This is a genomic window from Delftia sp. WSY_16, from assembly GCF_043104415.1.
Lineage (GTDB): Bacteria > Pseudomonadota > Gammaproteobacteria > Burkholderiales > Burkholderiaceae_C > Comamonas > Comamonas tsuruhatensis.
This window is the reverse complement of record NZ_JBICKS010000045.1, coordinates 57,672-165,804: the sequence shown is the minus strand read 5'-3', so window position 1 is coordinate 165,804 and position 108,133 is coordinate 57,672. Positions and strand designations below refer to the sequence as shown.

Sequence of the window (108,133 nt, the reverse complement as noted above, 5' to 3'; positions counted from 1 at the left end):
ATCCACACATGAAGCGTCTCTCCCTGCCGCTGAAAGCAGGTCAAAAGCTGCTTTGCGACATGCAAGCAGTTCTACTTCTGTCAACAGCGCCACTTGATACCCCAGCGATAGGCTTCCTTGATAGCCCACTTTCATGGCCTGAGTGATGAATTTGAAACCCTCATCATCGACTTCAACATGCCCTGCCTCAATCATTGCGGAATTCACCCGCGCACGCATGGCGCTTTTGAATTGCCCAAGTTCTTGACGCACAAAGCCAACGAGACACAACACCATGAGGTGCTGATCCGCCCAGCGCACATACCAAGGAAGCTCATCATCTCTATGGTGAAGCACCGTTTTCCACAGACCGCATCGCGAGAGCTTTTCACCTGTATCAAGATCTACTGCAGAGGAAATATCTGCAAAATAAACGCTGCAATATTCACGTCCGGGCCAAGACCACCCGCACAAGTCTCTCCGGTTACTGGCCCAGCGCTCTGGCGCGAACATAATGGTTTTTACGTCACCCCCTCTGCGCTTGACTTCAATTTGAAAGCACGGTTGCTGTGGATTTTCGGGCCATCTCGACACCATTTTCAGAGAACGGTCCTTTTCATCTAGCTCTGGATCAATATTTTCAAAATTCATAGCAAATCTATCAAGTCAGAGCTAAATTAAAACCAAGCAATACAACAAAATTAGCAACTTACGAGTTGCAGCATGATATACAAATGCACATCATTTACTTCCAAGCACTTCCATCTAGCGGGCAATGCACCGGAAGTTCTAACCCCCCCCCTGTCGATTGAAATTTAAACCTTCTTAACCGCTTTAAGTGCTTTTTTCAGTTCTGCAAGGTTTTGCTCATACGCCATCGCATACCTAGAGAACTTATGTCCAAGACCACGACCCTTTCTATGCCATTCATTTGGACTCCAGCCGCATTCAATCAAATCAGATGCAACAAAAACAAATTCTAAAGTTTCTGTCAAAAATGGCATCTGAGAATCAAATACTTGAGCAGCACTTGCACTAGCGCCCCCGTGAACAAAATAATTTCTACAATTCACAGCGATTTTACCAACAAACTCTAGCTCTGGAAATGCAGGACCAAGTCTTGACATTACGATCCCAACTCTGTACTTTACCTTTTTTGGCAACGATGGTTTCCCTAATCTACCCAGAGCACCCAATATACTATTCTTCTCAATGCTATCAGGCAGATTCGCAAATATTAATTGACACGATTTGGAAGCCTCCGAAACATTGTTAGGTATTTCTGTAGGTTTCGGCACGGCGGAATCTGGGAGTATGTCAAACATATTTGCAGCTGCGATAATCCGGTCAGCACCATAAACATTTCCACCGCCCATGCAATTCAAGTATCGATTCCTAGGCAACCCCCAATCCTCACTTCTTAACAACCACTGCTCAAAAACGTTTTCAAATTCAACTTTTCCGTTTATTGAATCAAGTGGCATCTCTCTAAAGTTCGGTTTTGAGTCTTCCTCGGAGTTCTTAAAATCTTTAGAAAACCCAGAAATCACTTTTAAGGGCGAAGCATATTGTTCAGACTCTACTTTCTTGTAAATATGGAGTGTTTCAATAGTCTGACGCCTTCCAGCAACAACAGATAAGAAACTTCTAACCAAATGTGCAGCGCCCAGTGCTTCTTCAAAATTATGCAATCGCTCAAACTCTATCGACAAGACAACTCTATTATTGATAGAGAATCCAGAAACACCCTTGACTCCACCAGCCGGCCGATGCTGAACAGTTATTCGCCCGATGCTTGAATTGAAGTCAATAATATCTTTCCTACCAGTGAAGTAAACTATTATTGGGAATTCACCGGACTCAACGTGTCGATGCTGCCGAACTCCATCCAAAAGAGATTCGATCTTCTTTTCAGGCTCTGAAGCATAACCAAACGCATCAAAATCATTAAATATTTCATTTATATCAGTGGAAGCAATATCAATTCTTTCCAGACAATTAACACTCGGATTAATATAATCCGTTCCTATTATTGAATAGTGCGGATAGAAGGTAGCAAACCAGCCACTACGGCCGCTGCCATTATGCCTACTACCCATGTTCATACACACGCAATCTACAAGAGATATTTTTTCCCCATTAACCGTCTCCCCATAAATTACAGAATCAACAGCACGTGGATTAATGACATTATCCGAATAAATATTCAGGTGAGTATTTTCATAATTCAATGAAAGCTCCCCCAGAATATTCTCTTTACCATTCACGCAAAACTTACCAAGAAATTTCTCAAAGTTAGCATCCATTTTTACCCCACGTTTAACAATTGTATTTAATTGATAATCATCAATAAATTTTAAATCTCTACACATCTTAGCTTGCGCAACTACTCCGCAATCATTGTTGCCAGCAGCTTCTGCGCAACGCATTTCAAATCCAAGCGTCTTGGTTGGCAGGGCGCTTCGGTTTGACGCCGCGCATCCGCCCTCTCAAGCACCCGCCGTTGGATGCATATGCGGCCTTCTTTTTCGCCGGGCCTGGGTTTCTCGCTTCGCAACCACCAGCCATCTCGCCCACGCAGCCGCCACGCGGCACCGGCCCTTTTCTTCCCAACCAACCAGGAGGATCGCCATGCGGACTCATGACTTTTTCACGCGCGTGATAGCTGCGAACTGCGCAGGTCCCAACATGAAATTGGGCAGCAAAACAGCGGGCTGCCTTGTGCTATTCAAGTGCCCCTGCTGTGCCGAGGAATACAGCGAAAGCAGGGATGCATCAGGGTGCTGCCCTCCTGAAGAAATCTACCGATGCCCGGTCTGCCGCAAGGAACATGAGATCGAAAGGGAGGCGGATGCCTGCTGCCCGGGAGTCAACTCCGGTCAACCGATGCAATGCCCGGTTTGCCTCAAGGGCGCAGACAGCTTCGAGCAGGCCGCCGATTGCTGTCTGCATACCCACCCAACCATGACAGCACCCGGCAGATGGCGAGTCGCAGAAGCCGTTGCCCGGGGAACACCCTGGCTGGAGGCTGTGGTCGCCAATCTACATCACTGATTGCGCACCCCAGCTATGCGCATCCCCTACCCAGAATTTCCACCGTTACAGCCGCCTGGACCGCATTGGCTGGCCGTCTACTTCCGCGACCTGGCCGAAGGCGCCGTGATGGAGCGCGAGGGCGCCGGCCACCCCCTGATCTGGAGCGCATGCGCGCTGCTGAGCGACCCGGGATATGCGGCGCTGGACGAGGCCAGGCACAGCGGAATGCTGCTCTACGCCTGGTGCGGCACCACCTACTTTGACCAACCAACGGCCCGCCACTGAGCGGGCCGTTTGCATGCCGGAGACCCACATGCAACTCGCCCGCATCACGCACCCCACGACACCGCTCACGGATCGCGCTTTCATCTACCGCCGCAGCGAAGCCACCAACGTGGCAGAGACGTTTGCCAAGGCGCGCGAGCAGTTGGCCAGCGCTGCAGCTGCTGCCACTCCACCCAAGCGCCGCAGCCGCAAGGCCAGCGCGGCTGATGCGCCCGCCGCCACCAAGCTCCAGCAGATCCCGCTGGAACTGCCATCCCTCTGATAACTGGAGTCACATGCGCACCTTCACCATCAAATGCGGCTGCACGCAGCAGCAATTCGTCGGCGCCTGCACGCAAGACGCATGCGCCTGGGCGCTGGAGCAATTCGGAGACCAGCCCTATGTCGTCATCTGCCACCGCTGACTGCGAACACCACTGGGCCAGCGATTGGCACTACGCGCTGCGCCACGCCTTCGCGCTGGCCGACGCCCACGCCCTGGCAGCACAGCACGCCAGCAGGCCACTCAGCACCCAGCGCGCCGCGTGGGCTGTCAAGTTCGACCGCTCGCGCGACCAGATCCACCGCCTTCTGCACCTTGACGGCACCCCGTCCTGACCCCGCCACTTCACAGGAGACCACCATGGCCCGCCAAATCATCATTGCCATTTCCGCCGACGACGAGGGCCGCGTTGCCCTGACCACCAACCTGCCCCGACCCGTGCCTGGGCGAGGCCTGCACACCGAGGACGCGGCCGCGCTGGAGCTGCTGCGCATGGCCCAGCAACTGCCCAACCTCGAAACGACCACATACGACGCCAACCACCTGGCGCCGGATGCGGCCGAGGCCTTCGACCTGATCCGTGAGCTGGTCAACCCTGATGGCTACGGCTATTCGGTCACCCCTGAGGTTGGCAACCATGCACGCCGCGTGCTGCGGATCAAGGGGCAGCAGGTCGGACTGCCGGAATGAGCACGGCCCAGCCCTGGAGCCACGCAGATAACGCACATCTGCATGCGCACTACCCCACCCAGTCCACTGGCATCAGGCACGCCTGCGCCCTTATGGACAGTTCAACGACTAGCGCACGGTTCGCTTGGTAACTATAGTACCCTTCAAAATACGCCGATTTATTTTTTCCTTCCAAGCCAATTGCTTTGCGGAATGCGTTTTTTGGTGTTTACGTACCGTTCGCCTTAGAAAATCAGCCTCTGCAGTCTCGCCATCTCGTTCATAGAGATACCCTCTCTCCTCGGCATAGGCAATAACTGCCAAGTTAGGGTTTGCTTGAGGATCTTCAGCGATGCGTTTCAAGCCATCAAATAAAGTGCCAGTATCAATACCTAAAAAGTTATTGACACAGACATTTCCAACATAGGTTTCATTACCTGTTATTTTGTTTTTTATGTAGCAATGTTCCTTTATAGCCTGCCCGCACGGACATTGATCCCACTCATCACTAATTTCAACCGCCACCAAACTCCATTCCCGCTTAGCTTCACCAAAAGTGCTGGCCATCGATAGAGGAAGGATGTGAGCTTTTAAAAGCTCGAAATTGTGTGACATGCAATTTCCTCCGAAAAATTTCAATGAAGATTGTGCCACCATAGACGGCAGTCTTACCTGGCTGGAACCCCTAAGACAACGTTATCACATGAGCGCTGCAGAAGGCTACGACACAGAATGAGGCCTAGAAAAAGGCAACGTACCTGGAAACTAAACACGGTGCCCGCACAGCGCCTGAACGGAACCAACAATGTCCGAATGCCAGAACCTGCTGGCCCGCAAGGCCGGACTCGACACACAGATCCCAGCTACTCAGACAGAAGCCAAGGCGAAGGCTGTGGCCGAGGCCCGCACGCTGATCACAGAGCACGGGCTGACCGCTGCCGATATCTTCCCACCCGCGAAGTCGAAGCCCTCCAGCGTGGGCGCCCAATAGTACCGCGACCCCGCCACCGGCGTGACTTGGACAGGCAGGGGCAAGCCACCTAACTGCATCAACGGCAAGGACCGCTATCCGCTCGAGATCAACACCACCGTATAAAAGTGAAGAATATATGGAGTGAGCCGGACTATCGATTCCAAGTTCCAACATAAATGTGCAGCTCACTCCAAGTCCGAGACAAGCCAACTTCATCTACCGCAGCAGCGGCATTTGGATATTTATCCAAATCATCCTGCTTACCTTCAGGCCAGTCTGAAAAAGCATGAACTATCACTGCGGATATTGGATAGATAGCATTCAGATCTGCTGGCCCATCGGAAAAATTAGCGCCACTCCTCCTGTACCTCTCTAGGGCAGCGCGGAATCTCACTCGCCAATAATCCTCAACACCGTCGCACCTCCTTTTAACCTCTGCACCACCCAGTCTATTTTTCGCCTCCTTAAATTCTTCAATTAGCCTCGCTGAGGTTAGCCAATTCATTCTATTTCTTACTGGAGCCCCAGCATTGCTACCCTCCATTAAAACCTCGTATGCTCTCGAAATGGTAGTAGTCGCATGCTCGAGCAGAATATCATCTGACTTTGTATTTCTAGCATGAGCCAAACTCTGGAATGAAAAAAAGGCGCTTACAGCAGCCGCCACTGCAGAAATCATCGCAATGACGCTAGCTATCACACTGCTTGATTCGCCCGCAGAATTCGCCACCCATCCCCAGACCAAATCCCAGCCTGGATAAATCCCGAGCGCAATACCACCAAAAATACAAGCCAACACAGCCATACCAATAGATGTCGGCAACCAATGCATCTTTTCTACCACTTCCGCCTCCTTTTGTTAGACGGCAAAGCGTAACCCAATCCCCACCAAGCCCGCTGGCAACGCCAACGGGCTTTTTTTGGCCCAAATTTCAAGGAGCCGCATGCTTACCCCTCAATTTCTCCTGCCCCTCGCGGCCAAGCTAGTGATCGACCTGGTTGCCGGTGGCGGTGGCGCATCGACCGGCATTGAGCAGGCCATCGGCCGGCCGGTCGATGCCGCCATCAACCACGATGCTGACGCCATCGGCATGCACGAGGTCAACCACCCGCAGACCAAGCACTACCGCGCCGACATCCGCGAGGTGGATCCACTGGCCGTGACCAAGGGTGAGCTGGTGGGCCTGCTGCACGCATCCCCGGACTGCACGCACCACAGCCAGGCCCTGGGCGGCCAACCGCGCAGCGCGGAAATCCGCTCCCTCGCTTGGATCGTCATCCGCTGGGCCGGCAAGACCAAGCCCGATGTCATCACGCTGGAGAACGTCGAGCAGATGATGCAGTGGTCCCCGCTGATTGCGAAGCGCGATCCAGCCACGGGCCGCGTCATCACACTGGACCGCATCACGGACCCCGCCACGGGCAAAGCCACCTTCCGCGTAGCCGACCCTGGCGAGGTGGTGCCACGCGGCAATCAGTTCCTGGTGCCTGACCCCAAGCACAAGGGCCGCAACTGGCGCCACTTCATCCAGGCCCTGCGCGACCTGGGCTACAAGGTCGAATGGCGGGTGATCTGCAACGCCACCCTGGGCTCTCGCAGCACCCGCACACGGCTGTACCTGATCGCCCGCCGCGACGGCCTGCCTATCGTGTGGCCAGCGCAGACGCATTGGAAGAATCCGAAGGCGGGCCAAAAGCCATTCCGCCAGACAGCCGAGTGCATCGACTGGAGCATCCCCGGGCAGAGCATCTTCGGGCGCAATAAGGAACTGGCGCCGGCCACCATGCGGCGGATAGCGCATGGCCTGGACAAAATTCGTGCTGAACAGCCCCCAGCCATTCATCGTGAACATGGCCCACGGCGGGAAGATCGAAATGCTCGACAGGCCCATGAGCACGATCGCCACGGAAAAAGGTGGCTGCCGCGCCCTGGTGTCGCCCACCCTGATCCAGATGGGCTACGGCGAAGCCAAGGGCCAGGCGCCGCGCGTGCTGGATCTGTCCCACCCCCTCGGCACGGCCGTGGCCGGCGGCATCAAGCACGCCATCAGCTTGGCCTACTTGGTGCAGGCCGGGCACGGCGAGGGCAAGGACGGCGGCAAACGCTGGAGCCACGGCGCCAACGACATCCGGGGGCCGCTGGGCACCGTGACGGCCAGCGGCGGCGGGCAGAGCCTGGCATCCGCGTTCATGGTCCAGGCCAACGGCGGGTTCAACAGCACGCCGGCCCGCGACCTGCGCGACCCTGTATCGACCGTGACCACCAGCGGCAGCCAGCAGCAACTGATCGCCGCGCACCTGTGCACGCTGCGCAGGAACAGCGTGGGCCGTGACATGCGCGAGCCAGTGCCCACCCTCACGGCCGGGGCCGAGCACCATGCCCTGATCCAGTACCACTTGTCGCCCGAGCAGGAGGCCGGCGCCTTGCGCTGCGCCGCCTTCCTGATGCGCTACCACGCAAGTGGCGGCCAGTGGGCCGACCTGCGTGACCCGATGACCACCATCACCACGCGCGACCGCCTGGCGTTCGTAACGGTCTGGCTCAAGGGCGAGCCCTGGGTGATCGTGGACATCACGCTGCGAATGCTTGTGCCGCGTGAGCTCTACAACGCCCAGGACTTCCCCCCGAGCTACGTGATCGACCGAACGGCCTCTGGCAAACCCCTGACGAAGACCGCCCAGGTGCGCATGGTCGGCAACTCCGTGAGCCCCGTGCCCATGCAGCAAATCGTCTCGCTCAACTCGCCCGAGTCCACGGCCTGGCAGCTGCGCCGCGCAGCTTGACCAAACGAATCCACCTACAACCCCGGCCCGCCATACGCGGGCCGCTCTATTTCCAGAAAGGTGCCCACCATGAGCATCAGCCTGACCCTCTCTGAAGACGAAATCAGGGAGCTCACCCACTACCAATGGCCCTCCATGCAGCTCAAGGCGCTACACAAGCGCGGGTTCTTCCGCGCCCGCATCAGCGATCGCACGGGCAAGGTGCTGCTGGAGCGCGACCACTACCTGGCCGTATGCGCTGGCCCAGCGCCGTCCACCGTGCCGCGCGTGCGGCCACCTCAGATGCGGAGGCCAGCATGAGCAAGCGCCGCAGCGACCTGCCCAAGCGTGTCTATGAAAAGGGCGGAGCCTATTGGCATGTCCGCGCCGAAGGTAAAAAGCGGATCTGGACGCGCCTGTCCACCATCCGTGACGGCCTGCCTGCTCTGTACCGCGCCCTGGCCGATATGGAGCAGGCAGACCAGGCCCGGGACAGCATGGCCGCACTGATCGCAGACTGGCTCGCGGAGGTCGGCAGCCGACACAGCGTGAAAACGCAGGCTAACGATGCCTACCAAACGCGCACCATCTCCGAATCGTTCCAGGAGTTTCGCGCGCAGGAGGTCACCGCGCCGGCCATCGTGGAGTTCCTGAAACACTTCAGCGACAAGCCGCGCACCTATAACGCCTACCGCTCCATGCTGCGAGAGCTGATGCGGTTCGCCGAAGAGAAAGGCTACCGGCCGCCAGGCACGAACCCGGTGGACAGCCTCAAGACCATGTCCGTGAAGGCGCGTACCCGATACATCACGGATTCCGAGGTGCGCCGCATCAAGGTGGCCGTGATGTATGGGGACGACGGCAAGCGCACGCGCTCCGGCCACACGATCTGCGCGCTGATCGACATGGCCTACCTGACCGGGCAGCGCATTGGCGACCTTCTGTCCCTGCGGTGGAGCGATGTGGGCAAGCAGGGCATCGCGTTCCAGCCGGCCAAAACCGAGGGCTCGACTGGCGCCCAGGTCCTGATCGCATGGACGCAGCGCCTGCGCGATGTGGTGGACCGCCTGCGGGCCCTGCCCAACCAGAGCCCCGCTTTCGTGTTCTGCACGCTGCAGGGCCAGCCCTACACCTACTCGGGCGCGTCCACAGCCTGGAAACGGGCGGTGAGGCGGGCAGGGGTTAAGGACTGCCATTTCCATGACCTTCGCGGCAAGGCCCTGACCGATGTAGACCGTGGACGCGGGATCATGGAGGCGCAGCGCATGGGCGCCCATTCCACCCAGGCCCAGACCGCCGACTATGTGCGCCACAAACGCGCGTTGAAGGTGGATGCGACTCGCTGAATTTCTTCTAACGTGCCTCTGCGCTGACTATGGCGGACAGCACCTTTTGCAGATGCGCGCGTTAGAAGAAAACGGTGCAAGCCGTTGATTTCAATAATTCGACCGGCTGCTTTGGGAGCAGAGGGTCGCGAGTTCGAATCCCGCCGCTCCGACCAAATGATTCAAGCCCCTGGTTCGAAAGAGCCAGGGGCTTTTCTCTAACAGAATCCAAAGCGTCTAACGCAGCGCCGCCAGCACGAGCCCTCGCTTCAGGCCAGCAAACCGACCACCGCGACGGTATGGCAGGCGCTGCCGGCAACCACGAACAGGTGCCAGATGCCATGCGAATGGCGCATGCTCGAAAGGCTTCGGTAGAACACCGTTCCTGCCGAATAGAGCAGTCCGCCCGCGAGCAGCCAGGCCAGGGTCTGCGCACCGTGGCGCAAGGCCATCGGCACCGCGCCCCCCAAGCTGAGCCAGCCAAGGCTGATGTACAGGGACAGGCGCGGCGGCGAATCGAAACCAAGTGCACGTATCGCGCCCTGCAATGCGAGCGCCCATACACCGGCAAGCAAGGACCAAGCCCACAAGCCAGAGGGCGCCATCAAGGCAAAGGGCGTGTGGCTGCCGGCAATCAGCAGGTAAATGCAGGCGTGGTCGACGCGCTGCCAAAAACGCTTGCGTGCCCCGGTGCAGCCATGAAAGAGGGCCGAGGCACCGAACAGCGCCGCCAGAGAGAGGCCAAACACCACAGAGCCCGCAATCTTGCGCGCATCGCCGCCGGCCACCGTTTCGCAGATGAGGCCCACACTGGCCACCACGCCCACGAGCAGGGCTGCCAGATGACTCCAGGTATTGAACCGCTCGCCGGGCTGGCACCAAACGCTTGTGCCGCTCGGCAAGCCTGCCTGCAAGTCTGGCATGAAGCCTCCTGTCGCATGACCAAGGAACGCCGGACGCCGTGCCCGGCTCCTCCACCTTACGGCTCAGACGTGACAGGGCAATGATTGCAACTCACACGCTGCAGCGCCGTCCGCCGGATACCCCACGACGTGCCGCGTCAAATTGCAACGCCAGGCCTTGAAACCATCCCTAAACCATCCATATGGATGGCATAAGGATGTTCCATGGCCGCAAACACAACCACCTCCAACCCTCGCGTGAGCGAATCCGAGAAGCTCACCATCAATCTGGGCTATGTAGACCTGGGCCAGATCGACCTGCTGGTCGCCGAAGGCTTCTACGCCAACCGCAGCGATTTCATCCGCACAGCGATACGCAATCACCTGCGCAGCCATGCGGACGCGGTGCAACAGGTCGTCGCCCGCAAGATGCTGGTCCTGGGGATGCAGCATTTCTCCCAGGCCGATCTCATGCGGGTGCAGGCTGCCGGGGAAAAGCTGCAGATCCGCGTGTTGGGCCTGGCCAGCATCGCGCAGGACGTGTCTGCGCAGCTTGCCGCCGAAACCATCGAATCCATCACGGTGCTGGGAGCGCTCCAGGCCAGCCCCGCCGTTCGTGCCGCTCTGGCCGGCCGCATTACCTGAGAACCATTCCATGAAACAGCTTTTTCAAGACATGCTGGGCGAGGCGACACGCCTGACGCGCACCGGCCATCTGCTGGAAGCCACCGAGCTGATTCAGCGCACGCTGCGAGGCCAAAGTGCGCCCACACCCCACGACAAGCCAGCCGCAACCAGTCATCGGGATGCAGGCTGGATCGTCGATGCCGAAGCCCGCTTCATCGACGATGCTCCCGAACTCGCCGTGCCTGCGGGCACATCGCAGGCAGGCACGTCCAGCGACGAGCAATGGCTGCTCGGCAGCTACTCTCACGGAGGCCGGCAACTGGCCTATCGTCTGTACGTGCCGCCAGGCAGTGCCCTCGAAGCGGGACCGCGCCCGCTCATCCTCATGCTGCACGGCTGCACCCAAGGGCCGCAAGACTTCGCCGCCGGCACGCGCATGAATGACCAGGCGCGCAGCGCTGGCGTACTGGTGCTCTATCCCGAACAAACACAGCATGCAAACTCGCAAAAGTGCTGGAACTGGTTCAAGGCCCAGCACCAGCAACGGGGCCGGGGCGAGCCCGCACTGCTGGCAGGCCTCACGCGCCAGGTGATGGCCGACCATGGCGCGGACGCATCGCGGGTCTATGTCGCCGGACTTTCGGCCGGAGGTGCAATGGCGGACATATTGGGACGCACCTATCCCGAGCTGTTCGCCGCCGTGGGCGTGCATTCGGGCCTGGCCGCCGGTGCCGCGTCCAATCTGCCCTCAGCCCTCGAGGCGATGCGAGGAGGCGCAGCATCTGGCTCGGCCAGCGGCCCCAGCGTGTGTCCAGTGATCGTGTTTCATGGTGACGCGGACACCACGGTACATCACGACAACGGCGCGGCCGTCGTGCATGCTGCACGCAGCGCGCAAAGCCCCACAAGCGCACCTCGCGTCAGCCAGGGCCATGCGCCAAACCGCCAACGGTTCACCCGCTCTGCCTATATCGCAGCCGATGGCAGTACCGCCATCGAGCACTGGCAACTGCATGGCGCAGGCCACGCCTGGTCCGGCGGCAGCGCAGCGGGCAGCTACACCGCGCCGGGAGGAATCGACGCCAGCGCCGAGATGCTGCGCTTTTTCCTTTCGCACCAGCGTGCGCGCAACTGCTGATTCGGCGCTGCTGCTCGCATTCGCCAACCACATGATTTCAAAGGCTCACAAGGGTTAGGAATGGTTGAGCATGGGCCCATTACTCCGGAAGAGCAGGCTCAGCAATAAATGGGCTGGCCAGGACAGAAAAAGGGCCCCCAGGGCCCTTTTTTGCCTGCATGGAGTCAAGCTGCCTCGAAAGGCATGGGAAATCACCGCCAGATACAAGAGACAAGGCAGCCATTTGAAATTCAATGATGGGTCGAAAGCTCTGCCAGATGAGATAAGCACAACCCTGACCATTTCGGAAGCTGGAATGCAAGAGCCTTGTCCATCCTTGCCCATGCTGGAGACCTTGATAAGTCCGGCTACGCCTGCGAAGGATATGCAGTGAAAGCCAGGCAGAACGTACAGGATTTCCTTGGAGGCCTGGCCTGCAGGCCCCCATGGGAGCAGATGCTGCGCAGTAATACGCGGTGGACGCACTGCCAGCGCCAGCGGCATGGTCCGCGAGAGATACCTTTACCGCGCTCTTCCACATGTCCAGCTCGGACTGGGAGGCCTTCGGGCAAGACAGCGCTCAGTCGCCCTTTCCCGGACAGCTGCCGGCCGATCAAAACCACACGGGGACCCACAAAAGAAAAGGCCCGCAACTGCGGGCCCTTGATCAGATCTCGAAAGCGGTTCGGTCCGCTGCGTCCTTGATCCAGCCGGGAGGCTTGCCCCGGCCGGTCCATGTTGCGCCAGTAGACGGATCACGGTACTTGGCCACACCTGTGCCAGCAGGAGACTTGCGCTTACCGGTAGCAAACACGTCTTCCTGGGTCAACTGGAACTGCTGGACCAGTTCACGGACCTTGGCGATGGCACCGCCTTTTTCGGCTTTGAGGACCTCTGCAATGCGAGCCTCGATCTCGGCCTTTTGCTGAAGGAGAGTCTTGTAATCAGATGTCATGGCTTTTTCTTTGGATGCATGCTAGCAAAAACGCATTCTATTCAAAAAATGCTCCGCACCCCAAAGCACAAGCTTTCCACCGCCGTGTGCTGGGACAGAGAAGCCCTTCCGCTTGGCACCCCACAGCCGTGGAGCGAGGCTCCGTGGCCGACGCGGCGGCTGCCCAGATCGATCGCTGCCGCACCTCTGCACACTTGCGCACACCTCTTCGCGCCAAGGAGTCAGCCCCTCGGGCTGCAATGACTTGCCCTCGGCTGCCGCGATGTGGAATGTGGAGATAGTTGCCCCGGCACGTCAAAAGAAACGGTGCTCTCCCCTGCGGCGAGCGATGGCAAAAGCAAGAACGATTCACCGCCCAAACAGGAGTGGCGGATTGATGAGAAGCAACGCAAATAGATCGGGACACTTGACCCATCGCTCTTGGCATGGCGCAGGCCTCGAACGATGCAGCCCCCTCCGAAACCCTGTGGACTGTCTGGCAGCGTCCTTCATGCGCCGGCGCGACCTGAGCTTTCACACGCCCGTCGCCCTGGCTGGCAACCCGACCGCAGATCGGCGTATGCGACTTTGGGAAATGGCAGCAGCCTCTGTGGAACCCGTTCCTACAGCCCTCCAGAATGCGCCAAGCCAGACTGGGACCTTTCCAATCAAGAAGGAATTCCCATGAATCCCAACATCCTCCAGCGCCGCACCTCTCTCGCCATCGTGATGGCCGCCGCACTTTTGGGCGCATGTGCCCAGTCCCAGCCCTCGCCCAACGCGCCGGTCACCGCCGTCATGGGCACGGTCGATCTGAGAGAGCCCATGCCGCTCCCGTCCGATGCCGTGCTGGTTGTGGAGCTGCAGGACACCTCTCGCGCCGATGCCGCCGCCCCCGTGATATCTCAGCAATCCGTGCGGCTTGAAGGCCTCAAGCCCCCGTTCAGCTACAAGCTGCCCGTGGAGCCCAATCGTCTCAATCCTGCGGCGCAATATACGGTGACCTCACGCATCACCCAGGGCAACCAGCTCATCTTCACCAATGACACCGTCCACCCGGTCCTGACCCGTGGAGCAGGCCCGAAGGCCGATATGGTGCTGGTGCGGGTTGCCCCCTGACCTTCCCTAAAAGATAAAGCCCGCAGGACATTCCGGCGGGCTTTATAGCGCAGAGGGCACCAGGCGGCCATCAAGGCATGCCGTTGGCACCATGCGTGCGAAAGCCTGGGCGCTCGCAAAGCCGCTCATAGTACGCCCGGACTGCGGGCAAGTCAGGGCGCTCCATCGGGGCAGACAGCCAGCGGTGGGCAGACAGGCCAAGCACGATGTCGGCAAGGGTGAGTTGCGCGCCTGCAGCAAAGGCGCCTGTGCGCGACAGTTGCTCCTCCAGCATGCGCATGTGGCGATGCCAGTTCGCCATGCTGCTGGCCAGCAGCGCAGGATCCTGATGCTCGGGACTGTTTCTCACCAATCCCATGAAGGCATAGCGCCATGAGTTGTTCAGTTCGGTCGCCTGCCAGTCCATCCATTGCTCGACGCGTGCGCGCTCTGCGGGTGCTGCAGGCAGCAGGTCATGCCGAGCCTGGCGCGCGGCAAGATAGCGGCAAATGGTGTTGGACTCCCACAGCACCAGCGCCCCATCAAGCAGCACGGGAACCATGGCATTCGGGTTGAGTGCAAGAAATCCCGGCTCCTGCGTTGACCGATGGCCCGAACCCCACTCTTCCTGTTCGAACGAGACTCCCAGCTCCACGCAAAGCCACAGCACCTTGCGCACATTGATGGACGATGACTTTCCCAGAATCCTGATCATTCGCAGCCTTCTTCGGTTTCGGTGATTTGCAATCCTGCATTGTCCCGTCCAATCCGATGAGGAATGCGGTCAGATTCCCACTGCTGCCGCATGATGCAGACATGCCTCTGGAACAGCCTTCATCCCGCCGAAACCACTCTGGCCCTTCTCCGACCGACACTGACCTGTGGACTGCATACATTGATGCAAGCGCACTGCCCAACCCGGGTCGCATGGCCTTGGGAGCCGTCATCACGGCGCCCGACGGAACACGGCAGCTTCTGTCCCAGGTCTGCCCCGACCAAGGCTGCAACAACGAAGCCGAGCTGCGGGCCTTGATGGCTGTGCTGCAGACCCTGCTAGGCCTGCAGGCTCGCCGGCTGGCCATCTTCACGGACAGCAGCGTCCTGGTAGAGCAGTTGGCGCCATCGCCCCGCCCCACCAGGCCCATCGTGCGGCTGGCCGACCTTTTCGATCAGGCCCGCGCCATGCTGGCCGAGTTCGAGCATGTGCAACTGCGCTGGATTCCTCGTCACCGCAACACCGAGGCCGACGCGCTGGCCAGAGCGGCCCTTTTGCAGCCGTGACCCCGCGCTTGCCGCACTCAGGCGGACTGCTGCCTGTCCAGCCGCTTGAGGAACACACCAATCTCCTTGACGACCTGGGCATCTCCCTTTTCCTGCGCACAGGCCAACCCCGTGCTCCACGCCTGCCGAGCCCCCGAAGCATCGTCCAGCGCCAGCAATGCCCGGCCCAGAAGCTTCCATGCCACCGAATAGCCGGGATCGAGTTCAGTGGCGCGCTGCAGGTGCGAGTGCGCCACAGCAGGCGCATCGCCATCAAGATACGCCTTGCCCAACGTGCAGCGCATCAAAGCCGAGTCCTTGCCGGACGCCAGGAGGCCCTCGAGCCTTTGCGTCATTTCGTTCATGGTTTCATCCTTTGGTGGCAATGCATGTTCTCGATCCAGCTGAAATTGCGGTCATGCTACAATCTCGCGGTTGTCTGCGCAGACAATGCTGTATCTCACGCCGGCGCGTCGTGCACTACGACGAAAAAAACAACGGTGACAGCCGCAGAGACGTTCTGCCGTAAAACGATGGTCGCGTAAGAGCCATCGTCCACATCACCCGCAAAAAGCCCGCTTTCAAGCGGGCTTTTTGCATTCCCACTGCATGGCTGGTCTCACGATGGCGTGTGAAAAACAGGATTTACGACTCAGTTGCATGCAACTTCACCCGAGTTAGCTCCGTCAAGCACCTTGTTTCAATTTACACTTGACAACCAGGAAGGACCGGAGGCGCCAGACGCCAGCGCTCTCATTTCAAACTCTTAGCATGTGTCCTTCCTGGATTGATCGCATGGAACGCTCCATTCAGCGCCCCGGCCGCCTCCGCAGCCGGGGCGTTTTTTCTTGACGACGATCGCTCAGGCGCCCTGGCAACAACCGAAACGGGCACAAAGGCAAGTTTTTTCTCAATTCCAGAGAAAAGCACAGGTTTATTTGAGAATGATTCTTGTTTGCGTATATGATTCAACCCATGCCGCAGCATTCATGGTGTTGCAGCAGTTCAGTTTCATCGTGGGGCGACTCGTCAGGCCAGTTCAGCCTGCAGTCGTTTTTGCCAGCCAGCGGTATGCCGGTTAGCCAGGCTCTTTTTTTAAAGCACGATCATTTCTGGATATTCAATGCATCAGTTGCATTGAGGCAGCGTCCACAGCAGGCGCTTTTTCTTCGCCTCAACACTGCCATCGCGCATCCATCGCGCACCGGCCTGCAACTGCACGCCAAATTTCTCTGAACTCCATCGCATCCAGGCAATGCCCTGACTGCAGATTTCCTTCGCGCAATGCAACAGGCCCGGCCCGCGCCAAGCGCAAGCCGGGCCTTTCCCGTTGCCGGATCAGGAACCGCGACGGCGCAAACGGATGGCCAGCCCGCCCATCATCAGACTCAGCAGAGCCACAGCCCATTCGCTCAGTGAAGGAATCGCCGCTGGCGTGCCGCCGCCGACCGCCGCAGCAGGCACAACCAGTGCAGAGGGATCTTCCACCCGGCCGTTGGCCACCAGATCGTCATCACCCAGGCCACCATCGCGCAGCACGAAGGAGACGACGCGCCCCTGCAGCGTTGCCGGTATCCGATACCAGTGCTGCGTGGCGTTGTCGCTTGTGCGCCCCCACTTCCAGTACTCGGCACCGCTGGGCAGATCACTGGGATAGGTCAGCTTGACAGTCACGAGCGCACCCGCATCACAGCCATCGGTATTCAGCTTCAGCAGTCCGTGGGGCACCACAGCCCCCGGACGCGGTGTGCCAGGCGCCGCCATGACCTGAGGCGGCTCGGCCAGGCGGCAGTTGATACCGCCGCCGGCGACTTCGCCCGATACCGCCATCTGGCCCGACCCGGTGATGTTGAAGCGGTTGGCCTGGTCCACAGGACCTGCAGCAGCCGCCAGCAACGGATAGCTGGCAGTCACAGGCGCATGGACCCCATCGCTCACGCTCAGTTGCAAGCTGGCCGAACCGGCCACCGATGCCAGATAGACGGCGGAGCGAAATTGCTCCGACACCTGAGCGGGGCTGCCGCGCAACTGTATGCCCGGCTGCGCGGCATCGGCGTCCTCCAGTCCAAGCACCTGCCCGTTGCTGGCAACAATGGACAGCGTCACGACAGGGCTGTCGGCATCTGCCACCTGCACATCGGCCAGATCGGCCGCCTGGCCAACCACCACGGATTGCGCATTGGCGGGCAAGCCACTGAGCGATGGTGCCTGCCCACCGAAATTCAGACCCAGCAAAATCGGATTGTGGTCGCTGGAACGATAGGCCGTCGGCGCATAGAAGCCGGCCTGCTGGTCCAGCGACTTGAACTCGAGGTTGTAGTCCAGGACTTCAGGCTCCTCGGCATTGATGGCCCACTTGACCGCGCGCCCCACGCTCGGCTGCAGGCTGGCACTTACCAGCACATGGTCCAGCGAGCCCCACATTCCATCGAACGCATAGGACAGGCCCTGAGACACCTTGGCGTAGCCGCCATCCTCCAGCGCCTTGATGGGGTCCTCCTTCGAGTACGCATTGAAATCCCCGACCAGCACCACATGCGGGCTGGTCGTGCCTGTGGGCCGGGTTGCCAGCCAACTGCTCAGTTGCTCGGACGTCTTCACACGCGCGGCGTTGTTGGCGCCCTGGCCGTCAAGCGCGTCTGCATTGCCCGGGCTACTGAGCACACTGCCCTTGGATTTGAAGTGATTCACCACCAGCGTGAACTGCTCCGTGCTGCCGCCTACCGCAAAAGTCTGTGCAATCGGTACGCGTGCTCCGCCTACGCCTGGGTTGAAGGCGTCGTAGGTGGTGACGCTGGGTGCCGCTGCGCTGCCCACCGGCGTGACACGATCGCTGCGATAGAGGATGGCCACGGTGATCGCATCCGTGCCAGCACCCGCCACCGTACCTGAAGCCTCGCTGAAAGGCGCCTTGACCACTGCATATACGGCGCCGGCAGGCTTGTCCGCACTCGCGTTCAAGGCGTCGGCCAGATCCTGGATGGCGCTGCCCGGGCCAAAGCCGTTGTTCTGCACCTCCATCAGGCCATACACATCGGCGCCCAGCCCCAGCAGATTGGCCACGATCTTGGCGCGCTGCCTGTCCAGCTCGGCAATGCTGTTGGCACCACGAATGCCCTGCTGATTGCCCAGGGGCGTGCTGAACATCACCTGGGAAGAGCCGCTGGTGGCGCCCGTCAGGTTGAAGAAATTGAGCACGTTGGCCGAGGCAATCTTGAGCGATGCCGCCCCCACAGCCTGCTGCAACTGAGCAGCCGAGGGACGCGCCGCCCCCGAGAACTGCGGCGTCTGCGTGGGCTGTACGCGGTAGCTGGTCAGATACGGCTCGCTGGCAGCTGCATCCGAGAACTGATCGAGCACGCCGATGACACGGTCCACGCCATCGCCGGCACGCAGCGTGTTGGAGGCCGACAGAGACTGTCCGCCGCGGCCCGGCACAGAGGCGGGATTCTGTGCGCCCGAGCGATCATCCAGAATGATCTGGCTGCGCTGCAATGTCTGCACATAGGCGGCATAGCCCGTCACGCTGGGCGCATTGAGTTCGGTGTACTGCGCCAGCGGCGCGTCGGCAGACAGCGTGACATTGCCGTAGCGGCCCAGCGTGCGGTTGTCGCTCACCACCAGCTTGCCGCCCGCAGTGGCGGACGCGACCTCCACACGCATCCCCTCCAGACGCTCCCACTGCCCCATGTCGCTGACAGGCAGCGTGACGCGCACGGGCTCCGGCAAGGCGGCCGCGCCACGGACCACGAAGTCCGTGACGGCGCTGAGCTGGGTCTGGTTGCGAAACTCGCTCACCGAGGCGGAGACCTGCACCAGCTTGCCTACAGTGCCCTCATCCACCCCGGGATTCGCATTGCCGTAATAGACGAAGACGCCCTCCGAGGTGGCAGCATCGCCATCGGAATCCGCCTCCTCCTCCTGCACGAAGAAGCCACTCAACCCTGGCATATAGGCCGTTACCACGGCGCTCACTGTCACCTTCTGCCCCACCAGGGGAGACTGGTCGCCGGAACCCTGGAGTGCAGAAATTCTGGTGATGGGCGGCTCATCCCCCGTCGTGAAGCCCAGCGCCGTGCCGGTCCACACATTGCCCGAGGTATCCAACACCGGCTCGCCCACGGGAACCAGGCTGTAGGACGTATTGACCGCCAGCCGCACACCGGCGTTGAGCGTGATGGTCGAGCCACTGAATTTCACCTTCGCCGCATCGCCAGCCTGCAGCATTGCCACCACGGTGCTGCCCTGGCGCAGTTCGAAGCTGCCGCTACCGGGTTTCACCGCCTCATCAAAGCTCAGCTTGATTTCGGGATTCAGCGCCACCCCGGTTGCCGCCGCAGCAGGAATGGTGGCCTGCACAGTGGGTGGCGTGGTATCGGGCAGTGCCAGGGCGATGGAGACATCGTCAACGGCCAGGCCGTGATCGTTGCCCACATCATTGAGTTCGACCCAACGCAGCCACAACGTGGCCCCTGGCGCCCAGCCCAGACCGCGCAGATCGCCGCCCACATCATTCACCCGTCCGGCCACATTGCCATCCACCGGGGCGGCAGTACCGGTAGCGATCGGCGATTTCCAATTGAAATTCGCACCGGCAGGCAGCCATTCAGGCACATCGGCAAAGGTCGCGCCCATGCCGTACTCCAGCTCCATGGGCTGCTCGGAGGTGTTGCCGCCATTGCGCCATTGCTCGCCACTGAATCGCAGGCTGATCCCATCCACCGCGCCGCCCGTGTCATTGCGCATCGCCAGTGCAATCCAGCCGGCCACGGCACCCTGGGAGGGGCTGCCAAAGTAAGCTCCACCCGATGCCACGCCACCCAATGCACGGTCCGCATCCAGCCCCAGGCTGTAGAAGCTGCCGGCATTGGACGCGCCATTGCCTGCCGCATATGCAGTGATGGCCGCCAGGCTCCTGTTAAAGAGAAACCAGCCCGGCAGGGTGCTGTCATTGGCCCAGGCCAGCCCCGTCCCGGACGCGGCCAGGGTGTCGAAATTCTGCGCATAGGTGCCAGTGAAAGGAACCTGCGCCCATACGCCGGCGGAGGCCGAAAGAAGCAGGCCTGCACCATACAGACGCCAACGATGGCGCTGCAGCGGCGGACTCATCGGATTGGCCGGGTTGAACACAAACGGAATCAGCGTGCGGGCAATGGACATGGATGTGCAATAAAAAAATAATGCGCATCCCCCCGTGGTTGCGCAACTTTCGGTTTATCGCGCATGGACATGACCAGCCTGTGACTCGGCGGATGCTCCCGCGTCCTACGCGCAGACTGGCCGCTCACCCATCTGCCACTCCCCACACGGCATGCATCATTGCACCCAGTTTCTGAATCGTTTCATTGCCGGCCCTGGGGCATTTCCTCCTCCCTCCCTCTCATTCCCCCAGGAAGCCTTCAAAAAGGCACCGGCTCTTTCTTCCCAGGCCAGCGCAAGCCGCTGGCCTTTTTCTTGGGCGCGCCTCGTCGCCACAACCATCCTCGTCACCCGTCTTGAACGCGCCATGTCGCTGGTGGCTTTTCGTGCGTCCGCACACTCCCACACTCTTTTTCTTACTCATAACTTACAAAAAATTCATTCCCGTGATATACACGCGCATCTCCCACTGAAAATCATCATCGCCATGACATCCGACTACAGGGCCCTGCTGCAACAAAAAGCCGATCTTGAGAAAAAGATCGACGCTCTGATCAAGCACGCAAGAACGGATGCGATCACTGAAGCAAAGGCCATGGTGCAGCAATATGGCCTGACGAAAGAGGATGTCTTCCCCTCCGCCAGGATCAAACCTCGCAAGACCGGACAGCGCAGCGTGGGCGAACCCAAATTCCGCAACCCCGAAACCGGCGCAACCTGGACAGGCCGCGGAAAGCCGCCCAAGTGGATAGAAGGCAAGGACCGCGCAAGCCTCGCCATCTGATCGCCAGCCATATTCAGGCGCGATGCCATACCATGTGCTTCCATCACCAGGAGGAAGCACACATGAGCAAACAGAACTCGGACACGCTGTTGGCTGCAGAACTGGCCGACCACTTCATAGAAGTCATTTTGTCGACCAAGCCCGAACTGCTGGTGTCGGGCATCGGCGGAGTGGCAGACCTGAACCATATACAGCATGGAGCCAAGGCCCTGGCACATTTCCGCCTGACGCTGATCCAGGAACTGTCCCAGCAGCCCATGCCCGACATGAACAGCCACTGAGGCAGGCGCGAGGCAACGAACAGGCAAGAAAAAACCGCCACACACTGAGGTCTTCAGTGTGTGGCGGTGTCTTGGATGGTGGAGCTGGCGGGAATTGAACCGCCGTCCAGTCCTTTATCCATGCTGGTACCGATCTGATCCGTGCGATTTCCGTGCGAATCCTAAAAATTCGACCGACACCATCAGACACCAGAAACGACAAAGCCCCCTCGGCGCCGTGATGGCAGCCGAGGGGGCTTTTTGCGTTTTGGGGTTGGCTAAACTGCGGCATGCTCGCAGCCACCCTCCTTTGCCTTGTCGTCGGCATCAGCGATGGCGACACCCTCACCGCTCGGTGCCCGACCGAAAGCACAGAGCATCCATACAAACAGGTCAAGGTCCGCCTGGGCGCCATCGATGCCCCGGAGAGCCGGCAGCCGTATGGCGCCCGTGCGAAACAGGCTCTCAGCGACTTGGCATACAACAAACAGGCCGAGCTGCGCTGCAACAAGATCGACCGCTACCAGCGCCACGTCTGCAGCGTCTGGGTCGCGCCGGCATCGGCGCCAAATGGCCCACGCACGCTCGACGCTGGACTGGCATTGGTCACTCAGGGCATGGCCTGGTGGTATCGCTACTACTCCAGCGAGCAGAGCCCGCAGGAGCGCGGGCAGTACGAATTCGCGGAGACAGAGGCCAAGGCCAAGCGCGTGGGGTTGTGGTCCGATCCTGAGCCAGTCGCGCCCTGGGACTGGCGTGCACAGCGTCGCGGCCGCTGATCAACCATCGAGTTTCAGGGCCTGCAGCTGCTCGGCCGGCAGCAACGCCTCTTCCTCGGGCTTCTCTGCTCCACTGCGCAGCACACCCAGCGGCGGCAGCTTGATCAGCGCTTCCGCCTGCGCGGCCGTGCCGTGCAGCCATGCATCCCAGTCGCCGGGCTCCAGCATCACGACCCCGCGCTTTTCCTTGCCGGGCCTGTGCATGAGCGACAGCACCGGATGCGCGTCTGCGGGCTGGGTGATCATCGTGTAGTTCGGCACGACCTCGCCAGTCGCCGGTTCCACCCACTCCGAATACAGGCCGGCCAGGGCCGCCGCCGTGCCATCCGCGCGCCTGAACGACCACCACACATTGCGCGATCCTAGGCCCCAATACGGCTCCACCCACGACGTCACGGGGATGAGGCATCGCTGACCGGCGCGCCATGCCGGCGCAAACGTCCAGGACTTGGCCAACGTCTCGCGCCGCGCGTTGTTCGTGGACATGGGCTTGCCATCGCTGGTCATTGGGCGGCGAGTCTTCGAGCTGCGAGGGATCATGCCCCACTGCCCGACCTCAAGCACGCCGCCGGGCTTGATGTACGGCCCCAGGGCCAGCGGCGTGACGTGCGGCTTCCACCACCTGTTCGGCGCCTGTCGCCCCAGCGCAAACGCGCGCTCGATCTCGATTTCTTCCGGCGGGGTGTAGCGATTACACATAGGGCCACCTCTTCACGGGCCGCTCGATCTGGGCCTTGGCCGCAGCGTACTGCCGATTGAGCCAGCTCTGCATCAGCTGCAATGCCGGGTCAATGCCAGCGGCGTCCGGACAGCACAGCCATGTCTGCGGCCACTGCCTCAGCTCCCCCTCGTCCCATTCCACGCCCTGCAGCAGCATTGAGCCATCAGTGCGGGCCTTGAGCATCTCGACGCGGATCATGCCGCGCGTGAGCTCATTGCCTGAGCCACCAGGATCGATGATGTGCACTCTGTCGTCGCCACATTCATTTGTCGTAAGCAGCAGGCCGGTCACTCGGTGCACTCTGCGGAGCGTGTGGACCGGCATGTAGACACCGCAAAAGCGGAGGCGCAGCATTGTCACCGGCCAGCCTGCGTCCAGATGCCCCTCGCGCTCCCGCAGGCTGCCAGGGGAGCAGCCGTCGCGCTTGTACCGTCCCGGCAGGTCGGGCAACCCTGTTGATTCGTGGGACATGACATTTTTACTGTATGAATGTACAGTTATTATGCAAACCCGATCTCCAGGAGGTCCAGATGATCACCCCTCAAGCAACCCAGAAATTCGCCCTGCTCCGCATGCCCGAATGGTTCGGCGTGCCTGAGATTGAGCCGCTGCCAGCGCCTCCAGAGGCCTATCGGATCGTGGAAGCGCAGCCTGGGTGGTTCGAGGTTCGAGGTCCCGGTGGCGCACTGGTGTACAGCGGCCTGGGGCCGGTCCAGATTCTGGCGAACCACCATGTATGAAGATGACGACCCGCTGAACTGCCTGCACCCCACAGTGGTGTGGCCGTCAGGTTGGACGGCGGTTTGCGGGCAGGAGATCCTCCCACTGGCCCCGGAGTGCTACCGGGTTGTGCACACGGCTCCATGGTGGTCCATCGTCTTGGACCCAGAGGGCAATGTCGTGTACCGCGGCTTCGGGCCTGTCAGCGTGATCCGCTCGCCTGCGCCATTCTGATTCGGGTCGCGGGCACAATGCCGGCCATGATCGATCCGACACATCCCAAGCACACAGTTCACAAGCGCGTGGTGGACGCCTTCCGTGGACATTGGAAGGCCCACGGCAGCGACAAGTACCCCCAGCGCTTCCGCCTGCCGCCCGAGGAGCTATATCACTTGGACATGGTGATGCACAAAGGCGAGCACCCGGGCCTGATGTGGGGTGTGCCGCTCGAAGCTGACCCCGCGACGAAAGGCGAAATGGTCGCAATCGACGGCACGGTGGTTTCGATAGCGCCGGCTGACCCGGCGCCTGCGGCTTAGGCGCCAGCCGCAAGCTTGTCGCGCAACCGGAAGCCCAGTAGCGGCCAGGTCTTCTGCACTGCGTTCTCGCGCGCGATGCGGCGGCCGATGGCGGCGTCGAAGTTCTCGAGGCTGGCGCACGCGCTTTCGCCTGTCACAGTGAAGCCGTTGCGCAGGCGGAGCACGCAGAAGGTCAACAGGCCCAAGTTCCCGGGGATATCACCGAAGTCCAGCGGGTTCTGTGCGTCGGGATGGCGCGCGCCCTGCTCCGCTGTGAAGTAATGCTCGCCGACGATCTCCCGCTGGATGTCATCCGGGGTGACCCGTGCCGCGGTCTTGCCCTTGGCCTGGATCTCGGCTTCGACGGAGCAGTCGCAGGAGCCGGCGGGCATGGCGGGCTCGTTGTGCACGGCGCAGTCGGATGCATGGCTGACCGTCAAGACATCCATGCCAGTGCGAGCCAAGTCAGCGGTGGAGCGCTGCAGCTCCACCGGGCCTACGTGGAGTTGCGGATGCAATTCGTCCAACACGCTCTTGATGGCTCGGGCGATGTCTATGGCTGTTCCTGGGCTGGTGGCAATGGTGCATGCGGCGCCAGATACCAGCGCATATTCGAGTCGCTCTCGCTGGGATGGGTCTCGGTGCTGTTGTGTCATTGGTCGCTCTCTGTGGTGGTGCCTGCGGCCGGCAGGCTCGGGGATGGGATCACGGGCCAGGCGGCACCGAGGGTTTGGACATCAGCTGCGTGTCCTGCAGCCTTTGCTGCCATGTCCCCATACGCTGCGCGGCAGTCTTCAAATACGACTCCGAGGGCAGTGGCGTACTCAAGGACGGCAGCAGGGGGAGCGTTGGCAAGTCGGCGGGCGGCATCTGCGGATTGCTCGCGCAGGCCGTCAGCCACAGAGAGCAGCTGGTCAAGATCACGGCGCAGCAGCGCCTCGCGGTCACGGGCGGCATTGAGGGCTCCTTGGTATTTGGTGCTGATGGCCTTCTCGGCCTGGCGCACGCGGGCGTCGGCCGCGCGCTGGGCCGTGCTGGTGGCCAGCTGCTGGGTGGTGGTTTCCAGCCGGGCCTCGGCCAGCTCGGCGCCCAGGCGCGCGCCCTGGAACTGCCACGCCAGCGCGGCGGCCACGGCGGCGGCGCCCAGGTGGGTGTAGAGCGCGGGGGTCACCGCCCGCCCCTCCACCAGTACCACCACATTGCCCAGAGGATCGGGTTCATTACTGGGCCTCCATACACGCGGCGTGCCGCGCCTGTTGACGGGTCCAGACGCCGCGGCAAACCTTGTTGCCGGGCGTGCTGCAGTCGTAACGCCAGCGCTTCGGGCGGCCGGCCGCATCCCACTGGTATGCGCTGTAGCCCTGCAGCGGCTGGGCGCTGGTCATGTAGCGGTAGGCCAAGTAGGCATTGCATGCCCCGGCATAGTCGCCAGCTCGTGTGCGCGCCAGCATCGTGGAGCCGCGCCAGGCCCCGCAGCCGTACTGGCCTGCGAAGTCCACGGCCTGGGCGAACTCGGCCGGGTGCACCCACGTCTCACCCAGCGAATCACGCACGCAGGCGCCGTACTGCTGCTCCAGCAGGTTGATGGCCAGCTCGCGCGCCCGTTCGCGTGTGATGGGCGGGTCGGCCAGGGTCACGCGCGTGCCGTCCTCGTAGCGCGTGGCGCCGTGGCCGATGGTGGGTACATCGCCGCGAACCGGGATGATCGGGTCTGCGCTGAAGCCTTCTGCGGCAATCCAGGCCGCGAGAATGGCCGCGCCAATGCCCAGGCCTGCGGCTGGCATGCGGGCCGTGCTCATGGCGCGCCCCAGTCGGTTTCGGGCTCCGGCTTCAGCCCAGCTAGGCGCGCGAGGCGCTGTCGCTGCTGGGCACGCTGATAGTCCTGGCGCCACTTCCAGACCAGATATCCGGCCTGCAGCGCAATGAAGGCCAGGGAGGCCACGACGAGCCAGTCGCTCAGCGGCAGGCCCCAGACCTTGAACACCCCGGTCGCGGCGGCACCCGGCGTGGCCTGCATGATTGCGCCGGCAATGTCCTGCCGCTGCTCTGCGCTCAGGTGCTGGTGGATGCCCATCAGCGCGAGCAGGGATACGAGGTATTTCTTCATGGCCCCGATGATTCCGGGGCCGGGCCGCGCTGGCGAACCCTACACGGGGGAGCCTATGCGCGCTGCGCGGCTGCCCAGACGAACAGCGCGTCTACCTGCTCTGCTGTCAGGCCCAGGACCTGAGCAACCGCAGCCACGGTCTCGCTGTCGCGCAGCCAGTCCTTGGCGTCGTTGAGCACGGCGTCCACACGGTCCAACATCTCGCCCGGCTGCAAGGCGTCCCGCCACGCCAGCACGCGCGCCAGCAGGTTGTCTTCGGGCCGGGCATCGTCAGGGGCCAGCAGCACCAGAGCCCCCTGCTCCAGCACATGCCGCTTGAGCGCCAAGCGGCCGGCCCAGCGGGGCACCTCATGAATGGCATCGCCGGCAAACTCGGGCACGGGCTGCACCACCGCCAAACGCCACGCACCAGGAAAACACTGCTCTGCATGCTCTTCTGGAGCCACGATCCGATTTACCACATGCCCAGATTCGAGAATTTCAATGATCGGCATGTTTGGCCCTAGTAAGAAAGAGTCAAGAACACATAGGCATTGCCTCCCGAGCCGCCAGAAGTGGTTCCTGCACCACCTCCACCGCCGATCCCACCATTCCCGCCGGAGCTGTTGGAAGAGGCACCGCCGCCACCTCCATTGCCACCATTTCGGCCCACCGTAGAGGCACTACCGGCGCCACCCCCACCATTCCCACCATCGCCGGCAAGGCCCCCACTGCCGCCGTAAAAGCTGATGCCCCACTCGCCAGCCGATGCGTCAACGAAACTTCCGTTCGATTGAGAAAGCGCCCCCAGCGCATCGGCGCCATTTGGCATCGCCCCGCCACCTCGCGTATTCACTGATGGCCCTCCGGTCCCTCCGCCACCGCTTGAGTTCAACGACGCAGAGGTTGTGGCGTTGTTTCCTTTGGCGAGAATGTCCACACCGGCCCCACCAGTCGGGGCGGCGGAAAGAATCCCGGGCTTCACGCTTTGGACATTGATATCCCAACCCATCGGTATCGGGCCGTCTGGGACAAATGGCACAGCACCTGCCGCGCCATAGAGTCCTCCAGGCCCGCCTGGCAATGTGTAGGTCTGCCCGTGGACAGTGACAGTCGTGTCGCCTCCAGCCGTGCCCGCACCATTGGTGCTGGTAAATACGCCCCCTGCGCCGAGGTTGATGACCACTTGATCGCCTACTGCAACATCCAAAGTGATCATGCCCCAGCAGGCGCTATATCCACCGGTTCCGGTTCCAGTGGAAGTGCGCCGCGCGCCAGAGCCTGCAGCACCCATGGCGCGGATCGTCAGTCGCCCGGCGCGGCGCACCGAGTACGTTGTGCTCTCGAAGATTGGCGTGCGCAGCATGGTGGTTTGGACAGGCAATAAGTCCCCTGCCGGAAGCTCGCGGACGCTTCCGGCTACGAGTACAAGCGGCCGACGTTCAGCCATAGCTCAAGCCAGCACCACAGGGACGCCGGATTCGAAATTGATGGCAGTGGCGCTGATAGCGATGCCCAAGCGCTGCACCACGTTGCCCGCTGCGCTGGGCGCGGTGGCGCCAGCCGTGCCGGCCGTGGTCTGCAGGAACACGGGGCCTGCCGTCTGGCCAGACACCTGCGTGTTGGTGCCCTCGAAATACACCGTGGCGTTCGCACCGCTGGTCACGGCGGCGAGCACGAAGCCGTGGGCCTCCTTGCCGGCCACTGTTGCGTCGGCCTTGCGGACCTTCGCTCCGGTGCTGTTCCAGATGTTCACGAAGTCGCCAGCAGCAAGGGCCTCGCTGGAGGCGATGACAGCCGTATCGGCCCCCATGCCTACGGGCATCATGCTCATGTCCAGGCGCCCGGAATCATCCAGGGAGACGATATCGCCAGCATTGGCGGCGCCTGTGGATGCCTGTACGCCAAACACCTCGGTGATGGCGTTGCCGACGAAGCGGAGAATTTTCTTTGCAGCCATGGTGGCCTCCTATGCAAGGGTGATGGGTGGGTTGATGTCGATGAGGACTCGGGTAGAAGACAGCGCCTGGCCGATGACCTGAGCGAATAGCGCGCCAGCGGGCGGGGCCTGGGTCAGTTGGCCGGCAAGCCCGACCAGCACCGGGCCAGGCGCCCACGCCCAGCCGCTGTGCTCCAGCACGTAGCCGGTCTGCACCACAGCGTCGTCGCCGGGGCTGTAGGCATCGGCCACCACGCCCAACACGGCGCCACGGTGCGCAGGATTGGTAGCGTCGGCTGCGACCAGTTCGCCAGCGCTGTCGCAGACCACCACGCTGTGGCCGCTAATGGGCATCGGGCCGACCTTGACGGTAGTGGCGCCGCCGGGCGGACCAGGCTGACCTTGACGGCCAGGGGGCCCCTGCTCCGCCACGGCCAGGATCTCGGTTTCCTCGACCTGCTCGACCAGCACCGAGTCCTGGGCCTCTTCAGCCAGGATCTCGACCTCTTGGACGACCAGCAAATCAGTCACGGGTGACCTCCGGGCTCACGCAGCAGGAGCCTTCGGCCAGGCGTGTGACCTCGCCGCCAGGGTGGACGATCTCCAAATCGTGAACCCCACCGCTCCAGGTGATGGCGGCCGTGGTGCCGGCATCGATCAGCAGATCCACCGTGCCGGCAGTACCACCCAGGGCAATGCGCCCGTTCTCGGTGGTCAGCTCCAGCAGCGCGGCCGTGGACTCCACCTCCTCGCGCACCTGCATGCGAGCCGTGCAGCCCGTCAGGTCGATGGGGGTCTTGTTAGGGTTGAGCCAGCGCAGGCGCCGCCGGAACGTGGCGCCTTGGTAGATCGTGAATTTGAGCTCGGCCGGCTTGGTCATGCCTCGCAGTGTCCCGGCCAGGGCGCCCACAGGCGAACCCTAGCCGGGGGAGTATCAGATCTGACCGCTGTAGGTCCAGCTGACGCGGCCATCAATCTGGGCCTGAGCTGTCACCATCGACAAGGCGCTGGCCAGTTGCTGGGCCTTTGCAGTGAGGCCCACCTTCGCAGCCTCCATGCGCGCATCGTTGGCATGGGTGACGGCATCATTGTTGGTTCTGGCAACCTGGTACGTGATGTTCATCCCGGCTTCGTATTGCTTGATCTCGGACTCCCATCGACGCGCATACGATGCCGCCTGAGCCTCAGCGGCAGTTGCGCCGATGCGGTAGCCGTCGACAAGGATTGCGGACTGCCGGGCCGCGCTTTCGGCACGGGCCGTGGCGGCGGACAGGCGAGCTTTCCACCCGTCCCATTCGAGACCCTTGGCCGAGATCAGGGCCTGGTACCGGGCCACCTCGACGCGTGCCTGCTCGGCCTGGGCGCCCACCTTGGATGCATAGGCCTGCGTGAGCGCACGATAAGCGTCCACCTTCGCAGTCTCAGCTCCCACCTGGGTCTTGTAGATGTCAACCAGTGCTGTCTGTGCATTGACCGTGGCCACGAAAGCCTTGACCTCTTCGCCCCCAGCCTGGATGCGTGCGCGCTCGAGCTCGACAAGGGTCTGGGCCGCGCCCACGCGGGCCTTGTAGATCTCGACCACCGCCATGCGCCCGTCGATCTCGGCGCGGTAGCGATCCACCAGGGACTTGTTGATGTCGGCCTTGGTCTGCTCGGCCGCCAGCATGGCCTTGTAGACCTCGACCTTGTTGAGCTCGGCCCGGATCACCGTGTCATAGGCGGCAGCATAGGCTTGGTACCCTGCCAGCAGCGCCTTGTAGTGCTCGACCGCCGCATTGAAGGCGGCCAGGGCATTGTCTGCCGTGATCTTGGCGGTCTCGAACGCCAGCATCTCCAGCTTGTAGGCGTCGTCCAGCAGCGTAGTCTCCAACTGCAGGGCCTGGGTGATGGCGTCCATGACGTTCTGCTGCTCCATCTCGGCCTGCTTGATGGCCACATCCCGCGACAGGCCCGACAGCTTATCGTGGAACTCGCGGCGCGCGTCCGCCAGTTGGCCCGCCAGCGCGCCACTGGGCAGCGGAAAGCCCAGAGCTTCGGCGCCGCGCAACACCTCCTGCTCGCGCGCCAGCGCCAGCGCCGTTTCGCGATCGCGCGCACGATCCCAGATCTGCTGCTCGACCGCAGGGAGGATGCCGGTGCCGCCCTGCAGACGTGCATTGAGGCTGGCCTTCAGATTGTCCAGCAGCTGTGATGCGTACTTGGCTCCCGACTGGTACTGGAACGGCGTGGGCTGCAGCACGGACAGCGTGGGGATGTCGTCCAGCTTGGCAAGCCAGTCCTCATGCAGATTCACACCTGCAAACGTGTGCGTCTGCAACTGCAGGAATTCCGGCGCACCAGGCAGCACCACATCCGGCGCATCAGGCACGGCTACGTCCCGCAACTGAGGCAGTGTCGGCGCCTGGCCGATGGTCAAGACAGGGGCCTGCCCGAAGTTGAGTGTGGGCGGCACCACATCGAACCCGTCGATGGGCACGTCCCGTATCTGCGCCGACAGCGGCCCGGGCATGTCGGCGGGCTCCACAAGCGTCGCATCGGGCAGCGCTGGCATATCCGGGATGGGCGGCAAGTTCGGCGCAGGCAGCGTCTGCCACCGAACGTCGATCTGCGAAGGCTTGTAGAGGCTGTTCCTCAGATCGTCCGTGAAAGACGCAACTTCCTTGGAGGCGGCGTCAGCCATCGCCATGCTGCGCTCGTACTTGTCCTGGACGATCTCTGCGGGTCCATTCAGATCCAGTGCCATTTCATGCTCCTACGCGGCGGGTTTTGGACGAGACCGTCACGACTTCAATGCGGTCCAATGTGAAGGTTTGGCCGGCCGGCGTGCTCAGGCCGAAGCCCATGTAGTTCTGGCGGATGCCGCGGCCTGGCTGGCACCGCGTCTGGCCGGAGGCCACGAGGGGGAAGCTGTAGGCCCAGCGCTCCGCGTTCGGCCCAAGCACCGCGAACTGCGCGCAGCCGCGCCCCCGCATGGACAGATAGACCATCTCCAGGTGCTTTTTCAGGGTCGATTCGCGTAGCGTGGCTGGCAGCCGCAATTCGGCGACGATGGGTAGGCCATCGTCGGTATCACCGCTGGCCAAGGCATATAGGCCCGTGGCGCTGCCGCCATGGGTCGGCGTCAACGCATGGAAATCGTGGCGCGTGTACTCGGAAACTGCGCCGCTCAGGGTGTTGCAGACGAGGGTGTTCATACGGAAATCAGGCTTTCGTCGGTGCGCACGCGCGCCGTGTGGTCCATCGGCATCTTCATGATGGTGTGCAGTTCCCGGGCGCCGGTGTCGTCGGCAACAAAGATCCAGCTGCGCAGCACCGTCTGGCGGTCCTCTGCCGTGTACTGCATGAGATTGGCGCAGACAGCGCCGGTCCAGGGGTCTACCGCGGCCGACACTGCGAAATAGTGGGGATCAGCATCTGAAATATCGATGCTGGCGACGATCTGGCCCCGGCACTGCACGAGCACCTCCCCACGATTTGTGTAGACCGTGCCCTCCAGCCTGGATGGCACCGCGAGTGGATACCAATTGCCGTCAGATGTCTGAGCGGATTCATACACCGCCGAATAGTCGCCGCGTTGAATCTTCTGAGCCTGGATCACCAACTCTGTAGTGGGATCGAAAAACAGCACCTGCAGCATCTGCCAGGACTCTGCCCAGTCTCGGATGAATCCGGAGGCTTCATATGTGAGGGTCACGCCATCTGCGACGGTTCGCGTGACAAGCAATTCGCTACTGCTTTGCCCCGCCACGCTGGGGAATGTGATGTCGTGACCATTGATGCGGATGAGCCCCCCCGGATCCGAGTAGTCGCCCGTCAGGAACAGGCCCTCATTCTCAAGCGTGATCGGCCCCCGGATCGGGTCTACACCAATGACTTCGCCCGAAAATGACTCCCGGTATGTCCAGTGCTCCAGCCTCCCGCCCCCACCCAGCAGAACCTCGAAATCCCGCCCCTTGCCGTCGTAGCCATAGGTGGCATTGCCAAAGGAGATAGGGCCCATGCGGGTGCCCGTGATGTTGGGCTCCAGCTCAGTGCCGGTGTTGGTGGATTCCTCCCATCCTTCGATGCGAGAGCCGCGCTCTGAAGTGGCGACAATTGAAAGACTAGCATCGCCAACTGCCAGATCAACGAGCAGGAAATTTCCCAATACCGTGATGAACACAGCGCGCAACCGTTGGCCGTCTGCGCTGGAGGACAGCGAGTCCCATTTGACGGTGTGGCCTGCGGGAATGGGCAACGTGGCGACCAACTCCCCAACTGCGCCGCCTGGCGGGCGGTACTGCTGGCCCCACAACTCGATGCGCTGCGGTCCTCCTGCAAATTTGGCCACGGCCTGCATGATCCAAAGGGAGCCATTGGAGTGCTTGCGGAAAAATGGCAGTGGCTCGGCGTCGGATCGAAACTCAGCCACGGGGCGGCGCACGCTGTAGACACTGAATCCAGGCCCGTAGGTGCCATAGCGATAGGCGCGCATATTGGTGCCGCCCAGGGCATCGAAGCTCGGAGGGGGCGGCAACTGGAAGAAGGTGGATACCCCATCCACGCCGGTGAGGTAGAGGTCAGGCAGGCGTGTCTGAAACACGGCCTTGCCACCGTTGTATCCGTTGACCTTGCGAACACGCCAGCGCCCGGTACAGATGCGTGTGCCAGGAACTACTTCCGGCGTGAGGATGAAGGGCTGCGGGCTCGTCCCGTTGGAGTGCGTGAGCTCCGGCACAAGATCGCCTAGCAAGTCCACCATGGTGATGCCGATCCCGCTCTCGCGCTCGTTCGCTGCATCCTCCGGCCAGATCTCCATGGTGGTCGAGTTGCCGATGCGCACGATGCGATAGGCCGTGCCGTCGGGCAGCCGACCGGCCTCCACTGGATTGGGCACGACCGACAGCCGCGCCATCATGCAGAAGCGGTAAAAGGCCGCCTGAGCCATGCCAAGCTGGTTGGCCGAGGCCGGCGAGCCGTGTACGCGCAGCGCCGGCGGGGCCACCGCGCCGATGGGCACGCCGCCGGGCTTATAGGTGTGCGGGTCCCAGATGCTCATTGCGGCACCGCCAGATACTGCGGGATGTCATCAACCACCCGGAACGTGGCTGCGACTTCGGCCACGGCCCCAGGCATCTTGAAACGGTTGGCCGTAAGGCTGGCTGTCTGGCCGCCCGCAAAGCCGGCAACGATCTCGCCGCCTGCGATGCATACCATCGCCGGGCCTGTGCCCACACCATCGCCCAACTTCAGGTAGCGCCCCGGCGCCGCGACGGCTGATCCCGGCACGACAGGCCCAGTTTGGCGCTCCAGGTAGGCCAGTTGGTCGAAGGTGGTCCCCGACAGAAACACCAGATCCTCGGCCGTGCCCACATAGATGCCATCGTCCACGGGGACGATGCCGGTGATCGGCGCGGGCATGGGCCGGCAGTCTCGCCAGTCGGCAAGTTGCGGCGCCATAGGCCGGCTGGCCCACAGCACATTGCCCTGGGCGACAAGCACGCGCCCACGCCACGCGGCGGTGATGGTGCCCACGGGGAACGGCTGAGCGCCTAGCGTGCGGCAGGGCAGCACCAGGGCCGAATTGGGGCCGCCCACTTCAAAGCTGCTGCCCGTGGCAACGCCGGCCAGATAGGCACCCTCCCCGTCCTGGCCCGACAGGTACACGTTGAGCGCGTAGCCCTCGCGCACCGGCAAACCGTCCAGCCGCAGGCCGCCATCGGCGACATCGACGGGCGCGGAACTGATGGCTGGCCCTTCGAGCCGGTCAGCCAGGCGCACATGGCTGAGGTGGTAGCGGTACTGGCCCGGGTGCAACTGCCCGAAGGCCGCGTCTGGCGCGCCCAAGGATGCCGGCGTGGGCACGCTGCGCTCCTGGTTTGCCAAGCCATCGGTCACACCTTGGATCAGGCCGTTCGTCCAGGTCGTGCGGCCATCCGGCAGGTTGCAGTACCAGACCCGCTCAGGCCCAAGGGATGGGTGGATGACGTGGCGCGTGCCGTCGGGATGGATCGCTGTCAGCTGCGCGCCTACCGTGGCGAGCATGAAGCCGCGGGCCTGGTGCAGGTTCTTGTGGCAGAGGTCGGATACCTGGGTGATGCCGGCGCGGCGTGTGACCTCGCCCGTGAGCCCGATGTCCACGTTCTCGGCCGCCAGCAGCGCATCGCCGCCCAGGCGGTGCTCAGGCAGCACGTTGTTGATGCCGCTGATTTTTTCGAAGGTCAGCATGTGTTCTCCCTGGCCACAGCCGGCGCACCCAACTCCAGCGGGAATGCGGTACGAGCGCGAACAGTCATGGAAGGCAGACCGAGCGTGCCCAGCTCCAGGACATAGGCGCTGGCAGCCAAAAGCTGTGCCGTTGGCAATTCGATCCTGGCAGCGCCCGCGCGCACCAGATCAATGCCCTCGACCTGCAGCGCCACAGCCACCGATGGCATGCCCAATTCCAGAGGCCGGGCGGGGCTGGCCTGCAGGCGAATGCCCGCGGCAGGCATGCCGAGTTCCAATGCATGAACGCCCTGGGCCTGCAGCCGGATACCTGCGCCCGGCGCGCCCAGCGCCAGGGGATGCGCGCTGACGGCTTGCACCGTCACTGCGCCGGGCCGAGCCTCCGGCGTGCCCATCTCCAGCGGGCGGCCGCTGCGGGCCTGCACAACCTGGTCGGGTGCGACCTGCTCCAGTGCAATGACTGCGAAGTCCGTGCGCACGAGGTCCAGCCCTTCGATGCCCAGGGATGCGTCCAAGCCATTGCGCACGCGAGGCGCGCCCAACTCAAGCGGCTGCGCGCCTTGCGCCTCAAGCACCATCTCCGCCATAGCTCGCCCCGCTGTGACGAGATCAATGCCCGGCGGCTGCAGGGCCGTGTTGTAGCGCGCCGTGGCCTGCCCGGAGCTCACCAGATCCAGGCCTGGCGGGCGCAGGGGTAGCACGATGCGCGGCGTGCCCAGCTCCATCGGCTGCGCGCCGGCTGCCAACAGTGCAGGCACGGCGACGGCTTGGCCAAAGGTCACCAGGTCAATGCCGACCGTGGCCTCGCCAGCCTCCTCGCCATTGATGGCTGCGCCGTTGATGAGCGGGTAGCTCATGAGATCAGCCCTCGACGTAGAACCCGCGCCAGTAGAACCGGCCCGAGAAACGGCCACCAGCAGCAGGCGTGTCGACTCGGAAGGTCAGGGAATCCGACAACTGCCCGCCGACAGCGATGGGGATGCGGTGGGACTCGCCGCCGGCCGTGATCTGCGACAGCGAGACCGCATTGGCAAAGCGCGTTGGCCGCGCATCGGAAAACCCGAGGTCCGAACCGATGGAGACCGTTGGTGGCGTGCTGGCCGTCACCACGCTGGCGATGAACCCGACCTCCTCGACAACAATGCGCACGCCCTCCAGCCGCACCAGCAGGTCCACCGGCATCTGCACTGGCACCCAGTAGCCCAAGGACGGATAGGAGGGGTCCAGCGGCACATGCGTGCCCATGCCCTGGAAGTCCGGCACCGCATCCGCATACACCGCGTTCGATTGGTTGGTGCAGGCCCAGTACTGGCAGCCATCGGGTGTGCCCGGCACCACCACGTCCCCGTGGCCGAAGTTGCCCGCAGCCCAAGCCGGCGGCGTGCCCAGGTCCACGAACATTGAGCCGCCCACGATGGGCAGGCCGTTGCCCGCGCGATGCCAGTCGGACGTGGGGTTCGCCAACAATTGCGGCCATGCGCTCTTGAGAGCGGGATAGCCGAGCGCAGCGAACCGGTCAGCGCCGCTCAGGACCTGGCCGAAGAAGCCCGACTCTTGCATCTGCATGAAGGACTCCAGCATGCCCGCCGTGAGCCGCACGCTGACCTTGGCGCCAGCAGGCCAAGCCATGGGGCCGCCGGCATCCCATGGCAACTCGATCCCGCGATCTACCACAAGATTCACGCCGTCGATCTGGCGGATCCGCACCACCTCCCACTGTCCGGGCATGGTGGCGTCCGTGATGGTCGCGCGCAGGGAGCGCGTGCCGCTGGGGTTGGCAAAGCCGTCCAGGCCCGCGCCCGTGGTCACGATCGTGCCGTACCCCGGATCACCGCTGTCGTTGGTCAGGGCCGAGGCCAGCACGGTCTCGGCGTTGTTGGAGAACAGGTCCATGGCCCTGCCTCCTTACGCCGGCACCAGCGAGAAGATGCGCGCGGCGCCGTTGGACCACTGCACCACCAGGCCGCCGCCATTGGTGGCCAGCGGCAGGCCCAGCACATCCGTCACGCGCGCGATCAGCGGCGACGTGGCCGCCGTGCCCGTGTCCTTGTAGAGCACCACGCTGCCAATGGTCGAGCCGCTGGCAAGCGCGCCGAAGTTGGCATCGGCCGCGTCGAACAAGCCGCCCGTCACGGTCCTGCTGGTGAGCGCTTGGGCCGTGCCGATCACAGCACCGACATCGGGCAGGAACTCGTGGGCAGCGTCGTAGACGTAGGAGCTGGGCAACAGCGCCACCTTGATGTCGTCGGCAGAGAAGTTGATGGAGCCCGCCCACATCTTCTCGGCGCCCTTCGGGTAGATCGGCAGGGCGATGCGCGCGATCTTCTTGACGCCGTTGTCCCAGGGGATGGTCACGGCGCCGCCGTTGGTGGACATGGGCAGGCCTGTCACCGTGTCCAGGAAGAACAGCACCGGCGACGTGGAAGTGTTGCCCGTGTCCTTGAAGATCACGACCGAACCGATGGTCGAGCCTGGCGCCAGTGCGCCGAAGTCCAGATCATCGGCATCCAGCACGCCGCCGGTGATTGTCTTGTTGAGCAGGGTCTGCGCCGTGCCGATGATCGAGCCGAGCTGGCTCACGAACTCATGCGACACGCTGAAGGCGTAGCTGCTGGGCAGCAGCGCGGCCTTCAAGGTGTCGGTGGAGGCATTGATGGAGCCGGAGAGAAGCTTCTCCATGCCCTTCGGATAGCTGGTGTTCGACATTGGAAGCTCCTGCAGGTGTTGGCTGATGCAATACCTGCAGTGTTCCGGTGCGCGTCTGTATTGGCGAACCCTGGAGGGAGGATGCCGATGCACGAGGATTGCGCCTCGGATCCGCCCAGCCTACGATGCCCGCATGCCCGGCATCATCTTCTGGCTACTCGTCATAGCAGCCATCCTTTTCTTCAAGCTGACCACGCCCGCCGAGCGCCGCTCGATGATCGAGACCTACTGGCTGATCATCATCGGGCTCGGAGCCGTGGGCTTCATCTGGCAGTTCCTGCGCCAGGGCACGCTCAGTTCGTGAGCCCGGCCACGCGCTCGGCAATGGCGTTGCGGCGCTGCTCGATCTCGTTCAGGCGCTCGCGCTTGGCCTCCGCCGACAGCAAGCGATCCCCGTCGATCTTCTTCGCGCGCTGGCCCAGCTCTGCCATCTGCTGCTTGGCGACGTTGATGGCCATGCGGTTGCGCAGCTTCGGCCCCTCCTCTTCCTGGATGCTGCGCGCCAGCTCGACGTCGCCAGACTTGATCGCGGCCTGGTAGCTGGCCCAGGCCTGCTCCACATCCTTGGCCTGCTCGTACATGGTGGTGACGTAGCGGCTGGAGCCTGTGGGCAGCTCCTCGACGAAGTTGCCAGCAACGAAGGTGTCGCGCAGGCGCATGGCCGGGCGCTCGCCCCGGTCGAGCATGGGACGCGCGATGGCGTCCGTCGCACTGGTGCTGACCGTGGCCAACCAGCCGAAGTACCCGCGAAGCAGGAAGTCCACCTGTTTCGGGCTCAGGCCCGAGTACTCGCCCTTGGCCAAGCGCACCGGATCCGGCAGACCCCAGGAGCCCAGCAGGCGGGCCACTTCCGAGGTGCGCTCGTTGTACCGGTCCTGCGGGCGCAGGCGCTCGTCGGCCATGCCCTCGATGGCCCGGCCGCTGAAGCTGTCCTTGTTGGCGTATACGTCCAGGAAGGGCTTGATGGCCTGGGGCGTCGGGTCCATGGCGAAGGTGTTGAACACCATGTCGCTGATGCGCTGACCGAAGCGCTTGCCCGTCATCTCCTCGCTCATCATCAGCTCGGCCGTGCGCTCGGCCACCGTGCCGATGGCACCCACCTCAAAGGGCTTGGGGATGCGGAAGGCCTTGTCGCCGATCTTGAACCACCAGAAGTTGTCGCGGTCGAAGTCCTCGCGCTTCTTCCAGTCGTCGTCATCGGCGTAGGCGGCCAGCAGGCCCAGGCTGGCCAGCGACACGGCGCCGGCCATGGCAGCGAAGCGGCGCGGATCCTCCCCGGCGGCGCGCCCCAGCTTGTACAGGCCCTGCAGGCGCGCGTTCAGGAAAGGCACGGTCTGGGCCAGGAAACGCACCGTCTCCCATTTGCCGGACATGCTGAAGTCCATCAGGTCCCGGGCCTGGAAGCTGGCCTCGGCATGGCTCAGACCCTTGGCGCGCAGGCGCTCGTACAGCGCCGTGCGGTTCACGTTCTCGGTGCGGTCGCCGAATTCCTCGTACACCTCCCACAGAGAGCGCATCTGGTCCTTGAGCTTGTCGAAGCCCTGCTTGTCCAGCATGGTGCCGCCCAGGCGCTCGATCTGCCCGCGCAGCTGGTTGGTGTTCTCCTGCGTGCCGAACTTGATGATGCCGCCGCTGGCCAGCATGGAGGCGTAGGTCTGGCTGTTCTTGTCCGTGGCCTTCCAGCCCTTGGCGACGTTCTCCAGCGGGTTGTAGCTCAGGTCGCTCTGGGCGATGGCCGAGAGGCTGTCGCGGATCAGGTTGCGGATCTTGAAGGTGGGGTTCACCGTCACGCCGAAGGTGAGCAGGCGCTTGAACGGCGCCATGGCCTTGACGATGCCCGGTGGCGTGTAGCTCATGGCCGAGATGGCATCGACCAGCAGAGGGTCCTCGATGGCCCAGTGCTCAGCCACACCGTTGCGCATGACCTTCACCGACCCCTTGGTGTCCGCCGGCACGCGCTCGGCAGCGCCCATCTTCTCGGCCGCGTCCATGGTCTCCAGGGAGGCCCGGTTGCGCGCGGCGGCGGCGTACAGGTGGCTCCAGTTCATGAGCGTGTTCTGCAGCAGGTCGGCGTTGAGCTGCTGCGTCCCGCCCTTAAGCTTCTTCCAGGCCTGCTGGTTCACCAGCCCGGAGCTGAAGCGCGGGCCGCGCATGCCGCCTTCCTCCTCCATAAGGCGGTAGAACGGCACATAGGGCTGGTCCTTCATCAGGTCATAGGCGTCCTGGTCGATCAGGCCCGAGTCCCGCGCCACCTTCAGGCTGGCTTCATTGAAGGCGTTGAGCTCGCGCAGCGCTGCTGCGTACAGCGGCATGCGCGCCGTGCCATCGGCCATGCGGCCCGCATCCAGCGAGCGCAGGGCCGTGATGTCGCGGTCGGTCAGCAGGTTCTCCTTGCCCTCGGCCTTCAGGCGCTGGGCACGCTGGGCGGCCACCCACTGGAAGAATCGGTCGTGCTCGCCCTTGAGGCTGGCCAGCACCTTGGCGAAGCCGCCGTCCTTGATGTCCACGTCGGCCACGCCGTCGCGCAGGTAAGGCTTGCCGTAGAGCAGCGCCGCCTCCACAGCACCGTCGCTGCCCTTGGACAGGCGCGCCAGGATGTAGGCCTTCTCGCTGATCTCCTTGATGGGGGCGAACTGATCGACCAGGCCCTGGCGCAGCCGCGTGCCGAAGTTCTGGCGCATGGCCTGCGCACGCTCGGCCCAGGTCTGCTTCACCTGGACGCCGAAGGCATGCTCTGCGGCGCGGGCCTGCTCGGCGGTGTAGTCGCTGGCCGTGGGCGTGGCCGGCGCGGCGCGGCTGAACTGCACGCCCTGGGCGAAAGGCGCTGGCGCGGGCGCCGGTGCAGCCGGGGCTGCGGCTGGGCTGGATGCCTCCTGGGAGGTGGCAGCGCCGTCCAGCTCGCCAGCGAACGCGGGGTTCTCCCGCTGCGCGATGCCGAAGGCCAAGTTCACCAGGTCCTGGCTGGCGAAGTCGCTGCGGCTTCCCGCGATCTTGGCCCAGACCTGGCGCAGCACCTTGCGCACCTGGTCCAGCCAGCGCGCCACCGTGCCGGGCTTGGCCAGGGCATTGGGGCGCACGCCCATCTCCAGGGCAACCTGCACGGCGTAGGGGAACAGCTCCTGCGACGAGTAGGCTTGGGCATCTGCAGCGGCCGGCTGGGAATCGCGTACGCGCGCGGCGGCCTCGTTGTAGACCTGTCGCTCCAGGCTTCCCTCTGGCGCACTGGCCCAGCCGCCGATGGCGCCATGCAGCTGGTTCCAGCCCTCCTCGCCCAGCACCGCAGGTCCGTGCTTGTGCATCAGCTCGTGCGCCACCACGCCCAGCTCGTCGCCGGCCACGATGTGGTCGGAGATGATGAACACGGTCTTGGTGTTGGGATCGTAGAAGCCCTGGGCCTTGCCGCCACCCTCTGCGCCCATGGCCACGGGGCCGATCAGCGGCTCCCAGTTGGCGCGGATGTCGTCCGAGGTGGTGACCACGATGCGGCCCAGGCGGTTGGGCAGCATGCCCATGCCGCCGACCAGCTCGTTCACGGCCTGGCGCACAGAGGCGTTCGTGGCCGGATAGACCGGCGGGCGCAGGCGCCGGATGGCCTGGGCCAGTTCCTCGGGCATGCCACGGCTGAACTGCGCGGCTGTGCCCTGGTCTACACTGTCCGCGCCCCCCGCAGAGCGGATGGAAGTCAGGTCAGGGCCAGCGGCCCCGGCAGATGCGTCCACCCCTTGAGCTGCGGGGGGCATTTCGTTTTCGGGCGCCTGCAGCTGGCCGGCACGCGCCGCATCAGCGGCATCCACCTCAGCCAGGATCTGCGCCAGCCTCTTGCCCTTGGGATCTATTCCCAGACCCCGGGCCACGCGGCCGGCAGGAAGCGCGCTGGATCGCCAGTTGGCCGGGCGGGCCGCTGCTGCCTGCGCTTGTCCTTGCGAGCCTGGCGCCGCGCCGCCTTGCGCGCCATTGTTGAGAGTCGTGGTGCTGGCATTCGTCAGACCTTCCTGCGCTGCAGCAGCACCAGCAGCCGGCGCGCCTGGCGCTCCAGTTGCTTGCGGAGGTTGCGCGCCAGCTTGCTGGGCTTGATCGGCTTGCGGGGCAAAGGTCGCTCCTGTGGTTTGGGTCAGGGGGCCAGGCCCAGCGGCTTCCAGGGCTCCGGGTCCGGTCGAGGGAATGGCTGCTGGGGCGGCCACGGCGGCAGCTCGTGCCTGGGCACCTTGGGCATTTGCGATCTCCTGGGCGTGCAGCGCGGCCTGCTGGGTGGCGTCGAAGCCGGCATCAACAGCCATGGCGGCGCCGCGCGAGAGCGGGCCGTCTGCAGGGTTGATGCCCATGCGCTCGGACGGGCGCTGCAGCGGGCGCTGTGGAATCAGCGCCTCCATGGCGGCGTTGTCTGCGAAGAGGTCGACGGCTGGCGCACGGTCGGCTGGCAGCGGCGCAGGCTCGCCAACACCCCGGAACCCCATGTAGGCGTCCACCATGCGGCGCACGCGCTGCGTCTCGGCGGTGTCCAGCGGCTGCTCGTTGATGCGGGCCAGACGCTCGTTCAGGCCGCCCAGCACCTGCGCACTGTTCTCGGCCCCGCCATCCAGCAGGTTCTGCAGCCCGGACAAGATGCGGCCCGTGCGCACGCGGGCGTCCACGGCTGCGATACCGGCATCCTCGCTGGACTGCTGGAACTGGCCCTGCAGCTGCACGCCCATGGCATCGGCCGCCTGCAGCCCAGCACCAGGGGCTGGCGCACCAGCAGGATCAGCACCCACGTTCTCGGCCAGCCAGGCGTCTTCCATGGCATCGCGCACCGTGTCCACCGTCTGCTGGGTGGAGAACTGCGTGCCGCTGCGCACGGCGGCCTGGACTTCGGCCAGGTAGTCGGGGCCTGGCGCCTGGGGCGCGCCGTCGCCGTAGTTCTCCCACCAGCGGCGGGCCTGCTGTGCAGCTGGGTCGTTCACCTCGCGGATGGACTGGCCCATGATCCTGGCCCGGGCTTCCTCCCGCTGGTCCTCGGGCAGGTTGGCCAGGTAGCTCTCCACCTCGCCCACGCGGCCGACACTGCCATCAGGGAAGGAGATCAGGCGCTCGGGCGGCTGGTTGCCCAGTTGCAGGGGCTCTGGCCGTGTGCGCTGGTACAGGTCAGGATTGAAGGCTCGGTGCAGCGCATTGGCCGCAGCCTCCCGCTCGGTCACGGACAGGCTCTCATCCGTGGCGCGCGCCAGCATGTCGCGGTATTCCTGCTGGCTCTCGGGCAGGACCATCTGGTCGATGGTGGCGGCGTAGCTGCGCACGTCGGGCAGCGTGTCCTGGACCTGCTGCTCGCCCTGCTGCGGCTGCTGGGCCCGCGAGTGACCGCCGGTCAGCAGCGAAGTGCCGGCGCCTGTGACGCCGCCCAGGGCCGCGCCCATGCCGGCAGCCGCCGCCACGCCCTTCGAGGGATCGATGCTCGGGTCGAACGGCATGGCCGCCCGCTGGCCCTCGTACTGGGTGACGCCCTCTTCCAAGCCTTCCTGCGCCGCCTCGCTGGCCCCGGTCTTCAGGGCACGCGCTGCAGCACCACCAGCAAAGCCCTTGCCGCCGGCCAGCAGCCGCTCAGCACCGAAGGCACCACCAGCACCACCGATCACAGCCGGCAGCACGCTGGCACCGCGCGCCGCAGAAACAGCTTGGTCCTCTGTGGCGCCGCCCTGCTTGGCCAGGTCGTAGGCCGTGCCAGCAGCATCACCACCAGCCATCGCAGCACCAGCAGCAACACCGCCCGCGCGCCCGGCCATCTCCACGGCCTTGCCGCCAAGGCCAGCAGCGCGGCCAACCAGCCCGGCACCCTTCACCGCCAGGCCAGGCCCAGCGAACGAACCTGCCGCCTGCGCCGCAGCCAGCAGCGGGTTCTGCGCCACGTACTTGCCCACGGCCGCCAACTCGCCGCCAACACCATCAGCGTCCTGCACCTCCTGGCGGAACTGCTGCTTCGAGGCCTTGACCACATCGCTCTGCGCAGCTTCGCCGGCCTGGATGATGTTCTTGTCGATCCAGCCCGAGACATCGTTGCCGGGCTTCACGAAGTTGGCCGCCGCCGAGACACCGCCGGCTGCCGCGTTCGCTGCCTCGATGGCCGTGTCGTTCAGGACGGCCAGGGGGTTGCGGGACTTGGTTTTGGCAGAAGGGAGCCCGAACGCGTCTTCATAGGAGAAGCTGCCGCCCTGCTGTTGTGCAGTGCTGCCGCCGGCGGATGGAGGACCGAAGGCCTCCTCATAGGAGAAAGAGCCATTTGCCATGCCTCAGTCTCGCCACAGAGACCGAGGCAAGCGAACCCTGCAGGGGGTACGCTCAGACGAAGAAAAACCCGCAGGTGCGGCCCGAACGACGGTGCAGCAGAAGTGATTCCCACCGCATCCGCTACACCTCAAGTAAGGTGACTACTCCCACTGGGGGACGTAAACATGATCTAAAAGGAATTTCAATCCACGCGCCCTGCGAGGCGGACGACGGCTCGGCCGGCGACATCGCACTAGCCTACCTGTTTCAATCCACGCGCCCGCGAGGGGCGCGACGGGTAGAGGGAATCGAACCCTCGTATTCAGCTTGGTTTCAACCCACGCGCCCAAACGGGGCGCGACCCGGCTGCTGCTCAAACTGCCCACTCTGGCGATTGTTTCAACCCACGCACCCGCGAAGAGCGCGACCATTGCGATAGAGATGATGGTGATGATGAGGGAATTTCAATCCACGCACCCACAGGCGCGACTGCGTAGTTATATCGTAGTTGCGCCCCGCCAGCAGCCAAAGGGATCGCGCGAACCCTGGGCGGGGGCGTGGAGTGGTACGCTTTGGGCACTGCCGAGGAGGCAGCTCAGAAATACGTCGACTACAACCTCATCAAAGCCGAGCAGTTCTCTGCCGCATAGGCAGCTCAGAAAAGTTCAGGTGCTATGACAGCGACTGGCCCACTGTTCACTGCCGCATAGGCAGCTCAGAAAAGTTCAGGTGCTATGACAGCGACTGGCCCACTGTTCACTGCCGCATAGGCAGCTCAGAAAACTGCTGCTGCACGACCATGAGATCGATGTCGGTTCACTGCCGCAAAGGCAGCTCAGAATATGCGGGACTGGAACGTGATGCGTTCAGCCGGGTTCACTGCCGCAGAGGCAGCTCAGAAAGGATGGCACCATCATCATCAATGTCCCGGACGGTTCACTGCCGCACAGGCAGCCAGGTCCGCCCAGCGGGCCTTTTTCTTGCCAAGCAGGTGCCCATGGCAGGCACGCCCGGCTACTCGCGGCCCAGCTCGGCCAGCGTGTCCTGCAGCGTCTTGATCAGTCGTTCCACATCCTCGGGAGGCATATCGATCCAGGTCGTGGACACAGGCAGGCCTGCCGATGTCTTGGCCGTGTGCTTGAGGCCGATGAGCGTCTTGCCGCCCACAACGCTCGTGCGGACGCTGGTGAACTGAAGGAGTGGCGTGCGAGTCATGGCGCGATGGTGGCATGGAAAGCCCACTCATGGCTGACTGATGTTCAGACCTCAAAGGGCTTCCGATCTCGGCCCTCGATCCACCGAGGAGTCCGACCACGGCCCGTCCAGGTCTCGCCGGTCGTGGGATTCCGATACCGTGCGTTTGGGGGCGTGTTCAGTGCGAAGAGATCGCCGACTTTGAGATCGTGGTGCTTCACCAGAGCCCGTGCTGCATCAATCGCATCGAGCCTCATGGCTCCATAGTGCTCAGCGATCTGGGCGTCCAATGCAGCTTTCTCCTGCATCAGGGACTTGTACTTGCGTGACATGTGTTCGGGGCTCCGGCCAGAAATGTGCAGCGATCCGCACCTTGGTGGCAGAGGGGAATTCTCTACCCTCCTGAGGCACGACAAACTGCAGGCCGTGCTTGGAACAGGCCCAGAAACGGCGAAGCCCCAACTGCGCTTCATCCAGCCCCGCGCTTGGCTTCATCCTCCAGCGTGTGGATGTAGAAGAGGAGGCACTCCAACGCCGCCGCCTCTGGATCTCGGCCATGAAGCAGATTCTCCCTGGAGGAATCGTCAGGAAGAAACACCAGCAGCGTCTCCCCAAACGCCTCGTAGTCCGCGCTGTAGGTGACGCCGCTGCGGGTGATGGAGCACTTGAGCATGGGGAGCATTGTCCAAGGTGCAGGGCGCGCGCCACCAGCGCCCAGAAACGACGAAGCCCGCGCGGGGCGGGCTTCCTACTCTCACTACTTCCACTCTTTTGCGTCTCGACGTTTCCCAAGATAAATTTCATCCACTGCATAGGTCAACGGTCGAAAAGATGGGCAGCGCTGATAGATTTTCTTCAGATCCAGATGAGGAGCAATTAGCTGATTATGCGTAGCATTTGAATACCTCGGCTTGGCTCCATTTTTACATACTCGCTCGATTTCATTCTTGGGCTGTCTACACGACTCTGGAGTAACAACCTCCTTTTGCGCAGGTAGAGATAGAAAAACTTTACGGCAAGCATTAATATCTGCAAGTATCCAAGACTCTATCATTGAAATAGGCACTATAGACACAGCCTCGGAATCGCTACGAACGACAGGCCGAATTACTTTGTTATAGATCTCTTCATGCTTTTTGTTAGCGCAATAATCATCTGCATCGTGACAAACAATAACGGACTTTATGGTGCCAATATTTAAGAGAGCCTTTAACTCACGCGCGCCATCTTTCAACAACTCAGATCCAGATCCAAAACCCCTGCCTTTAATAGCCAAACTTTTATCACCGCAGAGCTTCCATATTATCTCTTTTAAAGTTAAAAAATCAGATCTATCTTCAGCAAGAATAGCAAACATTATCCCTCTATCATTGAAACGAAATTAAACAATGGTCCGTCACTGCGCAGATACTCGCACGCGGCCTCCAATTCATTGGCACTCAACTGCCTCACGGAAGTGCGATTTCCCACAAAATCAACAATACGTACTTCTTCTGGGTCAGATGCGTTCATCACTTCTGGGGAATGCGTTGCAACAAATAGCTGCCTTCCATCGGCATAAGCCCTAAGCATCGGAATAATCTGATGCAGCAAACCAGAATGGATTCCATCTTCAGGCTGCTCCAGCATGAAAACAGCGTCATCTTGATAAAAGAAATATACAAATAATTTAATTAATCGTCTAGTGCCAAATGAAAGATCTGTCCACGTTCTAGGCTCGTCGGAGTCGTAATGTTTAGGAAACCAGTTGAAAAGATGAAAACGAGGAACGTTTTTTTTATCTAGCGCCAAGTCAACGATTTCGAAAGATTTAATTATTCCAACATGAGAAAGCAGACTTATTACTTCATCAAACTTATCCTTGTTCTTGAGCTGCATATCAAGAAGCATTAGTTCAACCTGAGATGGATCTGAATTTGATAGCTCTCCACTTTTCTGCCACTGGACATAGTCCTGGTGGAGTGCGAAACGGGAAGTATTTTCAGATGATGGCGTATCCAAGTGGTTGTAGCTAACCTTACTAAGAAAGGCGTGAAACTCTTTTACTACTGCTGTGACGACGTGTGCTGGCAAAAGCGCCATAACGGCAGTACACGCCATTGACCTGTCGCCAACTGGGAACTGTGCGCCATCTATACCAACCTTAACAACACCATCTTTGCGAATAAAAATACGATCCTCTAGGCCATCCTGCAATCTTGCGGACAGGGATTCTTCCAAATGGTATAGGAACTCCGGGCTTCCATCCGCATTTTTGAACTCTGTCCTCAAGCCTACTTTATAGACAAGAGTTTTACCACCGATTTGCAGCTCCAGGCTTACTGCGGCAGGATAAATTGATCCCGGCTCTTCCTCGCTCAATTCGCCAGTTTTTACTTGTTTTGCAGCCCATGCTATTGCGCGAAAAATATTTGTTTTCCCCACTCCATTTTTACCGACAAAAACGAGAAAATTACTGAAATCAGAAATTTCAACATTCTCACAAGAGCGGAACTTTTCAATATAGATCTTTTTTAGCATTATCACTTTCGTAGTGCCACAACTCTTGCATATGACACGCGCCATGGGCGCAACGGTCTGAAGTGTGGCACACGACCACGTAGGTGATCCTTCGAACAGCCCTAAAAGGCACAGGCAGACCAGTCAATCTTCGCTGCTGTCGCGCCCTAGACACAACTTCACGTCGTCAATACGCAGTGGTCGCCGACCTGGGGCTCGCTGCGAAAGCTGACTCCGGCCCCCTCCCAGCCGCCCTGCTACATTCCGCCCATGCGCCCCCTCCTCTTCCTCCCCGCCCTCCTCCTGCGTGCCCCCGCCCTGGCCGACTGATTTCCCTGCGCCCTGGTCCACCTCGCCCCCATGCAGGCAGCCTACTGCTACATTGCGTCGAGGAGGTTCCACCTATGAGCGCCCCGGACATCAGAGCGATGGAAGACAGGCTGGACCATCTGCGAGCGAAGAAGGCCTTTGCAGAGGCGCAGCTCCAGGCATCCGAAGCCGAGGACCCTGAACTCGAACTGGATTTGCGCCGTATCGAAGGACGGATCGAGGTATTAGAGGAAATGCTTAGGGAAGCTGGGCATTGAGCCAATCCGCCTCCTGCTACATTCACTTTCAGGAGGAGCATCCATGAGCAGTGTGGCTACGGCGGAATGCGTTGAGCAGTATTGGCGCGAGGTTCGAATGCTGCGCGCTGAAGAGGCCCGAACCCTCCACCAGCTGGCAGCGCTGGAGGGCCAGCTGGAACAGCAGCACCAGCGGCTCAGGGAGATCCGGGAGAAACTCCTCAAAACTCACAAGCTCATTGAAGAGACCTCTTGATGAGATCTCGCTCCACGATCTTGGCGCTGTGCTTGGCTGCTGCAGGCCCCGCCCTGGCCGCCAACATGGCCACGTGCCTCCTCGACAAGCTCCCGGGCACGCAGAACGACGTCGCAGCCCAGGCGGTGTTCCAGGTCTGCAGCGCTGAGCACCCGGGCGGGATTCAGGCCGTGCCCCAGGGAGATGGCCGGGGCATGCTGGGGTTCAAGTCCGGGCCAGAGTGCACAGCGAAGAAGGCCGGGGACACGCGGAGCACCAGGGCGGCGGAGCTGATTGGGGTTGCGTGCAGGCGGCTGTATGAAAAGTCCTTCACCTACGAAGAGGCCTACGGCCTGCCACCCGCTCGCAACTGATCACACCGGATCGAAAGCCGTGCCGTTCCAGCGAGCTTGCCCTCGCGGGGTCTGGTAGATCTGGCCGCGCACTAGGCTTTCGCGCGACGGAGGCTGGCCGCCACCCTGCCCCATCGGCACCTGCTCCACCTGCCCCGTAGCCCTGTTGTGGCGAATGACGCTGCCCATCGAGGTCGAGCCGTCCAGGTTCTTGGTGGTCGGAGTGACCTTCACATCCCAATCGCTGGGGGTCTGGGCGCCCTCGATGTCCCGCATGTACTGCACCAGGCTGCGGCGCTTGGTCGGGTCCTGCTGCTGGGCCACCTGATTGCGCGCAGCCTCCACCAGTCGGTTCGTGCGGTTCGTGTATCCCTGCGTCTCACGGTCCATGTCCAGGCGCTGCTGAGTCAGCCCGGCCTGCATGCCGGCACGCTGGCTCTGACCCTGCTGCTCCATGGCTGCGCGCACGAGAGCATTGCCCTGGCGCATGCCCTCTGCCTGCAGACCTGGGGCGGCCTGCTGCAGCACTTGGTCAGTCGCCAGCATGGCCTGGTACTTCTGCACGGCGGGGTTGTTCTCGGCCCCACGACCGCCCCACTGCTGGGTGTTCTTGATGGAGCTGGCCGACACCTCGGCGTTGCGCAGCGCGTTGCGTGAGGCCCAGTCGTTGCCGCTGTGGGCAATGGCGGCCTGCACCAGGGGGTTGCCCAGCGAGGTTGACAGGCCGGGGGCGATGCCCTGCATCTGCGATCCTGGCGTGGCTCCGCTGGGCAGCGAGTTCATGGTGCCGCCAGGAGGCTTGCCGTTGATGGAGATGTCGCCGCTGATACCAGCGGGGCCGCTGTAGCTGTTGCCGTCGCGCGTGATGTTGGCCGGGCCAGAAGGTGCGGCAGGTCCAGGCATGGGCGCAGCTGCGGCTCCAGGGGAGCCAGGGGAGCCGGGCGCACTCGCCTGCTGCTCCATGGCCGCGGCCACGAGCGGATTGGACTGGCGCGTGATCGGGCTGGCGGGCGCTGGACTCTGCGCGCCGGCAGCAGTGGCCAGCGCAGCACCGCCGCCCACCACGGGCGCATAGGGTGCAGCAGCCTGGGCGGCCTGGCCCAGCCCCGACATGGCTGGCTGCGATGCACCGAAGGCCCGCGCAACCAGGCCAGTACCACGCAGCGCAGCGCCAGGGATGCCGCCAGCACTGGGCAGCGCGGCCAAGTTGCGGCCAAAGTCGTTGTTCAGGGGATTGTTCTGGGAGCCGTCGGGCGTGGGCGCCTGCGGATTGCCGCCCACCGGAATCTGGTTGATCAGCGCGTCACGCCGCTGGGCTGCTTCGAGGAGGGGATTCGTGGCCATGAGTGTTCCTTGCGGAGTTGCTCATGGCAGTGTGCGGATATGCTGTCGGCGCGTCGAACCCCAGTGGGGGTGTCGCAAGGAAGCCGTAACTCAAGCGCTCTATGCTATTTGCTCCACAACACAGGAATTTGAAATGAGCAAATTTGAACCGCAGGATTTGGCCGCAGCCGAGTTGGCAGATCGCTACATCGAAATTGTGCTTTCTACAAAGCCCGAATTGCTAATAGCCCCAATGTCAGGCACTGACAATTTAAACTACGTTCAGCAAGCCGCGACAGCATTGACCTTCTATCGTGCAAGTTTGATTCAGCAGCTGTCTCAGCAACCACTCGCACCATCTGAGCTTGACGACTGAGCGTCGCGCAATAAAACACAGCCCGCATTTCGCGGGCTTTTTTTACGCCAGCGGCCCCGGCACACCCACCTCGCGCGAGCGCACCCATTCTTCATTCCGCCCGCTGGCCTTGCGCCCGAACTCCGCCTCGAACTTGGCCAGGGCCACGGCGGCCTTGGCGTCGTTGTGCATGTCGGTGTCCTCACGGCCATAGGCCCGGTACAGCATCCAGTGCACCAGGGCGAAGTGCAGCTCGGGCCGGATCTCTGGCTTGTCCACGCAGGCGCGCATGGGCTTGAGCGGTAGGCGCTGCACCGTCAGGCGCAGCTCACCGTCTGCTGCAGGCCTGGGCCACAGGTGCAGCTTGCCAGTGGTCATGCCGGCCACCAGGCGCTGAGGCACGTCCTGGCGCTCCTGGAACTGCCAGCCCGGGTGGTAGCAGTCCATCTCGTCCACCGAGATCTCGCCGACCTCCTGGCCGTTGATGAAGGCGCGCAGGATGCGCACCACCCTGCTGTCCAGATCCACCGTCTCGGCGCCGGCCAGGAAGGCGATGCGGCACATCGGCGAGACCGAATCGCGCAGGAGCTGGCCACGGCGGCAGGCTTCGACCTGGGCCTCATTGGCGTAGATGGTCAGCAGCTCGTCGGTGCAGAAGACATCGCTGTCGCCACCGCCGACGGCCCGGCCCTGGTCGAGCGCGTCGGCCCGGTACTGCTTGATCAGGTCGTTGAGGGTCATGGCGGGCCTTCAGGTCAGGACGCGAGGATCGAACGCAGCCAGGCCTGGCCCAGTCGGTTGTCGTCGCGGTTCACCTGGAACGGGTAGCGCAAGCTGTTGATGGGCTGCACCACGTTCATGCGCTCGCCCAGGCGGTCGTCCAGCTCCTGGTCGTAGCCGGTCTCCTTGGCGCGGGCCAGGCGCTCGACGAACTTGCGCTTGACCACAATGGGACGGTTGCGGCGGAACATCTGGATGACGCCGTTCACCGAGACCTGCACGAACGGTGCCTCGTTGTCGCGGCCGCCGGACAGCACCGTGACCATCACAGGCTCGTTCATGAAGGCTTCCAGCTCGGCATCCTTGAGCGTCACCGGGCTGTCGATGATCTCGGGCGAGAAGTCGGGCACGATGCCGAACTCCATGGGAGGCGTGGCGCCCAGGTACTCGTTGGTGGCGTCCAGTTCATTCTTACGGGGGGTGGTTGCCATGGTGTGGCCCTTCTTCAGTCTGGAGAAAGAGCCCCGAGGCGGCGCGGCGGCAGCCCCGGGGTGGTTCGCCTATCGGCTTACAGGGCAGTCACGCCCGCCTCGGCCACCGCCATCCAGCCCTCGTTGAGCATGGTGCAGGCCATGTAGAACTTGGCGCCCACGTAGCCGCGCTGGCCCAGCGGATCGCTCTTGTCCTTCACCCCGGGCGGGATGTAGGTCGGGTCGATGGAGTCGGAACCACGCAGTGCCAGCTGGCCCCAGGCGTCCTCGCCGACCATGATGAACGGGTAGACGTCCACGTTGGTCGCGCCCGTCAGGCCGGTGCTGCCGATGGCTGCACCTGCGCCGGCATAGGGCGCCAGTTCCGCGCTGGTGATGAAGCGGAAGTTCTCGCAGGAGCCGATTTCCTGGGTGTGAACCGGCTTGCGGCTGCCGTAGGCACTGACGTGCGTGAAGCCCGGCAGATCACGGATGTCAGCCTCGGCATCGGTGTGCACGAAGACCAGGTAGCTGGCTTCCACGGGCTTCGTGGCGACCATCACCGAGGGAGCCAGGATGCCCGTGATGCGCTTGGCATGGTTGGCCTGCAGGTTGCGGCTGATCTTGCGCAGCAGGTTCAACCCAATCTTCGCGTTCACGGCTGCACGGCTGGCGCCACCGCCCGCGTAGAACGCATTGGTGCAGGCCTTGAGCACGCCGTAGCGGATCATCTCGCGCACCAGGGCAATGCGCTCGCCGCACTGCTTCTTCATCTCGGCGGGCACGTCGTCCTCGTACGTGTCCACCGTCTGGTCGGTGAGCTGGTAGAGGCAGCCGTACTGCTTGATGGTGACCTGGATGTCCTGCGGCACCAGCGTGTCAGCGCCGGGCGTGACGCCTTCGGTCAACTCGTGGGCCACCGGGTCCGCCTCGGGCCGGTTGCGGGTGTTCCAGTCCGTGTTCGCTGCACCCCAGGGGAGGTAGCGGCGGTGCACGATGGTCTTGCCCTGGTTCTTGGGAAGCGCGCGCTGCTGGCCAGTGATGCCCAGCACCTCGTTTATTACGGCATGACCAAGGATGTCGCCCTTGATCTTGCCAATCCGCGGCGCCGGGGTGCCGCTCTCAAATTGAGCCATGATGTTCTCCTTCGGGCTTGGCTATGTCAGCGCTGGCCCACGGTGGCCTGGAAGGCGGCCAAAAATTCTTCCTCTTCGGTGGGCGCGGTCTGGGGACGCGGCGCGTTGCCGCTGGGCGTCACGGCAGCCTTGAGCCGCTGCTGCCCCTTCGCGGCCTTGTCGGCGGCGGCGGAGCGGGCAGCGGTCCACTGGTCGTACTTGCCGATGACAGCGCCCAGGCTGTCAGCAGTGCCCGCTTCCGCGAACTCCTGCTGCACCTGCTCCCCCTGTGCGGTGAGCCACAGGTTGAATTCCTGCGAGCCCACCTTGTCGCGCCAGCCTGTGTGCATGCGGTCCAGCACGGCCAGCTCCAGCGCTGCAGGGTCATGCTCGGCCGGGGCTGTGTGCTCGCCACCCGTGGCCACGGGCTGCTGCACGGGAGCCGGCGGGGCTTCCTGGCGTTGTTGCTGGGGCGTGATGCCCAGGGCACGGACGTAGTTGGCAACGTCGGGATAGTCCTTCTCGAACTGCTGCAACTCCGGGGGCAGCTCGGGCGCCGGTGCTGGCGTCGGGGCTGCTGCGGGAGGCGGGGCTTGCAGGCGGCTGTTGAGTTCGCCGATCTTGCCGTTGGCCTTGCGCAGTTGCTGCTCGAGGGAGTCCACCTTGGCGGCGCTGCCCAGCAGGCGCTGCAGCTCGCTGCGCTTGTAGCCCTCGAACACCACCGGGTCGTCCTCCGCAGTCGCCTGCCCCGGCTGGGCTTGCTGCCCCTCGGGAGCGGGCGGAGCGTCAGCGCCGTCCTGTGGTGCATCGCTGGCCTGAGGCGCTGCGGCTGCGGGCGCTGGTGCGGGGGCTTCTGCAGGTGCCGGCGCGGGCGCTGCACCAGCCTCGGCCGTTGCATCCGAAGATGCTGCGGCGGGGGCCGGCGGCGGCTCCGTTCCGGTCACGCTGGCAAAGGCCTGCTCGAAAGCTGCCCGCTCCTGCGCCTGTTCCTGCTGTTGTTGCGGATCCATGCGTCATGCACTCCTGTGTTTCATGCCAAGGTCAGTAGCTCTCGCCACCAGCGTCGGCGGGTTGTGCCTGGGCTGACGGGGCCAGCGCAAGCAGTTCTTTCCAGGCCGCGATGCGCCCACGCAGTTCAGCGGTGCGCAGCGCGTCCATGGTTGGGCTGTCGTTCTTCTTGCGCAGGGTGTCGATCTGCGCGTTGGCATGGCGCTCAATGGCGCGCCACGTCGGTGAGGTGAAATCGATGCCCTGTGTCATGGAGGCCAGTGTTCCGGGAAGCGCCACCCCTGGCGAACCCTGGCCGGGGGTCAGCCCCGCGCGCCGTCAGCGGCCGGCGTCTCGATGCCCTGGCGCACGCCAAGCAGCGGGCTGTCCGGGCGCAGCGGCGTCAGCGGGTCGGTGTTGTTGGGCACGGCGCCAGGGTCGGGCTGCTGTTCCGGCGTGATCCAGCCCGACGGCTGCGGCACGATGGGCGCAGCATCCTGGTCGACATAACCGCCCGAGCGCAACAGCCCGTCGGCGACTGGCGCCGCGCCGGGGTTCAAGGCGAGGACTTGGGCGGCCTGGGTGCCGCTGTACAAGGTGTCCACGTTCACGCCCACGGTCTGTGCACGCGCCCTGCCTGCTTCTGCATCGGTCTTGCCGGCCTGAGCCTCCAGCAGCTTGGCCTTGGCCTGCAGCGTCGGGTCCTGGCCCTGCTGGGCACGCTGGGCCTTCTGCTCGTCCGTGTACTGGAAGTTGGTGGGATCCAGGCGCTGGCCCTTGCACAGCTCGGCCGCCAGCTTGGCGGGGTCCAGCTCGTAGATGGGATTGGCCGACACCTGCAGCAGCGTCATCAGGAACTGCTGCTGGGCGTCGCGCTCGACCAGGGCCGAGCTGGCGCGCACGTCGATCTGGAAGTCACCCTTGATGGACTCGTCGTCCGAGTAGGTCATCATCCAGTCGAAGTACCGCTGGATGTGCGGCCGGGTCATGTAGTCGTCGAAGCGCTTGGCCAGGCGCCGCAGCACGCTGGTGGCGTTGTTGTTCTGCATCTGCATGCCGCCCAGGGTGTTGGGCGCATCGCCGCGGATGCCCTGCAGCATGGCCGGCATGCCCGTGGTGTCCTCCGCCATCTTGAGGGCGAAGTTGATGATGTTCATCAGCGGGGCCTGCACGCTGGGCACCACGAAGGCATTGAAGGCGGCGCGCACGTCTGAGGCGTCCGCGTCGGCTTCGGCGCGCCAGACCTTTCCGGGACGCAACCCATAGTTGCCGTCCTGGGGTGTGATCCCGTTGCCGATGATCACCTGGGGCGAGGCCGACAGGCCGGCGTTGTCCATCATGGCGCGGGCCGAGCCATTGAGCATGCGCTGTGCCGTGCGGACCTGCCGGCTGATGCCGACACCCCAGGGCATGCCGGGACGGCGCTGCCAGGCCAGCACGTCATAGGGAAACTCGCCATCCTCCTGGGGGCTGAGCACGACCTTGACCAAGCGGTCATTGATCATCACGGCCATGGTGGGCACGCGGTCCTCGTCGCCCTCTTCCATCTCCACACCCAGGCGCGCCAGGTGCTCGCGGGCGCAGTGGCCGTAGAAGATCCACATCTCGAACTCGTCCTCGCCCGGCCGGTAAACGGCTTCCGTGCCCTCGCGGGTGCGAGCCGGGCCTTCGCGCAGCACGGCCAGCAGTTCGGCGGTCTCGTAGCTGGGGTCGGCCAGCATCTCCTTGATCTGGCGCCGGCCGATGTGCTCGCGCTCCCAGGTGTAGCTGCCGTTGTGGATGTTCTCCCCGCAGGCTGGGTCAGGGAAGAAGTTCCACGCGTCAATACGCTTGGAGCCGGGCTTGATCTCATCGAACTTGACGAACTGTGTGGTCTGCGTCGCTGGGTCCTTGATGGCCATCCGGCTGGTGCGCATCACGGGGTACGGCCCCTTGAAGATGCCGGAGCCGATGCGCGCCGAGTCCTCGATCAGCTGTCGCATTTCCCCATGCCAGTTGCTCTCGACCAGCGAATCCTCGATCGCGCGCTGCATGCCCTTGGCAGCTTCGGCCGCATTGCGGATCTGCTCCTGGACGAACTCCTCCACGGTCTTCTGCTTGTAGATCCCGCCCATGACATCCATCAGCCGCTGGCGCAATGCCGGGCTGAGCGTCGGCAAAGGCGTGGCCTTGATCTCCCATGCCCGGTCATCCGTGGGCAGCAGCATGTCCGCCACGCGGGCGCTGGCCGCATCGGTGTAGGGGCGCGTGATGTTCAGGAACACCACCGACCGGGCCGGGCCCTGCTGCTTGGGCTGGCCACCGATCATCGCCGCCTTCCTGCTGCGGTACAGCTGGTTGGCGTTCTGGAAATTGCGGTTGGCGTCGTCGATGCCCTGGTAGTGCTCCTCGTCCTCGGTCCACTCCTCCTCGATGCCGGAGCCGGCACGGCCGGCAATGGCCTCTCGGCGCTTGGACAGGAGCGTCAGGACGAACTCGGCGCGCAGGTCGCGCTGAGGCTCGCCGCTATCGTCGTGCTGCTGGGCCAGCAGGCCCCCATGGTTGGTGGTGGCTTGCATGTCAGTACCCTATCTCGTTGTCCAGTGGCTGCCAGGCCGAGGCTGCAGCGCGGGCCGGGGCCGGCCGCACGATGGCCTTGCGCTTCATCATCACGGCGTAGCGGGTGGCGCTCATCAGGTCGTCCTGCTTCTTCACGACCTTGCCGTCCTCGCGGTGGTACAGGCGGAACTCGCTGAACCAGTCCTCCAGGTGCGCGAACACCTTGAACCGTCCGGTCTGCATGCGCTGCAGCATCTCCATCAGGCCGGCCTCGACGCCGTTGCTGCCGTCCTCGAAGGTGGCGCGATCCTTGAGCATCTTCAGCCCGGCCCTCGCGTACTGGACGGCCAGCTGCTCGCCGCTGCCCTTGTCGTGCTGCAGGCCGTCGTGAGGCCATGCCGTGGGCACCCAGTCGCCCCAGGCCTTGATGGTTGCGGCGTGCAGGATGGGTGTGGCCTCCTTCTGCCTGTGGCCCTGCGTCACATAGAGGCAGTCGCTGTCCCGGTCCCAGGCCAGCTGCACGGCAGCAGTGGGATGGTCCCAGCCGAAGTCCAGGCCGTTGATGCGCACCCAGTGCGCAGGGATCGGGAAGGGCTGCACCTTGATGCTGTCTTCTTCCACGGGGAAGATCCGGCCGCTGCCCAGCGTCGGGATGCCCTTGGAGCGCGCCTCCCGCTCGTGCGCCGGGTAGCTGGCGACGATGGACTGCTTCTGCTCCAGCGAGTAGTGGTCAACGTCCCAGATGGTCATGCTGGTGACGTGCCGGGCCTTGGCGCCAGGGTCGTCGGCCTCTGGCATCAGGAAGCGCATCACCACGTCCGACATGCCCAGCAGCGGGGTGAAGGTGGTCTGCGCGAACTGGCCGCGCTGGCCGTTGTTGGTCCGGGTCAAGCCCTCGGCGTAGATGTCCTGCGGCGGCTCCTCGTCGAACCAGACGCCATCCACGGTCGGGCCCTGCCACTTCTCGCGGCCCTTCTCGTAGGACTTGAAGGCGATGATGGATTCGCCGGCCTGCACGTCGCCGCCACCACCCCAGCGGATCACGGCACTGTCCAGCAGGTTGGCAACGCCCATGGCGCGCGTGGTGGCCTTGATGGCATCGCGCGGCACCATGCCCGTGCCCCAGGCATCCACCGTGGCCGGCGGACCCAGCAGCATGCGCTGCGGGTTGTCGCGCGTGGCTTCGCTAGTCACGGAGCCGGCCCAGAAGGTCACGGGCTTGTCGAAGGTGGCGCCATCCCACCAGTCGGGATACCGGCCGGTCAGGTGCATGGCCCACTCGGCGCCGCCGGCCTTGGTCTTGCCGAGCTGGTTGCCGGCCATGAACAGGCGCTCGCTGAACGACGCGCCAGCACGGTGGAACTCTCGCTGCTTGCCGTAGGGGCCGTACTGGTCCAGCTGCCGCGCCGCCAGTTCCCGCTCGATCATGGCCAGCATGGCGGCCTGCTTCTCGGGAGATAGGCTCATGCGCGCGCCCTCACCAAATCGCGCATGGCCAGCAGCTCAGCTGTGGTCACGCTCTCCATGCCCTCGGCCGGTGGCTCGGGCATCTCGTCACGGATGCCATAGGCCTGGCGCTCCAGCCCGATGAGCACGCGCAGGGATTCGGACAGGGACCGCATGGTGCTGCTGCGGTTTGCCAAGCTGGAAGCCTTGCCCGCCGCCTCGGCCAGCTTGCTGCGCTGCTCCTTGGTCAGTTCCTCGGCCGGGGCGCTGCGCAGGATGGCGGCCACCTCGGCAAATAGCTCAGGACTGGCGCTCTGCTGCTCCAGCTCGTCCATAAGGCCCATATTGATCCGCCGGCACCGCACGATGTCCTCGCGCTGGCCGAGCCGAACTGAAGCCTGGGTGGAAGCAGCCGCCTCAACCGTCTCGCGCTCTGCCGCAGGAGACGCATTGTTAACCGGGGTGTTAACCAGGGCCGCGTTAACCAGCGCATCGGCCTTGGATTGGATCTTGGCGGTGAGGTCTCGCGTCCATCCCAGCTTCTTGGCGCGCTTCGAGATGTTGACGTGGCTGGTGCCGGAGCCCTCGGCGATTTCGCGCAGGCTCTTGATGCCGGCCCGGTAGTCCAGCTCTATGCGCTCCCAGTCAGGGGAGCGGGGGCCGGGGGCTGCGCCCCCTGCGCTGGGGGTTTGATCGGGATGCGGTGAAGATGGCATGCCCAAGAGTCTCCCGGGCGCGTGTCTTTTAGGCGAACCCTAAGGGGTGGTCTTAGTCTTCGCTGGGATCTCCAGCTTATCAATAAGTTTGCCGAGCAGTTCGTTCGCTCCAAATCCAGAGGCCTCAATAGCCATCAATGTCTCCGGCGGCACAAAAATCTTCTCCGCAATTTTCACCTTCAACGCATGCTGATCAGAGGCCGGAAGAGTTGCAATGTAAGTATTTATTCCACTCAGATCAAACGCCTTTTGCTGGTATTTGTGCTGCTGAGACCTATGTAAAGCAGATTGCTTTGCCAGATAAGCCACGACAAAAGAAGAAAATACAGCAAACCCGATTTTTAGGGCCACTACCGACGGATCCAAGAGACTGGAACCATTAGAATCAAGACTATGCCAAAGAAACCCAGCCATCCCTAACATTGCCAATATTGCAGCCCCCCTGAAGTAATCCGCAACCTTCTTTTCTTCCACTGCATTTTTTATAAATCCTCCGGATATAGCCTTACCGCCTATTACAGAAATAAGCACATCTATATCTTGACTCTTTTGATTCAACTTGGCGGACTCCTCGGTATACAGCTCATTTATTGAGTCGACGCTTTTCGCCAGTTCCCGCTGATTCTCCCTCATCGCCTCTTCCAGGGATCCCTTCAAGCTTTCAAAGTACTGCTTTTTCTCTGCCTCATATTTTTCTACGCGAGCTTGAAGCTTGTTAATGGATTCCGAAATGTTTAGCTCGCGCTCCTGCAAATCTCTCAGACGCCCCTCTAACTTACCCAATTCCATTAACTTGGTTTCTTCGGTCGGCCTTCCTGCGGGGCCAAAATTAGCATTTTCAGTGTAATCGTAAAACTGACTAATTATTTGCCTAAATTGTTTAAGATCCTCTCCGGAGACGCCACCATACTGCGCAACATGGTGCTCTATATCCCTTGCAATATCTTTTAGCTCGGTGATGGTGTTTTTTATATTTTTATTAACCAACTTTTCATCATTTTTATCACTATCCAATAAGTATATAGACCTTAGACTACCGACCTTTCCACTAAAATTAACGTTGTTATATCGCTCATCCATCAATTTACTAAGCACCTTGAGGGCGCCGAACGCTTGATCTATATTATCTCGTTTATATTGCAATTGGTCCATAAATCACCAAAATCGAGTTTACTGAGTCTGCATGTTAGCAAATGTCTCACCTACGTAATTAGAGACATCTGCCCCGCATCCCCATCCTGCACCCTCTTCTGCAATTGCTGCACCACCTTGCGAAGCTCCAGGATCTCATCGGCCTGGTGCCGGTTGCGCACTGTGAACTCAGTCAGGATGGCGCCCATATCGTGCTGGGTCTGCATGTTGGAAAACTGCATAGCGTAGCCCTGGAACATGCGGGCGATGCGCCGGGCAGTGGCTTCATTGACGCGCAATTGCTGGTCACCGGCCTCAATGATCACCAGCCCCTCCGGCAACTCCGTCATCGATACGGCCTCGGGCTCGGGCCGGCCCATCATTGGCGCGAAGACACCATCCCGAATGCGGCGCAAGCGGCCGTCATCGATTAGGCGCGAGACGTGGTCGTCGATGATGGTCATCTTCAGTCCTGTGATGGACTGAAGCTCACTGCGTGCGCAGACCTGGCCCTGAGTGTGCAGGTCCTGGATAGTGGCCCAGATGATATCGGCGCTGGTGCGGTCGTCGATTTGCGGCGTGGTGGTGCTGGTGGTCAATGGCTTCTCCCGGTAGACTATTGCTTGCTCAGGACAACAGTCCGGGGAGGCCCGCCACGTGCGGGCTTTCTTTTTTTCAGGGCCAGCAATTCATCGCATCTCGTCCTCCCACGGTTTGAACACCACGCCGGCCTCGGTGCCGAAGGCATAGAGCCACTCGACGAAGCCCTTGGCCAGCTTGTTGGAGAACTTCTTCGTGGGCACGCCCAGCATCACGACCTCGCCGCGCAGGCCACGGCCCATCCGCATCTCGCCCAGGCGCACCCACTCGTCGCGGAACTGCACATCGTCCAGCGTGTCCACGCGGAAGGCGCTGATCAGGATGCGCTTGGCGTCCTCCACGTTGGCCAAGTCCCCACCCAACTGCTTGCTGATCTGGCGGATCTGGCCGTGGAAGTGGCGGCTGTGGCGCTCCTCCCGGCACTCGGGCCGGATCTCCAGCACCAGGCGCTTGCCCTCGCGCAGCCAGCCTTTGATCTGCCGCCAGGCGCTGAGGATGGCGGTATGCCCCTGCTCGGGCGTCTTGAGCAGGATGGTCAGGTGTTCGCTCATGCCAGCGCTCCCAGCAGGTCGATCTTCCCCCAGTGGGCCAGCAGCACCGCCTCGGCGCGGTTGTGGTCCTTCTGGCGCTTCAGCTCGGGCAGCTCGCCGTACAGGCCACGCGCCGTCTCCAGTGCTTCCTTCTTGTCGCTGCCCAGGCCGTAGCGGCGCTTCCAGCGCTGGGGTGCCACGTACTCCACGGGGAAGCGCAGGCACTCCAGCACCGTCTCAATGGCGCCCAGGCTGCGCATCAGGCTGCCCTGCGTCTGCACGGCGTTGTTAGCGCCGCCCATGGTGTTGACCTGCTCCAGGATCACCTGAGGCTTGGCCGCGTCGGCCGGGCAGTGCTTGAGCAGCAGGCTGCACAGCGCGCGGCTGTCGATCTTGCGCTTCACGAGCGCCTTGGGGCCGGCGCCGGGCACGGGCATGGTGGGCAGGTCGAACACGGCGCGCACGCCCTGGTGGTCCAGCACTGCGCAGGCGCCGGTCAGGCCTGGGTCGATTCCGATGATGATGGTCATGGGTGGGGCTTTCACTCGAAGTCGGCCGAACGGCCAGGGGTGGTGCTCGGCTTCTCGCCGTTCCAGTTCTCGAAGCGGACCAGGTGGCCCGTGTACTTGAGGTTCAGATCGCCCGTGGCGCCGCCGCGCTGCTTGGCCACGCGCAGGCTGGCGTAGTACCGCCAGGCATCGCCCAGGCTGGGCTTGAGGTGGATGGGGCGGTGGGGGAAGAGGATGATGTCGGCGTCCTGCTCGATCTCTCCGCAGTCGCGCAGGTCGGACATCATGGGCATCTGGTCCACGCGCTTTTCGACCTCGCGGTTCAGCTGGACCAGCAGCAGCACCGTGATGCCCAGCTCCTTGGCCAGCTTCTTGAGGTTGCGCGTGACCTCGCCCAGCTGCGCGGTGCGCGTGTCCTTGGGGTTGGTGCCCTCCATCAGGCCCAGGTAGTCCACGATCAGCAGGCGCAGGCCGTGCCGGCGCTTCAGGGCCCGGGCCTTGGTGCGCAGCGTGTTGATGTTCAGGCCGGTGCGGTCGTTCACGTAGAACGGGCGCTGGCGAATGCACTCCCCTGCCCTGCACACGGCCGCATAGTCGCTGTCCGTCATGCGGCCCTTGGGCTGCCGGATGATGCTCATCGACACCTCGGACTCCATGGCGATGCGGCGCTCGTACAGCGCTGCGCACGACATCTCCAGGGAGAACATGGCGACCGTCTGGCCCAGCTTCGCGGCGTGCTCGCCGATGGCTAAGGCCAGCGCGGTCTTGCCCATGGACGGGCGCGCGCCGATGACAACGAGGTCGCCCGGCCGCGTGCCGCCGTCGAGGATGCGGTCCAGATCGCGCAGTCCCGTGGGAAGGAAAGGCTCTTCCACACCGACGCTGCGCTGGTCCAGGTCCTCCAGGAACGACACGACGCCAGCGTCTGCGCCGATCCACTCGTCGCCCGGGCCATCGGAGGCCAGGCCTGCCAGCTGCGCCGACACCTGCTCAATGCGGTCGCCGATGGGCAGCGCATGGTCGCGCGCCAGGCTGCGGGCCTTGTCCACCACGCCCAGCAGCTGGCGGCTCTGGGCACGCTCCCGGACGATTTCGGCGTAGCGGCGGGCAGACGAGCCGTTGATGCTCCCGGCGTTGAACAAGGCCGTGAGGTAGCCCAGATCGACCTGGCCGCCCAGCTGCTCGTGCACCGTGATCGGGTCCACAGCCTTGGCGGCCACGGCCAGCGCGGAGATGGCGCCGTAGATCGCGCCGTGTGTCTCGTCCGCGAAGTCCTTGGCCTGCAGCAGGTCGCCGACCACGTCGTAGAGCCGGCTGTCCATCAGCAGGGAGCCCAGCACGGCGTGCTCAGCCTCGAAGCTGGCCAGCGGCATCGCGGTGGCGCCGTCGAAATCTTCGTCCAGGGGGGGCATGGAACGGGCGTTCATGCTGCGGTCCTTGTTTTTTCGATGACGTGCTTCATGCCCTTGTCGGTCAGCAGGAAGTCCAGATCGCACTGCCAGCCGGCGTGCTCAGGGCTGCGGTAGCCGCGGCCCATCAGGAAGTCGTTGTCGCGGGCACGGCCGAAGTAGTCGCGGATCCAGGCCGTGGCCTGCTCGGCGGTTTCAGCCCGGGGCGTGCCGTCGGATTTCTTGCTCGTCAGCACGAAGCGCCAGAGCTTGCCCACGGCCTTGCGGCGGCCATCGTTGAGCAGGCGCACCTTCGGCAGTTCGGGCAGGACTTCGTGGTACAGGTCGACCAGGTCCTGAACCGGGCACTTCGGCAGTCCGGTCTTGCCAGGTGCGATTTCGCCGGGCTGGTCGTCGGCGCTGCCGACAGAGCCGTAAGGCTCTTTCTTTTCCTGTTCCTGTTCTTGTTCTTGTTCTTGGCTTCGTAGGGGCTTGCAAGGGGGTTGCGTAGCCCCTTCCCCTCCCCTTCGTCCATGCAGGTGAAATGCTTCGGCGTAGCGGTCGAAGAACTCGCCCAGGAAAGGGTTGTCCGGCAAGGCGTCGTAGTCCTTCTGGATGCCCTTGCAGCGCAGGTCAGACCCCTTCAGTTCAGAGGCAATCTGGTAGCTGGCCATCTCGTGCACCCACACGAATTCCGACTCATCGTCATAGGAGCAGTAACCCGCTTCGATGCACTGCTGAAGCCCCTTGCGAGCCCCTTCTTCACCCAGGCCGGTTTCATAGGCCATGTACAGCACGGGCTGGGCATACAGGCCCAGCATGTTGGAGCTGGGCGAAGTCATCAGGTAAAGGGCCACCACAAGCCCCTCCGGGTGCTTGCGCAGGGCCTTGAAGGTCTTGCCGTGCCACATCTTGGGGACGGCTTTGGCGTAGTCACGCATCGGGAGCACCTCCCAGCACGCGCTCCATCTCGGCCTGGCGCTCGGGCGTGCGCAGCGCGATCAGGGCATACATGGCGCGCTTGGCCTGCTCGGCGCATTGGCAGTGGAGAGCCTTGCCGGTGCGCTGGAAGTCCAGCATGTCGGCGTGCAGCAGCAGACCCTGGGCCTGAATGCGCATCTCAAGGGCCTGCTGCTCCAGCGGCATGGCTTCGGGGATCTCGGCGAAGTGCACCATCAGGACGGGCTCCGGCGCTGGCCGGCCGTCGATGCGCACCTTGCAGGCCTCGACAAAACGGATGGAGAGATTCATGCCGGCTCCTGGACCTCGTAGGCGCGGGCGAAGGCCTGGCCAGCGGGCGTGGTGGCCGGCCAGGGGCATGCGTGTTCCAGGGACTGGCCAGCGGCACGCGCGGCAGCCGCCAGGGCCTTGATGCGGTCGAGGCTGACGACTTCAGACATTGCGGTCCTCCCCGCCCTGCTCCGATTCCTGCAGCAACGGATTGATAGGCGCCAGAGCTACGGTCATAGTTGCCCTATGCCATTGCTCAGAAGCCCACGCCTCCAGGATCTCGTTGATGACCATGTTCCGGCTCGCGCTCGGGTCGGCGTGGCGGATGCGGTGGTTCACCTCGGCGTCGATGACGTCCATCGTGAATTTGCGGACAGTGGCGCGCAGGTCCGTGCGGTCCAGTTCAGGGTTGCGACTGCGCGCGAAGGCAGGCTGCTGTTGGTTCATTTCTCGGTCCTGGCTGTGGTGGTGGAGGACTGCGAAGCGGACGAATGGGATGTCAGCCGCAGGGAGCTGGATGCGTTGCTGTATGGGCTGGCGCGGCGGCGGGCTGGGGGTGTCGGTTGAGACATGGGCAGCACCTCACGGCTTGGCCAGCGGGCGGTATGCCCAGGCATGGGCGATCAGGGAGACGGGCAGCGCAATCAGTACGATCAGCGCTTCGTCAACTGCTCCCCATGCGCCCAACATGAAGGCAATCACCAGGTGGCCAGCCAACAAGATGTCAGCCGCGTACCGGCGCAAGCGCTTCGTGCGCGCGGCCTTCATTCGAGCTTGGAGCCGGGTGCTCAGCGTGGTCTCGGCATTGGTGGTGCTGCTGTTCTTCATGAAGCCCACCGCGACAGGAATTGCCATTCAGGCGTGCTACGTGCTGGTCGCCGTTGGCTACCTGTGGACGGACGTGCACTACGGCGCGCAAGGGCTGCGATACCGCTACAAGAGCCGGAAGTCGCCACGCGAAGACCGCTGGGCCTACCTAGAGCTGTAGGCATCAGGCACCTCCGTTCTGCTGGGGGGCACCGAAGTCGCGCCCCATGGCGAACAAGCGCGCAGCCTCTTCAGGAGTCAGGCGCAGTTCGGAGAAACCCACCTTGATGACGACGCGGTCGTCGAGGTCGGTGATGGAGATTGCGCGCGGCGGCAGAGATGCCGGAGCTGTGTAGCTCGCGCTCTGCAATGCCGCATGAACCGCTTCGTGCGCAGCAGCGGCAGCATCAGCTGCTGCCTTTTCCGCCGCCCAGCGAACCTCGGCTGCGCGCCACTCGGCCGTCTGGGCATCCCAGATGCGGTCCATCCGCTTCATCCTCAGCTTGGCCTGCCACGGCAGACGCCCGAAACGGCGGGGCATGTTGGGCTTAGACATGGCCGGGCTCCTGGGCGGGAGCGGGGGCCGGGGCTGCAGATGGCAGTTCGGGAAGTTTCCGTTCGCCGAGGTCAACGAGGCGGAAGTAGTCCAGAAGAGGCTGGATGGTCTGCACGCCGGGGTTGTCTCGGTCGTTGCAAGCGATCTTCCGGGGCAGCGTTTTCGCTACTCCGGCATCCGCCGCAATCAACTCCCAGCGCGCGGCGCCCGCCTCGCGAAGACGACGCTTGAGGAAAGAGATGATGGGTTCCATGGCTGCCGAGGATAATCCCGAATTTGGGATGAAGTCAATCCCATGTCTGGGATTTCGACTTCGGCAAACTTGTGGGATGAGTTCGGAACCAAGGCACATCCTTGCCAAAAACGTGCGCGCGCTGATGCAGGCCAACCCTCGCCTGGGAACGATCGTGCGACTGTCTGCTGCCTCTGGCGTATCTAAGGGAGTAGTCGAGAGGATGACCAAGGCCGAGGCCAACACGGGCGTCGATCACTTGGCGGGAATTGCGCGTGCCTTCCAATTACCTATATGGGCATTGCTCTCTGAGGAGCTTGATCCGCTGCACGGGGTAGGCGCCTCGCCGTGGCCATTCGAGGACTTGACGCCGCAGCAATTCTCCGCGCTGCCAGACCGCCGGAAAGGCATGATTGAAGCGAAGGCGATCGATGTCTATCAGGAGTGGGAAGCTTCCAAAAAGGACGACGCCTCGTAAATTCCACCGCAGCCATTCGGCCAAGCCTGGATCAAATGCCCGCACCAGCGGGCTTTTCTTTGTCCAAAGGCCCTCGACTCACCCCCCCATACCCAGTTACGGGAAAAAATTTGCATCAACTTCCCAAATTTGGGTTGACTTTCATCCCACATTTGGGAAGAATGCACCTCAACGGCCCACAAGCCGCTGACCGCGAAGACCCCGTCGACCCCAAAGACGGCCGAGTGCGAGAGGGAAGAAGGTTGAGCTGCGTGACCGCAAAGAACGCAGCAGACGCAGGGACGGCTCTGGAAGTCGGATAGATCTGCAGCGGTGCACGCCCGGGGGTCCGGGCACTGGATAGCCAAGGATGCGCCGCAGCCCAAACCTCAGTCTTGCGCGCAGGGCTGAGTTTTGCGAGAGTCCAGCGGCATACAAATGCGCCAAGCATTGAAAACCACAAACCAGGAATTCCAATGATCTGGGACACGAAGCAACTGGAGGATCACGTTCGATCCTTGTATGGAGACCGCCTGAGCCGTCAACTGGCTCCCTCCCTTCAGTCATGGAAGTGGCGTACCGGCTTTGCCCAATACCACTATGACTCCGCCCAAAAGGAGATGCAGGCGGGTCTTGGAGAGCGGGATCCACAGGAAGTTGTGAGCCTCATTTTGGGCTTCGAAGACGATGAAGCGCTGCACGCCTACCATGTTGCTCAGAGGAAAGCCTTAGCCAACTATGTCGCCTGCATTCAGAGCATGCATGCCCTCGCGGACACCTTTGCTCACGTCATCTATTTCGGACTTGCGCTGGAGTTGAACGAGGACACGCGTCTCGAAGAACGGAACATCAGCCTCCATCGTGTGGAGAAAAAGCTGGCCAATGTACCGGATGCAGTGCACCTTCACGCGCTGGTTCAAGAGCTCAAGGACCATCCAGAGTTCAAGTATCTCAACCGGCTCACCAATCTTGCCAAACACCGAGCGGTCGTGGATGCGCGCTACACCGTGTCTTGTGTCGACGGCGTGCCAGACGGGTTTCAACTGCCAGCCTTCACAGTGGACGGCGAGACTTATCCTGCTCGCGCACTTGAAAATGTTCTATCACCAGAATTCCGTCGGCAAAACGTTCTGCACATCGATATTGGCCGCGAGTTGAACGATATCTTGGCCAAGCGTCTGAGCACCTGCCCCCCATAGCACCCGCTCTGGAACGTTCTACCCCAGGGCCGCCAGCATTACGGACCAACTGCCCGCCCCGAGCGTCATCGGGGCAAACAAAAGAGGCTTCTCGATGCGGGAGGCCTTTTCTGTTTCTGACCCACCACCACAAAGGAAAGCCATGGCGAACACCTTCGGGGCGCGCCTGATCCGCGCCCGTGTCGATAAGGGAATGAGCCAGTCGGACCTGGCCGCGAGCAGCGGCATAGCGCCCGCGCAGATCTCGCGGTATGAGGCCGACAAAAACCAGCCCCGTCTGCTTGTCCTCCGCAAGCTGGCCGCCGCGCTGGATATAGCCCCCGACCGACTGCTGGCTGGCGACGATGAGGCAGATACCGAGCCTGCAGACGCGGCACCGACGACGCAATGCAAGCTGCGCCTCCCCGTCGATATGCATGCGTCCCTCAGCAAGCTGGCGGCTTCGGCGAATCGCAGCCTCAACGCCGAGATCGTCCACCGCCTTGCCCAGACCCTGGGCGAGGACTTCGCCGCAGAGCAGCCAGCTGCGCAGCCGGTGCTGGCCGAGATGCTGGCCCAGATGCGCGGGCAGACCGGCCTGTTGCGCGAGCTGGTGGAGCTGGCGCGCGACGCTGCCAATCCCGATTGAGCGGATTGACAGCGGGATCGAAACGTCCCCGGCCACGTGCCGGGGCCATCAAGAGTGCTGACTGGTGGGCACGCGCCTTGGAGTGGCCCGCCCCGAAAGTGCGCTGCAGGTGGTATCTGCAGGGGCCAGCCAGCACCCTTGATGGCCAATCGTGACGGGTAGTTGCCCACCCGCAAGCGGTGAGAGTCCGCCAAACCGTCAATAGAAGGAAAGCCGGGGCGAACACGGCATGCCATCATCCATACCCTGGCCACGGGGTCGCAGAGGCCTCGCAAGCCGCAGCAGGTGGAAGCCCTGCACTTTCTTTACAAGCCGTAAAGCATTTCTTAAGAATCAGCCCCCATACTTCTTCTCCAGATTCCGCCGAGCCCGGGAGACTTCTCCTCCCTCCCTCTCAAATCCCTTCCCCGGGCACGCCAAAACGGCATCGGCATTTTTCTTCCAAGGCCCGCAGCTTCACCGCTCGCGGGCCTTTTCGTCTGGGGATCGGGACCCTCGCGCGGACCCCAAAAAACAAAACCCGCCGAGGCGGGTTCTGGAGTTCAGCAGTTGCCCTTCTTGGCTTGGCCAGGCGGGCATCCGTGGGGATGGCTCTTGTACCCGCCGCGGTAGCCATCGTCATACACAGCACAACCGCCGAGAACGAAGGCCGCAACGGCCATGGCGAAAGCGATTTTCATGTGGGAGCCTTTCATAGAGTTGTGGCCGGCAGTCTATGCCGAGCAACGACAGGCCTCTGTAAACCATTGTTCCGCAGCCCGTACAGGGCTGTTTTCATTTGGAGAACCGTCATGCTGATGACCGCCAACCCCTGCGCGGACGCGGAGCGCTGGGAGAACGAGATGGACCGCCGCGCCGCTGCGGCTGATGAAGACAGGGCCCGCGCCATGCAGAAGCTGCAGCGTGCCGCAGCCTTCATGACGCCCACGGACTGGTTCCACGAGCGCATGCCCGGCCCGTTTGGCCTGCCCATGTCCTTCGACGAGATGCTGGCCGAGGCCATCGCCGACGGTGACCACGACAGCATCACGGCGCTCGGCGCGCTGATGGTCAGCCAGCCGGCCCTGCAGCTGCGCACCGCCGTCATGGCACACATCGCCAACCGCTATCCGGAGGGCATCAATGCTGCCTGATACCCGCCCTCCCATCCAGCTCCAGCAGTTGCCCCGCCGCAAGAAGCCCGCCATCAAGCGGGCTTCGCTGCTTCTGGGCCTCGCCGCCCTGGTCGTGCTTGGCCTGCTGGCCCAGACGGGCTGCGCTGATGCCGGCGCACAGGAGCCCCAGCCCACGGCGCAGGAACAGCGCATTGCGCGCGCCGCGGCCCGGGCCTGCGAAGGCCTCACCCCAGTCTACGAGGCCGGCAGTTTTTCGTGTTTCAAGGAGAGATAGGCCATGCCCGAATACGCATTCCCGGGCCTCAACGCCCAGTTCACCGGCATCAGCAGCGACGGCGAGGAACGCTACGAGATCACACCCAGCGGCGGCATGCTGCTGCGCGACCACTTCGCCGGGCTGGCGATGCAGGCTTTCTTGTGCGGCTACATCACCCGCTACGGGCACGAGGGGCCGCACTTGCCCTGTGCTGCGCTGGCCAGCGAGGCCTTCGACATGGCGGACGAGATGATCCGCGTCCGCGAGAAGGAGCCCAGCTCATGAAGCGCGAGCACCCCAACACCGACGAGCTGCTGCGCCTGGCCGAAATCAACGGCGGCCTCGCTCTCGCGCTCCAGCGCCTTCTGGAGGTTGCCCAGAGCAGCACAGGAATCGTCGGCTACCTCGGCAACCCAGAGCCCATGTCATGGGGGCATTTCTGGGAGGTCGATGTGGCCGAGAAGGCCCTCAAGAAATTCATGGGAGAAAAAGCATGACGAACAAACACACCCCCGGGCCGTGGCGCATTGGAAAGCACTATGGCGCCGTGGTGGCCGATCACCCTGTGCCCGAGATGATCGGCTCGGACCATGTCGAAGCCTACGGCGGCTACATGGTGGGCGAGTCAATTGCCCCACGCAACCGGGCGCTGATCGCCGCAGCGCCCGAAATGCTCGATCTGCTCAAGGAGTTCCAGGCGTTCGTGCGGGATGGCAACTACTTCGGCTACCCGCTGGGCTCCGTCCAGAAGCTGGACGAGCTGATCGCCAAGGCCAGCGCGGAGGCTTCATGAACACCCTACTCCACCTCTTCCTCTGGCTGGGCCTGAGCGCCATCGGCGCAGGCCTGGCCGCCCTCACTTCCGGCGCCTTCTGAGCGCCGTTTTCATTTCCACCACCGAGGTTCCACATGAGCATTGCAGCCCCCCGTGACATCTACGTCCGCCACACCGGCAAAGAAGGCAACTCCTACGTCAACCAGCACCGTGTCTGGGACGCCGACCGCTTTATAGCCGCGCAGCAGGCCGAGGCAGCCAAGACCGGCGGCAAGGCCAAGGCTGAGCAGATCACCGAAGAGCAGTACCGCGCCGCGCGGAAGTGAGGTAACGATGACCACGCTGGCCGACGCCCCCCAGTTCATCGTCCACTACAGCGCCCAGGGCACGGACGAATGGAAGCGCGACCGCGCCGGCGTCATCACGGCCAGCATGTTCGCCACGGCGCGCGAGCGCGTGGGTGGCCTGACGGAGCAGCAGGCCGCCCTGGTGGCAGGCATCCGCGCCGGCATGGCCATGGATGCCGCGGCGGCCAAGGCCGGCTACAAGACGCGCCCCAAGATCACCGAGACCGTGCAGCGCGCCATCGAGGGGCTGCCCATCGGCGACTTCAGCGAGGCCGCCAAGAGCTACGCCCTGCGGCTGGCCATCGAGCGCGGCAGCCGCGAGCCGCTGGACGAAGGCTTCGAGACCTACGCCATGCGGCGCGGGCACGAGCTGGAGCCCATGGCGCGCGCCGCGCACGAAGTGCATGCCGGCGTCGAGGTGCTGCCCTGCGGCTTCATCACGACGCCCGACCGCTTCTTCGGGGCCAGCGCAGACGGCCTGATCGAGCCGGACGGCGGCGCCGAATACAAGTGCCTCATCGACCCGCTGCGCCTGCGCGCCAGCCTGCTGGACAACGACATCAGCGAGTTCATGGACCAGGTGCAAGGCGGGATGTGGATCACCGGCAGGCGCTGGTGGGACTTCTGCATCTACTGCCCGGCCCTGGCCGCCGTGGGCCGCGACTTCACCCGCTGGCGCGTGCCACGCGACGACGACTACATCGAAACCATGGAAGCCGAGCTGCTGCAGTTCAAGCAGCTGGTGGACCAGTACGAAACCGCCCTGCGCGGCAACACCCAGGAGCAACCTGCATGACCACCACCATTCCTCAGGCGCCCGCCGCCGGCCGCCCCCTGGCGCAGATGAAGCCCAAGGAGCAGATCGCGCACCTGCTGCAGAGCAAGCGCGGCGAGATCGCCAAGATGCTGCCCAAGCACCTCAACGCCGAGCGGCTGCTGAAGGTAGCCCAGATCGCGGCCACCACCACGCCGGCCCTGGCCAAGTGCGACGTCGCCAGCCTGGTCGGCGCCATCGGCCAGTGCGCGCAGATGGGCCTGGAGCCCAACACGGTGCTGGGCCACGCCTACCTCGTGCCCTTCAACACGAAGCGCAAGGACCCGGCCACGGGCACCGAGCGCTGGGTCAACAGCGTGCAGGTGATCATCGGCTACAAGGGCCTGATCGACCTGGCACGGCGCAGCGGGCAGATCGTGAGCATCGCGGCGCACGAGGTCTGCGAGGCTGACCACTTCGACCTGGTCTATGGGCTGGACGAAAAGCTGGAGCACCGGCCCGCCATGGGCGAGCGCGGCGAGGTCATCGGTTTCTACGCTGTGGCCAAGCTGAAGGACGGCGGCCACTGCTTCGAGTTCATGAGCCGCCTGCAGGTCGAGCGCATCCAGGCTGCGGCCGATGCCAAGAACAAGTCCCCCAGCAAGGTCTGGAAGGAACACTTCACGGAGATGGGCCGCAAGACCGTCATCCGCCGCCTGGCCAAGTACTTGCCGCTGTCCATCGAGTTCCAGACAGCCGCCGCACTGGACGGCATGGCCGAAGCCGGCAAGGACCAGAACCTGGACACCAGCACCATCATCGACGGCGAGTTCACCATGATGCCGGACGACATGCCGCACGGCGACGACCAGCAGCAGGACGGCGCGATCGATTCCGCTGCAGCGCCGGCCGCGTCCGCCCAGGCTCCAGCACAGCTGCCCGCCATCGGCTACAGCGCACCCGAGCTGCTCGCCCAGATGCTCAAGGCCAAGAGCCCTGAGAAGCTGGATGAGGTGGCCAGCTTCATCGGCGACCTGCCCGACCAGGAAGACCGGAAGAACCTGAACGCCAAGTACGAGGCCCTGCGCGCGGAGATGCCCGGGGCATGACCGCCGCCACCATCCCGGCCGCCGAAGTCGCGGCACGGATCGCGCGCCTCATCACAGGCCTGCCCATTGGCGCAGACCACCTAACGCCGGAGCAGGTCTCCGGCGCCTTCTTCCGCGTCTCCTTTGAGGCCGAAAAGCTCGGCCGCGAGTACGCCGCCCAGGCCCTAGGCCAGCCCATCCCTGTTTCCACCACCACCACCGAGGACCACCATGGCCTTTGAACTTGCCGAATCCACGGCCGTCACCATCACCAACGCCAACCCGCGGCGCGAGCTGCACGGCGAAGAGAAGGTACGCGCAATCGACATCTCGTTCACCCTCACGGGCGAGAACACCCTGCTGGACCTGTTGGAGCCCGGCCTGCGCGAGCACCACTATTGCAACAAGGCGGCCACGGCCGGCCAGGTCGAGCTGCCCGGCGTGCTGATCCCGCTGCCGAACCTTCGCCACCCGTTGCTGCCCACCAGCTTCGCCTATGCCAAGAAGCAGAAATGGCGCGGCTACCGCTTCATCTGGGACTACGGCCTCAACGACGCCCACGTGGACTTCGTGGACGCCGTCCTCAAGGGCCTGGAATACGAGATCCACGAAGGCGGCAGCGTCACGATCCGGGGCACGGTCGAGTTCAACGGCGACGAGCTGAACGACAACGTGCTCTACGGCGAGCTGTCGGGCCTGGCCTCCGAGGAGGAGGTCTACATCAAGCTGCTGGCCCCTGCCGAGCTGGTCCAGGCCAAGAAGGGCTACCGCGCTGGAAAGCCCGACACGCCGGCAAGCCAGCCGGACAACGCGGACCAGCAGGAGCTGCAGGTGGAAGGCGAGGACGAGTCGCCGACCGACCCGAACCACCCTGTGAACCAGACGCCCGAAGACGCCTTCGCGGCAGCCGTGACCGGCGGCGACCAGGCCTGACCCCACCCCATCCACCAACCCACGGCGCCCGCGCGGCGCCACGAAAGGAAATCCATGACCACCTATCAAGACCTGCTGCAGCAGAAGGCCGCCCTCGAAGCCCAGATCGCCACCGCTCAGGCCGAGGCCAAGGCGAAGGCTGTGACCGAAGCCCGCGCGCTGATCCAGGAGCACGGCCTGACCGCTGCCGATGTATTCCCGCCCGCGAAGTCCAAGGGCAGCGTGGGCGCCCCGAAGTACCGCGACCCCGCCACCGGCGCCACCTGGACCGGCCGGGGTAAGCCGCCGAACTGGATTCTGGGCAAGGACCGCGCACACTTTCTGATCGAGTAGCCATTTCAAATGCATTTGGAGGATTTTCGCCCTCCACCAGCACAAGAAACAAATGACGCAGCCGTTTGTACGAACTAGGCCGCCATTTTCTTTAAGTCTTCAGAGGATTTTATAACTCTCTCGGCAATTTCCTTGTAGCTAAATTCCTCTGAGGGCACTCCATTTATATTTGAATGAAGCATGCGCGATGCTCCATCAATGTATCCAGCAATATGCTCCAGAAATTTCACAAAATCCGAATTACTTTCAACTGCTGGATTTCCTTGATATCGCTTTGCTATTTCAGATAATTGAGCCGCTATTGAACGGATAGCAGAAAAAGCGTTCATTGCATGCGTTGGTAGCAGTTCAGATCTAACACCCCTTATTGATTGAATCATTTCGGCAAGTGCGATATTTGATAAGGCTATTGTTGGAATTTTATTATCTTGAAGCCCAATTCTAAATGAAGTTGTTATCTCAACTAAGCTCTTGGCAAAGTATCTAGCAGAGATAACTGCATTCTTTTTCTCCTGCCTGTAAGGCGCGCCAGACAACCATATGGCCACCCCCAACCCAACAGTAGCGCCGATAGCTTGCACCCATGCGGCCAAATCAGAGGAATTTTTAGGACTCCATTTTTCATAATCGATTTGGCAAGCAAGGATTCCCAACAAGAAGAAGAGAACGCACAAGAGAATAACCAGACGATATTTTTTGAATTTATTCATCATTAAATAAAAGATAGAAGATTTTATCCACCAGATACCAATCTTACAGAGCAAGTTTCGTTTCGTCTTTTGATTTCGCCCGTTTGGCATAGCCACTCGGGCTTTTTTGCATGGAACCCACAATGTCTGAGAACAGCAAGATCGAATGGACCGACCACACGTTCAACCCCTGGGAAGGCTGCCAGAAGGTGGGCCCGGGCTGTGACCACTGCTACGCCGAGACGCGCAACGCGCGATTCGCGGGTGGCCAGGCTGTGAACTGGGGCCCGGGTGCACCGCGCCGCCGCACCAGCCCTGCCACCTGGGCCATGCCGCGCCGCTGGAACGCCCAGGCCGATGCATTCATGGTGCAGCATGGCCGCCGCCAGCGCGTTTTCTGCGCCTCGCTGGCGGATGTGTTCGACAACGCTGTTCCTATCGAATGGCTGGTGGACCTGCTTGAGCTGGTGCGCACCACGCCGCACCTCGACTGGCTTCTGCTGACCAAGCGTATCGGCATCGTGCTGCAGCGCCTGCAGGAGGCCCACAACTGGGTGCTGGACAACTGGCCTGCCGTGGATGCGCAGCCGCTGTCGCAGTGGCTCCAGGACTGGACCGAAGACGACACCCCGCCCAGCAACGTGTGGCTGGGCGCCACCATCACCAGCCAGCCTGAGGCCGACCGCGACATCCACAAGCTGCTGGCCGTGCCGGCGCGCGTGCGCTTCCTGAGCATGGAGCCGCTGCTGGGGCCGGTGAACCTCACGACCACAGGGCGCATCCCTGCCGATGACGAAGGACCCGAGCGCATCGGCCACCTGGTTGGCCCGGACGATGGCAAATCCGGCCTGTGGCCGACGCCAGACCAGGCCCTGAAGAACAGCGGCCTCCACTGGGTCATCGTCGGCGGCGAGAGCGGCCCCGGCGCGCGACCCATGCATCCCGACTGGGCACGCAGCCTGCGCGACCAGTGCAATGCGGCCGGCGTGCCCTTCCTGTTCAAGCAGTGGGGCGAGTGGGCGCCCGCGAAAGAAGGCCGGAGCATCACCGGCAAGACCCTGGTGCTGGAGGGCGCCGCACCCTTCACCTCGCACCCGGAGTGGCATGCCTTTCCTGACGGCCAGCAACTGGCACGCATCGGCAAGAAGGCCGCCGGCCGCCAACTGGACGGCCGCACCTGGGTCGAGACGCGCGCCACCTGAACCCCGAGGCCTGTGCAGAGCGCGTGCTTCACGCTGTCATGATGAGCCTCTATCGGATACGCTTTTCAACTACCTATACCGAAAGACCAATAGCTATTTGAAATAGCTTCCGATATAATCTTGAGTCGAATCCATTTACTTAATGCGAATTAACAATCAAATCTATGTTCTACAAAGATGTAAATGATTTTAGAGATTCAGTGGATAAAGACGAAGGTTTATCAGGCATAAGAAAAACTCTTACCATAGTCTGCATAGTATTTCTAGCCATTAATTTGACAGGCGCAAGCGTCAAAGAAGCAAATACACTAATATTCAAAATTGACATACAAAATAGCGCAGGTTTAGGCTATCTTTTTTTGGCAAGCATAGTATTCCTCACACTAAGATATTATGCATATGCACAGCAGTATCAAAATAGACTAAATTACTTCTGGAGGAAGCGACTAATACAAAACTGGAAAATTCTTTCCTTTGACCCAGAGACAGAAGAGGCAGTAGGACTTCTTGGAAAAAGAATTAACTTCGGTCTAAGGGAAGAGCCAGGCGTTCGTGAAGCGACCTACGAAATCACAGGCATCTTCCAAAGATCCGTGGCATTTGTATATGATGAGGAATATGATGGCAATGCCTACACTCACTACATTGAATTGCACAAACGAAAAGATAATTGGAAGCTAAGACACTATTTAATGATCTTGCTATATGAATGCTACTACCAAATCGAGGCAACTATAAAATATCGGGAGAGCCTTGATTTGCGCGCACCGTACTTGCTCAGCATTTTATCTATCGCCTCGTACGTCTACAAAGACGAATTGCTATTTCTTTTGAAATAGCTGCATACATGCAATAAAGGATCAACTCGCAAAACGCGGGATACCCCCCCCCCCGAAGCCCACCCGGTGCATACCGCGTGGGCTTCTTTTTTGGCCCGAACTTCGAGGAGCCACATGCTCACCCCCCAATTTCTCCTGCCGCTCGCGGCCAAGCTGGTGATCGACCTGTTTGCCGGTGGCGGCGGCGCATCGACCGGCATTGAGCAGGCCATAGGCCGACCCGTTGATGTCGCCATCAACCACGATGCCGACGCCATCGGCATGCACGAGGTCAACCACCCACAGACCAGGCACTACCGTTCCGACATCCGCGAAGTGGATCCGCTGGCCGTGACACGCGGCGAAATGGTGGGCCTCCTCCACGCTTCGCCCGACTGCACGCATCACAGCCAAGCCCTGGGCGGCCAGCCGCGCAACGGGGAAATCCGGTCGCTCGCATGGATCGTCATCCGCTGGGCCGGCAAGACCCAGCCCGATGTCATCACGCTGGAGAACGTCGAGCAGATGATGCAGTGGTCCCCGCTGATTGCGAAGCGCGATCCAGCCACAGGCCGCGCCATCACGCTGGACCGCATCACGGACCCCGCCACGGGGAAAGCCACCTTCCGCGTCGCCGAACCCGGCGAGGTGGTGCCGCGTGGCAATCAGTTCCTGGTGCCGGACCCCAAGCACAAGGGCCGCAACTGGCGCCACTTCATCCAGGCGCTGCGCGACCTGGGCTACAAGGTGGAATGGCGGGTGATCTGCAACGCCACCCTGGGCTCCCGCAGCACCCGCACACGGCTCTACCTGATCGCGCGCCGCGACGGCCTGCCCATCGTGTGGCCAGCGCAGACGCACTGGAAGAATCCGAAGGCGGGCCAGAAGCCATTCCGCCAGGCAGCCGAGTGCATCGACTGGAGCATCCCCGGGCAGAGCATCTTCGGGCGCAAGAAGGAACTGGCGCCGGCCACCATGCGGCGAATCGCCCACGGCCTGGACAAGTTTGTGCTGAACAGCCCCCAGCCGTTCATCGTGAACATGGCCCACGGCGGGAAGATCGAAATGCTCGACCGGCCCATGAGCACCATCGCCACGGAGAAAGGCGGCTGCCGCGCCCTGGTGTCGCCCACCCTGATCCAGATGGGCTACGGCGAAGCCAAGGGCCAGGCCCCGCGCGTGCTGGATCTGTCCCAACCCCTGGGCACGGCCGTGGCCGGCGGCATCAAGCACGCCATCAGCTCGGCCTACCTTGTGCAGGCCGGGCACGGCGAGGGAAAGGACGGCGGCAAGCGCTGGAGCCACGGGGCCAACGACATCAAGGGCCCCCTGGGCACGGTGACGGCCAGCGGCGGCGGGCAGAGCCTGGCATCCGTGTTCATGGTCCAGGCCAACGGCGGGTTCAACAGCACGCCGGCCCGCGACCTGCGCGACCCTGTATCGACCGTGACCACCAGCGGCAGCCAGCAGCAGCTGATCGCCGCCCACCTGTGCACGCTGCGCCGAAACAGCGTGGGCCGCGATATGCGCGAGCCGGTGCCCACGGTCACAGCCGGGGCCGAGCACCACACACTGATCCAGTACCACCTGTCGCCCGATCAGGAGGCCGGCGCCCTGCGCTGCGCCGCATTCCTGATGCGCTACCACGCCAGCGGTGGCCAGTGGGCGGACCTGCGCGACCCCATGACCACTATCACCACGCGCGACCGCCTGGCGCTCGTGACCGTGTGGCTCAAGGGCGAGCCCTGGGTGATAGTGGATATCACGCTGCGCATGCTGGTGCCGCGTGAGCTCTACAACGCTCAGGACTTCCCACCTGGCTACGTCATTGACCGGACCGCTTCCGGCAAGCCCCTGACGAAGACCGCTCAGGTGCGGATGGTCGGCAACTCCGTGAGCCCCGTGCCCATGCAGCAGATCGTCTCGCTCAACTCGCCCGAGTCCACGGCCTCGCAGCTACGCCGGGCCGCCTGATCACTCCAACCCGGCCCACCACGCGCGCCACACCGCGACGACGAACCAATCACCTGGCCAGCACCCGCTGGCCTTTGTTTTTGAAAGGCCCGACAGATGAAAAGCGCTTCCAACACTGCGGCCTTGGTGGCCGCCGAAGAAAATGCCGCCGCCAATGGCCCCGAGTGGGTATTGGCAAGCAAGTACGAGGAAATGACAGGCGTCACCCGCGAAACCGTCAAGCAGCGCAAGAAAAACGGCACCTGGAAAATCGGCCAGCAGGTCGCTGTCGTTTCCCGCCGCCTCTACGTAAACATTAAAGCAGCTGACAAATGGATAAGCGACCAAAACTCGAAACACCACCTGGCGTAACTGTCCGGGAATTTGCCACCGGCAGCCGGATTCAGATCGCGTTCACTTTTGAGGGCCGGGAGTGCCGCGAAATGCTCCCTGCCGGCCCTGTGAACAAATCCAGCATCCAGCGCGCGGCGGTCCTGCGCGAAGACATCCGCGCCAAGATCAAGGCGGGAGACTTCGACTATGCCGAGCACTTCCCCGAGAGCCCGCGGGCCGGGGTGAGCCGGAAAAAGGCTGGCCTCATGCGTGCTCTGCTCCAGAAGCAACTGGAGACCTATGAGCGCCAGGTGCAGAACGGCCAGCTCTCGCCATCAACATACAACGGGTATGCGAAGGTGATCAACGGGGAGCGGATGAAGCACTGGCACGAGGTGCAGGCCTCGGATGTGACACCCAGCATGCTGCGCGAATGGATCACGGAGATGGACTGCACATCGAAGGCGATCCGAAATATGCTGATCCCCCTGCGATCAGTCTTTGAAGACGCGCTCAATGATGGGTTGATCGAATTCGACCCATTCGAGCGCATCGCATTGACTAAGCTGATCCGCCAGACCAGCCGGGCCAGCGACTATGTAGTCCAACCATTCACCCGCGCGGAGCGCGAAGCCATTTTGGTGGCGTGCCGCGAGGACGAGCGCCCCATGCTCCAGTTCTGGTTCAACTCTGGATTGCGTCCGGGTGAATTGCAGGCGCTGCAGTGGGAACACATCGACTTCGACAAGAAGATCGCGCGCATCGTGCTCAACCAGGTGGCTGGCGTCGTCAAGGCTCCGAAGACCGAGGCCGGCAAGCGGGACGTGGAACTCAATGCCGAGGCAGTCGAGGCGCTGAAGCAACAGCGCTCGGTCAGCCAGGCCCGCGGCGCCAGGGTGTGGCTGAACCCGCGCACCTTGAAGCCATGGACCACTGACGCCCAAATCCGGAAGACGCTCTGGCTGCCGGTGATGGAGCGGGCCGGGATCGAGTACCGCAACCCGTACCAGATCCGGCACACCTATGCGTCCACGCTGCTGACCGCCGGCGCCAACCCCTGGTATGTGGCCCAGCAACTTGGGCACGAGGACGTGGAGATGGTTTTCCGGACCTACGGCAAGTTCATCGGCGAGGACTACCAGAAGCCCAGGGCGGAACTGCGGCTCGTCAGCGGATCGTAGCCCGTGCGAATCGCGTGCGAAATCGGTGCGATTCTGACGACACCGCAGGACACTTCAAGGCAAGAAAAAACCGCCACGCACTGAGGTCTTCAGTGTGTGGCGGTGTCTTGGATGGTGGAGCTGGCGGGAATTGAACCCGCGTCCGCAAGCCTTCGCCGGGCAGATCTACATGTTTAGCGTTCTGTTTTGAGTCTCGCCTCCCGAGTCGCGCAGGCGCACGCTACCCGGGATGCCAGCTTCCTTGGATCTTGCCACGTACTAAGAAGCCCAGCACGCAGCCAGCTGATGTGAATTCCCTTGCAGCCGGGAGGTATTGCTACCCCCTTGCCCAGCCCATCAGCGTGCTGTTGCAAGGCTCACCGGATTTAAGCGGCGAGTGCGAAACGTTCGTCGTTTGCAGTTAGTTTTTTGAATGGAGATTTACGAGCGTCAATCAAGCTCGACATGCACCACACCGGTCCCGAACCCACGTCGAAACCAGGACAGCCCCAAGGCTCCTATCTTAGCCTCTTTCCAGCAGTTTCAAGAGCTCCAGCGGAGAATTGATTTGCGCATCCGCCTGCCAGTGCAGCGTATCGCCGGCTGCGCCAAGGTAGCCGTAGCAAGCCGCCACGGTCTTCATGCCTGCGGCCTTGCCTGCAACGATGTCGCGCTCGTCGTCACCGACATAGACAAAACTCTCGGGAGGAAGGCCGATACGCGCGGCAGCCTCCAGCAAGGGTGCAGGATGGGGCTTTGCGTGGGGCGTGGTGTCGCCGCTGACGACGGCTGACGCAGTTGCGAACAGCGGCATCTGTTGCGTCAGCGGATCGGTAAAGCGCATGGACTTGTTCGTGACCACGCCCCAGGGCATGGACACAGCCTGGAGTCGTGCAATCAGTTCCTCGACACCCTCGAACGCATAGGTGCGCTCTGTCATGCATTGCTCGTAGTTGCGGAAGAACTCCTCGCGCATCTGCGCAAACTCGGGCGAGTCGGGCGTGAGCCCGAACCCCACCCCCAGCATGCCCCGCGCCCCCGCGCCCGCCATGGGTCGATATCGCTCATAGGGAATTGAAGGCATACCCCGATCCGTACGCATCCTGTCTGCGGCTGCACCCAGGTCTGGTGCACTGTCGATCAAGGTGCCGTCCAGATCGAACAGCACGGCTCGGACTTCTTTCCACATGCGGCTTACCCTTCGGCCCGGCGCGTGGCCAGCATGTAGTTCACAGATGTGTCTGCACTGAGCCAGTAGCGCCCTGTGATGGGGTTGTGCTGCAGGCCTTTGCTGGCCTGCAGATCAAGGCCAGCCTGACGGGCGAACATGGCGAGTTCGCTGGGCTGGATCAGTTTCGCGTACTCATGCGTACCCTTGGGAATCATCTTGAGCAGGTATTCTGCCGCGACGATGGCCAGACCGAAGGCCTTTGCACTGCGGTTGATCGTGGAGAAGAACACCCAGCCGCCAGGCTTGACCAGCTCAGCACAGGCCGATACCACGGAGGCGGGATCGGGCACATGCTCCAGCATCTCCATGCAGGTCACCACGTCAAAGGAACCAGGCTGCTCCTGGGCCAGACGCTCCACACTCACTTCGTGGTAGTGAATGTTGGGCGTACCCGTCTCCAGTGCATGCAGCTGGGCCACGCGCAATGCCTTGGTGGCCAGATCGATGCCAACCACTTCGCGCGCACCCTTGCGCGCCATGGAGTCGGCAAGGATGCCGCCGCCACACCCGACATCCAGAATTCTGCGCCCCTTCAAGGGAACTTGCGCATCGATCCAGTCCAGCCGCAGCGGATTGATCTGATGCAGGGGTTTGAACTCACTTTCCGGGTCCCACCAGCGATGGGCCAGGCTGGAGAATTTCTCCAGCTCCGCCGGGTCGGCGTTGAGGTTGATTGCGTTGCTCATGGCGTCGATTGTCGGCGATTGCGGCGACCGTTCAGCCATAAAAAAAGCCCCGTTGCCGGGGCTTTTGCGAGAAGCAATCGAAAGATTACTGGGCGGCGCGGGTGCCGACCACTTCGATTTCCACGCGACGGTTCTTCGCGCGGCCTTCCTTGGTCTTGTTGTCGGCGATAGGCTGCTTTTCGCCCTTGCCTTCGGTGTAGACGCGGTTCTTTTCGATGCCCTTGGACACCAGGTAAGCCTTCACGGCTTCAGCGCGGCGGACCGACAGCTTCTGATTGTAGGCGTCAGAGCCAACGGAGTCGGTGTGACCCACGGCGATGACCACTTCCAGGTTGATGCCCTTGACCTTGGAGGCCAGGTCGTCCAGCTTGGCCTTGCCTTCGGGCTTCAGAACCGACTTGTCGAAGTCGAAGAAAGCGTCGGCAGAGAAGGTCACCTTGGAAGCCACGGCCGGAGCGGGTGCCGGTGCGGGTGCGGGAGTTGCCGGAGCGGGCGTTGCGGCGGGAGCCACAGCGGCGGCCACAGGCTTCAGAGCGCCGTCGCAGTCAGCAGCTGCAGTGGCGGGCGTCCAGTTGGCATCGCGCCAGCACAGTTCGTTCGTGCCGTTCTTCCACACCAGTTCGCTGGTGCCGTTTTGCCAGTTGTCGATGGTCTTGCCACCGTCAGCAGCCTTCACTTGTGCGCCAGCGGCCGTTGCGAGGGCGGCAGAGGCAAACAACATCGCCACTTTGTTCAGTTTCTTCATGGTTCTCCTCTTGGGGAAAAAGCCGCAGCAGGGCTGCGAATCTGTGGACGTCATCAGTGACCATCACCAAAAACGTTGAATTGATTGTGCCATACGTCACATGCAGACGGACCGCCAAGCGGGGGCCAACAAGTAGGACAGCGGCGGAATTCCAGGGTTATGTTGCTCGGCTGCTACACGTCATTCGACCTAAAATGGGCCTTTTCCCGCCGTCAGAGTATCGCCACACATGACCCAGTTTGCTAAAGAAACCCTGCCCATCAGCCTCGAAGAGGAGATGCGTCGCAGCTATCTCGATTACGCAATGAGCGTGATCGTGGGCCGGGCGCTGCCCGATGCGCGAGATGGTCTCAAGCCTGTGCATCGGCGCGTGCTTTTTGCCATGCACGAGCTCAACAACGACTGGAACCGGCCGTACAAGAAGTCGGCGCGTATCGTCGGCGATGTGATCGGTAAATACCACCCGCACGGCGACAGTGCGGTGTACGACACCATCGTGCGCATGGCGCAGGATTTCTCGCTGCGCCACATGCTGGTGGACGGTCAGGGCAACTTCGGTTCGGTGGACGGGGACAGCGCGGCGGCGATGCGTTACACCGAAATCCGCCTGTCCAAGATTGCCCATGAAATGCTGGGCGATATCGACAAGGAAACGGTCGATTACGGCCCGAACTACGACGGCAGCGAGCGCGAGCCGCTGGTGCTGCCTGCGCGGCTGCCCAATCTGCTGGTCAACGGTTCCTCGGGCATTGCCGTGGGCATGGCCACCAATATTCCACCGCACAACCTCAACGAGGTGGTGGACGCCTGCCTGCACCTGCTGCAGACGCCCCAGGCCACCATCGACGAGCTGATGGAGATCATCCCCGCGCCCGACTTCCCGACGGCCGGCATCATCTATGGCATCAACGGTGTCAAGGAGGGCTATCGCACGGGTCGCGGACGCGTGGTGATGCGTGCCAAGTGCCACTTCGAGGACATCGACCGCGGCCAGCGCCAGGCCATCATCGTCGATGAGCTGCCCTACCAGGTCAACAAGAAGACGCTGCAGGAGCGCATGGCCGAGCTGGTGCACGAGAAGAAGATCGAGGGCATCAGCCACATCCAGGACGAGTCCGACAAGTCGGGCATGCGCCTGGTGATCGAGCTCAAGCGCGGCGAAGTGCCCGAGGTCGTGCTCAACAACCTGTACAAGCTGACCCAGCTGCAAGACACCTTCGGCATGAACATGGTGGCGCTGGTCGATGGCCAGCCCAAGCTGTGCAATCTGAAGGATCTGGTCGAGGTCTTCCTGCAGCACCGCCGCGAAGTGGTCACGCGCCGCACGGTCTATGAACTGCGCAAGGCGCGCGAGCGCGGCCATGTGCTGGAAGGCCTGGCGGTCGCGCTGGCCAACATCGACGACTTCATCGCCATCATCCGCAACGCGCCCACGCCACCTGTGGCCAAGGCCGAGCTGATGACGCGCAACTGGGACAGCAAGCTGGTGCGCGAGATGCTGACGCGCACCCGTACCGATGGCGGCGTGGTCAATGCCGACGACTACCGCCCCGATGGCCTGGAGCGCGAATTCGGCATGCAGGCCGATGGCCTGTACCGCCTGTCCGAGACCCAGGCCCAGGAAATCCTGCAGATGCGCCTGCAGCGCCTGACCGGCCTGGAGCAGGACAAGATCGTCGCCGAGTACAAGGACGTGATGTCCGTCATCGAGGACCTGCTGGACATCCTGTCCAAGCCCGAGCGCGTGTCGGCCATCATTGGCGACGAGCTCAAGCAGATCAAGGCCGAGTTCGGACAGAGCAAGGTCGGCGCCCGCCGCAGCACGGTCGAGTACAGCGCGCAGGACCTGTCCACCGAGGACCTGATCACGCCCACCGACATGGTGGTCACGCTCAGCCACACGGGCTACATCAAGAGCCAGCCGCTGTCCGAGTACCGCTCGCAAAAGCGCGGCGGGCGCGGCAAGCAGGCCACGGCCACCAAGGAAGACGACTGGATCGACCAGCTGTTCATCGCCAACACGCACGACTACCTGCTGTGCTTTTCCAACCGCGGCCGCCTGTACTGGCTCAAGGTCTGGGAAGTGCCGGCGGGCTCGCGCGGTTCGCGTGGCCGCCCCATCGTCAACATGTTCCCTCTGCAGGATGGCGAGAAGATCAACGTGGTGCTGCCGCTGACGGGCGAGTACCGCAGCTTCCCGGCCGACCACTATGTGTTCATGTCCACCAGCATGGGCACCGTGAAGAAGACGGCGCTGGACGAGTTCTCCAACCCGCGCAAGGCCGGCATCATCGCCGTGGGCCTGGACGAGGGCGATTTCCTGATCGGCGCAGCCCTCACCGACGGCAAGCATGACGTGATGCTGTTCAGCGACGGCGGCAAGGCCGTTCGATTCGACGAAAACGACGTGCGCCCCATGGGCCGCAATGCGCGTGGCGTCAAGGGCATGACCCTGGAAGAGGGCCAGAGCGTGATCGCGATGCTGGTGGCCGAGGACGAATCGCAAAGCGTGCTCACGGCCACGGAAAACGGCTACGGCAAGCGCACCTCCATCGTCGAGTACACGCGCCATGGCCGAGGCACCAAGGGCATGATCGCCATCCAGCAGTCCGAGCGCAACGGCAAGGTGGTCGCCGCCACCCTGGTCCACGCCGATGACGAAATCATGCTGATCACCGACACTGGCGTGCTTGTGCGTACCCGGGTGTCGGAAATCCGCGAGCTGGGCCGAGCCACCCAGGGCGTGACGCTGATCTCGCTGGACGAAGGCGCCAAGCTGGGCGGCCTGCAGCGCATCGTCGAAAACGATGCCAACGAAGTCGAGGGCGAGGCCACGGGCGAGGAAGCCCCGGGCGGCGACGAAGCCGCTGCCGAAGGCACGGGCGAGCCCGCCTGATGACCCGGCCGCCGCTGGGGCTGCCTCCCACACCGGGAGCGCAGCCGTAGCGGCGGCCCAGATTTTTGACAGTTGCAGGCCCCGCCCGAACTGGCGCCTGCGCGTGACTTGACAGTGAACTCCATGAACCGCCCTTACAACTTCTCCGCCGGCCCTGCCGCCATTCCCGCCGAAGTGCTGCAGCAGGCAGCCGCCGAAATGCTCGACTGGCACGGGTCCGGCATGAGCGTGATGGAGATGAGCCACCGCGGCAAGGAGTTCATCTCCATCTACGAACAGGCCGAGGCCGATCTGCGCGAGCTGCTGGCCGTGCCGCCCGAATTCAAGATTCTGTTCATGCAGGGCGGCGGCCTGGCCGAGAACGCCATCGTTCCGCTGAACCTGTCGCGCGCCGGCACGGTGGACTTCGTGCTCAGCGGCAGCTGGAGCCAGAAGTCGGCCAAGGAAGCACGCAAGTACGTGGCCGATGCACACATCGCAGCCAGCGGCGAGGACAGCCAATTCACCACCCTGCCCGCCCCCGAAAGCTGGCAACTGAGCCGTGGCGCCAGCTACGTGCACATCTGCAGCAACGAAACCATCCATGGCGTGGAGTTCCAGGAACTGCCCGACCTGAAGGCGCTGGGCTGCGATGCTCCGCTGGTGGTGGATTTCTCCTCGCACGTGGCCTCGCGCCCCGTCGATTGGAGCCGCGTGGGCCTGGCGTTCGGCGGTGCGCAAAAGAACCTGGGCCCGGCCGGCCTGACCCTGGTCATCGTGCGCGAGGACCTGCTGGGCCACGCCCTGCCCGCCTGCCCTTCGGCTTTCGACTACAAGACCGTGGCCGACAACCAGTCGATGTACAACACGCCGCCCACCTGGGGCATCTACATCGCGGGCCTGACCTTCCAGTGGATCAAGCGCCAGACCGAAGGCGGCCTGACCGGCGTGGCAGCCCTGCAGGCGCGCAATATCGCCAAGGCCGACCTGTTCTACCAGTACGTGGACCAGTCCTCGTTCTACGTGAACAAGGTCGCTGCCAATTGCCGCTCGCGCATGAACATCCCTTTCTTCCTGCGCGACGAGTCGCGCAATGACGCCTTCCTGGCCGGAGCCCGGGAACGCGGCCTGCTGCAGCTCAAGGGCCACAAGTCCGTCGGCGGCATGCGTGCCAGCATCTACAACGCCATGCCCATCGCTGGCGTGCAGGCGCTGGTGGAGTACATGCGCGAATTCGAACAGCGCAACGCCTGACCGACCACACCCCCTTCCATGAGCACCCCACCCCAAGCCTCTCCCGATCTGGCGCATCTGCGCGTGCAGATCGACGATATCGACCAGCAACTGCTGGATCTGCTGAACCGACGCGCCCGCGTGGCCGAGCAGGTCGGCGAGGTCAAGAAGCGGGAAGGCACGCCCTTCTTCCGCCCTGACCGCGTGGCCCAGGTCATCCAGAAGATCGAGTCCGCCAACCCCGGCCCGCTCAAGAACGCCCATGTCTCGGCCATCTGGCGCGAGATCATGTCGGCCTGCCTGGCGCTGGAGTCACCCCAGCGCGTGGCCGTGCTGGGCCCGGCGGGCACGTTCTGCGAGGAAGCGGCCATCCAGTACTTCGGCGGCGCGGCCGACCTGATGTACTGCAACAGCTTCGACGAGGTCTTCCACGCCACGGCCGCGGGCAGCGCGCAGTACGGAGTGGTGGGCGTGGAGAACTCCAACGAAGGCGTGGTCACGCGCTCGCTGGACATGTTCCTGCATACGCCCTGCCACGTGGTGGGAGAGGTCAGCCTGCTGGTGCGCCACAACCTGCTGCGCAGCACCAACACGACCGAAGGCATCAAGGTGGTTGCGGCTCACCCCCAGGCCCTGGCCCAATGTCAGGGCTGGCTGTCCAAGCATCTGCCGCATGCCGAACGCCGCCCGGTGTCCAGCAACGCCGAAGGCGCCCGCCTGGCGGCGCTGCACCCCGATATCGCCGGCCTGGCCAGCGAACGCGCGGCCCAGCAATTCGGCCTGCACGTGGTGGCGCATGCCATTCAGGACGATGCCTACAACCGCACGCGCTTCGCCGTCATCTGCCTGCCGCACACGCTGGCGACGCCCGCACCCAGCGGGCAGGATTGCACCAGCATCATCATCTCCGTGCCCAACCGTCCCGGCGCCGTGCATGACCTGCTGGTACCGCTCAAGCGGCACGGCGTCTCCATGACGCGCTTCGAATCGCGCCCCGCACGCACGGGCCAGTGGGAGTACTACTTCTACATCGACCTCGAAGGTCACCCGGCCCAGCCCAACGTGGCCAGCGCGCTGCAGGAGCTGCGTGAGCTGTGCGCCTTCTACAAGGTGCTGGGCACCTATCCGGTCTCCAAGTAATGCAGCCGTTCGAACAACTGGGGTTGATCGGCTGCGGCCTCATGGGCGGCTCGTTCGCGCTGGCGCTCAAGCAGGCCGGGCTGGTCAAGCGTGTCGTGGGCTACAGCAAATCCCCGTCCACCACCGAGCGCGCACGCCAGATGGGCGTCATCGATGTGGAGGCACCCTCGGCCCTGCTGGCCGCCGCCGGCGCAGACCTGGTGCTGCTGGCGGTGCCCGTGGCGGCTACCGAGGCCACGCTCAAGTCCATCAAGCACCTGGTCACGCCCGGGATGATGATCATGGACGTGGGCTCCACCAAGGTCGATGTGGTGCATGCCGCCCGCTCGGCATTGCGCGACCAGCTCGGCTCCTTCGTGCCGGCCCATCCCATTGCGGGCAAGGAAGTCTCGGGCGTCGAGCATTCCGACCCCCAGCTGTACAAGGGCGCACAGGTCATCCTGACGCCCACGGAACGCACACTGACCGAGCACCTGCAAAAGGCCCAGTCCCTGTGGGAGCTGCTGGGCTGCCGCGTGCGCGCCATGTCGCCAGAAGCCCACGACAGCGCCTTTGCCACGGTCAGCCACCTGCCGCATCTGCTGGCCTTCGCCATGATGCAAAGCGTGATCACCCAGCCCGATTCCGATGAGGTGCTGTCCCTGGCCGGCCCCGGCTTCCGTGACTTCACGCGCATTGCAGCAGGCGACCCCAAGATGTGGCGCGATGTGCTGCTGGCCAACAGCGAACAGGTGCTGGCGCAGTCGCGCCAGTTCCAGCAGGCGCTGCAGCAACTCGAATGCCTGATCCAGGCCGGCGACGGCCAAGGCCTGGAAGACCACCTGACCCTGGCCAGCGCGGCGCGTGCCCACTGGCGCATGGGCGTACCGCGCCGCTGACGCGCAACGCCGGCCGCGCTCCAAGCGCCCCCGAGCGCATCTGTGGATTGCGGCCAGCGCGGCCGCAATGCCTTCCGACAGCCTGTTTGCCTCCGAATTGCCATGTTCAGTACCGCCTTCCTCGATATCCCCCCTCTTTCCCGCGCGCAGGGCACGGTGAGCCTGCCAGGCTCCAAGAGCATCTCGAACCGCGTGCTGCTGCTGGCAGCGCTGAGCCAGGGAACGACCGTGGTCCACGACCTGCTTGACTCGGACGACACGCGCGTCATGCTCCGGGCCCTGCAGCAACTGGGCTGCACGGTGGAGCCCGCGACCATCACCCTCGGCCAGCCTGTGCGCATCACCGGCCTGGGCGGCGTCCTGCCCTCCGGCGCCAGTGCCGAGCTGTTCATGGGCAACGCCGGCACGGCCATGCGGCCGCTGACGGCAGCCCTGTCCGTGCTGGGCGGCGACTTCCAACTCAGCGGCGTGCCGCGCATGCATGAGCGCCCCATCGGCGATCTGGTCGATGCACTGCGACAGCTCGGCTGCCGCATCGACTACCTGGGCAACGAGGGCTTTCCTCCGCTGCACATCCGCCAGCCCGATTTCTCGCAGCTGCCGCACAGCCCCATCCAGGTGCGTGGCGATGTCTCCAGCCAGTTCCTGACCTCGCTGCTGATGGCGCTGCCGCTGCTGGCAACCACGCGCGACATCACCATCGAAGTCGTGGGCGAGCTGATCTCCAAGCCCTACATCCATATCACGCTGGAGTTGCTGGCCCGCTTCGGCATCGCCGTGCACAACGAGAACTGGCAGCGCTTCACCATCCCGGCCGGCAGTCGCTACCGCTCGCCGGGCGAGATCCATGTCGAGGCAGACGCCTCGTCGGCCAGCTACTTCATCGCACTGGGCGCCATCGCCTCGGACAGCGCCGAAGGCATCCGCATCCTCGGCGTGGGACTGGACTCCATCCAGGGCGATATCCGCTTTGTCGAAGCCGCGCGCGCCATGGGCGCCGAGGTGGAGGGAGGCCCGAACTGGCTGCGCATACGCCGTGGCGCCTGGCCGCTCAAGGCCATCGACCTGGACTGCAACCACATCCCCGATGCCGCCATGACGCTGGCCGTCATGGCCCTGTATGCCGATGGCACGACCACGCTGCGCAACATCGCAAGCTGGCGCGTCAAGGAGACCGACCGCATCGCGGCCATGACCAAGGAGCTGCGCAAGCTGGGCGCCGAAGTCGAGGAAGGCGCGGACTTCATCCGCGTCACACCACCCGCATCCACCGCCGCATGGCGCGCGGCCAGCATCCACACCTACGACGATCACCGCGTGGCCATGTGCTTCTCGCTGGCGGCCTTCAACCCGGCCGCCCTGCCGGTGCGCATCGAAGACCCCAAGTGCGTCGCCAAAACCTTCCCCGACTACTTCGAGGCCCTGTTCTCGGTCTGCGAGACGGCCCGTGCGTGCATCCCCGTGATCTGCATCGATGGCCCCACCGCCTCCGGCAAAGGAACCATCGCCGCCGAGGTGGCCGAGGCCCTGGGATACCACCTGCTGGACTCGGGCGCGCTGTACCGCCTCACAGGACTGGCCGCGTCGCGGGCCGGCATGGTGCTGGACGAATCCCACGCCCCGCAGATTGCCGCGCTGGCGCGCGCGCTGCCCGTGCGCTTTGATGCCGAGCAGCGCATCTGGCTGGGCGACGAGGATGTCACCCTGATCCTGCGCAGCGAGGAGTCGGGCATGAACGCCTCGCGCGTCTCGGCCCTGCCGGCCGTGCGCGATGCACTGGTGGACCTGCAGCTGTCCTTCCAGCAGCTGCCGGGGCTGGTCGCCGACGGCCGCGACATGGGCACGGTGATCTTTCCCCATGCTCCCCTCAAGGTCTATTTGTCGGCCTCCGCCGCCTGTCGCGCCGAGCGCCGGCATAAGCAGTTGATTTCCAAAGGAATTGCCGCTAACATAAACGCCCTTCGGGCAGACCTTGAAGCACGCGATGCGCGGGACATGAACCGCAGCGTTGCACCCCTCAAGCCCGCCCAGGATTCCATGCTGCTTGACAGCTCCGAGCTTTCCATCGAAGAGGTGGCAGAGCAGGTGCTTTCATGGTGGCAGGAACGCCAGCCGTTCGGCCGCGACTGATTGCCAGTTGCGCCGCACGGTCGGCAACCCGCCCTCAGGGCCCAGACATGGCGGCACCGCCCCGTGTACGGCCCGAGGTTCATAGACTCCAACCCCGTGGTTGAACCCACAACACCTCCGCAAACAGTCCTAGAAACGCTTGGCAATGGTGCCAACGGAAACCTGTTTGCGGGCAAGGAAATACATGTCTGAATCTTTTGCCTCCCTGTTTGAAGAATCGCTGCAACGCACGGAAATGCGTCCTGGCGAGGTCATCACCGCTGAAGTGGTGCGCGTCGAGCACAACTTCGTCGTCGTGAACGCTGGCCTGAAGTCGGAAGCCTATGTGCCGATCGACGAATTCAAGAACGACCAGGGAGAAATCGAAGTCCAGGTGGGCGACTTTGTGTCGGTCGCCATCGGCTCGATCGAAAACGGCTACGGCGACACCATCCTGTCGCGCGACACCGCCAAGCGCCTGGCCTCGTGGCTGGCTCTGGAAAAGGCCCTGGAATCGGGCGAATTCGTGACCGGCACGACCTCCGGCAAGGTCAAGGGCGGCCTGACGGTGCTGGTCAACGGCATCCGCGCCTTCCTGCCCGGTTCGCTGATCGACACCCGTCCGATCAAGGACCTGACTCCGTACGAAAACAAGACGATGGAGTTCAAGGTCATCAAGCTGGACCGCAAGCGCAACAACGTGGTGCTGAGCCGCCGCGCCGTGGTCGAAGCCTCGATGGGCGAAGAGCGCGCCAAGCTGATGGAGACGCTGAAGGAAGGCGCCATCGTTCAAGGCGTGGTCAAGAACATCACCGAATACGGTGCGTTCGTGGACCTGGGCGGCATCGACGGCCTGCTGCACATCACCGACATGGCATGGCGCCGCGTGCGTCATCCTTCGGAAGTCGTGCAGGCTGGCCAGGAAATCACGGCCAAGATCCTCAAGTTCGACACCGAGAAGAACCGTGTCTCGCTGGGTCTGAAGCAAATGGGCGACGACCCGTGGATGGGCGTTTCGCGCCGCTACCCCTCCAGCACCCGCCTGTTCGGCAAGGTCACGAACATTGCCGACTACGGCGCGTTCGTCGAGCTGGAACCCGGCATCGAAGGCCTGGTGCACGTCTCCGAAATGGACTGGACCAACAAGAACATTGCTCCGACCAAGCTCGTGACCCTGGGTGACGAAGTCGAAGTCATGGTGCTGGAGATCGACGAAGACAAGCGTCGCATCTCGCTGGGCATGAAGCAGTGCAAGGCCAACCCCTGGCAAGAGTTCGCGCAGAACACCAAGCGCGGCGACCGCGTCAAGGGCCCGATCAAGTCGATCACCGACTTCGGCGTGTTCGTGGGCCTGGCTGCCGGCATCGACGGCCTGGTGCACCTGTCCGACCTGTCCTGGAACGAGCCCGGCGAAGCTGCCGTGCGCAACTACAAGAAGGGCCAGGAAGTCGAAGCCATCGTGCTGGCCGTGGACGTCGAGCGCGAGCGCATCTCCCTGGGCATCAAGCAGCTGGACAGCGATCCCTTCACGACCTTCGTGACCGTGAACGACAAGGGCCAGATCGTGTCGGGCAAGGTCAAGACGGTGGACGCACGTGGTGCTGAAATCGACCTGGGCGAAGACATCGTCGGCTACCTGCGCGCTTCGGAAATCGCCGTGGACCGCGTGGAAGATGCCCGCTCGGTGCTGAAGGAAGGCGACGAGATCACCGCCGTGGTGGTCAATGTGGATCGCAAGACCCGCAACATCCAGCTGTCGATCAAGGCCAAGGACCAGGTTGACCAGCAAGAAGCCATGGCTTCCCTGTCCGCCCAGTCGGCCAAGGAAAACGCCGGCACGACCAGCCTGGGCGCCCTGCTGCGCGCCAAGCTGGACAACTCCGACAAGTAATCAGCAGCCAGTCTGCTGACCGCTGAAGGTCGGATGCGACGGGTGCCTCCGGGCGCCCGTCGCCATTTCAACCCCTGATTCCTATCCTTGATGACCCGATCCGATCTCGTCGAAGAACTCGCAGCACGCTTTGGCCAACTGAGCCAACGCGACGCCGAGCAGGCCGTCAAGACGATTCTTGACGCCGTCAGCGATGCCCTTGTGCGCGGCCATCGCATCGAAATCCGCGGCTTTGGAAGTTTCTCGGTCAACCACCGCCCGCCCCGCATGGGCCGCAATCCCCGCAGCGGCGAGGCCGTCCACATTCCGTCCAAGCGCGTGCCGCACTTCAAGCCCGGCAAGGCCCTGCGCGAAGCCGTGGACCTGCGCCCCGGCGCGGCGCCCGACACGGTTGCCGCCAGCTCCGCAGGCACCGGCCCTGCCGCCTGAAAGCCGGCTTGCCGGCTGCGCGCACTGCAGCCGTCGTCACCGCCAGGCTCTAGAATCGTTCCCGTCACACAAGGGAACACATGAAGTACTTCCTGTGGCTGCTCAAGGCGGCCATTTTTTTTACGCTGTTCGCCTTCGCACTGAACAACCAGCAGGACGCGACGGTGCACTTCTTCTTCGGCACCTCCTGGACTGCGCCGCTGGTACTGGTGGTGCTGGCCGCCTTTGCACTGGGCCTGATCGTGGGCGTGCTGGGCATGGTGCCGCGCTGGCTCAAGCACCGCAATGCCGCGCGCTCGACCCAGGTCCCCGCGCCTGCAGCCGAAGGAGCGGCGCCAGCCACGGCGCCCAAGGCGCCCCCCTCCCCCATCCTGCCGGGCGACGTGCATGGAATTTGATCTGAGCTGGATACTGCTGGGCCTGCCCGTGGCCTTCGTGCTGGGCTGGCTGGCCTCGCGCTGGGACCTGCGGCAGATCCGCGCCGAAAACCGCCAGGCGCCCAAGGCCTATTTCAAGGGCCTGAACTTCCTGCTCAACGAGCAGCAGGACAAGGCCATCGACGCCTTCATCGAAGCCGTGCAGAACGACCCCGACACCTCGGAGTTGCACTTCGCCCTGGGCAATCTCTTTCGCCGCCGCGGCGAATACAACCGCGCCGTGCGCGTGCATGAGCACCTGCTGTCGCGCGGCGACCTCAGCCGCGTGGACCGCGACCGCGCCCAGCACGCGCTGGCCCAGGACTTTCTGAAGGCAGGCCTGCTCGATCGCGCCGAGGACGCGCTGCGCCGCCTGGAAGGCACGGCTTTCGAGGCCGAGGCCCGCCTGGCCCTGCTGGCCATTTACGAGCGCTCGCGCGACTGGACACAGGCCGCCGCCATTGCTCGCCGCATGCAGGATGCCAACCAGGGGGACTTCAGTGGCCGGCTGGCGCACTACCTGTGCGAAGACGCCCAGTCCTTGCTCACGCAGGGCCAGCAGGCCGAGGCGCTGCAGCGGCTGCAGCAAGCCATCACCACAGCACCCCAGGCTGCGCGACCGCGCCTGGAGCATGCCCAGTTGCAGCATCGCATGGGGCAATCGGCCCAGGCCTTGCAAACGCTGGAAAGCCTGGCCGAGCAGTCCCCCGCCGCGCTGCCGCTGGCAGCCCAGTTGCTGGTGGACATCGCAGCCGCCACAGGCCAACGCCAGCATGTCCACCAGCTGCTCAGCCAGCAATACGCCCAGGCACCTTCGCTGGACCTGCTGCAGGCGTTGGTTGCGCTGGACGCTCAAATTGAAGAACAGAGCACCGATGGTGAAACCAAGGCACCGGGACGCGCCCGCCTGGTCCAGCATCTGGACCGGGAACCTTCCCTGGTGGCTGCTGCGCAGTGGCTGGCTGGCGAGAAACTGTCCGAGGAGCAATACCACCCAGCCGTGCAACGCGCGCTGGACCACGCCGCCAAACCGCTGACCCGCTACCGCTGCGCGGCCTGCGGCTTCGAGGCGCGCCAGCATTTCTGGCACTGCCCCGGCTGCCAGAGCTGGGACAGCTACCCGGCCCGGCGCGTCGAGGAGCTGTGATGGGCCGGGGTGGCGAAAGGCGGCCATATCCCCGGCACCGCGTCACCCCCATTGGCAAACACGGCATGGCCAGTGTATTTTCAGAGTATTCCTAGAAACCGCCCTGGAGGGCGCGTGGCCATTGGCTTTGGGCGCGTGCGGCCGTGCCTGCGCCGGCCTCCTGGAGCCCGCGACTGCCTGGCGGCACGCCAGAGGCCTGCATAAGATGCTTCTGGGTCGCAATGTTGCGGCCCTCAACATTGAGGGATCAGGAGGTTTGTATGTTCAGAAAATTGATGGCTGGCTTCATTGCGCTGTTGTGGTCCGTGATGGCTTTGGCCGCTGTGGAAGCCAACAAGGCGAATGAAGCCGAACTGACATCCATCAAGGGCATAGGCCCGGCCATGTCGGCACGCATTCTCGAGGAACGCAAATCCGCCCCCTTCAAGGACTGGCCCGACTTCATCGCACGGGTCAAGGGTGTGGCGGAACCGACCGCCACCAAGTTTTCGGGCGAAGGCCTGACTGTCAACGGCAGCAGCTACAAAGGCCACAGCGCCAAGCCTGATGCCAAGGACACTGCGGCCAAGGGGGGCAAGGACACGGCCGCGCAGGGCGCCAAGCCGACCAAGGAGCAGGCGGCAAAGCCGGCCACTCCAGCCAAGGCCGGCTCGGCCTTCTGAAGACGCGAACTGTCTCTATCCAACCCGCTTCGGCGGGTTTTTCATGCGTACGACCCTCGGGGTATGCGCGGCCATAGCCTGAAACATGCTCAGGTTTTCATAGCGAAGCAAAAAACCTTGCCCGTAAAATGGACCGCCCATGCCCCTGATCACCCTCATACTCCTACCCTTCATCGGCAGCCTGATTGCCGCAATGCTGCCCGCCAATGCGCGCAATACGGAGTCGACTCTGGCCGGCGTGATCGCATTGGGCTGTGCCATACAGACCGCATTGCTGTTTCCACAGATCGCCGATGGGGAAGTGCTGCGCCAGGAGATCGAGTGGCTGCCGGCACTGGGACTGAACCTGGTGATCCGCATGGACGGCTTTGCCTGGATGTTCTGCATGCTGGTGCTGGGCATAGGCTCGCTGGTCGTGCTGTATGCGCGCTACTACATGTCGCCGGCCGATCCAGTGCCGCGCTTTTTCTCTTTCTTTCTGGCCTTCATGGGCGCGATGGCGGGCGTGGTGCTGTCGGGCAACATCATCCAGATTGCCTTCTTCTGGGAGCTGACCAGCCTCTTCTCCTTTCTTCTGATCGGATACTGGCACCATCGCAAGGATGCACGCCGCGGCGCGCGCATGGCGCTGACGGTGACGGGCACGGGCGGCCTGGCCATGCTGGCCGGCATGCTGGTGCTGGGCCACATCGTGGGCAGCTATGACCTGGACAACGTGCTCATCGCCGGCCAGCAGGTGCGTGACCACCAGCTGTACCTGATCGCCCTGGTGCTGATCCTGCTGGGCGCGCTGACCAAGAGTGCGCAGTTCCCCTTCCACTTCTGGCTGCCGCACGCCATGGCCGCGCCCACGCCGGTGTCGGCCTATCTGCACTCCGCCACCATGGTCAAGGCCGGCGTGTTCCTGCTGGCGCGCATGTGGCCCGTGCTGGGTGACACCGATGCCTGGTTCTGGCTGGTGGGCGGAGCCGGCGCGGCAACCCTGCTCATCGGCGGCTATCTGGCCATGTTCCAGCACGATCTCAAGGGATTGCTGGCCTATTCGACGATTTCCCACCTGGGCCTGATCACGCTGCTGCTGGGCCTGAACAGCAAGCTGGCCGCCGTGGCTGCGGTGTTCCACATCATGAACCACGCGACCTTCAAGGCCTCGCTGTTCATGGCCGCGGGCATCGTCGACCATGAAAGCGGCACGCGCGACATCCGCCGCCTCTCCGGCCTGCGGCACATGATGCCCATCACGGCCACGCTGGCCTGCGTGGCCAGTGCGGCCATGGCGGGCGTACCGCTGCTCAACGGCTTCCTGTCCAAGGAGATGTTCTTCGCCGAGACCGTCTACCTGGATGCCGCTCCCTGGGTGCGCACGGCCTTGCCGGTGGCCGCCACGGTGGCGGGCATGTTCAGCGTGGCCTATTCGCTGCGCTTCACCATCGACGTCTTCTTCGGCCCCAAGGCCACCGACCTGCCGCACGACCCGCACGAGCCTCCGCACTGGATGCGCGTGCCCGTCGAGCTGCTGGTGCTGGCCTGCCTGGTGGTGGGCATGCTGCCGGCGTGGGCCGTGGGCAGCTTTCTCGCAGCGGCCGCCACGCCCGTGGTCGGCGGCGACCTGCCCGAGTACAGCCTGGCCATCTGGCACGGCTGGAACATGCCCTTGATCATGAGCCTTGTGGCGTTGATTGGCGGCATCCTGCTGTACATGCTGCTGCGCTGGCAGCGCCAGGCCGGCCATATGGATACCGCGCCGCTGGTGGGCACGCTCAGCGGCCAGCGTGTTTTCGAGAATCTGCTGGCCCGCCTGTCCCTGCTGGGCCGCTGGTCGCGCCGGCGCCTGTCCACCATGCGCCTGCAGTGGCAGATGCTGTGGCTGGTCTGCACCGCCGTGCTGGCGGGCGTTCTGCCGCTGTGGCTGCAAGGCATCAAGCTGGGAGACCGGAGCATGCTGCCGCTGTCGCCCGCCTTCGTGATGCTGTGGGCCGTGGGCATTCTCTGCGCCCTGGGTACGGCCTGGAAGGCCAAGTACCACCGGCTGACGGCGCTGATCATGCTGGGCGGCGCCGGGCTGTGCACCTGCCTGACCTTCCTGTGGTTCTCGGCGCCTGACCTGGCGCTGACCCAGCTGGTCGTCGAGGTCGCCACCACGGTGCTGATGCTGCTGGGCCTGCGCTGGATGCCCAAGCGCGACAAAAGCCTGCACATTCCCGTGCTGTCCGCCGAGCTGCGCGCCCGCTCGCGCCGCATGCGTGACCTGCTGCTGTCGCTGGTTGCAGGTGGCGGCATGGCCTGGCTGGCCTTCGCCATGATGAGCCGCCCCTTCTATGACGGGGCCTCCACCTTCTTCCTGGAACATGCGCTCAGCGATGGCGGCGGCACCAATGTGGTCAACGTCATGCTGGTGGACTTCCGGGGCTTCGACACCTTCGGCGAGATCGTGGTGCTGGGCATCGTGGCCCTGGTCGTCTATGCGCTGCTCAGGCGCTTTCGCCCGGCCCGCGAGACGCTGGACCTGCCCGAGCAGCAGCGCTACATGCCTGGCGACCTGCAGACCGATCTGTTCAATCCGCGCAACGCAGGCGATACGGCCGTGGGCTACCTGATGGTGCCCGCCGTGCTGGTGCGGCTGCTGCTGCCGTTTGCCGCCCTGGTTTCCGTCTACATCTTCATGCGTGGCCACAACGAGCCCGGCGGCGGCTTCGTGGCCGGCCTGGTGTTCTCGGTCGCCTTGCTGATGCAGTACATCATCTCAGGCACGCAGTGGGTCGAGGCCCACCTGCCGATCTTCCCGCGCCGATGGATCGGTGTCGGCCTGCTGTTCGCACTGGGTACCGGCATGGGCTCCATCGTGGCCGGCTATCCCTTTCTCACCAGCCACACCTTCCATATGACCCTGCCAGTCGTCGGCGACGTGCATCTCGCCAGCGCCCTGTTCTTCGACATCGGTGTGTTCTCGCTGGTGGTCGGCGCGACCATGCTCATTCTGACGGCCATCGCCCACCAATCGGTGCGCAGCCACCGCTACCACGCCCGCCTGCTGGAGGAGCAGCAGCAACAGGCCGAAGAGGCCGAAGCCGCCGTGCAGCAGGCCACCGCTGCAGCGCTTGCACGAGGAGGTTTCTGATGGAAGTCGTGCTTGCCATTGCCATCGGCGTACTGACGGGCTCGGGCGTGTGGCTGCTGCTGCGCCCACGCACCTACCAGGTCATCATGGGCCTGGCCCTGCTGTCTTACGCAGTCAACCTGTTCATCTTCAGCATGGGCCGCCAGGGCCTGGCCATCGACAAGGAGCCCGTGCTGCGCGCCGGCGTGCCGCAGGATCTTGCGCACTATGCGGATCCCATGCCGCAGGCGCTGGTGCTCACGGCCATCGTGATCGGCTTTGCCATGACGGCACTGTTCCTGGTGGTGCTGCTGGCCTCGCGCGGCACCACGGGCACCGACCATGTGGACGGAGCCCATTCCCGCACCGAGCAGGAGATGCCATGAACGAGCTGACCGCCCGTCTCATGCCGCACCTGATGCTGGCGCCCATCGTGCTGCCCATGCTTTCGGCAGCGCTGATGCTGTTGCTGCGCGAAGAGCGCCAGCGCCTCAAATTCGCTCTTGGACTGGTATCCACCCTGATGGGGCTGGGCGTGGCCGTGATGCTGATGCTGTGGACCGACCAGGCCGGCGCGCCCGTCAACCTGGGCGTCTACATGCCGGGCAACTGGCCCATGCCCTTCGGCATCTCGCTGGCACTGGACCGCCTGACCGGCATGATGCTGGTGCTGACCTATACGGTGGCCCTGGCCTCGCTGGTCTTCTCCAGCGCCCGCTGGCACCGCGCGGGGATGCACTTTCACTCGCTGTTCCAGTTTCAGCTGATGGGCCTGAGCGGCGCCTTCCTCACGGCGGACCTGTTCAACCTGTTCGTGTTCTTCGAGATCATGCTCGCGGCCTCCTATGGACTGGTCCTGCATGGTTCCGGGCGGACGCGCATCCAGGCGGGCCTGCACTACATCGCCATCAATCTTGCAGCCTCGTCGCTGTTCCTGATCGGCGTGTCCATGCTCTACGGCCTGACCGGCACGCTGAACATGGCCGACCTGGCACGTGCCATCCCCCAGGTCAGCAGCGACGACCGCGGGCTGCTGCATTCGGCCGCTGCCATCCTGGGCATTGCCTTCCTGACCAAGGCAGCCATGTGGCCGCTGAACTTCTGGCTGGTGCCGGCCTACAGCGCAGCCACCGCTCCCGTGGGCGCCGTGTTCGCGCTCATGACCAAGGTGGGCGTCTACGTGGTGCTGCGGCTGTGGACGCTGCTGTTCAGCTCCGAGGCCGGCGCCTCCGCCCTGTTCGGCAGCACCTGGCTGATCGTCGGCGGCATGCTGACCATGGCCTTCGGCGGCCTGGGCATGCTGGGCTCGCAGCGCCTGACGCATATCGCGGGCTTTGCGGCCGTTCTCTCTTCGGGTACCTTGCTGGCCGCCACGGGCTTTGGCCAGAACGCCTTGACGGCCGGGCTGCTGTACTACCTGCCCAGCTCCACCCTGGCCGTGAGCGCCCTGTTTCTGATCGCCGACGTGGTGGACCGCTGGCGCGTGGATGACGATGCGGGCGAGCCCTATGAGGATGACGAGGCTCCCTTCCTCAACGCCGAACTGCTGCCCACGGAGGGCTTCAACCTCGACGAATCCGAAGAGGTGCTGATCGGCCGCGCCATTCCCGCAGCGGCCGCCTTCATCGGCCTGAGCTTCATGCTGGCCACCCTGGTGGTCACCGGCCTGCCCCCGCTTTCGGGCTTTGTGGGCAAGTTCGCCATGCTGTCTGCACTGCTCAACCCGCTGGGCCTGGGCAACTCCAGCGGCTTCCAGGCCGGCTGGGCCGGCTGGGTGCTGGTGGCGCTGATGATCGCCACGGGACTGCTCGCCCTGCTGTCGCTGGTGCGCGCCGGCATACGCCATTTCTGGGCGACCGAGGAGCAGAACTCGCCCTCGTTGCGTGTGGCCGAAGGCCTGCCCATCGCCGTGCTGCTGGCCTGCTGCGTGGCGCTCACCGTGCAGGGTGGCCAGCTGATGGGCTACACGCAGCGTGCGGCCGATGCGCTGCTGGCGCCCGATGTCTATGTGCGCTCCGTCATGGGCACGCAGCCGGAGCCGAGCCCGGCAGAAAAGAAGGCGCGGCTGGAAGCCGGCCCCGAAGGCGCCGCGCGCGCCGCTGCCCAGGCCAGCGGCGCGCCCATGCCCGCAGGCATAGGCGATGCAGGCCCAACGGCCGGCAAGGAGGATTCCCGATGATGAAAACCCTGCTGCCCGCGCCGCTGCTGTCGGTGGCGCTGTTCCTGCTGTGGCTGCTGCTCAACCGCTCGTTCAGCAGCGGCCAGATCCTGCTGGGCGCCCTGCTGGGCCTGTTGCTGCCGCTGCTGCTGCGCGGCCTGCGCCCCTTGCCCGTGCGCGTGCGCCATCCGCTGACCATCGTGCGCCTGGGGCTGCGCGTGGTCTGGGACACCTCGGTGTCCAACTTCAACGTCGTGCGGTTCATGCTGTTTCCGGGCATGCGCAAGCACCCGGCCAACTTCGTGCGCATCCCGCTGGAACTGCGCGACCCCAACGGCCTGGCCGTGCTCGCCATGATCGTGTGCATCACGCCCGGCACGGCCTGGGCCGAGATCTCGCGCGACCGCTCCCAGCTCATGCTGCATGTGCTGGAGGTCGATGATCCCGAAGAGATCGTCCAGCACGTCAAGCGCTCCTACGAGCGCCCCCTGATGGAGATTTTCGAATGATGCCCTGGTTCCACTGGACTTTGATGTTCGCGCTGGGCCTGCTGGTCGCCGCCATGGGCTGCGCCGTGCTGCGCCTGCTCAAGGGCCCGCACGCCCAGGATCGCGTGCTGGCGCTGGACTGCATGTATTTGAACGGCATGCTGGCCATGCTGCTGATGGGCATCATCTATGACAGCACCAGCTATTTCGAGGCCGCCCTGCTGGTTGCGCTGTTCGGCTGCGTGGGCTCCACGGCCATGGCCAAGTTCCTGCTGCGCGGCGAGGTGATCGAATGATGCCGGAAACCACCACGCTGCCGCTGTGGTGCCAGATCCTGGTGGCTGCGCTGGCGCTGGGCGGCGCCATCATCGCCTTTCTGGGCTCCATGGGCCTGTGGCGCCTGGACAGCTATTTCGAGCGCGTGCATGCGCCTTCCATCATCGCCACCATGGGCTGCTGGCTGATCATGCATGCCACCTGGATCTACTTTTCCGTCAGCGGCCAGAGCCTGGCCGTGCATGCGCTGCTGATTGCGGTGTTCATCTCGGTGACCGTTCCCATCACGACCATCTTCCTGATGCGTGCAGCCCTGTTCCGCGCACGCCGTGCAGGCCAGGACGTGCCGCCGCCGCTGAGCAGCGTCGTGCGCAACGAGCCGGCCGAACACCCGGACGTCTGAAGCGCAATCGGGCCTGAAAATACCCGCCGATGCGGCAGGCAGCGGCAGGCAAAAGCCCTACTGCCAACTGTCCAGCATACGAATTCGCCCACGGCTGCGTCAATGCGCCAAAGCACCCGGTGCACGAGCCCCGCGGCTATGAGTTTGTGAGCGTATAGTGCAGTCATCATCTGCGCTGGCAACGTATTTGATGGAACGGCCACAGGCGTGGCCGCCCTGGTTTTTCCTGTGTACGAGGGTTCATGCAAATCTCTTCCCCCCTGACCGATACCGACCTCGCCAACGGCTGGTCGGCCCTTCACAACCAGGCACACAACGGCATGGCATTGCAGCAGAACTCCAATCGCCTCGCCTTCGCGGACCCGGAATTCATGTTCCGCCGCGAAACCCGCGGCATCCGCATGCAGCTGGAGCTGCTCAAGCCGGACCTGGCCCAGATCGAGCGCGGCATCGAGCACACCGTCGTGGTCTATGGCAGCGCCCGCTTCGTGGACCTGGAGCAGGCCGAGCAGCAATTGGCCGACGCACAGGCCAGCGGCGATCCCCAGCGCGTTGCCTTGGCCGAGCGCGCCGTGCGCAATGCGCACCGCTATGAACAGGCCCGCGCCTTCACGCGCATCGTGGCCGCCGACAGCCTGAACCAGCCGCCCGAGGAGCGTCTCTACATCTGCACAGGCGGCGGCCCCGGCATCATGGAGGCGGCCAACCGAGGCGCCCATGACGTGGGCGCGCCCAGCATCGGCCTGAACATCGAGCTGCCGCACGAGCAAAACGGCAACCGCTTCATCTCGCCGGACCTGAGCTTCAAGTTCCACTACTTCGCCCTGCGCAAGATGCATTTCATGATGCGCGCCAAGGCCCTGGTGGCCTTCCCCGGCGGCTTCGGCACGCTGGACGAGCTGTTCGAGGTGCTGACCCTGATGCAGACCGGCAAGACGCATTCCGTGCCCGTAATCCTGTTCGGCACCGAGTTCTGGAAGCGGCTGCTCAACATCGACCTGATGATCGAGGAAGGCACGATCTCGCCCAAGGACCTGCAGCTGTTCCGCTATACCGATGATCCGGTCGAGGCCTGGGCGCTGATCAAGCAGTTCCACGCTGGCGGCTGGTAAGCCGCAGCGGCCGGCAGGCCGCCACCGCATCGCAAGGCGATCTGCGCACCAAGGCGCAGGTCGCTTTTTTTCATTCCGGCTTGCGCGGCGTCAGCCCCATGAACCAGGCCGTGCGGATGCCCGAGGCCACGGCCGCGCCCACCACCCAGAACAGCGCAGACACGCCGATCAATGCCCCCGCCGAGCCGAACAGCACGGGCATGGCCACGCTGGAGGCATTGATGGCCATGAGCCGCAGGCCCAGTGCCTCGCCATGGCGGTGCTCGGGCGTGATCTGGTGCAGCATGCTCATGACCATGGGCTGCACAGCTCCCAGTGAAAAACCCAGCATCACTGAACACATGCCCATGGTCAGCGCCGAGTCCATGAAGGGGTACAGCGCAAAGACGAAGGCGGTGATGGCCATGGCACCGGAGATCACGGCGCCTTCGCGCAAGCGCTCGGCCACCAGCGGCATGGCCAGGCGGATGGCGGCGGCCGCCACGGCAAAAATGCCCAGCAGCGTGCCGATGACCGAGGCGCTCAGGCCCTTCTCATGGCCCAGCAGTGGCAGCACGAAGGTGTGCACATCCCAGCACGCCGACTGCAGCCAGTTGACCAGCAGCAGGTTGCGGAAGTTGCGGTCGCGCAGCAGGTCCCAGGCATGCTGCTTTGGGCCGCCTATGGGAGCACGCACGGGCGGCAGCTCCTGCGTGTGGCGCACCCAGCTCCAGGCCAGCACGGGCACCAGGGCCAGCAGGCCGAAGGCGACGCGGTAGCCCATGGTGCTGCCCTCGCCGCCAAAATTCGCGTGATCGATCAGCAGCCCGGTGCTGAAGGGCCCGATGAAGTTGGAGATGGCCGGGCCTATGGCCAACCAGCTGAACACCTTCTTGAGCGCCACCGCATCGTGGGTGACACGGCCCGCATGGCGCTGCACGGCGATCACCACGGCGCCGCTGGCTCCGCCCGTCAACAACGCCGCAAGGCATAGCACCGGGTACAGCGGCAATGCCAGCGCCAGCGCGCAGCCCCCGCTGGCCGCCAGCATGGACAGGAAAAACGGCTTGCGAAAACCATGCTTGTCCGCGAAGCGCCCGGCCGGCAGCGCCAGGAACACCTGGGTCAGCGCGAACAGCGCCAGCAAGATGCCCACGGCAGCCGCGCTATAGCCCTGCTGCAGGGCCAGCAAGGGCGCTGCCAGCCGCATGCCGGCCATGGTGGCATGCACGCTGACCTGCGCCATGATGACCTTGAACAGGGCCAGGTTCATCTCAATCCTGCTCCGATCCCGGCTCCATTCCGGCCGCTGCGTCCTTGTCATCCGGCAGGCCGGGCCGCGCTGCACTAGAGGTCGGCGCGGGCAGCTCCTGCACGTCGCGCAGCTGGCGCTGGATGGCGCGCGTGCGCACGCCCACCTGCTCGAAGCGCTTGGCCGCCGCGTCTATGGACTTGCGCGTGGCTTCCACCACCTCGCCGAACTTGGCGAACTCGGTCTTGACCTGGCCGAGCACCGCCCAGACCTCGGACGAGCGCTTTTCGATGGCCAGCGTCTTGAAGCCCATCTGCAGGCTGCTGAGCATGGCAGCCAGGTTGGCCGGGCCGGTGACCATCACGCGGCAGCCGTTTTGCACGGCCTCGACCAGGCCGGGGCGGCGCATGACCTCGGCAAACAGGCCTTCGGTAGGCAGGTAGAGCACGGCAAAGTCCGTGGTGTGCGGCGGGCTCACGTACTTGCCGTGGATCTTGCGCGCCTCGAACTTGATCGATGCCTCGAAGGCATTGCCTGCCGCGGCAATGGCCGCCTTGTCCGCCGCATCCTGGGCGTCGAGCAGGCGCTGGTACTGCTCCACCGGGTACTTGGCGTCGATGGGCAGCCAGACCGGCGCCTCGTCGCTGCGTCCGGGCAGGCGGATGGCGAACTCCACCATGTCGTCGCTGCCGGGCACGGTCTTGACGTTGCGCGCGTACTGCTCGGGCGTGAGCACGTTCTCGATGATGGCGCCCAGCTGCAGCTCGCCCCAGGTGCCGCGCGTCTTCACATTGGTCATCACGCGCTTGAGATCGCCCACGCTGCCGGCCAGCGTCTGCATCTCGCCCAGGCCCTTGTGCACCTGCTCCAGCCGGTCGCTGACCAGCTTGAACGATTCGCCCAGGCGCTGCTCCAGCGTGGCATGCAGCTTCTCGTCCACCGTGCGCCGCATCTCTTCCAGGCGCGCCGCGTTGTCCGACTGGATGGCGGCCAGCCGCTCGTTGAGCGTGCCGCGCAGCTGCTCGGCATGGACCTGGCTGGATTGCGCCAGCCCGCCCAGCTGCTGCTGGATGTCGTTCTTGAGGGAGTCCAGCGTGCTGCGCGTGGTCTGCGCCAGCGCCTCGAAGCGCTCCTGCACATGGGCGTTGAAGCGCTGCGTGCTTTCGCCCTGGGCCTCGCGGGCCTGGGCGCTGTCGGCGGCCAGCCGCACGGTGAGCCGGCCCAGTTCCATTCGAAAGGCTGCCAGCGCCTCGCCCTGCTCGCGCCGCGCCGCCTGGGCATCGAGCTGGGCCTGGGCCAGATGGGCCTGCAGCTGCTGCGAGACGCGGTCCAGCCCGCCATCGCTCTTGGCCACGGCCATCTGCGTGGCCTGGGCACCGCGCTCGAGCTGCTGCAGCCGCACGTCCAGCATCTGCAGCGCCTGCAGCACCTGCTGGGGCGCCACCCCGTCCTCGCGCTGCGCCGAGCGCCTCCACAGCAGCCAGATCACGGCCGCCTGCCCCAACAGCAGCACGGCCCAGGCCGCCCACCACACTCCGGATATCTGGGTCAAGATTTTGCTTGCGCTCCATGCAGCGGGAAGCGGCCAGGGCCAGCCTTCCCGCGATTGTCACAACACGGTGTTCAGGCCTTGGCGCGCGCGCCGGCGGCCGCCGCTTCGGGCTGGTTCACGGGCGTGCGCGGGCCCTTGCCGGACAGGAAGTCGATCAGGTTGTCGGCCGCCAGCTCGGCCATGGCGCTGCGCGTGCCCATGGTGGCGCTGGCGATGTGCGGGGTCAGCACCACGTTGGGCACGGTCAGCAGGTCGGGATGGACCGAGGGCTCGCCCTCGAACACGTCCAGGCCTGCTGCAGCAATGGTCCTGTCGCGCAGTGCCCTGGCCAGCGCCGCGTCATCGACGATGCCGCCGCGCGCGATGTTGATCAGCGTGGCCGTGGGCTTCATCCGGGCGATCTCGGCCGCGCCTATGGTGTGGTGGTTTTCCTTGGTGTAGGGCAGCACCAGCACCACATGGTCGGCCCTGGCCAGCAGTTCATCCTTGCCCACGTAGCCGGCCTTGCATTCGGCCTCCAGCTCGGGCGACAGGCGCGAGCGGTTGTGATAGACCACCTTCATGCCGAAGCCATGCGCCCCGCGTTTGGCGATGCCCTGGCCGATGCGGCCCATGCCGATGATGCCCAGCGTGCTGCCGTGCACTTCCGAGCCCGCAAACAGGTCGTAGCGCCAGGAGTTCCACTTTCCGGCGCGCAGGTAGTGCTCGCTCTCTGTCACGCGGCGGGCCGTGGCCATCAGCAGGGCAAAGCCGAAATCGGCCGTGGTCTCGGTCAGCACGTCGGGGGCATTCGTGCCCTGCACACCTGCAGCCGTCATCGCAGGCACGTCGAAGTTGTTGTAGCCCACGGCCATGTTGGCCACCACCTTCAGGCGCGGGCAGGCGGCCAGCAGCGCCGCATCGATGGTCTGCGAGCCCGTGGTCAGCACTCCGTCCTTGTCCTGCAGATGCCGGGCCAGTTCCTGCGGGCTCCAAACCACGTCATCCTGGTTGGACTCGACCTCGAAGTGCTGCTCCAGCTTGCGCACCACTTCGGGCGGGATGGCACGGGCGATCAGGATGCGGGGTTTGCTTGCCATGTCTGTCTCTTTCCTTGTCTTGGCGTTAGGCGGTTCTTCAGCGGAACCAGATGAAACTCATCAATACGAACAGCGGCACCAGAATGCACAGCGACCAGGCCATGTAGCCGAAGAAGCTGGGCATCTTCACGCCGCGCTCCTCGGCAATGGCCTTGACCATCAGGTTGGGCGCATTGCCGATATAGGTGTTGGCGCCCATGAACACCGCGCCCGCCGAGATGGCGGCCAGCGTCGAGGCCATGGCCGTCATCATCTGAGCGGCGTCTCCGCCCGCCGTATTGAAGAACACCAGGTAGGTCGGCGCGTTGTCCAGGAACGAGGACAGCAGGCCCGTGGCCCAGAAATACATCAGCGGATCGGGCGTGCCGTCGGCGCGCGTCACGGCCCCCACGATGGCGCCGAAGGGTCCGGCCGTTCCCGCCTTGAGCATGGCGATCACGGGAATGATGGTCAGGAAGATGCCCGCGAACAGCTTGGCCACTTCCTGCATCGGCCCCCAGCCGAATTCATTGGCCTGGTGCACGCTGCGCGGCGTGAGCCTGAGGGACAGCACAGTCACGGCGACGAGGCCCGCATCGCGCACCAGACCCGGCAGGCCCACATGCGTGCCGGCCAGCACCAGGCCGGCATCGGTACGCCACAGGCCGCTCATCAGCACCAGTGCCACCACGGCCAGCAGCAGCACGAAGTTCACGCCGCCATCAAAGCCCAGGCGGCTGGCGCGGCCCAAGGCATCGACGCTGGGCGTGGGATCGGGCAGATCCGCCTCGCCGGCCTTGCGCAGCAGCCAGGCATCGATCGCGTAGAACAGCGCCAGCAGCGCGCCCACCAGGAACAGCGTCTCGGTGAAGATGTGGCGTACCGTCCAGAAGAAATCCACCCCCTTGAGAAAGCCCAGGAACAGCGGTGGATCGCCCAGCGGCGTCAGCGAGCCGCCGGCATTGGAGACGATGAAGATGAAGAACACCACCACATGCACCTGGTGCCTGCGGTTGTCGTTGGCACGCAGCAGCGGCCGGATCAGCAGCATCGAGGCGCCCGTGGTCCCCATGAAGCTGGCCAGCACGGCGCCGATCGCCAGAATGGCCGTGTTCAGCCCCGGCGATCCCTTGAGATTGCCGCGCACATAGATGCCGCCCGACACCGTGTACAGCGCCGTCAGCAGGATCACGAACGGCAGGTATTCGGCCAGCAGGGCATGCACCAGGTTGGCCATGGCCGCGCCCACGCCGAACACCGCCGCGAAGGGCAGCAGAAAGACCAGCGCCCAGGCGGCCGTCACCTTGCCGAAATGCCGGTGCCAGAAATGGGGCGCCGCCAGCGGCACCAGGGCGATGGACAACAGCATGCCCGCAAACGGCACGCCCCAAAGTACCGAAAGCTGGCCGCCGTCGATATCGGCGGCCAGGGCCCAGGATGGCGCGCAGGTGGCCAGCAGCGCCAGCAATCCGCGCAATGCCTTCATGGTCCCGTCTCCTCTTTGTTCTCTATTCACTGTCCCCTCCTGGCGGCAGATGGTGCCGCAATCAAGCCTGCGCCGCAGGCGGCGCAATCTCGAACACCTGGCGCAGGTAGGCCAGGTACTTCTCGTCATCGCACATGCTCTTGCCCGGCGTGTCCGAGAGCTTGGCCACGGGCTGGCCGTTGCAGCGGGTCATCTTGATGACGATCTGCAGCGGCACATGGTCGGGCGCGTCGCCCAGGTCGTTGGTCAGGTTGGTGCCTATGCCGAAGGCCAGCTGGCAGCGGCCATGGAAGCGCTGGAACAGCTCGATGGTGCGCGGCACCGTCAGGCCGTCGCTGAAGATCAGCGTCTTGGTCAGCGGATCGATGCGGTTGGCACGGTAGTGGGCCAGCAGCCGCTCGCCCCATTCAAAGGGGTCACCGCTGTCGTGGCGCGCACCGTCGAAGAGCTTGCAGAAGTACAGGTCGAAATCGCGCAGGAAGGCCGACATGCCGTAGACGTCCGACAGCGCAATGCCCAGGTCGCCCCGGTATTCGCGTGCCCAGGATTCGAAGCCGAAGATCTGGCTGTCGCGCAGGCGCGGGCCCAGGGACTGGCAGGCCTGCAGGTATTCATGCGCCAGCGTGCCCAGGGGCCGCACGCCCAGCTTCATGGCGTACAGCACATTGCTGGTGCCGGCGAACTGGCCTTCGGACTCCGCGGATGCGCCGGGCCGGCCCAGGCGTGCGCACAGCACGCGTAGCACCTCTTCATGCCAGGCCCGCGAAAAGCGACGGCGCGTGCCGTAGTCGGCAATCTTGAGCTGCTCCAGGCCGGGCTGCTGCAGCAGCGCAATCTTGGCGTCGAGACGGCGCCGGCCTTCCGGAAAATCGGGCACCGGCTGGGTGTTGCGGAAGTACACCTCGTTGACGATGGCCAGCACGGGAATCTCGAACAGGATGGTGTGCAGCCAGGGCCCGCGGAT

At 63.5% G+C, this 108,133-nt stretch carries 120 protein-coding genes, 1 other RNA gene and 2 pseudogenes (2 of these 123 only partly in view); 60 read left to right on the top strand and 63 right to left on the bottom strand.

Annotated features, from left to right (window positions below; genetic code table 11):
- Positions 1 to 630, bottom strand: partial view of a hypothetical protein gene (locus ACF8O7_RS27580; protein WP_392445033.1) — the 5' portion only. Its footprint begins 21 nt before the window's first position; only the first 630 of its 651 coding nucleotides appear in the window; its start codon is at positions 628 to 630; the stop codon falls past the left edge of the window.
- 164 nt (positions 631 to 794) lie between these two features.
- Positions 795 to 2,408: a HEPN domain-containing protein gene (locus ACF8O7_RS27575; protein WP_392445030.1), complete on the bottom strand. Its 1,614-nt coding sequence runs from the start codon at positions 2,406 to 2,408 to the stop codon at positions 795 to 797.
- Between the two features lie 640 nt (positions 2,409 to 3,048).
- On the opposite strand from ACF8O7_RS27575, the gene ACF8O7_RS27570 reads away from it, so the two are divergent.
- The 5 genes from ACF8O7_RS27570 to ACF8O7_RS27550 are packed head-to-tail and all read left to right on the top strand — an operon-like array spanning position 3,049 to position 4,252.
- The gene (locus ACF8O7_RS27570) at positions 3,049 to 3,300 is read left to right on the top strand and encodes a hypothetical protein (RefSeq protein ID WP_392445029.1); all 252 of its coding nucleotides are present in this window, start codon (positions 3,049 to 3,051) and stop codon (positions 3,298 to 3,300) included.
- Between the two features lie 28 nt (positions 3,301 to 3,328).
- Positions 3,329 to 3,562, top strand: coding sequence for a hypothetical protein (locus ACF8O7_RS27565; RefSeq protein WP_392445026.1), 234 nt, complete (start codon positions 3,329 to 3,331; stop codon positions 3,560 to 3,562).
- Between the two features lie 13 nt (positions 3,563 to 3,575).
- Complete coding sequence (locus ACF8O7_RS27560; RefSeq protein WP_392445023.1) at positions 3,576 to 3,704, top strand: hypothetical protein; 129 nt, start codon at positions 3,576 to 3,578, stop codon at positions 3,702 to 3,704.
- Positions 3,682 to 3,897, top strand: coding sequence for a hypothetical protein (locus ACF8O7_RS27555; protein WP_392445020.1), 216 nt, complete (start codon positions 3,682 to 3,684; stop codon positions 3,895 to 3,897). Before ACF8O7_RS27560 ends, ACF8O7_RS27555 begins: the two co-directional genes overlap by 23 nt.
- A gap of 25 nt (positions 3,898 to 3,922) precedes the next feature.
- A complete protein-coding gene (locus tag ACF8O7_RS27550) occupies positions 3,923 to 4,252 on the top strand; it encodes a hypothetical protein (protein ID WP_392445018.1) in 330 nt (109 codons plus the stop codon).
- Positions 4,253 to 4,360: 108 nt separating this feature from the next.
- Here ACF8O7_RS27550 and ACF8O7_RS27545 read toward each other — a convergent pair whose 3' ends face one another.
- Entirely contained in the window at positions 4,361 to 4,846 is a 486-nt protein-coding gene (locus ACF8O7_RS27545) for a hypothetical protein (protein ID WP_392445015.1), read from the bottom strand.
- Positions 4,847 to 5,036: 190 nt separating this feature from the next.
- On the opposite strand from ACF8O7_RS27545, the pseudogene ACF8O7_RS27540 reads away from it, so the two are divergent.
- Positions 5,037 to 5,327: pseudogene (locus ACF8O7_RS27540) on the top strand (H-NS histone family protein).
- A 28-nt stretch (positions 5,328 to 5,355) separates the two neighbouring features.
- Here the strand turns inward: ACF8O7_RS27540 and ACF8O7_RS27535 are convergent.
- On the bottom strand, positions 5,356 to 6,048 hold the full coding sequence (locus ACF8O7_RS27535) for a hypothetical protein (RefSeq protein ID WP_392445013.1): 693 nt from the start codon (positions 6,046 to 6,048) through the stop codon (positions 5,356 to 5,358).
- 100 nt (positions 6,049 to 6,148) lie between these two features.
- Between ACF8O7_RS27535 and ACF8O7_RS27530 the strand changes: the two are divergent.
- The 3 genes and pseudogenes from ACF8O7_RS27530 to ACF8O7_RS27520 all read left to right on the top strand — a co-directional run bounded on the left by ACF8O7_RS27530 (position 6,149) and on the right by ACF8O7_RS27520 (position 9,313).
- Positions 6,149 to 7,988, top strand: a pseudogene (locus ACF8O7_RS27530) (DNA cytosine methyltransferase).
- Between the two features lie 69 nt (positions 7,989 to 8,057).
- The gene (locus ACF8O7_RS27525) at positions 8,058 to 8,288 is read left to right on the top strand and encodes a hypothetical protein (protein ID WP_392445010.1); all 231 of its coding nucleotides are present in this window, start codon (positions 8,058 to 8,060) and stop codon (positions 8,286 to 8,288) included.
- A complete protein-coding gene (locus tag ACF8O7_RS27520) occupies positions 8,285 to 9,313 on the top strand; it encodes a tyrosine-type recombinase/integrase (RefSeq protein ID WP_392445007.1) in 1,029 nt (342 codons plus the stop codon). Before ACF8O7_RS27525 ends, ACF8O7_RS27520 begins: the two co-directional genes overlap by 4 nt.
- Positions 9,314 to 9,561: 248 nt before the next feature.
- Here the strand turns inward: ACF8O7_RS27520 and ACF8O7_RS27515 are convergent, their stop codons facing one another.
- Positions 9,562 to 10,215, bottom strand: a complete 654-nt coding sequence (locus ACF8O7_RS27515; protein ID WP_052151651.1) for a hemolysin III family protein — start codon at positions 10,213 to 10,215, stop codon at positions 9,562 to 9,564.
- 204 nt (positions 10,216 to 10,419) lie between these two features.
- Between ACF8O7_RS27515 and ACF8O7_RS27510 the strand changes: the two genes are divergently transcribed.
- A complete protein-coding gene (locus tag ACF8O7_RS27510; protein WP_126312026.1) occupies positions 10,420 to 10,839 on the top strand; it encodes a CopG family transcriptional regulator in 420 nt (139 codons plus the stop codon).
- A 10-nt stretch (positions 10,840 to 10,849) separates the two neighbouring features.
- Positions 10,850 to 11,959, top strand: coding sequence for a PHB depolymerase family esterase (locus ACF8O7_RS27505; RefSeq protein WP_126312025.1), 1,110 nt, complete (start codon positions 10,850 to 10,852; stop codon positions 11,957 to 11,959).
- Positions 11,960 to 12,605: 646 nt separating this feature from the next.
- On the opposite strand, the gene ACF8O7_RS27500 is transcribed toward ACF8O7_RS27505, so the two are convergent.
- On the bottom strand, positions 12,606 to 12,893 hold the full coding sequence (locus ACF8O7_RS27500) for an H-NS histone family protein (protein WP_016449500.1): 288 nt from the start codon (positions 12,891 to 12,893) through the stop codon (positions 12,606 to 12,608).
- A gap of 663 nt (positions 12,894 to 13,556) precedes the next feature.
- Between ACF8O7_RS27500 and ACF8O7_RS27495 the strand changes: the two genes are divergently transcribed.
- On the top strand, positions 13,557 to 13,991 hold the full coding sequence (locus ACF8O7_RS27495) for a YbaY family lipoprotein (protein WP_016449501.1): 435 nt from the start codon (positions 13,557 to 13,559) through the stop codon (positions 13,989 to 13,991).
- Between the two features lie 70 nt (positions 13,992 to 14,061).
- Here the strand turns inward: ACF8O7_RS27495 and ACF8O7_RS27490 are convergent, their stop codons facing one another.
- Positions 14,062 to 14,685 (bottom strand): glutathione S-transferase family protein, encoded by a 624-nt coding sequence (locus ACF8O7_RS27490; RefSeq protein ID WP_016453322.1) that lies wholly within the window; start codon positions 14,683 to 14,685, stop codon positions 14,062 to 14,064.
- Between the two features lie 101 nt (positions 14,686 to 14,786).
- Between ACF8O7_RS27490 and ACF8O7_RS27485 the strand changes: the two genes are divergently transcribed.
- Positions 14,787 to 15,251 (top strand): ribonuclease HI family protein, encoded by a 465-nt coding sequence (locus ACF8O7_RS27485; RefSeq protein ID WP_074931549.1) that lies wholly within the window; start codon positions 14,787 to 14,789, stop codon positions 15,249 to 15,251.
- 17 nt (positions 15,252 to 15,268) lie between these two features.
- On the opposite strand, the gene ACF8O7_RS27480 is transcribed toward ACF8O7_RS27485, so the two are convergent.
- Positions 15,269 to 15,595, bottom strand: coding sequence for a lipopolysaccharide assembly protein LapB (locus tag ACF8O7_RS27480; protein ID WP_016453324.1), 327 nt, complete (start codon positions 15,593 to 15,595; stop codon positions 15,269 to 15,271).
- A 610-nt stretch (positions 15,596 to 16,205) separates the two neighbouring features.
- On the opposite strand from ACF8O7_RS27480, the gene ACF8O7_RS27475 reads away from it, so the two are divergent.
- Positions 16,206 to 16,466 carry a hypothetical protein gene (locus ACF8O7_RS27475; RefSeq protein WP_126312024.1) on the top strand — a complete coding sequence of 87 codons (261 nt, stop codon included), beginning with the start codon at positions 16,206 to 16,208 and terminating at the stop codon, positions 16,464 to 16,466.
- Between the two features lie 102 nt (positions 16,467 to 16,568).
- Here ACF8O7_RS27475 and ACF8O7_RS27470 read toward each other — a convergent pair whose 3' ends face one another.
- Entirely contained in the window at positions 16,569 to 20,390 is a 3,822-nt protein-coding gene (locus ACF8O7_RS27470; RefSeq protein WP_126312023.1) for an ExeM/NucH family extracellular endonuclease, read from the bottom strand.
- A 466-nt stretch (positions 20,391 to 20,856) separates the two neighbouring features.
- Here ACF8O7_RS27470 and ACF8O7_RS27465 point away from each other — a divergent pair, with 466 nt between their 5' ends.
- The 3 genes from ACF8O7_RS27465 to ACF8O7_RS27455 all read left to right on the top strand — a co-directional run bounded on the left by ACF8O7_RS27465 (position 20,857) and on the right by ACF8O7_RS27455 (position 22,192).
- Positions 20,857 to 21,153: an H-NS histone family protein gene (locus ACF8O7_RS27465; RefSeq protein WP_016449506.1), complete on the top strand. Its 297-nt coding sequence runs from the start codon at positions 20,857 to 20,859 to the stop codon at positions 21,151 to 21,153.
- Positions 21,154 to 21,215: 62 nt separating this feature from the next.
- A complete protein-coding gene (locus tag ACF8O7_RS27460) occupies positions 21,216 to 21,434 on the top strand; it encodes a hypothetical protein (RefSeq protein WP_016453327.1) in 219 nt (72 codons plus the stop codon).
- A 269-nt stretch (positions 21,435 to 21,703) separates the two neighbouring features.
- Positions 21,704 to 22,192 (top strand): thermonuclease family protein, encoded by a 489-nt coding sequence (locus ACF8O7_RS27455; RefSeq protein ID WP_392445002.1) that lies wholly within the window; start codon positions 21,704 to 21,706, stop codon positions 22,190 to 22,192.
- Here the strand turns inward: ACF8O7_RS27455 and ACF8O7_RS27450 are convergent, their stop codons facing one another.
- Positions 22,193 to 22,891, bottom strand: a complete 699-nt coding sequence (locus ACF8O7_RS27450; protein WP_392445000.1) for an SOS response-associated peptidase — start codon at positions 22,889 to 22,891, stop codon at positions 22,193 to 22,195.
- Positions 22,884 to 23,384, bottom strand: coding sequence for a hypothetical protein (locus tag ACF8O7_RS27445; RefSeq protein WP_017404337.1), 501 nt, complete (start codon positions 23,382 to 23,384; stop codon positions 22,884 to 22,886). Before ACF8O7_RS27445 ends, ACF8O7_RS27450 begins: the two co-directional genes overlap by 8 nt.
- A gap of 59 nt (positions 23,385 to 23,443) precedes the next feature.
- Between ACF8O7_RS27445 and ACF8O7_RS27440 the strand changes: the two genes are divergently transcribed.
- Positions 23,444 to 23,653: a hypothetical protein gene (locus tag ACF8O7_RS27440; RefSeq protein ID WP_392444996.1), complete on the top strand. Its 210-nt coding sequence runs from the start codon at positions 23,444 to 23,446 to the stop codon at positions 23,651 to 23,653.
- 240 nt (positions 23,654 to 23,893) lie between these two features.
- Entirely contained in the window at positions 23,894 to 24,172 is a 279-nt protein-coding gene (locus tag ACF8O7_RS27435; protein ID WP_392444993.1) for a hypothetical protein, read from the top strand.
- On the opposite strand, the gene ACF8O7_RS27430 is transcribed toward ACF8O7_RS27435, so the two are convergent.
- The 15 genes from ACF8O7_RS27430 to ACF8O7_RS27360 form a co-directional block, all read right to left on the bottom strand.
- Positions 24,169 to 24,807, bottom strand: coding sequence for a Gp49 family protein (locus ACF8O7_RS27430; RefSeq protein WP_392444990.1), 639 nt, complete (start codon positions 24,805 to 24,807; stop codon positions 24,169 to 24,171). The genes ACF8O7_RS27435 and ACF8O7_RS27430 overlap by 4 nt on opposite strands.
- Positions 24,804 to 25,322 (bottom strand): hypothetical protein, encoded by a 519-nt coding sequence (locus ACF8O7_RS27425; protein WP_392444987.1) that lies wholly within the window; start codon positions 25,320 to 25,322, stop codon positions 24,804 to 24,806. The genes ACF8O7_RS27430 and ACF8O7_RS27425 overlap by 4 nt, the downstream gene beginning before the upstream one ends.
- A 49-nt stretch (positions 25,323 to 25,371) precedes the next feature.
- A complete protein-coding gene (locus tag ACF8O7_RS27420; protein ID WP_392444984.1) occupies positions 25,372 to 25,950 on the bottom strand; it encodes a glycoside hydrolase family protein in 579 nt (192 codons plus the stop codon).
- Positions 25,947 to 26,258: a hypothetical protein gene (locus ACF8O7_RS27415; RefSeq protein ID WP_013802597.1), complete on the bottom strand. Its 312-nt coding sequence runs from the start codon at positions 26,256 to 26,258 to the stop codon at positions 25,947 to 25,949. The genes ACF8O7_RS27420 and ACF8O7_RS27415 overlap by 4 nt, the downstream gene beginning before the upstream one ends.
- A gap of 53 nt (positions 26,259 to 26,311) precedes the next feature.
- Complete coding sequence (locus tag ACF8O7_RS27410; protein WP_392444981.1) at positions 26,312 to 26,638, bottom strand: hypothetical protein; 327 nt, start codon at positions 26,636 to 26,638, stop codon at positions 26,312 to 26,314.
- A gap of 1,052 nt (positions 26,639 to 27,690) precedes the next feature.
- Positions 27,691 to 28,197, bottom strand: coding sequence for a hypothetical protein (locus ACF8O7_RS27405; protein WP_392444978.1), 507 nt, complete (start codon positions 28,195 to 28,197; stop codon positions 27,691 to 27,693).
- A gap of 9 nt (positions 28,198 to 28,206) precedes the next feature.
- Complete coding sequence (locus ACF8O7_RS27400; protein WP_392444975.1) at positions 28,207 to 28,707, bottom strand: hypothetical protein; 501 nt, start codon at positions 28,705 to 28,707, stop codon at positions 28,207 to 28,209.
- Positions 28,700 to 29,056, bottom strand: coding sequence for a hypothetical protein (locus tag ACF8O7_RS27395; protein WP_392444974.1), 357 nt, complete (start codon positions 29,054 to 29,056; stop codon positions 28,700 to 28,702). Before ACF8O7_RS27395 ends, ACF8O7_RS27400 begins: the two co-directional genes overlap by 8 nt.
- Positions 29,057 to 29,110: 54 nt before the next feature.
- Positions 29,111 to 30,919: a hypothetical protein gene (locus ACF8O7_RS27390; RefSeq protein WP_392444971.1), complete on the bottom strand. Its 1,809-nt coding sequence runs from the start codon at positions 30,917 to 30,919 to the stop codon at positions 29,111 to 29,113.
- A gap of 1 nt (position 30,920) precedes the next feature.
- The gene (locus ACF8O7_RS27385; protein ID WP_392444968.1) at positions 30,921 to 31,370 is read right to left on the bottom strand and encodes a hypothetical protein; all 450 of its coding nucleotides are present in this window, start codon (positions 31,368 to 31,370) and stop codon (positions 30,921 to 30,923) included.
- Positions 31,367 to 33,214: a hypothetical protein gene (locus tag ACF8O7_RS27380; protein WP_392444965.1), complete on the bottom strand. Its 1,848-nt coding sequence runs from the start codon at positions 33,212 to 33,214 to the stop codon at positions 31,367 to 31,369. The genes ACF8O7_RS27385 and ACF8O7_RS27380 overlap by 4 nt, the downstream gene beginning before the upstream one ends.
- Positions 33,211 to 34,383, bottom strand: a complete 1,173-nt coding sequence (locus ACF8O7_RS27375; RefSeq protein ID WP_392444962.1) for a hypothetical protein — start codon at positions 34,381 to 34,383, stop codon at positions 33,211 to 33,213. Before ACF8O7_RS27375 ends, ACF8O7_RS27380 begins: the two co-directional genes overlap by 4 nt.
- Positions 34,377 to 35,240: a hypothetical protein gene (locus tag ACF8O7_RS27370; RefSeq protein WP_392444960.1), complete on the bottom strand. Its 864-nt coding sequence runs from the start codon at positions 35,238 to 35,240 to the stop codon at positions 34,377 to 34,379. Before ACF8O7_RS27370 ends, ACF8O7_RS27375 begins: the two co-directional genes overlap by 7 nt.
- Positions 35,241 to 35,244: 4 nt before the next feature.
- Entirely contained in the window at positions 35,245 to 36,276 is a 1,032-nt protein-coding gene (locus tag ACF8O7_RS27365) for a hypothetical protein (RefSeq protein WP_392444957.1), read from the bottom strand.
- A 12-nt stretch (positions 36,277 to 36,288) separates the two neighbouring features.
- Positions 36,289 to 37,089: a hypothetical protein gene (locus ACF8O7_RS27360; RefSeq protein ID WP_392444954.1), complete on the bottom strand. Its 801-nt coding sequence runs from the start codon at positions 37,087 to 37,089 to the stop codon at positions 36,289 to 36,291.
- A 133-nt stretch (positions 37,090 to 37,222) separates the two neighbouring features.
- Here ACF8O7_RS27360 and ACF8O7_RS27355 point away from each other — a divergent pair, with 133 nt between their 5' ends.
- Positions 37,223 to 37,393, top strand: coding sequence for a hypothetical protein (locus ACF8O7_RS27355; RefSeq protein WP_013802118.1), 171 nt, complete (start codon positions 37,223 to 37,225; stop codon positions 37,391 to 37,393).
- Here the strand turns inward: ACF8O7_RS27355 and ACF8O7_RS27350 are convergent.
- The 6 genes from ACF8O7_RS27350 to ACF8O7_RS27325 form a co-directional block, all read right to left on the bottom strand.
- Positions 37,383 to 43,346 (bottom strand): LPD38 domain-containing protein, encoded by a 5,964-nt coding sequence (locus ACF8O7_RS27350; protein ID WP_392444952.1) that lies wholly within the window; start codon positions 43,344 to 43,346, stop codon positions 37,383 to 37,385. The two genes, ACF8O7_RS27355 and ACF8O7_RS27350, sit on opposite strands and share 11 nt — an antisense overlap.
- Before the next feature lie 994 nt (positions 43,347 to 44,340).
- The gene (locus ACF8O7_RS27345; RefSeq protein WP_392444949.1) at positions 44,341 to 44,541 is read right to left on the bottom strand and encodes a hypothetical protein; all 201 of its coding nucleotides are present in this window, start codon (positions 44,539 to 44,541) and stop codon (positions 44,341 to 44,343) included.
- A 44-nt stretch (positions 44,542 to 44,585) separates the two neighbouring features.
- Positions 44,586 to 44,777, bottom strand: coding sequence for an H-NS family nucleoid-associated regulatory protein (locus ACF8O7_RS27340; protein ID WP_392445115.1), 192 nt, complete (start codon positions 44,775 to 44,777; stop codon positions 44,586 to 44,588).
- Between the two features lie 212 nt (positions 44,778 to 44,989).
- Positions 44,990 to 45,193 (bottom strand): hypothetical protein, encoded by a 204-nt coding sequence (locus ACF8O7_RS27335; RefSeq protein ID WP_392444946.1) that lies wholly within the window; start codon positions 45,191 to 45,193, stop codon positions 44,990 to 44,992.
- Positions 45,194 to 45,277: 84 nt separating this feature from the next.
- Complete coding sequence (locus ACF8O7_RS27330) at positions 45,278 to 45,877, bottom strand: DUF4276 family protein (protein WP_392444943.1); 600 nt, start codon at positions 45,875 to 45,877, stop codon at positions 45,278 to 45,280.
- Positions 45,877 to 47,040 carry an AAA family ATPase gene (locus ACF8O7_RS27325; protein WP_392444940.1) on the bottom strand — a complete coding sequence of 388 codons (1,164 nt, stop codon included), beginning with the start codon at positions 47,038 to 47,040 and terminating at the stop codon, positions 45,877 to 45,879. Before ACF8O7_RS27325 ends, ACF8O7_RS27330 begins: the two co-directional genes overlap by 1 nt.
- A 383-nt stretch (positions 47,041 to 47,423) precedes the next feature.
- On the opposite strand from ACF8O7_RS27325, the gene ACF8O7_RS27320 reads away from it, so the two are divergent.
- Genes ACF8O7_RS27320 through ACF8O7_RS27310 form a run of 3 tightly spaced genes read left to right on the top strand, consistent with a single transcriptional unit; the run spans position 47,424 to position 48,194 of the window.
- Complete coding sequence (locus tag ACF8O7_RS27320) at positions 47,424 to 47,606, top strand: hypothetical protein (protein WP_392444936.1); 183 nt, start codon at positions 47,424 to 47,426, stop codon at positions 47,604 to 47,606.
- Positions 47,607 to 47,649: 43 nt separating this feature from the next.
- Positions 47,650 to 47,841: a hypothetical protein gene (locus ACF8O7_RS27315; protein WP_392444933.1), complete on the top strand. Its 192-nt coding sequence runs from the start codon at positions 47,650 to 47,652 to the stop codon at positions 47,839 to 47,841.
- A complete protein-coding gene (locus ACF8O7_RS27310) occupies positions 47,841 to 48,194 on the top strand; it encodes a hypothetical protein (RefSeq protein ID WP_392444930.1) in 354 nt (117 codons plus the stop codon). The genes ACF8O7_RS27315 and ACF8O7_RS27310 overlap by 1 nt, the downstream gene beginning before the upstream one ends.
- Here the strand turns inward: ACF8O7_RS27310 and ACF8O7_RS27305 are convergent, their stop codons facing one another.
- Positions 48,195 to 49,517 (bottom strand): hypothetical protein, encoded by a 1,323-nt coding sequence (locus tag ACF8O7_RS27305; protein WP_392444927.1) that lies wholly within the window; start codon positions 49,515 to 49,517, stop codon positions 48,195 to 48,197.
- A gap of 133 nt (positions 49,518 to 49,650) precedes the next feature.
- Here ACF8O7_RS27305 and ACF8O7_RS27300 point away from each other — a divergent pair, with 133 nt between their 5' ends.
- On the top strand, positions 49,651 to 49,872 hold the full coding sequence (locus tag ACF8O7_RS27300) for a hypothetical protein (RefSeq protein ID WP_392444924.1): 222 nt from the start codon (positions 49,651 to 49,653) through the stop codon (positions 49,870 to 49,872).
- Positions 49,873 to 49,914: 42 nt separating this feature from the next.
- On the opposite strand, the gene ACF8O7_RS27295 is transcribed toward ACF8O7_RS27300, so the two are convergent.
- The 20 genes from ACF8O7_RS27295 to ACF8O7_RS27200 all read right to left on the bottom strand — a co-directional run bounded on the left by ACF8O7_RS27295 (position 49,915) and on the right by ACF8O7_RS27200 (position 64,847).
- Positions 49,915 to 50,592 carry a DUF6682 family protein gene (locus ACF8O7_RS27295; RefSeq protein ID WP_392444922.1) on the bottom strand — a complete coding sequence of 226 codons (678 nt, stop codon included), beginning with the start codon at positions 50,590 to 50,592 and terminating at the stop codon, positions 49,915 to 49,917.
- A 14-nt stretch (positions 50,593 to 50,606) separates the two neighbouring features.
- Positions 50,607 to 51,062, bottom strand: coding sequence for a hypothetical protein (locus tag ACF8O7_RS27290; protein ID WP_392444919.1), 456 nt, complete (start codon positions 51,060 to 51,062; stop codon positions 50,607 to 50,609).
- Positions 51,063 to 51,139: 77 nt separating this feature from the next.
- On the bottom strand, positions 51,140 to 52,177 hold the full coding sequence (locus ACF8O7_RS27285) for a N4-gp56 family major capsid protein (RefSeq protein WP_392444917.1): 1,038 nt from the start codon (positions 52,175 to 52,177) through the stop codon (positions 51,140 to 51,142).
- 26 nt (positions 52,178 to 52,203) lie between these two features.
- Complete coding sequence (locus ACF8O7_RS27280; protein ID WP_392444914.1) at positions 52,204 to 53,166, bottom strand: hypothetical protein; 963 nt, start codon at positions 53,164 to 53,166, stop codon at positions 52,204 to 52,206.
- A 31-nt stretch (positions 53,167 to 53,197) separates the two neighbouring features.
- Positions 53,198 to 53,416: a hypothetical protein gene (locus tag ACF8O7_RS27275; RefSeq protein ID WP_088164612.1), complete on the bottom strand. Its 219-nt coding sequence runs from the start codon at positions 53,414 to 53,416 to the stop codon at positions 53,198 to 53,200.
- A 50-nt stretch (positions 53,417 to 53,466) separates the two neighbouring features.
- Positions 53,467 to 55,701 (bottom strand): hypothetical protein, encoded by a 2,235-nt coding sequence (locus tag ACF8O7_RS27270; protein ID WP_392444911.1) that lies wholly within the window; start codon positions 55,699 to 55,701, stop codon positions 53,467 to 53,469.
- Position 55,702: 1 nt separating this feature from the next.
- Positions 55,703 to 57,148 (bottom strand): terminase large subunit domain-containing protein, encoded by a 1,446-nt coding sequence (locus ACF8O7_RS27265; RefSeq protein WP_392444908.1) that lies wholly within the window; start codon positions 57,146 to 57,148, stop codon positions 55,703 to 55,705.
- Positions 57,145 to 57,843, bottom strand: a complete 699-nt coding sequence (locus tag ACF8O7_RS27260; protein WP_392444906.1) for a hypothetical protein — start codon at positions 57,841 to 57,843, stop codon at positions 57,145 to 57,147. Before ACF8O7_RS27260 ends, ACF8O7_RS27265 begins: the two co-directional genes overlap by 4 nt.
- Before the next feature lie 39 nt (positions 57,844 to 57,882).
- Positions 57,883 to 58,995 (bottom strand): hypothetical protein, encoded by a 1,113-nt coding sequence (locus ACF8O7_RS27255; protein ID WP_392444904.1) that lies wholly within the window; start codon positions 58,993 to 58,995, stop codon positions 57,883 to 57,885.
- A gap of 50 nt (positions 58,996 to 59,045) precedes the next feature.
- On the bottom strand, positions 59,046 to 59,573 hold the full coding sequence (locus ACF8O7_RS27250) for a hypothetical protein (RefSeq protein ID WP_392444901.1): 528 nt from the start codon (positions 59,571 to 59,573) through the stop codon (positions 59,046 to 59,048).
- 90 nt (positions 59,574 to 59,663) lie between these two features.
- Entirely contained in the window at positions 59,664 to 60,125 is a 462-nt protein-coding gene (locus ACF8O7_RS27245; protein WP_392444898.1) for a recombination protein NinB, read from the bottom strand.
- Entirely contained in the window at positions 60,122 to 60,634 is a 513-nt protein-coding gene (locus ACF8O7_RS27240) for a hypothetical protein (RefSeq protein WP_310636040.1), read from the bottom strand. The genes ACF8O7_RS27245 and ACF8O7_RS27240 overlap by 4 nt, the downstream gene beginning before the upstream one ends.
- An 11-nt stretch (positions 60,635 to 60,645) precedes the next feature.
- Complete coding sequence (locus ACF8O7_RS27235) at positions 60,646 to 62,040, bottom strand: replicative DNA helicase (RefSeq protein WP_392444896.1); 1,395 nt, start codon at positions 62,038 to 62,040, stop codon at positions 60,646 to 60,648.
- Entirely contained in the window at positions 62,037 to 62,942 is a 906-nt protein-coding gene (locus tag ACF8O7_RS27230) for a hypothetical protein (RefSeq protein WP_392444894.1), read from the bottom strand. Before ACF8O7_RS27230 ends, ACF8O7_RS27235 begins: the two co-directional genes overlap by 4 nt.
- Positions 62,935 to 63,252: a hypothetical protein gene (locus tag ACF8O7_RS27225; protein ID WP_392444891.1), complete on the bottom strand. Its 318-nt coding sequence runs from the start codon at positions 63,250 to 63,252 to the stop codon at positions 62,935 to 62,937. The genes ACF8O7_RS27230 and ACF8O7_RS27225 overlap by 8 nt, the downstream gene beginning before the upstream one ends.
- Positions 63,249 to 63,401 carry a hypothetical protein gene (locus ACF8O7_RS27220; protein WP_392444889.1) on the bottom strand — a complete coding sequence of 51 codons (153 nt, stop codon included), beginning with the start codon at positions 63,399 to 63,401 and terminating at the stop codon, positions 63,249 to 63,251. Before ACF8O7_RS27220 ends, ACF8O7_RS27225 begins: the two co-directional genes overlap by 4 nt.
- Positions 63,394 to 63,678 (bottom strand): hypothetical protein, encoded by a 285-nt coding sequence (locus ACF8O7_RS27215; protein WP_392444886.1) that lies wholly within the window; start codon positions 63,676 to 63,678, stop codon positions 63,394 to 63,396. Before ACF8O7_RS27215 ends, ACF8O7_RS27220 begins: the two co-directional genes overlap by 8 nt.
- A gap of 135 nt (positions 63,679 to 63,813) precedes the next feature.
- Positions 63,814 to 64,086: a hypothetical protein gene (locus ACF8O7_RS27210; RefSeq protein ID WP_392444883.1), complete on the bottom strand. Its 273-nt coding sequence runs from the start codon at positions 64,084 to 64,086 to the stop codon at positions 63,814 to 63,816.
- Positions 64,087 to 64,222: 136 nt separating this feature from the next.
- Positions 64,223 to 64,594, bottom strand: coding sequence for a hypothetical protein (locus ACF8O7_RS27205; RefSeq protein WP_392444881.1), 372 nt, complete (start codon positions 64,592 to 64,594; stop codon positions 64,223 to 64,225).
- The gene (locus ACF8O7_RS27200) at positions 64,587 to 64,847 is read right to left on the bottom strand and encodes a hypothetical protein (protein ID WP_392444878.1); all 261 of its coding nucleotides are present in this window, start codon (positions 64,845 to 64,847) and stop codon (positions 64,587 to 64,589) included. The genes ACF8O7_RS27205 and ACF8O7_RS27200 overlap by 8 nt, the downstream gene beginning before the upstream one ends.
- On the opposite strand from ACF8O7_RS27200, the gene ACF8O7_RS27195 reads away from it, so the two are divergent.
- The 14 genes from ACF8O7_RS27195 to ACF8O7_RS27130 all read left to right on the top strand — a co-directional run bounded on the left by ACF8O7_RS27195 (position 64,846) and on the right by ACF8O7_RS27130 (position 72,711).
- The gene (locus ACF8O7_RS27195) at positions 64,846 to 65,304 is read left to right on the top strand and encodes a hypothetical protein (RefSeq protein ID WP_392444876.1); all 459 of its coding nucleotides are present in this window, start codon (positions 64,846 to 64,848) and stop codon (positions 65,302 to 65,304) included. The genes ACF8O7_RS27200 and ACF8O7_RS27195 overlap by 2 nt on opposite strands.
- Positions 65,305 to 65,759: 455 nt before the next feature.
- Positions 65,760 to 66,482: a hypothetical protein gene (locus tag ACF8O7_RS27190; RefSeq protein ID WP_392444874.1), complete on the top strand. Its 723-nt coding sequence runs from the start codon at positions 65,760 to 65,762 to the stop codon at positions 66,480 to 66,482.
- Positions 66,483 to 66,624: 142 nt separating this feature from the next.
- Complete coding sequence (locus ACF8O7_RS27185) at positions 66,625 to 67,110, top strand: helix-turn-helix domain-containing protein (RefSeq protein ID WP_392444872.1); 486 nt, start codon at positions 66,625 to 66,627, stop codon at positions 67,108 to 67,110.
- A gap of 791 nt (positions 67,111 to 67,901) precedes the next feature.
- A complete protein-coding gene (locus ACF8O7_RS27180) occupies positions 67,902 to 68,243 on the top strand; it encodes a hypothetical protein (protein ID WP_097201801.1) in 342 nt (113 codons plus the stop codon).
- On the top strand, positions 68,233 to 68,499 hold the full coding sequence (locus tag ACF8O7_RS27175) for a hypothetical protein (protein ID WP_392444869.1): 267 nt from the start codon (positions 68,233 to 68,235) through the stop codon (positions 68,497 to 68,499). Before ACF8O7_RS27180 ends, ACF8O7_RS27175 begins: the two co-directional genes overlap by 11 nt.
- Before the next feature lie 3 nt (positions 68,500 to 68,502).
- Positions 68,503 to 68,766, top strand: a complete 264-nt coding sequence (locus tag ACF8O7_RS27170; protein ID WP_392444866.1) for a hypothetical protein — start codon at positions 68,503 to 68,505, stop codon at positions 68,764 to 68,766.
- Positions 68,763 to 68,978, top strand: a complete 216-nt coding sequence (locus ACF8O7_RS27165; protein ID WP_392444865.1) for a hypothetical protein — start codon at positions 68,763 to 68,765, stop codon at positions 68,976 to 68,978. The genes ACF8O7_RS27170 and ACF8O7_RS27165 overlap by 4 nt, the downstream gene beginning before the upstream one ends.
- On the top strand, positions 68,975 to 69,274 hold the full coding sequence (locus ACF8O7_RS27160) for a hypothetical protein (protein ID WP_392444863.1): 300 nt from the start codon (positions 68,975 to 68,977) through the stop codon (positions 69,272 to 69,274). The genes ACF8O7_RS27165 and ACF8O7_RS27160 overlap by 4 nt, the downstream gene beginning before the upstream one ends.
- A gap of 116 nt (positions 69,275 to 69,390) precedes the next feature.
- The gene (locus tag ACF8O7_RS27155; protein WP_392444862.1) at positions 69,391 to 69,582 is read left to right on the top strand and encodes a hypothetical protein; all 192 of its coding nucleotides are present in this window, start codon (positions 69,391 to 69,393) and stop codon (positions 69,580 to 69,582) included.
- A gap of 7 nt (positions 69,583 to 69,589) precedes the next feature.
- Entirely contained in the window at positions 69,590 to 70,399 is an 810-nt protein-coding gene (locus ACF8O7_RS27150) for a lambda exonuclease family protein (protein WP_392444860.1), read from the top strand.
- A complete protein-coding gene (locus tag ACF8O7_RS27145) occupies positions 70,396 to 71,466 on the top strand; it encodes a recombinase RecT (protein WP_392444858.1) in 1,071 nt (356 codons plus the stop codon). The genes ACF8O7_RS27150 and ACF8O7_RS27145 overlap by 4 nt, the downstream gene beginning before the upstream one ends.
- On the top strand, positions 71,463 to 71,687 hold the full coding sequence (locus ACF8O7_RS27140; RefSeq protein ID WP_392444855.1) for a hypothetical protein: 225 nt from the start codon (positions 71,463 to 71,465) through the stop codon (positions 71,685 to 71,687). Before ACF8O7_RS27145 ends, ACF8O7_RS27140 begins: the two co-directional genes overlap by 4 nt.
- On the top strand, positions 71,677 to 72,378 hold the full coding sequence (locus ACF8O7_RS27135) for a hypothetical protein (protein ID WP_392444853.1): 702 nt from the start codon (positions 71,677 to 71,679) through the stop codon (positions 72,376 to 72,378). Before ACF8O7_RS27140 ends, ACF8O7_RS27135 begins: the two co-directional genes overlap by 11 nt.
- 54 nt (positions 72,379 to 72,432) lie before the next feature.
- Positions 72,433 to 72,711, top strand: coding sequence for an H-NS family nucleoid-associated regulatory protein (locus ACF8O7_RS27130; protein WP_392444851.1), 279 nt, complete (start codon positions 72,433 to 72,435; stop codon positions 72,709 to 72,711).
- A gap of 74 nt (positions 72,712 to 72,785) precedes the next feature.
- Here the strand turns inward: ACF8O7_RS27130 and ACF8O7_RS27125 are convergent, their stop codons facing one another.
- Complete coding sequence (locus ACF8O7_RS27125) at positions 72,786 to 73,517, bottom strand: hypothetical protein (RefSeq protein ID WP_392444848.1); 732 nt, start codon at positions 73,515 to 73,517, stop codon at positions 72,786 to 72,788.
- A 26-nt stretch (positions 73,518 to 73,543) separates the two neighbouring features.
- Here ACF8O7_RS27125 and ACF8O7_RS27120 point away from each other — a divergent pair, with 26 nt between their 5' ends.
- The 5 genes from ACF8O7_RS27120 (at position 73,544) to ACF8O7_RS27100 (ending at position 78,887) form a co-directional block, all read left to right on the top strand.
- Positions 73,544 to 74,602: a phage Gp37/Gp68 family protein gene (locus tag ACF8O7_RS27120; RefSeq protein ID WP_392444846.1), complete on the top strand. Its 1,059-nt coding sequence runs from the start codon at positions 73,544 to 73,546 to the stop codon at positions 74,600 to 74,602.
- Between the two features lie 164 nt (positions 74,603 to 74,766).
- Positions 74,767 to 75,441, top strand: coding sequence for a hypothetical protein (locus tag ACF8O7_RS27115; RefSeq protein WP_392444844.1), 675 nt, complete (start codon positions 74,767 to 74,769; stop codon positions 75,439 to 75,441).
- Between the two features lie 114 nt (positions 75,442 to 75,555).
- Positions 75,556 to 77,394 (top strand): DNA cytosine methyltransferase, encoded by a 1,839-nt coding sequence (locus ACF8O7_RS27110; RefSeq protein WP_392444841.1) that lies wholly within the window; start codon positions 75,556 to 75,558, stop codon positions 77,392 to 77,394.
- Positions 77,395 to 77,490: 96 nt separating this feature from the next.
- On the top strand, positions 77,491 to 77,745 hold the full coding sequence (locus ACF8O7_RS27105) for a hypothetical protein (RefSeq protein WP_046984231.1): 255 nt from the start codon (positions 77,491 to 77,493) through the stop codon (positions 77,743 to 77,745).
- Positions 77,706 to 78,887 carry a tyrosine-type recombinase/integrase gene (locus ACF8O7_RS27100; protein ID WP_392413733.1) on the top strand — a complete coding sequence of 394 codons (1,182 nt, stop codon included), beginning with the start codon at positions 77,706 to 77,708 and terminating at the stop codon, positions 78,885 to 78,887. The genes ACF8O7_RS27105 and ACF8O7_RS27100 overlap by 40 nt, the downstream gene beginning before the upstream one ends.
- Positions 78,888 to 78,999: 112 nt before the next feature.
- Here ACF8O7_RS27100 and ssrA read toward each other — a convergent pair.
- The 4 genes from ssrA to ompA form a co-directional block, all read right to left on the bottom strand.
- Positions 79,000 to 79,377, bottom strand: a transfer-messenger RNA (tmRNA) gene (gene ssrA, locus ACF8O7_RS27095).
- A gap of 12 nt (positions 79,378 to 79,389) precedes the next feature.
- Complete coding sequence (locus tag ACF8O7_RS27090) at positions 79,390 to 80,055, bottom strand: HAD-IA family hydrolase (RefSeq protein WP_016449508.1); 666 nt, start codon at positions 80,053 to 80,055, stop codon at positions 79,390 to 79,392.
- Positions 80,056 to 80,060: 5 nt separating this feature from the next.
- Positions 80,061 to 80,783: a bifunctional 2-polyprenyl-6-hydroxyphenol methylase/3-demethylubiquinol 3-O-methyltransferase UbiG gene (gene ubiG / locus ACF8O7_RS27085; RefSeq protein ID WP_017406940.1), complete on the bottom strand. Its 723-nt coding sequence runs from the start codon at positions 80,781 to 80,783 to the stop codon at positions 80,061 to 80,063.
- 85 nt (positions 80,784 to 80,868) lie between these two features.
- The gene (gene ompA / locus ACF8O7_RS27080) at positions 80,869 to 81,528 is read right to left on the bottom strand and encodes an outer membrane protein OmpA (RefSeq protein WP_016449510.1); all 660 of its coding nucleotides are present in this window, start codon (positions 81,526 to 81,528) and stop codon (positions 80,869 to 80,871) included.
- A gap of 229 nt (positions 81,529 to 81,757) precedes the next feature.
- Between ompA and gyrA the strand changes: the two genes are divergently transcribed.
- From gyrA to ACF8O7_RS26995, 17 genes are all read left to right on the top strand, one after another.
- Positions 81,758 to 84,424: a DNA gyrase subunit A gene (gene gyrA / locus ACF8O7_RS27075; RefSeq protein ID WP_046238042.1), complete on the top strand. Its 2,667-nt coding sequence runs from the start codon at positions 81,758 to 81,760 to the stop codon at positions 84,422 to 84,424.
- A gap of 123 nt (positions 84,425 to 84,547) precedes the next feature.
- A complete protein-coding gene (gene serC / locus ACF8O7_RS27070; protein ID WP_016454363.1) occupies positions 84,548 to 85,657 on the top strand; it encodes a 3-phosphoserine/phosphohydroxythreonine transaminase in 1,110 nt (369 codons plus the stop codon).
- Positions 85,658 to 85,675: 18 nt separating this feature from the next.
- Entirely contained in the window at positions 85,676 to 86,776 is a 1,101-nt protein-coding gene (gene pheA / locus ACF8O7_RS27065; protein WP_016454364.1) for a prephenate dehydratase, read from the top strand.
- A complete protein-coding gene (locus ACF8O7_RS27060; protein ID WP_016449514.1) occupies positions 86,776 to 87,654 on the top strand; it encodes a prephenate dehydrogenase/arogenate dehydrogenase family protein in 879 nt (292 codons plus the stop codon). Before pheA ends, ACF8O7_RS27060 begins: the two co-directional genes overlap by 1 nt.
- Before the next feature lie 102 nt (positions 87,655 to 87,756).
- Positions 87,757 to 89,784 (top strand): bifunctional 3-phosphoshikimate 1-carboxyvinyltransferase/cytidylate kinase, encoded by a 2,028-nt coding sequence (locus tag ACF8O7_RS27055; RefSeq protein WP_126312767.1) that lies wholly within the window; start codon positions 87,757 to 87,759, stop codon positions 89,782 to 89,784.
- A gap of 145 nt (positions 89,785 to 89,929) precedes the next feature.
- A complete protein-coding gene (rpsA, locus tag ACF8O7_RS27050; RefSeq protein ID WP_255247313.1) occupies positions 89,930 to 91,654 on the top strand; it encodes a 30S ribosomal protein S1 in 1,725 nt (574 codons plus the stop codon).
- 90 nt (positions 91,655 to 91,744) lie between these two features.
- Positions 91,745 to 92,083, top strand: coding sequence for an integration host factor subunit beta (locus ACF8O7_RS27045; RefSeq protein ID WP_017404723.1), 339 nt, complete (start codon positions 91,745 to 91,747; stop codon positions 92,081 to 92,083).
- Between the two features lie 80 nt (positions 92,084 to 92,163).
- Positions 92,164 to 92,481 carry a lipopolysaccharide assembly LapA domain-containing protein gene (locus ACF8O7_RS27040; protein ID WP_016449518.1) on the top strand — a complete coding sequence of 106 codons (318 nt, stop codon included), beginning with the start codon at positions 92,164 to 92,166 and terminating at the stop codon, positions 92,479 to 92,481.
- Positions 92,471 to 93,646, top strand: a complete 1,176-nt coding sequence (gene lapB, locus ACF8O7_RS27035; RefSeq protein ID WP_016449519.1) for a lipopolysaccharide assembly protein LapB — start codon at positions 92,471 to 92,473, stop codon at positions 93,644 to 93,646. The genes ACF8O7_RS27040 and lapB overlap by 11 nt, the downstream gene beginning before the upstream one ends.
- Positions 93,647 to 93,906: 260 nt before the next feature.
- The gene (locus ACF8O7_RS27030; protein ID WP_126312766.1) at positions 93,907 to 94,308 is read left to right on the top strand and encodes a helix-hairpin-helix domain-containing protein; all 402 of its coding nucleotides are present in this window, start codon (positions 93,907 to 93,909) and stop codon (positions 94,306 to 94,308) included.
- A gap of 139 nt (positions 94,309 to 94,447) precedes the next feature.
- Entirely contained in the window at positions 94,448 to 97,426 is a 2,979-nt protein-coding gene (locus ACF8O7_RS27025; protein WP_016450500.1) for a monovalent cation/H+ antiporter subunit A, read from the top strand.
- Positions 97,426 to 97,791, top strand: coding sequence for a Na+/H+ antiporter subunit C (locus ACF8O7_RS27020; protein WP_016450499.1), 366 nt, complete (start codon positions 97,426 to 97,428; stop codon positions 97,789 to 97,791). The genes ACF8O7_RS27025 and ACF8O7_RS27020 overlap by 1 nt, the downstream gene beginning before the upstream one ends.
- Positions 97,788 to 99,584: a monovalent cation/H+ antiporter subunit D gene (locus ACF8O7_RS27015; RefSeq protein ID WP_017404727.1), complete on the top strand. Its 1,797-nt coding sequence runs from the start codon at positions 97,788 to 97,790 to the stop codon at positions 99,582 to 99,584. Before ACF8O7_RS27020 ends, ACF8O7_RS27015 begins: the two co-directional genes overlap by 4 nt.
- Positions 99,581 to 100,072, top strand: coding sequence for a Na+/H+ antiporter subunit E (locus ACF8O7_RS27010; RefSeq protein WP_016450497.1), 492 nt, complete (start codon positions 99,581 to 99,583; stop codon positions 100,070 to 100,072). The genes ACF8O7_RS27015 and ACF8O7_RS27010 overlap by 4 nt, the downstream gene beginning before the upstream one ends.
- The gene (locus ACF8O7_RS27005) at positions 100,069 to 100,347 is read left to right on the top strand and encodes a K+/H+ antiporter subunit F (protein ID WP_012206532.1); all 279 of its coding nucleotides are present in this window, start codon (positions 100,069 to 100,071) and stop codon (positions 100,345 to 100,347) included. Before ACF8O7_RS27010 ends, ACF8O7_RS27005 begins: the two co-directional genes overlap by 4 nt.
- Positions 100,344 to 100,730, top strand: a complete 387-nt coding sequence (locus ACF8O7_RS27000; protein WP_017404730.1) for a monovalent cation/H(+) antiporter subunit G — start codon at positions 100,344 to 100,346, stop codon at positions 100,728 to 100,730. The genes ACF8O7_RS27005 and ACF8O7_RS27000 overlap by 4 nt, the downstream gene beginning before the upstream one ends.
- A 242-nt stretch (positions 100,731 to 100,972) precedes the next feature.
- Complete coding sequence (locus ACF8O7_RS26995; protein WP_016450495.1) at positions 100,973 to 101,842, top strand: LOG family protein; 870 nt, start codon at positions 100,973 to 100,975, stop codon at positions 101,840 to 101,842.
- Positions 101,843 to 101,912: 70 nt separating this feature from the next.
- Here ACF8O7_RS26995 and ACF8O7_RS26990 read toward each other — a convergent pair whose 3' ends face one another.
- The 5 genes from ACF8O7_RS26990 to pncB all read right to left on the bottom strand — a co-directional run.
- A complete protein-coding gene (locus tag ACF8O7_RS26990) occupies positions 101,913 to 103,094 on the bottom strand; it encodes an MFS transporter (protein WP_126312764.1) in 1,182 nt (393 codons plus the stop codon).
- 1 nt (position 103,095) lies between these two features.
- A complete protein-coding gene (rmuC, locus tag ACF8O7_RS26985; RefSeq protein WP_126312776.1) occupies positions 103,096 to 104,586 on the bottom strand; it encodes a DNA recombination protein RmuC in 1,491 nt (496 codons plus the stop codon).
- 110 nt (positions 104,587 to 104,696) lie between these two features.
- Positions 104,697 to 105,704, bottom strand: coding sequence for a D-glycerate dehydrogenase (locus ACF8O7_RS26980; protein WP_046988138.1), 1,008 nt, complete (start codon positions 105,702 to 105,704; stop codon positions 104,697 to 104,699).
- Positions 105,705 to 105,741: 37 nt separating this feature from the next.
- Positions 105,742 to 107,169, bottom strand: coding sequence for a sodium:proton antiporter (locus ACF8O7_RS26975; protein ID WP_026062206.1), 1,428 nt, complete (start codon positions 107,167 to 107,169; stop codon positions 105,742 to 105,744).
- A gap of 61 nt (positions 107,170 to 107,230) precedes the next feature.
- A protein-coding gene (gene pncB, locus ACF8O7_RS26970; protein ID WP_016454370.1) for a nicotinate phosphoribosyltransferase crosses the window boundary here: on the bottom strand, positions 107,231 to 108,133 show its 3' portion. The gene runs 318 nt beyond the window's last position; only the last 903 of its 1,221 coding nucleotides appear in the window; its start codon lies off the right edge, out of view — the gene reads right to left on this strand; its stop codon occupies positions 107,231 to 107,233.

Bases quoted from the DNA above. Each gene is read 5' to 3' on its own strand.
- ACF8O7_RS27575 (WP_392445030.1), bottom strand. From the start codon at position 2,408: ATGCGTTGCGCAGAAGCTGCTGGCAACAATGATTGCGGAGTAGTTGCG.
- ACF8O7_RS27570 (WP_392445029.1), top strand. From the start codon at position 3,049: ATGCGCATCCCCTACCCAGAATTTCCACCGTTACAGCCGCCTGGACCG.
- ACF8O7_RS27565 (WP_392445026.1), top strand. From the start codon at position 3,329: ATGCAACTCGCCCGCATCACGCACCCCACGACACCGCTCACGGATCGC.
- ACF8O7_RS27560 (WP_392445023.1), top strand. From the start codon at position 3,576: ATGCGCACCTTCACCATCAAATGCGGCTGCACGCAGCAGCAATTCGTC.
- ACF8O7_RS27555 (WP_392445020.1), top strand. From the start codon at position 3,682: ATGTCGTCATCTGCCACCGCTGACTGCGAACACCACTGGGCCAGCGAT.
- ACF8O7_RS27550 (WP_392445018.1), top strand. From the start codon at position 3,923: ATGGCCCGCCAAATCATCATTGCCATTTCCGCCGACGACGAGGGCCGC.
- ACF8O7_RS27545 (WP_392445015.1), bottom strand. From the start codon at position 4,846: ATGTCACACAATTTCGAGCTTTTAAAAGCTCACATCCTTCCTCTATCG.
- ACF8O7_RS27525 (WP_392445010.1), top strand. From the start codon at position 8,058: ATGAGCATCAGCCTGACCCTCTCTGAAGACGAAATCAGGGAGCTCACC.
- ACF8O7_RS27520 (WP_392445007.1), top strand. From the start codon at position 8,285: ATGAGCAAGCGCCGCAGCGACCTGCCCAAGCGTGTCTATGAAAAGGGC.
- ACF8O7_RS27515 (WP_052151651.1), bottom strand. From the start codon at position 10,215: ATGCCAGACTTGCAGGCAGGCTTGCCGAGCGGCACAAGCGTTTGGTGC.
- ACF8O7_RS27510 (WP_126312026.1), top strand. From the start codon at position 10,420: ATGGCCGCAAACACAACCACCTCCAACCCTCGCGTGAGCGAATCCGAG.
- ACF8O7_RS27505 (WP_126312025.1), top strand. From the start codon at position 10,850: ATGAAACAGCTTTTTCAAGACATGCTGGGCGAGGCGACACGCCTGACG.
- ACF8O7_RS27500 (WP_016449500.1), bottom strand. From the start codon at position 12,893: ATGACATCTGATTACAAGACTCTCCTTCAGCAAAAGGCCGAGATCGAG.
- ACF8O7_RS27495 (WP_016449501.1), top strand. From the start codon at position 13,557: ATGAATCCCAACATCCTCCAGCGCCGCACCTCTCTCGCCATCGTGATG.
- ACF8O7_RS27490 (WP_016453322.1), bottom strand. From the start codon at position 14,685: ATGATCAGGATTCTGGGAAAGTCATCGTCCATCAATGTGCGCAAGGTG.
- ACF8O7_RS27485 (WP_074931549.1), top strand. From the start codon at position 14,787: ATGCCTCTGGAACAGCCTTCATCCCGCCGAAACCACTCTGGCCCTTCT.
- ACF8O7_RS27480 (WP_016453324.1), bottom strand. From the start codon at position 15,595: ATGAACGAAATGACGCAAAGGCTCGAGGGCCTCCTGGCGTCCGGCAAG.
- ACF8O7_RS27475 (WP_126312024.1), top strand. From the start codon at position 16,206: ATGCCGCAGCATTCATGGTGTTGCAGCAGTTCAGTTTCATCGTGGGGC.
- ACF8O7_RS27470 (WP_126312023.1), bottom strand. From the start codon at position 20,390: ATGTCCATTGCCCGCACGCTGATTCCGTTTGTGTTCAACCCGGCCAAT.
- ACF8O7_RS27465 (WP_016449506.1), top strand. From the start codon at position 20,857: ATGACATCCGACTACAGGGCCCTGCTGCAACAAAAAGCCGATCTTGAG.
- ACF8O7_RS27460 (WP_016453327.1), top strand. From the start codon at position 21,216: ATGAGCAAACAGAACTCGGACACGCTGTTGGCTGCAGAACTGGCCGAC.
- ACF8O7_RS27455 (WP_392445002.1), top strand. From the start codon at position 21,704: ATGCTCGCAGCCACCCTCCTTTGCCTTGTCGTCGGCATCAGCGATGGC.
- ACF8O7_RS27450 (WP_392445000.1), bottom strand. From the start codon at position 22,891: ATGTGTAATCGCTACACCCCGCCGGAAGAAATCGAGATCGAGCGCGCG.
- ACF8O7_RS27445 (WP_017404337.1), bottom strand. From the start codon at position 23,384: ATGTCCCACGAATCAACAGGGTTGCCCGACCTGCCGGGACGGTACAAG.
- ACF8O7_RS27440 (WP_392444996.1), top strand. From the start codon at position 23,444: ATGATCACCCCTCAAGCAACCCAGAAATTCGCCCTGCTCCGCATGCCC.
- ACF8O7_RS27435 (WP_392444993.1), top strand. From the start codon at position 23,894: ATGATCGATCCGACACATCCCAAGCACACAGTTCACAAGCGCGTGGTG.
- ACF8O7_RS27430 (WP_392444990.1), bottom strand. From the start codon at position 24,807: ATGACACAACAGCACCGAGACCCATCCCAGCGAGAGCGACTCGAATAT.
- ACF8O7_RS27420 (WP_392444984.1), bottom strand. From the start codon at position 25,950: ATGAGCACGGCCCGCATGCCAGCCGCAGGCCTGGGCATTGGCGCGGCC.
- ACF8O7_RS27415 (WP_013802597.1), bottom strand. From the start codon at position 26,258: ATGAAGAAATACCTCGTATCCCTGCTCGCGCTGATGGGCATCCACCAG.
- ACF8O7_RS27405 (WP_392444978.1), bottom strand. From the start codon at position 28,197: ATGGCTGCAAAGAAAATTCTCCGCTTCGTCGGCAACGCCATCACCGAG.
- ACF8O7_RS27395 (WP_392444974.1), bottom strand. From the start codon at position 29,056: ATGACCAAGCCGGCCGAGCTCAAATTCACGATCTACCAAGGCGCCACG.
- ACF8O7_RS27390 (WP_392444971.1), bottom strand. From the start codon at position 30,919: ATGGCACTGGATCTGAATGGACCCGCAGAGATCGTCCAGGACAAGTAC.
- ACF8O7_RS27385 (WP_392444968.1), bottom strand. From the start codon at position 31,370: ATGAACACCCTCGTCTGCAACACCCTGAGCGGCGCAGTTTCCGAGTAC.
- ACF8O7_RS27380 (WP_392444965.1), bottom strand. From the start codon at position 33,214: ATGAGCATCTGGGACCCGCACACCTATAAGCCCGGCGGCGTGCCCATC.
- ACF8O7_RS27375 (WP_392444962.1), bottom strand. From the start codon at position 34,383: ATGCTGACCTTCGAAAAAATCAGCGGCATCAACAACGTGCTGCCTGAG.
- ACF8O7_RS27370 (WP_392444960.1), bottom strand. From the start codon at position 35,240: ATGAGCTACCCGCTCATCAACGGCGCAGCCATCAATGGCGAGGAGGCT.
- ACF8O7_RS27365 (WP_392444957.1), bottom strand. From the start codon at position 36,276: ATGGACCTGTTCTCCAACAACGCCGAGACCGTGCTGGCCTCGGCCCTG.
- ACF8O7_RS27360 (WP_392444954.1), bottom strand. From the start codon at position 37,089: ATGTCGAACACCAGCTATCCGAAGGGCATGGAGAAGCTTCTCTCCGGC.
- ACF8O7_RS27355 (WP_013802118.1), top strand. From the start codon at position 37,223: ATGCCCGGCATCATCTTCTGGCTACTCGTCATAGCAGCCATCCTTTTC.
- ACF8O7_RS27350 (WP_392444952.1), bottom strand. From the start codon at position 43,346: ATGGCAAATGGCTCTTTCTCCTATGAGGAGGCCTTCGGTCCTCCATCC.
- ACF8O7_RS27345 (WP_392444949.1), bottom strand. From the start codon at position 44,541: ATGACTCGCACGCCACTCCTTCAGTTCACCAGCGTCCGCACGAGCGTT.
- ACF8O7_RS27340 (WP_392445115.1), bottom strand. From the start codon at position 44,777: ATGAGGCTCGATGCGATTGATGCAGCACGGGCTCTGGTGAAGCACCAC.
- ACF8O7_RS27335 (WP_392444946.1), bottom strand. From the start codon at position 45,193: ATGCTCAAGTGCTCCATCACCCGCAGCGGCGTCACCTACAGCGCGGAC.
- ACF8O7_RS27330 (WP_392444943.1), bottom strand. From the start codon at position 45,877: ATGTTTGCTATTCTTGCTGAAGATAGATCTGATTTTTTAACTTTAAAA.
- ACF8O7_RS27325 (WP_392444940.1), bottom strand. From the start codon at position 47,040: ATGCTAAAAAAGATCTATATTGAAAAGTTCCGCTCTTGTGAGAATGTT.
- ACF8O7_RS27320 (WP_392444936.1), top strand. From the start codon at position 47,424: ATGAGCGCCCCGGACATCAGAGCGATGGAAGACAGGCTGGACCATCTG.
- ACF8O7_RS27315 (WP_392444933.1), top strand. From the start codon at position 47,650: ATGAGCAGTGTGGCTACGGCGGAATGCGTTGAGCAGTATTGGCGCGAG.
- ACF8O7_RS27310 (WP_392444930.1), top strand. From the start codon at position 47,841: ATGAGATCTCGCTCCACGATCTTGGCGCTGTGCTTGGCTGCTGCAGGC.
- ACF8O7_RS27305 (WP_392444927.1), bottom strand. From the start codon at position 49,517: ATGGCCACGAATCCCCTCCTCGAAGCAGCCCAGCGGCGTGACGCGCTG.
- ACF8O7_RS27300 (WP_392444924.1), top strand. From the start codon at position 49,651: ATGAGCAAATTTGAACCGCAGGATTTGGCCGCAGCCGAGTTGGCAGAT.
- ACF8O7_RS27295 (WP_392444922.1), bottom strand. From the start codon at position 50,592: ATGACCCTCAACGACCTGATCAAGCAGTACCGGGCCGACGCGCTCGAC.
- ACF8O7_RS27290 (WP_392444919.1), bottom strand. From the start codon at position 51,062: ATGGCAACCACCCCCCGTAAGAATGAACTGGACGCCACCAACGAGTAC.
- ACF8O7_RS27285 (WP_392444917.1), bottom strand. From the start codon at position 52,177: ATGGCTCAATTTGAGAGCGGCACCCCGGCGCCGCGGATTGGCAAGATC.
- ACF8O7_RS27280 (WP_392444914.1), bottom strand. From the start codon at position 53,166: ATGGATCCGCAACAACAGCAGGAACAGGCGCAGGAGCGGGCAGCTTTC.
- ACF8O7_RS27275 (WP_088164612.1), bottom strand. From the start codon at position 53,416: ATGACACAGGGCATCGATTTCACCTCACCGACGTGGCGCGCCATTGAG.
- ACF8O7_RS27270 (WP_392444911.1), bottom strand. From the start codon at position 55,701: ATGCAAGCCACCACCAACCATGGGGGCCTGCTGGCCCAGCAGCACGAC.
- ACF8O7_RS27265 (WP_392444908.1), bottom strand. From the start codon at position 57,148: ATGAGCCTATCTCCCGAGAAGCAGGCCGCCATGCTGGCCATGATCGAG.
- ACF8O7_RS27260 (WP_392444906.1), bottom strand. From the start codon at position 57,843: ATGCCATCTTCACCGCATCCCGATCAAACCCCCAGCGCAGGGGGCGCA.
- ACF8O7_RS27255 (WP_392444904.1), bottom strand. From the start codon at position 58,995: ATGGACCAATTGCAATATAAACGAGATAATATAGATCAAGCGTTCGGC.
- ACF8O7_RS27245 (WP_392444898.1), bottom strand. From the start codon at position 60,125: ATGAGCGAACACCTGACCATCCTGCTCAAGACGCCCGAGCAGGGGCAT.
- ACF8O7_RS27240 (WP_310636040.1), bottom strand. From the start codon at position 60,634: ATGACCATCATCATCGGAATCGACCCAGGCCTGACCGGCGCCTGCGCA.
- ACF8O7_RS27235 (WP_392444896.1), bottom strand. From the start codon at position 62,040: ATGAACGCCCGTTCCATGCCCCCCCTGGACGAAGATTTCGACGGCGCC.
- ACF8O7_RS27230 (WP_392444894.1), bottom strand. From the start codon at position 62,942: ATGCGTGACTACGCCAAAGCCGTCCCCAAGATGTGGCACGGCAAGACC.
- ACF8O7_RS27225 (WP_392444891.1), bottom strand. From the start codon at position 63,252: ATGAATCTCTCCATCCGTTTTGTCGAGGCCTGCAAGGTGCGCATCGAC.
- ACF8O7_RS27220 (WP_392444889.1), bottom strand. From the start codon at position 63,401: ATGTCTGAAGTCGTCAGCCTCGACCGCATCAAGGCCCTGGCGGCTGCC.
- ACF8O7_RS27215 (WP_392444886.1), bottom strand. From the start codon at position 63,678: ATGAACCAACAGCAGCCTGCCTTCGCGCGCAGTCGCAACCCTGAACTG.
- ACF8O7_RS27210 (WP_392444883.1), bottom strand. From the start codon at position 64,086: ATGGCAATTCCTGTCGCGGTGGGCTTCATGAAGAACAGCAGCACCACC.
- ACF8O7_RS27205 (WP_392444881.1), bottom strand. From the start codon at position 64,594: ATGTCTAAGCCCAACATGCCCCGCCGTTTCGGGCGTCTGCCGTGGCAG.
- ACF8O7_RS27195 (WP_392444876.1), top strand. From the start codon at position 64,846: ATGGCTGCCGAGGATAATCCCGAATTTGGGATGAAGTCAATCCCATGT.
- ACF8O7_RS27200 (WP_392444878.1), bottom strand. From the start codon at position 64,847: ATGGAACCCATCATCTCTTTCCTCAAGCGTCGTCTTCGCGAGGCGGGC.
- ACF8O7_RS27190 (WP_392444874.1), top strand. From the start codon at position 65,760: ATGATCTGGGACACGAAGCAACTGGAGGATCACGTTCGATCCTTGTAT.
- ACF8O7_RS27185 (WP_392444872.1), top strand. From the start codon at position 66,625: ATGGCGAACACCTTCGGGGCGCGCCTGATCCGCGCCCGTGTCGATAAG.
- ACF8O7_RS27180 (WP_097201801.1), top strand. From the start codon at position 67,902: ATGCTGATGACCGCCAACCCCTGCGCGGACGCGGAGCGCTGGGAGAAC.
- ACF8O7_RS27175 (WP_392444869.1), top strand. From the start codon at position 68,233: ATGCTGCCTGATACCCGCCCTCCCATCCAGCTCCAGCAGTTGCCCCGC.
- ACF8O7_RS27170 (WP_392444866.1), top strand. From the start codon at position 68,503: ATGCCCGAATACGCATTCCCGGGCCTCAACGCCCAGTTCACCGGCATC.
- ACF8O7_RS27165 (WP_392444865.1), top strand. From the start codon at position 68,763: ATGAAGCGCGAGCACCCCAACACCGACGAGCTGCTGCGCCTGGCCGAA.
- ACF8O7_RS27160 (WP_392444863.1), top strand. From the start codon at position 68,975: ATGACGAACAAACACACCCCCGGGCCGTGGCGCATTGGAAAGCACTAT.
- ACF8O7_RS27155 (WP_392444862.1), top strand. From the start codon at position 69,391: ATGAGCATTGCAGCCCCCCGTGACATCTACGTCCGCCACACCGGCAAA.
- ACF8O7_RS27150 (WP_392444860.1), top strand. From the start codon at position 69,590: ATGACCACGCTGGCCGACGCCCCCCAGTTCATCGTCCACTACAGCGCC.
- ACF8O7_RS27145 (WP_392444858.1), top strand. From the start codon at position 70,396: ATGACCACCACCATTCCTCAGGCGCCCGCCGCCGGCCGCCCCCTGGCG.
- ACF8O7_RS27140 (WP_392444855.1), top strand. From the start codon at position 71,463: ATGACCGCCGCCACCATCCCGGCCGCCGAAGTCGCGGCACGGATCGCG.
- ACF8O7_RS27135 (WP_392444853.1), top strand. From the start codon at position 71,677: ATGGCCTTTGAACTTGCCGAATCCACGGCCGTCACCATCACCAACGCC.
- ACF8O7_RS27130 (WP_392444851.1), top strand. From the start codon at position 72,433: ATGACCACCTATCAAGACCTGCTGCAGCAGAAGGCCGCCCTCGAAGCC.
- ACF8O7_RS27120 (WP_392444846.1), top strand. From the start codon at position 73,544: ATGTCTGAGAACAGCAAGATCGAATGGACCGACCACACGTTCAACCCC.
- ACF8O7_RS27115 (WP_392444844.1), top strand. From the start codon at position 74,767: ATGTTCTACAAAGATGTAAATGATTTTAGAGATTCAGTGGATAAAGAC.
- ACF8O7_RS27110 (WP_392444841.1), top strand. From the start codon at position 75,556: ATGCTCACCCCCCAATTTCTCCTGCCGCTCGCGGCCAAGCTGGTGATC.
- ACF8O7_RS27105 (WP_046984231.1), top strand. From the start codon at position 77,491: ATGAAAAGCGCTTCCAACACTGCGGCCTTGGTGGCCGCCGAAGAAAAT.
- ACF8O7_RS27100 (WP_392413733.1), top strand. From the start codon at position 77,706: ATGGATAAGCGACCAAAACTCGAAACACCACCTGGCGTAACTGTCCGG.
- ACF8O7_RS27090 (WP_016449508.1), bottom strand. From the start codon at position 80,055: ATGTGGAAAGAAGTCCGAGCCGTGCTGTTCGATCTGGACGGCACCTTG.
- ubiG (WP_017406940.1), bottom strand. From the start codon at position 80,783: ATGAGCAACGCAATCAACCTCAACGCCGACCCGGCGGAGCTGGAGAAA.
- ompA (WP_016449510.1), bottom strand. From the start codon at position 81,528: ATGAAGAAACTGAACAAAGTGGCGATGTTGTTTGCCTCTGCCGCCCTC.
- gyrA (WP_046238042.1), top strand. From the start codon at position 81,758: ATGACCCAGTTTGCTAAAGAAACCCTGCCCATCAGCCTCGAAGAGGAG.
- serC (WP_016454363.1), top strand. From the start codon at position 84,548: ATGAACCGCCCTTACAACTTCTCCGCCGGCCCTGCCGCCATTCCCGCC.
- pheA (WP_016454364.1), top strand. From the start codon at position 85,676: ATGAGCACCCCACCCCAAGCCTCTCCCGATCTGGCGCATCTGCGCGTG.
- ACF8O7_RS27060 (WP_016449514.1), top strand. From the start codon at position 86,776: ATGCAGCCGTTCGAACAACTGGGGTTGATCGGCTGCGGCCTCATGGGC.
- ACF8O7_RS27055 (WP_126312767.1), top strand. From the start codon at position 87,757: ATGTTCAGTACCGCCTTCCTCGATATCCCCCCTCTTTCCCGCGCGCAG.
- rpsA (WP_255247313.1), top strand. From the start codon at position 89,930: ATGGTGCCAACGGAAACCTGTTTGCGGGCAAGGAAATACATGTCTGAA.
- ACF8O7_RS27045 (WP_017404723.1), top strand. From the start codon at position 91,745: ATGACCCGATCCGATCTCGTCGAAGAACTCGCAGCACGCTTTGGCCAA.
- ACF8O7_RS27040 (WP_016449518.1), top strand. From the start codon at position 92,164: ATGAAGTACTTCCTGTGGCTGCTCAAGGCGGCCATTTTTTTTACGCTG.
- lapB (WP_016449519.1), top strand. From the start codon at position 92,471: ATGGAATTTGATCTGAGCTGGATACTGCTGGGCCTGCCCGTGGCCTTC.
- ACF8O7_RS27030 (WP_126312766.1), top strand. From the start codon at position 93,907: ATGTTCAGAAAATTGATGGCTGGCTTCATTGCGCTGTTGTGGTCCGTG.
- ACF8O7_RS27025 (WP_016450500.1), top strand. From the start codon at position 94,448: ATGCCCCTGATCACCCTCATACTCCTACCCTTCATCGGCAGCCTGATT.
- ACF8O7_RS27020 (WP_016450499.1), top strand. From the start codon at position 97,426: ATGGAAGTCGTGCTTGCCATTGCCATCGGCGTACTGACGGGCTCGGGC.
- ACF8O7_RS27015 (WP_017404727.1), top strand. From the start codon at position 97,788: ATGAACGAGCTGACCGCCCGTCTCATGCCGCACCTGATGCTGGCGCCC.
- ACF8O7_RS27010 (WP_016450497.1), top strand. From the start codon at position 99,581: ATGATGAAAACCCTGCTGCCCGCGCCGCTGCTGTCGGTGGCGCTGTTC.
- ACF8O7_RS27005 (WP_012206532.1), top strand. From the start codon at position 100,069: ATGATGCCCTGGTTCCACTGGACTTTGATGTTCGCGCTGGGCCTGCTG.
- ACF8O7_RS27000 (WP_017404730.1), top strand. From the start codon at position 100,344: ATGATGCCGGAAACCACCACGCTGCCGCTGTGGTGCCAGATCCTGGTG.
- ACF8O7_RS26995 (WP_016450495.1), top strand. From the start codon at position 100,973: ATGCAAATCTCTTCCCCCCTGACCGATACCGACCTCGCCAACGGCTGG.
- ACF8O7_RS26990 (WP_126312764.1), bottom strand. From the start codon at position 103,094: ATGAACCTGGCCCTGTTCAAGGTCATCATGGCGCAGGTCAGCGTGCAT.
- ACF8O7_RS26980 (WP_046988138.1), bottom strand. From the start codon at position 105,704: ATGGCAAGCAAACCCCGCATCCTGATCGCCCGTGCCATCCCGCCCGAA.
- ACF8O7_RS26975 (WP_026062206.1), bottom strand. From the start codon at position 107,169: ATGAAGGCATTGCGCGGATTGCTGGCGCTGCTGGCCACCTGCGCGCCA.